This is a genomic window from Catenulispora sp. GP43 (assembly GCF_041260665.1).
GTDB lineage: Bacteria > Actinomycetota > Actinomycetes > Streptomycetales > Catenulisporaceae > Catenulispora.
In genome coordinates this window covers 57672-171663 of the sequence record NZ_JBGCCT010000001.1, presented here as the reverse complement: position 1 = coordinate 171663, position 113992 = coordinate 57672, and the positions used below count along the sequence as shown (strand labels likewise).

Annotated in this window: 105 protein-coding genes and 1 pseudogene (2 of these 106 only partly in view); 68 read left to right on the top strand and 38 right to left on the bottom strand. The window is 71.2% G+C overall.

All coding sequences use genetic code 11. From position 1 onward, the window contains the following. A protein-coding gene (locus ABH926_RS00800) for a hypothetical protein (protein WP_370363261.1) crosses the window boundary here: on the bottom strand, positions 1-231 show its 5' portion. It extends 180 nt beyond the left edge of the window; the window shows 231 of its 411 coding nt (coding positions 1-231); it begins with the start codon at positions 229-231; the stop codon falls past the left edge of the window. Positions 232-482: 251 nt separating this feature from the next. On the opposite strand from ABH926_RS00800, the gene rimP reads away from it, so the two are divergent. The 3 genes from rimP to ABH926_RS00785 all read left to right on the top strand — a co-directional run bounded on the left by rimP (position 483) and on the right by ABH926_RS00785 (position 2548). Next, the gene (gene rimP / locus ABH926_RS00795; protein WP_370363260.1) at positions 483-1067 is read left to right on the top strand and encodes a ribosome maturation factor RimP; all 585 of its coding nucleotides are present in this window, start codon (positions 483-485) and stop codon (positions 1065-1067) included. A gap of 5 nt (positions 1068-1072) precedes the next feature. Beyond that, the gene (gene nusA, locus ABH926_RS00790) at positions 1073-2050 is read left to right on the top strand and encodes a transcription termination factor NusA (protein ID WP_370363259.1); all 978 of its coding nucleotides are present in this window, start codon (positions 1073-1075) and stop codon (positions 2048-2050) included. A 246-nt stretch (positions 2051-2296) separates the two neighbouring features. After that, positions 2297-2548, top strand: coding sequence for a hypothetical protein (locus tag ABH926_RS00785; RefSeq protein WP_370363258.1), 252 nt, complete (start codon positions 2297-2299; stop codon positions 2546-2548). Positions 2549-2599: 51 nt separating this feature from the next. On the opposite strand, the gene ABH926_RS00780 is transcribed toward ABH926_RS00785, so the two are convergent. Continuing rightward, positions 2600-3001 (bottom strand): heme-binding protein, encoded by a 402-nt coding sequence (locus tag ABH926_RS00780; RefSeq protein ID WP_370363257.1) that lies wholly within the window; start codon positions 2999-3001, stop codon positions 2600-2602. Positions 3002-3103: 102 nt separating this feature from the next. Here ABH926_RS00780 and ABH926_RS00775 point away from each other — a divergent pair, with 102 nt between their 5' ends. Next, the gene (locus ABH926_RS00775; RefSeq protein WP_370363256.1) at positions 3104-3940 is read left to right on the top strand and encodes a helix-turn-helix transcriptional regulator; all 837 of its coding nucleotides are present in this window, start codon (positions 3104-3106) and stop codon (positions 3938-3940) included. A 184-nt stretch (positions 3941-4124) separates the two neighbouring features. On the opposite strand, the gene ABH926_RS00770 is transcribed toward ABH926_RS00775, so the two are convergent. Genes ABH926_RS00770 through ABH926_RS00760 form a run of 3 tightly spaced genes read right to left on the bottom strand, consistent with a single transcriptional unit; the run spans position 4125 to position 5560 of the window. After that, the gene (locus ABH926_RS00770; RefSeq protein ID WP_370363255.1) at positions 4125-4736 is read right to left on the bottom strand and encodes a dihydrofolate reductase family protein; all 612 of its coding nucleotides are present in this window, start codon (positions 4734-4736) and stop codon (positions 4125-4127) included. Between the two features lie 3 nt (positions 4737-4739). Next, positions 4740-5225 (bottom strand): SRPBCC family protein, encoded by a 486-nt coding sequence (locus ABH926_RS00765; protein WP_370363254.1) that lies wholly within the window; start codon positions 5223-5225, stop codon positions 4740-4742. Beyond that, positions 5222-5560 (bottom strand): ArsR/SmtB family transcription factor, encoded by a 339-nt coding sequence (locus ABH926_RS00760; protein WP_370363253.1) that lies wholly within the window; start codon positions 5558-5560, stop codon positions 5222-5224. The genes ABH926_RS00765 and ABH926_RS00760 overlap by 4 nt, the downstream gene beginning before the upstream one ends. Positions 5561-5672: 112 nt before the next feature. Here ABH926_RS00760 and ABH926_RS00755 point away from each other — a divergent pair, with 112 nt between their 5' ends. The 12 genes and pseudogenes from ABH926_RS00755 (at position 5673) to ABH926_RS00700 (ending at position 17900) form a co-directional block, all read left to right on the top strand. Next, on the top strand, positions 5673-5969 hold the full coding sequence (locus ABH926_RS00755; protein ID WP_370363252.1) for a YlxR family protein: 297 nt from the start codon (positions 5673-5675) through the stop codon (positions 5967-5969). A 168-nt stretch (positions 5970-6137) separates the two neighbouring features. Beyond that, positions 6138-6275: pseudogene (locus ABH926_RS00750) on the top strand (translation initiation factor IF-2 N-terminal domain-containing protein); the annotation flags it as partial. After that, on the top strand, positions 6273-9293 hold the full coding sequence (gene infB / locus ABH926_RS00745; protein ID WP_370363803.1) for a translation initiation factor IF-2: 3021 nt from the start codon (positions 6273-6275) through the stop codon (positions 9291-9293). The pseudogene ABH926_RS00750 and the gene infB, both read left to right, overlap by 3 nt. Before the next feature lie 102 nt (positions 9294-9395). Beyond that, complete coding sequence (locus ABH926_RS00740; protein ID WP_370346972.1) at positions 9396-9692, top strand: DUF503 domain-containing protein; 297 nt, start codon at positions 9396-9398, stop codon at positions 9690-9692. A 28-nt stretch (positions 9693-9720) separates the two neighbouring features. Next, positions 9721-10179: a 30S ribosome-binding factor RbfA gene (gene rbfA, locus ABH926_RS00735; protein ID WP_370363251.1), complete on the top strand. Its 459-nt coding sequence runs from the start codon at positions 9721-9723 to the stop codon at positions 10177-10179. Between the two features lie 4 nt (positions 10180-10183). Beyond that, the gene (truB, locus tag ABH926_RS00730; protein WP_370363250.1) at positions 10184-11101 is read left to right on the top strand and encodes a tRNA pseudouridine(55) synthase TruB; all 918 of its coding nucleotides are present in this window, start codon (positions 10184-10186) and stop codon (positions 11099-11101) included. A gap of 132 nt (positions 11102-11233) precedes the next feature. Beyond that, entirely contained in the window at positions 11234-12196 is a 963-nt protein-coding gene (locus ABH926_RS00725; RefSeq protein WP_370363249.1) for a bifunctional riboflavin kinase/FAD synthetase, read from the top strand. A gap of 122 nt (positions 12197-12318) precedes the next feature. Then, positions 12319-13116, top strand: a complete 798-nt coding sequence (locus ABH926_RS00720; RefSeq protein ID WP_370363248.1) for a sigma-70 family RNA polymerase sigma factor — start codon at positions 12319-12321, stop codon at positions 13114-13116. A gap of 6 nt (positions 13117-13122) precedes the next feature. Next, positions 13123-13404 (top strand): mycothiol system anti-sigma-R factor, encoded by a 282-nt coding sequence (rsrA, locus tag ABH926_RS00715; protein WP_370338242.1) that lies wholly within the window; start codon positions 13123-13125, stop codon positions 13402-13404. Between the two features lie 352 nt (positions 13405-13756). Next, positions 13757-16261: an HD domain-containing phosphohydrolase gene (locus ABH926_RS00710; protein ID WP_370363247.1), complete on the top strand. Its 2505-nt coding sequence runs from the start codon at positions 13757-13759 to the stop codon at positions 16259-16261. Then, the gene (locus ABH926_RS00705; protein WP_370363246.1) at positions 16258-17595 is read left to right on the top strand and encodes an HD-GYP domain-containing protein; all 1338 of its coding nucleotides are present in this window, start codon (positions 16258-16260) and stop codon (positions 17593-17595) included. Before ABH926_RS00710 ends, ABH926_RS00705 begins: the two co-directional genes overlap by 4 nt. Positions 17596-17684: 89 nt before the next feature. Next, the gene (locus ABH926_RS00700) at positions 17685-17900 is read left to right on the top strand and encodes a biotin/lipoyl-binding carrier protein (RefSeq protein ID WP_370338249.1); all 216 of its coding nucleotides are present in this window, start codon (positions 17685-17687) and stop codon (positions 17898-17900) included. Between the two features lie 65 nt (positions 17901-17965). On the opposite strand, the gene ABH926_RS00695 is transcribed toward ABH926_RS00700, so the two are convergent. Next, complete coding sequence (locus ABH926_RS00695) at positions 17966-18145, bottom strand: hypothetical protein (protein ID WP_370346958.1); 180 nt, start codon at positions 18143-18145, stop codon at positions 17966-17968. Between the two features lie 181 nt (positions 18146-18326). On the opposite strand from ABH926_RS00695, the gene ABH926_RS00690 reads away from it, so the two are divergent. From ABH926_RS00690 to ABH926_RS00675, 4 genes are read left to right on the top strand one after another with little or no spacing between them, the layout of a single operon-like run. After that, the gene (locus ABH926_RS00690) at positions 18327-19754 is read left to right on the top strand and encodes a cytochrome ubiquinol oxidase subunit I (protein ID WP_370363802.1); all 1428 of its coding nucleotides are present in this window, start codon (positions 18327-18329) and stop codon (positions 19752-19754) included. Positions 19755-19803: 49 nt separating this feature from the next. Then, on the top strand, positions 19804-20805 hold the full coding sequence (gene cydB, locus ABH926_RS00685; RefSeq protein ID WP_370363245.1) for a cytochrome d ubiquinol oxidase subunit II: 1002 nt from the start codon (positions 19804-19806) through the stop codon (positions 20803-20805). A gap of 28 nt (positions 20806-20833) precedes the next feature. Then, positions 20834-24355, top strand: a complete 3522-nt coding sequence (gene cydD / locus ABH926_RS00680; protein WP_370363244.1) for a thiol reductant ABC exporter subunit CydD — start codon at positions 20834-20836, stop codon at positions 24353-24355. Next, positions 24352-24747, top strand: coding sequence for a thioesterase family protein (locus ABH926_RS00675; protein WP_370363243.1), 396 nt, complete (start codon positions 24352-24354; stop codon positions 24745-24747). The genes cydD and ABH926_RS00675 overlap by 4 nt, the downstream gene beginning before the upstream one ends. 48 nt (positions 24748-24795) lie before the next feature. Here the strand turns inward: ABH926_RS00675 and ABH926_RS00670 are convergent, their stop codons facing one another. From ABH926_RS00670 to ABH926_RS00650, 5 genes are all read right to left on the bottom strand, one after another. Further along, a complete protein-coding gene (locus tag ABH926_RS00670) occupies positions 24796-25626 on the bottom strand; it encodes a class I SAM-dependent methyltransferase (protein ID WP_370363242.1) in 831 nt (276 codons plus the stop codon). Between the two features lie 50 nt (positions 25627-25676). Then, positions 25677-26336 (bottom strand): hypothetical protein, encoded by a 660-nt coding sequence (locus ABH926_RS00665; RefSeq protein WP_370363241.1) that lies wholly within the window; start codon positions 26334-26336, stop codon positions 25677-25679. A gap of 19 nt (positions 26337-26355) precedes the next feature. Continuing rightward, positions 26356-28026 (bottom strand): acetolactate synthase, encoded by a 1671-nt coding sequence (locus ABH926_RS00660; protein WP_370363240.1) that lies wholly within the window; start codon positions 28024-28026, stop codon positions 26356-26358. Positions 28027-28114: 88 nt separating this feature from the next. Beyond that, positions 28115-28726, bottom strand: coding sequence for a GNAT family N-acetyltransferase (locus ABH926_RS00655; protein WP_370363239.1), 612 nt, complete (start codon positions 28724-28726; stop codon positions 28115-28117). Positions 28727-28776: 50 nt separating this feature from the next. Then, positions 28777-29814 carry an aldo/keto reductase gene (locus ABH926_RS00650; RefSeq protein ID WP_370363237.1) on the bottom strand — a complete coding sequence of 346 codons (1038 nt, stop codon included), beginning with the start codon at positions 29812-29814 and terminating at the stop codon, positions 28777-28779. A gap of 96 nt (positions 29815-29910) precedes the next feature. Here ABH926_RS00650 and ABH926_RS00645 point away from each other — a divergent pair, with 96 nt between their 5' ends. Together ABH926_RS00645 and ABH926_RS00640 are read left to right on the top strand one after the other, a co-directional pair. Then, the gene (locus ABH926_RS00645) at positions 29911-30816 is read left to right on the top strand and encodes a helix-turn-helix transcriptional regulator (RefSeq protein ID WP_370363236.1); all 906 of its coding nucleotides are present in this window, start codon (positions 29911-29913) and stop codon (positions 30814-30816) included. Next, complete coding sequence (locus ABH926_RS00640) at positions 30798-31127, top strand: hypothetical protein (protein WP_370363235.1); 330 nt, start codon at positions 30798-30800, stop codon at positions 31125-31127. Before ABH926_RS00645 ends, ABH926_RS00640 begins: the two co-directional genes overlap by 19 nt. Before the next feature lie 58 nt (positions 31128-31185). Here the strand turns inward: ABH926_RS00640 and bioB are convergent, their stop codons facing one another. From bioB to ABH926_RS00625, 3 genes are all read right to left on the bottom strand, one after another. Further along, positions 31186-32199 (bottom strand): biotin synthase BioB, encoded by a 1014-nt coding sequence (gene bioB, locus ABH926_RS00635; protein ID WP_370363234.1) that lies wholly within the window; start codon positions 32197-32199, stop codon positions 31186-31188. Between the two features lie 3 nt (positions 32200-32202). Continuing rightward, positions 32203-32931, bottom strand: coding sequence for a dethiobiotin synthase (gene bioD, locus ABH926_RS00630; RefSeq protein ID WP_370363233.1), 729 nt, complete (start codon positions 32929-32931; stop codon positions 32203-32205). 106 nt (positions 32932-33037) lie between these two features. Beyond that, on the bottom strand, positions 33038-33838 hold the full coding sequence (locus ABH926_RS00625) for a GntR family transcriptional regulator (RefSeq protein ID WP_370363232.1): 801 nt from the start codon (positions 33836-33838) through the stop codon (positions 33038-33040). 401 nt (positions 33839-34239) lie between these two features. Here ABH926_RS00625 and ABH926_RS00620 point away from each other — a divergent pair, with 401 nt between their 5' ends. The 8 genes from ABH926_RS00620 to ABH926_RS00585 all read left to right on the top strand — a co-directional run bounded on the left by ABH926_RS00620 (position 34240) and on the right by ABH926_RS00585 (position 42621). Next, positions 34240-35628, top strand: a complete 1389-nt coding sequence (locus ABH926_RS00620; RefSeq protein WP_370363231.1) for an extracellular solute-binding protein — start codon at positions 34240-34242, stop codon at positions 35626-35628. 270 nt (positions 35629-35898) lie between these two features. Beyond that, positions 35899-36795, top strand: coding sequence for a carbohydrate ABC transporter permease (locus tag ABH926_RS00615; protein ID WP_370363230.1), 897 nt, complete (start codon positions 35899-35901; stop codon positions 36793-36795). Next, positions 36792-37640, top strand: coding sequence for a carbohydrate ABC transporter permease (locus ABH926_RS00610; RefSeq protein ID WP_370363229.1), 849 nt, complete (start codon positions 36792-36794; stop codon positions 37638-37640). Before ABH926_RS00615 ends, ABH926_RS00610 begins: the two co-directional genes overlap by 4 nt. 15 nt (positions 37641-37655) lie before the next feature. Continuing rightward, positions 37656-39401, top strand: coding sequence for a glycoside hydrolase family 3 N-terminal domain-containing protein (locus ABH926_RS00605; protein WP_370363228.1), 1746 nt, complete (start codon positions 37656-37658; stop codon positions 39399-39401). A 27-nt stretch (positions 39402-39428) separates the two neighbouring features. After that, a complete protein-coding gene (locus ABH926_RS00600; RefSeq protein ID WP_370363801.1) occupies positions 39429-40448 on the top strand; it encodes an SIS domain-containing protein in 1020 nt (339 codons plus the stop codon). Between the two features lie 161 nt (positions 40449-40609). Continuing rightward, on the top strand, positions 40610-41128 hold the full coding sequence (locus ABH926_RS00595) for a SigE family RNA polymerase sigma factor (protein ID WP_370363227.1): 519 nt from the start codon (positions 40610-40612) through the stop codon (positions 41126-41128). After that, complete coding sequence (locus ABH926_RS00590) at positions 41121-41957, top strand: hypothetical protein (protein ID WP_370363226.1); 837 nt, start codon at positions 41121-41123, stop codon at positions 41955-41957. Before ABH926_RS00595 ends, ABH926_RS00590 begins: the two co-directional genes overlap by 8 nt. 127 nt (positions 41958-42084) lie before the next feature. Further along, on the top strand, positions 42085-42621 hold the full coding sequence (locus tag ABH926_RS00585; RefSeq protein ID WP_370363225.1) for a dihydrofolate reductase family protein: 537 nt from the start codon (positions 42085-42087) through the stop codon (positions 42619-42621). A 247-nt stretch (positions 42622-42868) separates the two neighbouring features. Here the strand turns inward: ABH926_RS00585 and nagA are convergent, their stop codons facing one another. Further along, positions 42869-44077: an N-acetylglucosamine-6-phosphate deacetylase gene (gene nagA, locus ABH926_RS00580; protein WP_370363224.1), complete on the bottom strand. Its 1209-nt coding sequence runs from the start codon at positions 44075-44077 to the stop codon at positions 42869-42871. Between the two features lie 35 nt (positions 44078-44112). Next, positions 44113-45303: an 8-amino-7-oxononanoate synthase gene (locus ABH926_RS00575; protein ID WP_370363223.1), complete on the bottom strand. Its 1191-nt coding sequence runs from the start codon at positions 45301-45303 to the stop codon at positions 44113-44115. A gap of 130 nt (positions 45304-45433) precedes the next feature. On the opposite strand from ABH926_RS00575, the gene ABH926_RS00570 reads away from it, so the two are divergent. Next, a complete protein-coding gene (locus ABH926_RS00570; protein ID WP_370363222.1) occupies positions 45434-46981 on the top strand; it encodes a sensor histidine kinase in 1548 nt (515 codons plus the stop codon). A 231-nt stretch (positions 46982-47212) separates the two neighbouring features. Here ABH926_RS00570 and ABH926_RS00565 read toward each other — a convergent pair whose 3' ends face one another. Together ABH926_RS00565 and ABH926_RS00560 are read right to left on the bottom strand one after the other, a co-directional pair. Further along, positions 47213-47464: a WhiB family transcriptional regulator gene (locus ABH926_RS00565; protein ID WP_015796260.1), complete on the bottom strand. Its 252-nt coding sequence runs from the start codon at positions 47462-47464 to the stop codon at positions 47213-47215. Positions 47465-48151: 687 nt separating this feature from the next. Then, a complete protein-coding gene (locus tag ABH926_RS00560; RefSeq protein ID WP_370363221.1) occupies positions 48152-49084 on the bottom strand; it encodes a diacylglycerol kinase family protein in 933 nt (310 codons plus the stop codon). Between the two features lie 202 nt (positions 49085-49286). Here ABH926_RS00560 and ABH926_RS00555 point away from each other — a divergent pair, with 202 nt between their 5' ends. Further along, a complete protein-coding gene (locus ABH926_RS00555; RefSeq protein WP_370363220.1) occupies positions 49287-49736 on the top strand; it encodes a hypothetical protein in 450 nt (149 codons plus the stop codon). A gap of 75 nt (positions 49737-49811) precedes the next feature. Here ABH926_RS00555 and ABH926_RS00550 read toward each other — a convergent pair whose 3' ends face one another. The 3 genes from ABH926_RS00550 to sodN all read right to left on the bottom strand — a co-directional run bounded on the left by ABH926_RS00550 (position 49812) and on the right by sodN (position 51999). Continuing rightward, a complete protein-coding gene (locus ABH926_RS00550) occupies positions 49812-50888 on the bottom strand; it encodes an RNA polymerase sigma factor SigF (RefSeq protein ID WP_370363219.1) in 1077 nt (358 codons plus the stop codon). After that, positions 50885-51322, bottom strand: a complete 438-nt coding sequence (locus tag ABH926_RS00545) for an anti-sigma factor (protein ID WP_370363218.1) — start codon at positions 51320-51322, stop codon at positions 50885-50887. The genes ABH926_RS00550 and ABH926_RS00545 overlap by 4 nt, the downstream gene beginning before the upstream one ends. 275 nt (positions 51323-51597) lie before the next feature. Continuing rightward, positions 51598-51999 carry a superoxide dismutase, Ni gene (sodN, locus tag ABH926_RS00540; RefSeq protein ID WP_370363217.1) on the bottom strand — a complete coding sequence of 134 codons (402 nt, stop codon included), beginning with the start codon at positions 51997-51999 and terminating at the stop codon, positions 51598-51600. A gap of 96 nt (positions 52000-52095) precedes the next feature. On the opposite strand from sodN, the gene sodX reads away from it, so the two are divergent. Continuing rightward, positions 52096-52452, top strand: a complete 357-nt coding sequence (sodX, locus tag ABH926_RS00535; RefSeq protein WP_370363216.1) for a nickel-type superoxide dismutase maturation protease — start codon at positions 52096-52098, stop codon at positions 52450-52452. Positions 52453-52586: 134 nt separating this feature from the next. On the opposite strand, the gene ABH926_RS00530 is transcribed toward sodX, so the two are convergent. The 4 genes from ABH926_RS00530 to ABH926_RS00515 all read right to left on the bottom strand — a co-directional run bounded on the left by ABH926_RS00530 (position 52587) and on the right by ABH926_RS00515 (position 56260). Then, entirely contained in the window at positions 52587-53228 is a 642-nt protein-coding gene (locus ABH926_RS00530; protein WP_370363215.1) for a CGNR zinc finger domain-containing protein, read from the bottom strand. A 290-nt stretch (positions 53229-53518) separates the two neighbouring features. Then, positions 53519-54328 carry an amino acid ABC transporter ATP-binding protein gene (locus ABH926_RS00525; RefSeq protein ID WP_370363214.1) on the bottom strand — a complete coding sequence of 270 codons (810 nt, stop codon included), beginning with the start codon at positions 54326-54328 and terminating at the stop codon, positions 53519-53521. Beyond that, on the bottom strand, positions 54325-55311 hold the full coding sequence (locus tag ABH926_RS00520; protein WP_370363213.1) for an amino acid ABC transporter permease: 987 nt from the start codon (positions 55309-55311) through the stop codon (positions 54325-54327). Before ABH926_RS00520 ends, ABH926_RS00525 begins: the two co-directional genes overlap by 4 nt. Before the next feature lie 7 nt (positions 55312-55318). Beyond that, positions 55319-56260 (bottom strand): ABC transporter substrate-binding protein, encoded by a 942-nt coding sequence (locus ABH926_RS00515; protein ID WP_370363212.1) that lies wholly within the window; start codon positions 56258-56260, stop codon positions 55319-55321. Positions 56261-56570: 310 nt separating this feature from the next. Here ABH926_RS00515 and ABH926_RS00510 point away from each other — a divergent pair, with 310 nt between their 5' ends. Together ABH926_RS00510 and ABH926_RS00505 are read left to right on the top strand one after the other, a co-directional pair. Beyond that, positions 56571-57791 carry an NADP-dependent malic enzyme gene (locus ABH926_RS00510; RefSeq protein WP_370363211.1) on the top strand — a complete coding sequence of 407 codons (1221 nt, stop codon included), beginning with the start codon at positions 56571-56573 and terminating at the stop codon, positions 57789-57791. A 136-nt stretch (positions 57792-57927) separates the two neighbouring features. After that, entirely contained in the window at positions 57928-58689 is a 762-nt protein-coding gene (locus ABH926_RS00505; RefSeq protein ID WP_370363210.1) for an HAD-IIB family hydrolase, read from the top strand. A 4-nt stretch (positions 58690-58693) separates the two neighbouring features. Here the strand turns inward: ABH926_RS00505 and ABH926_RS00500 are convergent, their stop codons facing one another. The 3 genes from ABH926_RS00500 to ABH926_RS00490 are packed head-to-tail and all read right to left on the bottom strand — an operon-like array spanning position 58694 to position 61848. Further along, positions 58694-60022 (bottom strand): DUF4132 domain-containing protein, encoded by a 1329-nt coding sequence (locus ABH926_RS00500; RefSeq protein ID WP_370363209.1) that lies wholly within the window; start codon positions 60020-60022, stop codon positions 58694-58696. Positions 60023-60043: 21 nt separating this feature from the next. Next, complete coding sequence (locus tag ABH926_RS00495; protein WP_370363208.1) at positions 60044-60913, bottom strand: arylamine N-acetyltransferase; 870 nt, start codon at positions 60911-60913, stop codon at positions 60044-60046. A 23-nt stretch (positions 60914-60936) separates the two neighbouring features. Further along, a complete protein-coding gene (locus tag ABH926_RS00490; protein WP_370363207.1) occupies positions 60937-61848 on the bottom strand; it encodes an LLM class flavin-dependent oxidoreductase in 912 nt (303 codons plus the stop codon). Positions 61849-61934: 86 nt separating this feature from the next. Between ABH926_RS00490 and ABH926_RS00485 the strand changes: the two genes are divergently transcribed. Together ABH926_RS00485 and ABH926_RS00480 are read left to right on the top strand one after the other, a co-directional pair. Next, positions 61935-63050, top strand: a complete 1116-nt coding sequence (locus ABH926_RS00485; protein ID WP_370363206.1) for a hypothetical protein — start codon at positions 61935-61937, stop codon at positions 63048-63050. Positions 63051-63137: 87 nt separating this feature from the next. Then, on the top strand, positions 63138-63698 hold the full coding sequence (locus ABH926_RS00480) for a DUF4389 domain-containing protein (protein WP_370363205.1): 561 nt from the start codon (positions 63138-63140) through the stop codon (positions 63696-63698). On the opposite strand, the gene ABH926_RS00475 is transcribed toward ABH926_RS00480, so the two are convergent. Beyond that, on the bottom strand, positions 63668-64834 hold the full coding sequence (locus ABH926_RS00475; protein ID WP_370363204.1) for a phosphotransferase family protein: 1167 nt from the start codon (positions 64832-64834) through the stop codon (positions 63668-63670). The two genes, ABH926_RS00480 and ABH926_RS00475, sit on opposite strands and share 31 nt — an antisense overlap. Before the next feature lie 115 nt (positions 64835-64949). Between ABH926_RS00475 and ABH926_RS00470 the strand changes: the two genes are divergently transcribed. Further along, on the top strand, positions 64950-68585 hold the full coding sequence (locus tag ABH926_RS00470) for a hypothetical protein (protein WP_370363203.1): 3636 nt from the start codon (positions 64950-64952) through the stop codon (positions 68583-68585). Between the two features lie 116 nt (positions 68586-68701). Here the strand turns inward: ABH926_RS00470 and ABH926_RS00465 are convergent, their stop codons facing one another. Then, a complete protein-coding gene (locus ABH926_RS00465; RefSeq protein WP_370363202.1) occupies positions 68702-68917 on the bottom strand; it encodes a hypothetical protein in 216 nt (71 codons plus the stop codon). A gap of 913 nt (positions 68918-69830) precedes the next feature. Between ABH926_RS00465 and ABH926_RS00460 the strand changes: the two genes are divergently transcribed. The 15 genes from ABH926_RS00460 to ABH926_RS00390 all read left to right on the top strand — a co-directional run bounded on the left by ABH926_RS00460 (position 69831) and on the right by ABH926_RS00390 (position 86994). Further along, positions 69831-70190 carry an NADH-quinone oxidoreductase subunit A gene (locus ABH926_RS00460; protein ID WP_015796240.1) on the top strand — a complete coding sequence of 120 codons (360 nt, stop codon included), beginning with the start codon at positions 69831-69833 and terminating at the stop codon, positions 70188-70190. Positions 70191-70193: 3 nt separating this feature from the next. Beyond that, a complete protein-coding gene (locus ABH926_RS00455; protein ID WP_015796239.1) occupies positions 70194-70748 on the top strand; it encodes an NADH-quinone oxidoreductase subunit B family protein in 555 nt (184 codons plus the stop codon). After that, the gene (locus tag ABH926_RS00450; protein ID WP_370363201.1) at positions 70745-71452 is read left to right on the top strand and encodes an NADH-quinone oxidoreductase subunit C; all 708 of its coding nucleotides are present in this window, start codon (positions 70745-70747) and stop codon (positions 71450-71452) included. The genes ABH926_RS00455 and ABH926_RS00450 overlap by 4 nt, the downstream gene beginning before the upstream one ends. Then, positions 71449-72786: an NADH-quinone oxidoreductase subunit D gene (locus ABH926_RS00445; protein ID WP_370363199.1), complete on the top strand. Its 1338-nt coding sequence runs from the start codon at positions 71449-71451 to the stop codon at positions 72784-72786. Before ABH926_RS00450 ends, ABH926_RS00445 begins: the two co-directional genes overlap by 4 nt. After that, entirely contained in the window at positions 72783-73469 is a 687-nt protein-coding gene (nuoE, locus tag ABH926_RS00440) for an NADH-quinone oxidoreductase subunit NuoE (protein ID WP_370363197.1), read from the top strand. Before ABH926_RS00445 ends, nuoE begins: the two co-directional genes overlap by 4 nt. Further along, positions 73469-74794 (top strand): NADH-quinone oxidoreductase subunit NuoF, encoded by a 1326-nt coding sequence (gene nuoF, locus ABH926_RS00435; RefSeq protein ID WP_370363196.1) that lies wholly within the window; start codon positions 73469-73471, stop codon positions 74792-74794. Before nuoE ends, nuoF begins: the two co-directional genes overlap by 1 nt. After that, a complete protein-coding gene (locus ABH926_RS00430) occupies positions 74791-77310 on the top strand; it encodes an NADH-quinone oxidoreductase subunit G (protein ID WP_370363195.1) in 2520 nt (839 codons plus the stop codon). Before nuoF ends, ABH926_RS00430 begins: the two co-directional genes overlap by 4 nt. 5 nt (positions 77311-77315) lie before the next feature. Beyond that, positions 77316-78716, top strand: a complete 1401-nt coding sequence (gene nuoH / locus ABH926_RS00425; RefSeq protein WP_370363800.1) for an NADH-quinone oxidoreductase subunit NuoH — start codon at positions 77316-77318, stop codon at positions 78714-78716. Further along, entirely contained in the window at positions 78709-79320 is a 612-nt protein-coding gene (gene nuoI / locus ABH926_RS00420; RefSeq protein WP_370363194.1) for an NADH-quinone oxidoreductase subunit NuoI, read from the top strand. The genes nuoH and nuoI overlap by 8 nt, the downstream gene beginning before the upstream one ends. After that, entirely contained in the window at positions 79320-80201 is an 882-nt protein-coding gene (locus ABH926_RS00415; RefSeq protein WP_370363193.1) for an NADH-quinone oxidoreductase subunit J, read from the top strand. Before nuoI ends, ABH926_RS00415 begins: the two co-directional genes overlap by 1 nt. Next, positions 80198-80497, top strand: coding sequence for an NADH-quinone oxidoreductase subunit NuoK (nuoK, locus tag ABH926_RS00410; RefSeq protein WP_370363192.1), 300 nt, complete (start codon positions 80198-80200; stop codon positions 80495-80497). Before ABH926_RS00415 ends, nuoK begins: the two co-directional genes overlap by 4 nt. Before the next feature lie 19 nt (positions 80498-80516). Beyond that, entirely contained in the window at positions 80517-82472 is a 1956-nt protein-coding gene (nuoL, locus tag ABH926_RS00405) for an NADH-quinone oxidoreductase subunit L (RefSeq protein WP_370363191.1), read from the top strand. Between the two features lie 14 nt (positions 82473-82486). Continuing rightward, positions 82487-84064 (top strand): NADH-quinone oxidoreductase subunit M, encoded by a 1578-nt coding sequence (locus ABH926_RS00400; RefSeq protein WP_370338356.1) that lies wholly within the window; start codon positions 82487-82489, stop codon positions 84062-84064. Beyond that, entirely contained in the window at positions 84061-85737 is a 1677-nt protein-coding gene (gene nuoN, locus ABH926_RS00395) for an NADH-quinone oxidoreductase subunit NuoN (RefSeq protein ID WP_370363190.1), read from the top strand. The genes ABH926_RS00400 and nuoN overlap by 4 nt, the downstream gene beginning before the upstream one ends. Positions 85738-86010: 273 nt before the next feature. Continuing rightward, positions 86011-86994 (top strand): polyprenyl synthetase family protein, encoded by a 984-nt coding sequence (locus ABH926_RS00390; protein ID WP_370363799.1) that lies wholly within the window; start codon positions 86011-86013, stop codon positions 86992-86994. A gap of 86 nt (positions 86995-87080) precedes the next feature. On the opposite strand, the gene ABH926_RS00385 is transcribed toward ABH926_RS00390, so the two are convergent. Then, positions 87081-87890: an alpha/beta fold hydrolase gene (locus ABH926_RS00385; RefSeq protein WP_370363189.1), complete on the bottom strand. Its 810-nt coding sequence runs from the start codon at positions 87888-87890 to the stop codon at positions 87081-87083. Positions 87891-87947: 57 nt separating this feature from the next. Here ABH926_RS00385 and ABH926_RS00380 point away from each other — a divergent pair, with 57 nt between their 5' ends. Next, positions 87948-88412: a MarR family winged helix-turn-helix transcriptional regulator gene (locus tag ABH926_RS00380; RefSeq protein ID WP_370363188.1), complete on the top strand. Its 465-nt coding sequence runs from the start codon at positions 87948-87950 to the stop codon at positions 88410-88412. On the opposite strand, the gene rarD is transcribed toward ABH926_RS00380, so the two are convergent. From rarD to ABH926_RS00355, 5 genes are all read right to left on the bottom strand, one after another. Next, positions 88337-89362 carry an EamA family transporter RarD gene (gene rarD / locus ABH926_RS00375; protein ID WP_370363187.1) on the bottom strand — a complete coding sequence of 342 codons (1026 nt, stop codon included), beginning with the start codon at positions 89360-89362 and terminating at the stop codon, positions 88337-88339. The genes ABH926_RS00380 and rarD overlap by 76 nt on opposite strands. Before the next feature lie 88 nt (positions 89363-89450). Next, positions 89451-91889, bottom strand: a complete 2439-nt coding sequence (locus ABH926_RS00370) for an amino acid permease (protein ID WP_370363186.1) — start codon at positions 91887-91889, stop codon at positions 89451-89453. Between the two features lie 280 nt (positions 91890-92169). Beyond that, positions 92170-93189, bottom strand: a complete 1020-nt coding sequence (locus tag ABH926_RS00365) for a 2-oxoacid:ferredoxin oxidoreductase subunit beta (RefSeq protein ID WP_370363185.1) — start codon at positions 93187-93189, stop codon at positions 92170-92172. Continuing rightward, positions 93190-95076: a 2-oxoacid:acceptor oxidoreductase subunit alpha gene (locus ABH926_RS00360; RefSeq protein ID WP_370363184.1), complete on the bottom strand. Its 1887-nt coding sequence runs from the start codon at positions 95074-95076 to the stop codon at positions 93190-93192. A 189-nt stretch (positions 95077-95265) separates the two neighbouring features. Then, the gene (locus ABH926_RS00355; RefSeq protein WP_370363798.1) at positions 95266-96591 is read right to left on the bottom strand and encodes a UDP-glucose/GDP-mannose dehydrogenase family protein; all 1326 of its coding nucleotides are present in this window, start codon (positions 96589-96591) and stop codon (positions 95266-95268) included. A gap of 427 nt (positions 96592-97018) precedes the next feature. Between ABH926_RS00355 and ABH926_RS00350 the strand changes: the two genes are divergently transcribed. The 10 genes from ABH926_RS00350 (at position 97019) to ABH926_RS00305 (ending at position 108787) form a co-directional block, all read left to right on the top strand. Further along, entirely contained in the window at positions 97019-97360 is a 342-nt protein-coding gene (locus tag ABH926_RS00350; protein ID WP_370363183.1) for a DUF1508 domain-containing protein, read from the top strand. Between the two features lie 16 nt (positions 97361-97376). Next, positions 97377-97724 (top strand): hypothetical protein, encoded by a 348-nt coding sequence (locus ABH926_RS00345; protein WP_370363182.1) that lies wholly within the window; start codon positions 97377-97379, stop codon positions 97722-97724. Between the two features lie 277 nt (positions 97725-98001). Next, entirely contained in the window at positions 98002-99045 is a 1044-nt protein-coding gene (locus ABH926_RS00340) for a PstS family phosphate ABC transporter substrate-binding protein (protein ID WP_370363181.1), read from the top strand. A gap of 146 nt (positions 99046-99191) precedes the next feature. Then, positions 99192-99779: a hypothetical protein gene (locus ABH926_RS00335; protein WP_370363180.1), complete on the top strand. Its 588-nt coding sequence runs from the start codon at positions 99192-99194 to the stop codon at positions 99777-99779. Between the two features lie 187 nt (positions 99780-99966). Then, positions 99967-102570 carry a hypothetical protein gene (locus ABH926_RS00330; protein ID WP_370363179.1) on the top strand — a complete coding sequence of 868 codons (2604 nt, stop codon included), beginning with the start codon at positions 99967-99969 and terminating at the stop codon, positions 102568-102570. 4 nt (positions 102571-102574) lie between these two features. Further along, the gene (gene pstC, locus ABH926_RS00325; RefSeq protein WP_370363178.1) at positions 102575-103633 is read left to right on the top strand and encodes a phosphate ABC transporter permease subunit PstC; all 1059 of its coding nucleotides are present in this window, start codon (positions 102575-102577) and stop codon (positions 103631-103633) included. A gap of 16 nt (positions 103634-103649) precedes the next feature. After that, on the top strand, positions 103650-105029 hold the full coding sequence (gene pstA / locus ABH926_RS00320; protein ID WP_370363177.1) for a phosphate ABC transporter permease PstA: 1380 nt from the start codon (positions 103650-103652) through the stop codon (positions 105027-105029). 11 nt (positions 105030-105040) lie between these two features. Beyond that, on the top strand, positions 105041-106843 hold the full coding sequence (locus ABH926_RS00315; RefSeq protein ID WP_370363176.1) for a substrate-binding domain-containing protein: 1803 nt from the start codon (positions 105041-105043) through the stop codon (positions 106841-106843). Beyond that, positions 106840-107835 carry a class E sortase gene (locus ABH926_RS00310; protein ID WP_370363175.1) on the top strand — a complete coding sequence of 332 codons (996 nt, stop codon included), beginning with the start codon at positions 106840-106842 and terminating at the stop codon, positions 107833-107835. Before ABH926_RS00315 ends, ABH926_RS00310 begins: the two co-directional genes overlap by 4 nt. 13 nt (positions 107836-107848) lie before the next feature. Continuing rightward, positions 107849-108787: a phosphate ABC transporter ATP-binding protein gene (locus ABH926_RS00305; RefSeq protein WP_370363174.1), complete on the top strand. Its 939-nt coding sequence runs from the start codon at positions 107849-107851 to the stop codon at positions 108785-108787. 107 nt (positions 108788-108894) lie between these two features. Here ABH926_RS00305 and ABH926_RS00300 read toward each other — a convergent pair whose 3' ends face one another. Beyond that, the gene (locus ABH926_RS00300) at positions 108895-109845 is read right to left on the bottom strand and encodes a glutaminase (RefSeq protein ID WP_370363173.1); all 951 of its coding nucleotides are present in this window, start codon (positions 109843-109845) and stop codon (positions 108895-108897) included. A 189-nt stretch (positions 109846-110034) separates the two neighbouring features. Between ABH926_RS00300 and ABH926_RS00295 the strand changes: the two genes are divergently transcribed. The 3 genes from ABH926_RS00295 (at position 110035) to ABH926_RS00285 (ending at position 113082) form a co-directional block, all read left to right on the top strand. After that, a complete protein-coding gene (locus tag ABH926_RS00295) occupies positions 110035-111351 on the top strand; it encodes a sensor histidine kinase (protein WP_370363172.1) in 1317 nt (438 codons plus the stop codon). Further along, a complete protein-coding gene (locus ABH926_RS00290) occupies positions 111348-112007 on the top strand; it encodes a response regulator (protein ID WP_370363171.1) in 660 nt (219 codons plus the stop codon). Before ABH926_RS00295 ends, ABH926_RS00290 begins: the two co-directional genes overlap by 4 nt. Positions 112008-112092: 85 nt before the next feature. Further along, the gene (locus tag ABH926_RS00285; protein ID WP_370363170.1) at positions 112093-113082 is read left to right on the top strand and encodes a sigma-70 family RNA polymerase sigma factor; all 990 of its coding nucleotides are present in this window, start codon (positions 112093-112095) and stop codon (positions 113080-113082) included. Positions 113083-113097: 15 nt separating this feature from the next. Here ABH926_RS00285 and ABH926_RS00280 read toward each other — a convergent pair whose 3' ends face one another. Then, a complete protein-coding gene (locus tag ABH926_RS00280) occupies positions 113098-113310 on the bottom strand; it encodes a hypothetical protein (RefSeq protein WP_370363169.1) in 213 nt (70 codons plus the stop codon). Positions 113311-113441: 131 nt separating this feature from the next. On the opposite strand from ABH926_RS00280, the gene ABH926_RS00275 reads away from it, so the two are divergent. Continuing rightward, positions 113442-113992, top strand: partial view of a dihydrofolate reductase family protein gene (locus ABH926_RS00275; RefSeq protein ID WP_370363168.1) — the 5' portion only. The gene runs 7 nt beyond the window's last position; only the first 551 of its 558 coding nucleotides appear in the window; the start codon lies at positions 113442-113444; the stop codon falls past the right edge of the window.

Here is a 113992-nt window from a genome sequence, read left to right as displayed (position 1 = left end):
CGCCCCCGAACCCGATGAGGGCGTCGGAGTCGGAGTGGAGGGCGGCGTATAGCCCTGCTTTATCGCGGCGGCGTGGGCGGCGTGCTCCGCGCGGATCGCCGTGAGCTTCGCGGTGAGGGTACTGTCGGCGGCCACGGAAGGCAGCGCCAAGGCGGCGTCGTACCTCGAGACCAGGTCGGCCTCGGCGGCCAGGGCGCGGTCCCGCACCGGGTCCGTGTGTCCGGCCGGCACCGGTTCACCCGAAGAGCTCTCGGAACTGCGGGTTTCGGCAGGCGAGGCACACGCGCCTAACAGTGCCACACCCGTAACAGTGAGCATCGTGCGTCTCGTCAGCTCCACGGGCACCCAGGTCACCGGCAAATTGTAGCGATTCCCGGGGCCGTGGCGACGTGAGCGCGCCCCGGCGCGGAACGGATACTGTGTTGGCTACGAAGCGACGGCACGACGGCCGACAACTGCACGACAACTGCACAAGGAGAACGATGAGCACCCCCCGATCCGGATCCCCGGCGGACCGGTTGCAAGCGCTGCTGGAACCGGTCGTCACCGCCGCCGGCTACGACCTCGAGGCGGTCCGCGTCTCGCAGGTGGCCCGGCGGCGCCGCGTCGAGGTCGTGGTCGACGGCGACGACGGTGTGTCGCTGGACGCGGTCTCCGACATCACCCGGGTGGTCTCCGACGTGCTCGACAGCCCCGAGGGCGTAGCGGTCATGGGCGAGGAGCCCTACGTGCTGGAGGTCGGATCCCCGGGTACCGACCGGCCGCTGACCGAGCCCAAGCACTGGCGCCGGGCCAAGGGCCGGCTGGTGCGCGCGGTCCTGCGCGACGGCGGCGACCTCACCGGCCGGATCCTCGACGGCGACGAGGACGGCGTGCTGCTGGAGGTCGAGGTGCCCGGCAAGAAGAAGGGCCAGCCGTCGGCCACGCAGGAGCGGCGGCTGGCGTTCGCCGAGGTCGCCAAGGCGCGTGTGGAGATCGAGTTCAACCGCAAGGACGACGAGGACGACGCCGCCATCGAGGACGACGCCGCCGCCATCGAGGACGTCGACGAGGACGAGGAGGGCTGACGACCATGGACATCCCCACGAGTGCATTGCGCGACCTGGAGAAGGACCGCGGGATCCCCTTCGACAAGCTGGTCGAGGACATCGAGGCCGCGCTGCTGATCGCCTACAAGCGCACCGACGGGGCCAAGGCCCGGGCCCGGGTCCAGGTCGACCGGGCCAGCGGCCACGTCACCGTGTGGGCCGTGGAGGAGATCGAGGACGGCACCACCCGGGAGTACGACGACACCCCGAGCGAGTTCGGCCGCATCGCCTCCACCACCGCCAAGCAGGTGATCCTGCAGCGGCTGCGGGACCACGAGGACGAACAGACCTTCGGCGAGTTCTCCGGCCGCAAGGGCGACCTGATCACCGGTGTGGTGCAGCAGGGCCGCGACCCGCGCGCGGTGCTGGTGAACATCGGCAAGATCGAGGGCACGCTCCCGGCCGCCGAGCAGGTCCCCGGCGAGGAGTACCGGCACGGCGAGCGCCTCAAGTGCTACGTGGTGGACGTCCGCCGCGGCCAGCGCGGTCCCCAGGTGACGCTCTCGCGCACCCACCCGGACCTGGTGAAGAAGCTGTTCGCGCTGGAGGTCCCGGAGATCGCCGAGGGCGCGGTGGAGATCACCGCGATCGCCCGCGAGGCCGGCCACCGCACCAAGATCGCGGTCCGCTCGCACCGGGCCGGGGTGAACGCCAAGGGCGCCTGCATCGGCCCGATGGGCGCGCGGGTGCGCAACGTGATGGCCGAGCTGCACGGCGAGAAGATCGACATCGTCGACTGGTCCGACGACCCGGCCGAGATGGTCGGCAACGCGCTGTCCCCGGCCCGGGTGTCCAAGGTCCAGGTCGTGGACCTGGACCAGCGCAGCGCCCGGGTGATCGTCCCGGACTTCCAGCTGTCGCTTGCCATCGGCAAGGAGGGCCAGAACGCGCGGCTGGCGGCGCGGCTGACCGGGTGGCGCATCGACATCCGCTCGGACGCGGAGCCGGCGACGGAGCAGTAGCGAGCTGCCTATAAGGGCCCTCCTGAAGGAGGGCCCTTATAGGCATGCAACGATCTGCCGGCATCTTGCTGTCTTGGGTGTCATGACCGACCAACCGAACAGCGAGGCGGAGGCCGAGTTCCGCGAGTTCGCGATCGGACGCTGGCCGGCGCTTGTCCGGTTCGCCTACGGCCTCACTTGTGCTACCTGCTGACGGCGCCGCCGGGCATGGGCGGTGCCACGGGCTACGGTCCCGATTGTCACTCGGTGACCCCGCCGGCCGCGACCGCCCTGTCGTTGCGGTCCTACCCGTTCGGTGAGCAGGTGCTGCTGCTGGCCGAGGTGAATACCGCGGTGGACCACGTGGACGTCATGAAGTCGGACGGGAACACCGTCCATCTCGACCCGGTCCGGATCGGCGGACACTCGTTCGTCGTCACGTTCCTCGCCCCTGGTGTCCAGTCCAGCGGCGCCAAGGCGTATGACGCCTCCGGCCACCAGCTCGCGAAGACGCCATAAGTGAGGGCCTTCCGTTACGGAAGGCCCTCACTGCTTTCACGGACAGGTGCCTCAGACCGCCTTGGCGACCGCCTCGGCGACGGCCACGTCCTGGTCGACCATGCCGCCGGAGACGCCGACCGCGCCGATCACGGTGCCGTCGGCGGCGGCCAGCGGCAGGCCGCCGCCGAAGGACACCAGCCCGCCGTTGGTGGCCTCGACGCCGTAGATCGGGCCGCCGGGCTGGGACATCTCGCCGAGCACCGCGCTCGGCATCGGGAACAGCGCGGAGGTCCGCGCCTTGCGCTGGGCGATGTCGACGGAGCCCAGCCAGGCTCCGTCCATACGCTGGAAGGCCACGAGGTTCCCGGCGGTGTCGACGATCGCGATGCACATGGCGACGCCGATCCCGGCGGCGGCCTCCTGGCCGGCGGCGACGATACGGGCAGTGGTTTCGAGGTTCAGAATGCTCATGGCGTCCAGCGTCGTCCGGGCCGGCCTGGGCAACCAGAGCTCACCTGTTCCTGGGGACGGCGGCCCCAGGAACGCGCGCGGCCCGGATGCGATGCTGGAGGGGTGAGCGAGCTCGGTGATTTCCTCAAGTCGAAGCGTGCGGCCGTGGCGCCGGAGTCCGTGGGGCTGCCCGCGGTCGGGAACCCGCGGCGCGTCAGAGGGCTCCGCCGGGAGGAGGTGGCGCATCTGGCGGCCATGAGCGTGGACCACTACACGCGCCTGGAGCAGGGCCGCGTCACCACGGCCTCGGACAGCGTGCTGAACGGGATCGCCACCGCGCTGCGCCTGACCGACGCCGAGCGCACCTACCTGGGGATTCTGGCGCAGCCGCCGGCGCGCTCCCGGAGCACCGCCGCCGAGCCGGCCGGCGGCACGGTCGTCGGCCCGCTGGTGTGGCACCTGCTGGACGCCATGCGGGACGTCCCGGTCCTGGTCATCGATCCGCGCGGGGACATCGTGGCCTGGAACGCGCTCGCGGTGGCGCTGTACTTCGACTTCGCCGAGATGCCGCCGCGCGAGCGGAACATGATCCGCATGCTGTTCCTGGAGCCGCGGGTCCGGGGCATGCACCGCAACTGGGAGGAGGTCGCCTCGGTCAGCGTGGCGCGGATGCGGATGAGCGTCGGCCTGATGCCGGGCGACCGGCGGATGGCCGAGGTGGTCAGCGAGCTGCTGGACCGCGACCCGGACTTCCGCCGCTGGTGGGGCGGCCACGAGGTGCGGGCCACCGACACCTTCCGCAAGAGCTTCGAGCACCCGGTGGCCGGCCCGATGCTGCTGGACTGGCAGGCGCTGTCGGTCGCGGCGGATCCGGACCTGACGATGATCGTCTTCACCGCGCCGCCGGGGTCGCCGACCGCGGACTCGCTGCGGATGCTGGCTTCGTGGGCTGCCGGCTGAGCGGCCTGCGGGCTGCCGGGTGAGCGAACCGCGGGCTGCGGGTCGGGCAGGCCGACCAAGCTGTGAGCCGGTCCGGAGCCGACCCCGCATCTGATCCGGTGATCCGGCCCGCGGGACCGGGCAAACCGCGGCCGCGCCCGGCGGACACCCCCTCGGTGCACCGTGCGCGGCCGGCCTGGATCCGTCAGCCGTCTCCGTCCTTGCGCACCTTGTAATGCAGATGCGTGACCCGGTCGCCCTGCACCACGGTCGTCGGGTCGTCGAGCAGCCGCTGCCCGTCGGCGTAGTCGCCGAAGAACCGCTTCCCGGAGCCGAAGACCACCGGCACCAGCGCCACGTCCAGCTCGTCCACCAGCCCGGCCGCGAAGGCCTGGCCGCCGACGTCGCCGCCGTTGAGGGACACGTCCCGGTCGGGTCCGGCGACCGCCTTGGCCTGCGCGACGGCGCTCGCCACGCCGTCGGTCACGAAGGTGAACGGTGCCGCGTCGAGGAGATCCCAGTCCGTGGGGACGTTGTGCGTCACCACGAAGACCCGGTCGCCGGCCACCGGTACGCCGTTCCAACCGTTGGTGAGGTCGAACAGGCGGCGGCCGATGACCATCGCCCCGATCCGGGACCACTGCGCGTCGAGGTAGCTCGCCGACACCGCCGAGGCCTTGAACGACATGTGCCGGTTCCCGGCGGTGACCGGGGTGTCGCCGTTGAAGTAGAAGTCGTGCAGGGCCCCGACCTGGTCCTGCTCGGTCGCCAGGAACCCGTCCAGCGAGACCGCGTCGGCCATGATGACCTTGCTCATCTCTCACACTCCCGGGGTCAGCAGCTCGGCCAGCCGCGCCATCGACTCCTCGATACCGTGCGCCATCCCGGACGCCAGCGCACCCTCACGGGTCTCCATTGAGGGGAACACCGAGCGCGTCGTCACCCGGGTCCGGCCGTCCACCTCGGAGAACCGGCAGATGTCGAGCTTCACCTCGCCCGGCACGCCCTCGTACTCGAAGGTCTGGATGATCAGCCGGTCGGCCTCCACGGTGTGGAACACCCCGTGGAACCCCGCGCGCCGGTCCCCGAGGTGGCCGCCGTGGTGGATGTACCGGTAGCTGCCGCCGGGGCGCGCGTCGTACTCCTCGATGTCCATCTCCAGGTCGCGCGGGCCCAGCCAGCGCGCGACCAGCTCCGGGTCGGTGTACGCGCGGAACACCTGTGCCGGGGTGGCGTCGAAGTCCCGGGTCACGTCGAGGAACGGGGTGCCCTCGGGGGCCTGGATGGTCGTGGGCTTGGTGCTCATCGTTCTTCCTCCTTCAGGGTTTCCAGAACCGCGTCGAGCTTGCGGAAGCGGCTCTCGGCGGCCAGGCGGTAGCCGTCGATCCAGCTCGTCAGCGCCTCCAGGGCCGCGGGGTCCAGGTGGCAGGGCCGGCGCTGGCCGTCCCGGCTGCGGGTGATCAGGCCCGCGTCCTCCAGGACCCCGATGTGGCGGGAGACCGCCTGCTTGGTGATCGGGAACAGGTCCGCCAGTTCGTTCACGGTGGCCTCGCCGCGGGACAGCCGGGCCACGATCGCGCGCCGCACCGGGTCGCCCAGCGCGGTGAAGGCCCGGTCCAGGGCCGATTCTTCATCAACCATAGTGTTAATCAACCATCTCGTTAATCAACCGATATGTTGACTGTAGGCCGGCGGCTGACCCCCCGTCAATAACCCGGGGAACGCTGATGTGATCCAGGCGCTAGACTGAAGGGTGTCTAGCCAGACGGATGTTCCTGCACGCCCTGCCGCATCGGCACGTCCCGTACCGGTGCGCACTTGTGTGGGTTGCAGGGCAAAAGCGGCGAAGACGGAGCTGCTGCGCGTCGTGGCGGTCGAGGGCGCTGTCGTCCCCGACCTGCGCGGGCGGTCGCCCGGACGTGGAGCCCATCTCCACCCCGATCCGGGATGCCTGGCCCTCGCTGAGAAGCGGCGGGCGTTCCCGCGGGCGCTGCGGGTCGACGGTCCGTTGGAAACAACGGCGGTCCGAGCGTTGTTGGAAGGCAGCTGAAGCGTGACATCCCTGTCCGCGTCAGGTGCGTGGAACAGAGAACCCAGTACTAGTCGGAAGCAGGTCGAGTCAGGCGATGAGCACTCGATGAGCAGCAACACGCGATGAGTACGCCCATGCAGTAACCAGACGGCTTCGCGAACAGACGCGGGCCGAAGAAGGAGTGAAGTGGCCAAGGTCCGGGTCTATGAACTCGCCAAGGAACTCGGAGTGGAGAGCAAGGTCGTGATGGCCAAGCTCCAAGATCTGGGTGAGTTCGTCCGCTCGGCGTCCTCCACCGTAGAGGCGCCGGTCGTCCGTAAACTGATCGACAGCATCCAACAGGGTGAATCCGGCGGCGCCAAGGGCGGCGCCCCGAGGTCGGCTGCCTCCGCGCAGTCCGCACCCGCCGCGAAGACCGCGGCACCCTCGAGCACCCCGCGTCCCGGCGGTGCCCCCAAGCCCGGTCCGCGCCCCGGCCCGGTCGCGCCCAAGCCCGGCCCCGCGGTCCCCGCGCAGGCCCAGGCGGCGGCCGCGGCGGCGAGCCCGGTGGCCGAGACCCCCGCGCCGGCCGCCCCGGAGGCTCCGGCCGCACCGGCCGCACCGGAGGCACCGGCCGCGACCACGCCGGCGGCTCCGTCCCCGGCGCCCGCGCGCCCGGCGAGCCCGAACCGTCCGAACCAGGGCCAGGGCCAGGGTGCCGGCGGGGCGATCCCGCCGCGCCAGTCCCCGGCCGCCGGCGGCAGCATCCCCGGCCGTCCGGGTCCGCGCCCCGGCACCCCCGGTGCCCCGGGCCAGCGTCCCGGCGGCGAGCGCGACCGTGACCGCGGTCAGCGCCCGGCGCCCGGCGGCGCCCGTCCGGGTCCGGCCGGCGCCCAGCGCCCCGGCCAGGGCCAGGGTCAGGGCCAGGGCGGCCGTCCCGGCGCTCCGGCCCCGGGCCCGCGCCCGGCCGGTCCGCGTCCGGGCAACAACCCGTTCACGTCCTCCGGCTCGACCGGCATGCAGCAGCCCCCGCGGCCCGCGCCGCGTCCGGGCCCGCCGGCCGGCGCGACCGGCGGCGGCGAGGCCGGCCCGCGTCCGGGCATGCCGCCGCGTCCCGGCGGCGTCCCCGGCGCCCCGCGTCCGAACCCGGGCATGATGCCCGGCCGCGTCCCCCCGCGTCCCGGCCCCGGCCAGGGCCGTCCCGGCGGTCCGCGCCCCGGCGCCCCGGCCGGCGGTCCCGGCGGCCGTACCGGCGGTCCGCGTCCCGGCGCCCCCGCGGGCGGCGGCGCGCGTCCCGGCGGCGGCGGTGGCGGTGGCGGCGGTTACGGCGCCCCGCGTCCCGGTGGCGGCGCCCCGGGCGGCGGTGGCGGCGGCTACGCCGGCCGTCCCGGCGGCGGTGGCGGCTACGGCCGCGGCGGTCGCGCCGGCGGCGGCGGTACCGCCGGTGCCTTCGGCCGTCCCGGCGGTCGTCCGGGCCGCGGTCGCAAGTCGAAGAAGCAGCGGCGTCAAGAGTTCGACAACATGCAGGCGCCGTCGCTCGGCGGCGCGATGCTCCCTCGCGGCAACGGGCAGACCATCCGCCTGCCCCGCGGCGCCTCGCTGGTCGACTTCGCCGAGCGCATCAACGCCAACCCGGCGTCCCTGGTGCAGGTGATGTTCCACCTCGGCGAGATGGTGACGGCGACGCAGTCGGTCTCCGACGACGTCTTCGAACTGCTCGGCCAGGAGCTCGGCTTCACCGTGCAGATCGTCTCGCCGGAGGAGGAGGACCGCGTCCTGCTGGAGTCCTTCGACATCGACTTCGGTGAGAACGAGGGCGGGGAGGAGGACCTCCGGGTCCGTCCGCCGGTCGTGACCGTCATGGGTCACGTCGACCACGGTAAGACGCGCCTGCTGGACGCCATCCGCAAGACCAACGTCATCGAGGGCGAAGCCGGCGGCATCACCCAGCACATCGGCGCCTACCAGGTGGTCGCCGAGGTCGCGGGCACCGAGCGGGCCATCACCTTCATCGACACCCCGGGCCACGAGGCGTTCACCGCCATGCGGGCCCGCGGTGCCAAGGCGACGGACATCGCGATCCTCGTGGTCGCGGCGGACGACGGCGTCATGCCCCAGACGATCGAGGCGCTGAACCACGCCCAGGCGGCCGACGTGCCGATCGTGGTCGCGGTCAACAAGATCGACAAGGAGGGCGCCGACCCGACGAAGGTGCGCGGCCAGCTCACCGAGTACGGGCTGGTGGCCGAGGAGTACGGCGGCGAGACCATGTTCGTCGACATCTCCGCGCGCGAGGGCCTGAACATCGACCAGCTGCTCGAGGCGGTCGTGCTGACCGCCGACGCATCGCTGGACCTGCGGGCCAACCCGGACATGGACGCCCAGGGCGTGGCGATCGAGGCCAACCTCGACCGCGGCCGCGGCGCCGTGGCCACGGTGCTGGTGCAGCGCGGCACGCTGCGGGTCGGCGACTCCATGGTCGTCGGCGACGCCTACGGCCGGGTGCGCGCCATGTTGGACGAGAACGGCGAGAGCGTCGCCGAGGCCGGGCCCTCGCGTCCGGTCCAGGTGCTCGGTCTCACCAGCGTCCCGGGCGCCGGCGACACCTTCCTGGTGGTCGAGGAGGACCGCGTGGCCCGGCAGATCGCCGAGCGCCGCGCGACCCGCGAGCGGAACGCGGCCATGGCCCGCTCCCGCAAGCGCGTCTCGATCGAGGACTGGGAGAACGTCATCAAGGCCGGCGAGGTCCAGCAGCTCAACATCATCATCAAGGGTGATGGTGCGGGCTCGGTCGAGGCCCTGGAGGACTCGCTGCTCAAGCTGGACGTCGGTGCCGAGGTCGACCTGCGCGTCGTGCACCGCGGCGTCGGTTCCATCACCGAGTCCGATGTGGACCTGGCGATGGCCTCCGACGCGGTCATCCTGGGCTTCAACGTCCGTCCCGACGGCCGCGCGAAGACCAAGGCCGACCGCGAGGGCGTCGAGATCCGCTTCTACTCGGTCATCTACCAGGCGATCGAGGAGATCGAGGCGGCCCTGAAGGGCATGCTCAAGCCGGAGTTCGAGGAGGTGCAGCTCGGTACCGCCGAGATCCGCGCCATCTTCCGCTCCAGCAAGATCGGCAACATCGCCGGCTGTATGGTCCAGGACGGCCTCATCAGGCGGAACTCCAAGGCGCGCCTCATCCGCGGCGGGTCCGTCGTGGCCGACAACCTCACCATCGTGGGGCTGCGGCGCGAGAAGGACGACGCCACCGAGGTCCGCGAGGGCTTCGAGTGCGGTATCAACCTCGGGTCGTACAACGACATCAAGGAAGGCGACATCATCGAGACCTTCGAGATGCGTGAGAAGCCGCGCGTCTAAGAGGTACCGATAATGGGGCGGCCCATCCGGGCCGCCCCAGTTACTCTCTCCATGTAAGCAGTGGAGATCTCATCCCCTGGGCCGGGTTGGCCCTGATGTCCAGTGTTCGTGGGGACTATGACCCTCGACATCCTCCTCGGCGACGTGCACTCGCTGAAGGAGAAGCGCGGGATCGTGAAGCCGATCCTGGCCGAGTTGGACAAGCGCGCCGGAGTCGGCGCGGCTGAAACCGGCTACTTGGACCTCCACCGCCGCGCCGAGATCGGCGTCGCGGTGGTCGCGGCCACCGCCGCACGAGTGAATGAAGTCCTGGACGATCTTGAGGGCGCCGTAGCGTGGCGCCCGGAGATCGAGCTGCTCAGCGTCCGCAGACGGCTGCACAGCGATGAGGACGACTAGGAATCCGAGCTAGAAGGAGTGAGTTCGCATGGCGAACAACGGAACGCGCGCCGCGAAGCTGGCCGACCGGATCCGGGTGATCGTCGCCGAGACCCTCAAAAACCGGATCAAGGACCCCCGGCTCGGATTCGTCACCATCACCGACGTCCGCATCACCGGCGACCTGCGCGACGCGACGGTGTTCTACACCGTCTACGGCAGCGAGGAGGAGCGCGCGGAGTCCACGGCGGCGCTGGAGTCGGCCAAGGGCATCCTGCGCACCGAGGTGGGCCGGCAGACCGGCGTGAAGCACACGCCGTCGCTGACCTTCATCGCCGACGCCATCCCCGAGGGCGCCCGGAACATCGAGGACCTCCTGGCCAAGGTCGCGGTGTCCGACGCCGCTGTCCGGGACGCGGCGGCCACCGCGGCCTACGCCGGCGAGCCGGACCCCTACCGGGCCCCGCGCGCCGACGAGGACTTCGACGACGAGGACGAGGACGCCTGAGCCGGTGGGCAAGCGTACGAAGGCCGACGACGGCCCCGGCGGCCTGGTGATCGTCGACAAGCCGGCCGGCTGGACCTCGCACGACGTGGTGGGCCGGGTGCGCCGACTGGCGCGCACCCGGCGCGTCGGCCACGCCGGCACGCTGGACCCGATGGCCACTGGCGTGCTCGTGGTGGGCGTGGAGAAGACCACGCGGCTGCTGGGCCACCTGGCCCTGACCCGCAAGACCTACCAGACCACCATCCGCCTGGGACAGAGCACGATCACCGACGACGCCGAGGGCGAGGCGACCGGCTCGGCCGACGCCTCGGACGTGTCAGATGACATGATCCGTGGCGCGATCCCGTCGTTCACCGGCGAGATCATGCAGCGTCCGTCGGCGGTGTCGGCGATCAAGGTGGACGGCGTCCGGTCCTACAAGCGGGTCCGCGAGGGCGAGACGGTGGAGCTGGCCGCGCGGCCGGTGACCATCCACCGCTTCGACGTCCTCGCGGTCCGCCGCGAGGGCGCGCTGGTCGACGTGGACGCCGTGGTCGAGTGCTCCTCCGGCACCTACATCCGGGCCCTGGCGCGCGACCTCGGCGCGGCGCTCGGCGTCGGCGGGCATCTCACGATGCTGCGGCGCACCGCGGTCGGTCCGTACGGACTGGCCTTGGCGCACCCGCTGGCCGAGCTGACCGACCTGGTGGACGGCGGCGCGGAGCTGCCGATGGTGCCGCTGGACGCGGCCGCGCGGGCCGCCTTCCCGGCCCGGGACATCGATGCCGAGCAGGCCGGCGCGGTGGCGCACGGCGGCTTCCTGGAAGCCTCCGGACGCCCGGGGGAGCCGGTGGCCGTGTTCGGTCCGGACGGGCGGTTCCTGGCGCTGTACGAGGACCTGCCGGGCGGGAAGAAGGCGAAGCCGGTCGCGGTCTTCGTCTGACCGGCCGGCCCGAAAGTCCTAGGTCGAAGATCCCATCGGATCCGCACCGCCGGACCGATTGCGCGTCGGCGGGCCCCGGATGGCACTCTTGTGTGTCGGCAGACTCTTTCCAACCCCAAGGCAGGCACCCCCGTGGAACGCTGGCACGGCACCGCCGAGGTCCCGCAGGACTTCGGCCCCTCGGTCGTCACGATCGGCGTCTTCGACGGCGTCCACCGCGGCCACCGCGAGGTGGTCCGCACAGCCGTGGCGCGGGGCCGCGCCCTCGGCGTTCCGACCGTCGTGCTCACCTTCGATCCGCACCCCAGCGAGATCGTGCGCCCGGGCAGCCACCCGCCGCTGCTGACCACCCAGCGCCACCGCGCCGAACTGCTCGCCTCCGAGGGCGTGGACGCGGTGCTGGTGCTGCCGTTCAGCCTGGAGGTCTCGCGCTGGGCCCCGGAGGAGTTCATCCGCCTGGTCCTCGTCGAGCACCTGCACGCGCGGGCCGTCGTGGTCGGCGCCAACTTCCGCTTCGGGCACCGGGCCGCCGGCGACGTCACGGCCCTGCAGGAGGCCGGCGGGCGGTACGGCTTCGAGGTGGTCCCGGTGAGCCTGAAGGGCCCGGAGGGCGAGAGCGCCGACAACCGCTTCTCCTCCACCCGGGTGCGTGCCCGGGTCGGCGACGGCGCGGTCGACGAGGCCGAGGTCCTGCTGGGCCGGCCGCACCGGGTCGAGGGCGTGGTCGTGCGCGGCGACCAGCGGGGCCGCGAGCTGGGCTACCCCACCGCGAACGTCGAGACCGTGCCGTTCGCCGCGATCCCGACCGACGGCGTCTACGCGGGCTGGCTGATCACCGACGTCGACAAGCCGGAGAAGTCCGTCCGGCTCCCCGCCGCGATCTCCATCGGGACCAACCCGACCTTCGACGGGGTCGACCGGCGCGTCGAGGCGTACGCGCTGGACCGCGACGACCTCGACCTGTACGGCACGCACGTGGCGGTGGAGTTCACCGCGCGTATCCGGGACACCCTGAAGTTCGACTCGGTCGAGGCCCTGTTGGTCCGGATGGCCGACGACTGCAAGATCGCCCGGGAGATCACCGACGCCGCCTGAGGCGTTCGTCACAGCCGGTGCGGCCCATGTCACGGCCGTCACCGGTGGGAATAGGGCTGTCCCCCACCCGGTTGTACGGCGTGAACCCTCAAGGGTCCGACCACGTTGTCGAGGGGACAGGAATGACTTTGGCACTGAAGCAGCGCCGTCCGGCAGTCAAGATCGATTTGTCGGCGGCGACGCCTTGGATAAGCTCTTCGGGTACCCCCGAGGAGGTGAGGACGGTCGCCGTGACCGCTGACGACGCACGTGGCGAGGCCGTCATCGCCGAGGCCTCCTCACCCGTGGAGCAGGCCGCCGGGCCCGAGGGCGCCGCGGGCCCGCGCGTGGACCCCGGTGAGTCCGAGGACGCCCGCAACGAGCGCTTCGAGCGCGACGCCCTCGTCTACCTGGACCAGCTCTACCCGGCCGCGCTGCGCATGACGCGCAACCCGGCCGACGCCGAGGACCTGATCCAGGAGACCTTCGCCAAGGCGTTCGCCTCCTTCCACCAGTTCCGCGAGGGCACCAACCTCAAGGCCTGGCTGTACCGGATCCTCACCAACACGTTCATCAACAGCTACCGCAAGAAGCAGCGCGAGCCCCAGGTCAGCCCGACCGAGGAGATCGAGGACTGGCAGCTGGCCCGGGCCGAGTCGCACAGCTCGGCGGGTCTGCCCTCGGCCGAGACCGTGGCGCTGGACCACCTGCCCGACTCCGACGTCAAGGAGGCCCTGCAGGCCATCGGCGAGGAGTTCCGCATCGCGGTCTACCTGGCCGACGTCGAGGGCTTCGCCTACAAGGAGATCGCCGACATCATGGGCACGCCGATCGGCACCGTGATGTCCCGGTTGCACCGCGGGCGCCGGCAACTCCGTGCGATGCTTGAGGACTACGCGCGGGAGCGCGGCCTGGTGGCCGCCGCGTCGGAAGGGAACTGAAGCGCCATGAGCTGCGGCCAGCCGCATGAGACGCCGTGCACCGAGGTCCTCGACCATCTCTACGAGTACATCGACAACGAGATGCCCGATGAGGACTGCGCGGCGGTTAAGCGCCACCTGGACGAATGCGCGCCCTGCCTGGAGAAGTACGGGCTGGACGCCATGGTGAAGAAGCTCGTGCAGCGCTGCTGCGGGTGTGACGAGCCGCCGGTCGACCTGCGCGACAAGGTGCTCGCGCGGATCCGGCAGGTGCGCGGCGAGGTCGCTGTCGGCGGCGCGGGGGAGTAGAGACCCGGAATACGGACCAAGGGCGCGCTTTCGGCGCGCCTTTGGTGTGTTCCGGCCGGATCCACTCGATCGAGTGGATCTTTTCTTGACTAGCGGCCGGTTTTCCTCTGTACTCGTACGTGCTTTGATCCATTCCCGCGGTCCAAACAGCCGCGGGCGAGTCATGAAAGACGGTGTTTCGGTATGGTCCATCTCATTGGCGGTGGTCTCTGAGTCGGGCGATCCCGACTCATGCCATTCCACAGGCCGGCGCCGCCCCATGTGCCGGCCTGTGGACCTGCCGGGCGTTTCGTGACAGGGTTTTGCGTTGACCGGTGCTGACGCGCTCCCTGCGCGGACTAGAGGATGACCGATGCCGTTCTCCGTGCGGTGCTACATCTTCGGTTTGGTGGTGGCGGCCGTGACGGTCGTCGCCACGTTGCCGTTGTCGCCTACCCGGCTGTCTCTGCTCCTCGCGCTGTGCGCGCTGGTGATCGCCGCGGAGCGGCTCTCGCGCGTCCAGATCGGCACCTCGGGCTGGACCATGTCGGTCTCCCTGGTCGTCACCCTCATCACTGTGCTGGTTCTGCCGCCCCCCGGGGCCGCGCTGGTCGGCCTGTGCAGCTCGATGCCGATGCCCCGGCAGCCGAGTTGGACCTGGACCAAACAGATCGTCAACTCCGCGCTGTCGAGCCTGGTGCCGGCCTGCGGATCGGCGGTCTGCTACCTGGCGGGCGGCCATCTCCCCGGCCACTTCCTGAACTTCCCGGAGTTCCTGTGGCCGGTCGCCGCCGCGGTCACCACCTGCCTGGTGGTCAACGCCCTGATCCTGGCCGGCTACGTGGGGCTGGCCACGCGCCGCCGCTTCGTGGACGGGCTGCGCGGCGACATCCGCCGCGCGACCATGCCGTACTACTCATCGGCCGTGCTGGCGGCGATCTTCCTGTCGCTGTGGGACGACATCGGCTGGTACACCGCCCCGCTGGTGGTCGTGCCGATGTACATAGCGCACTGGAGCCTGTCGCAGTACGCCAAGGAAGGCGCGGCGCACGAGGGGACGATCGCGGCGCTGGTGCAGGCCGTGGAGATCAAGGACTCCTACACCCGCGGCCACAGCGAGCGCGTCGCCCGCGGCGCGGAGATGCTCGCCGAGCAGCTGAAGATGCCGCAGGACCGCCTGGCGATGCTCCGCTTCGCCGGGCTGCTGCACGACATCGGCAAGCTCGGCGTCCCCACGCGCCTGCTCACCAGCACCGGCGGCCTGACCGAGGAGGAGTTCAAGCTCCTGTGCATGCACCCCAACCACGGGGTGGCGGTGCTGCGCGACATCAGGTTCCTGACCGAGGTCTACGAGGGCGTGCTCTACCACCACGAGCGCCTCGACGGCCGCGGCTACCCGACCGGCAAGTCCGGCGAGGAGATCCCGGAGTTCGCCCGCATCATCGGCGTCGCCGACGCCTTCGACGCGATGACCTCCACCCGCTCCTATCGCGCGGCCCGCTCGGTGAAGGAGGCGGTGGCCGAGCTGCGCCGCGGCGCCGGCACCCAGTTCGACCCGGTACTGGTCCGCGCCTTCGAGGACGCGCTGGAGTTCGCCGACCGCGCCGGCAACCCGTGGGTGCCCACGGAGCTGGTACCCGCCGAGCCCCCGCAGGACGACGGAACGGCCACGGCCGCCTCCAGCCCCTGGCCACTGCCCAAGCGGGTGCCGGGCTTCTCCTTCGCCGACCACGACGACCCCTTCGTCCCGGTGGAGTGGTTCTCGACCTGGTACCCGAGCTGGCTGACGCCCGACGGCGAGCCCGCGCCGGACGCCGACGGGCAGCCGGGCGCGATCCCGGGCCAGCGCGCCGGCGAACCGGGGCCGGCGGCGGCCGACGCCGAAGCGGACTTCGACGACGGCTGGTCGGAGCGGATGCACTCGGCCGTGGTGCGCGAGCCGGGGCCGGAGCCGGACGAGGGCTGGGCTTGGGGCGGGGAACGGGGTGCGGTCGCGGCGGAGGGCGCCGAGGTTGAGCCCGATGGCGAGTCAGGGGCCGGGCACGAGTTCGGGGCCGACCGCGAGTCCGAGCACGAGCTGGGGATCAAGTTCGGGGCCGAGCTTGAGTTCGGGGCTGAGCGCGAGTTCGGGATCGAGTCCGAGTCCGAGCGAGAGTACGCGGCTGAGCGCGAGTCCGGCGCCGAGCACGAGTCCGAGTCCGAGTCCGGGATCGAGTCCGGGATCGAGTCCGAGGCAGATCCTGAGGGTCCAGCCGCGGCCGATCACCTGGCGGCCCGTGAGCCCGGCGCGGATCACCCAGTGGCGCTGGAGCAACCGAAAGAGGCTGTATCCGAGCCCGCCCCCGAACCCGAGGCCGCATCCACCCGCTGGCCGGTGGACCCCGGCCTGAACGGCGATCCGCGCGGCTCCATGCGCGTGCGCACCCCGACCCCGGCCGCCGATCCCGATCCGCGCGGCTCCGGCGGCGTCTCGGCCGCCGACGGCTCCCCGGCTCCGGCCGTCGATCTCGACCTGCGCAAGCCGGCCGCTCGGTGCCAGGAGGTCGCGGGTGCCGCCGTCGGGCCGGCCGGCGAGGCCGAGGACGCCGGGCCCATGCCCAAGGCCCGCGACACAGAGGCCTGGACCCCGTCTCCGGAGCCGTGGGCCGCGCCCGAGCCGCCCGCCGACGTCTCGATGGCCCCGATGGCCCCGATGGCCCCGATGGCCGCGGATACGGCCGACGCCGACGGTCGCTCCGTGCCGTCCGCCGGCCCTTCGTGGTTCTCGCGCGGCGCCGGCGGGTCGTCCCCGATGCTCCACTTCTTCGGCCCCGGCGACAGCAGCCCGTGGCCGCCGCGTGATCCCGAGGCCAAGGACTCCGAGGAGTCCCCGGCATGAACCATGCCAAGCCACCGAGCCACCGGGCCTTCGAAGTCGACAGTGACGCGCAGACGGCGTGGGCGCAGAGCAATCCGCTGCTGATCGTCCTGGCCTGCTTCGTGGCCTTCGCCGCGGTCGCTGCCTGCGCGGTCCACGGCTTCAGCCAGCCCGGCTACGCCCTCGCCTTCGGCGCGATCATCGCCGCCGGCGAGGCGTTCCGGGTGCGGCTGCCCGGCGGGCGCGAGGCGGCGCCGCTGGGGGCGGCCACTGGTCTGGCCTACGCCGTGCTCACCGAGGTCGGCCATCAGCCGGCGCTGCACAACGCGTCGCAGGCGGTCGCGGTGGCGGCATTCGGCTTCCTGGTCGGCTCCGTGCCGCACCTGGCGGTGCGGCGCCCGGCCACCCTGGACTACACCGCCCGCAGGTTCCTGATGGTGGCGCTGACCGCATGGCTGTTCCGGATGTTCTACCTGCGCTGGGTGCTCGGCACCCGGGTCGACGACCCCGGGCTGCTGCACCCGAGCTCGCTGGACCCGACCTTCCTGAGCCGGCACCTGCACAGCCTGGCGGTGGGCTCGGCGACCGCCGGGTTCCTGCTGCTGGCCATCGTCAGCGACGGTGTGGTCGGGTCGATCCTGCAGGCCGGCCAGCACCGGCGGCCGATCCTGGCCGCGGCCCGGGACGAGGCGACCTTCACCACCCGTGTCGGGCTCGCCGTGGTGGCCACCACCCTGCTGGTCTGCCTGGCCTCGCGCACCATGTCGATCTGGGTCCTGCCGGCCCTGTGCCTGCCGCTGGCCTTCACCCAGCTCGCGCTGCGCCGCTACGCGCGGATCAAGGAAGTCCACCTGGAGACGATCAGGGCGCTGTCCCGCATCACCGAGGTGGCCGGCCTGACCCAGCCCGGGCACGCCCGCCGGGTGGCCCGCACCTGCCAGCGCATCGGCCGCGAGCTCGGGCTCAGCGAGGCGCAGCTGCTGGACCTGGAGTACGCCTCGCTGATGCACGACATCGGGCAGCTCTCCGTGGCCGAGCCGGTCCACGGCGGCCGCACCGCCCCGCTGTCCCTGGTGCGCCAGCGCGAGCTGGCCCGGGCCGGCGCCGAGGTGATCCGTCGCGCCGGGGCCCTGGGCAACGCCGCGGACATCGTCGAGCACCACCCCGACCCGTTCGGTGCCGCGGGCCCGCTGCCCAGCCGCATACTGCGGGTCGCCAACGACTACGACGACCTCGCCGGCGCGCAGCCGGAGTCGGCCGAGCGCACCGAGGCGCTGCGCCACATCCGGCTCGGGCTGGCGGTGCACTACGACCCGGCGGTGGTGGAGTCGCTGAGCCGGATGGTCGGGGAGTGAGTCCCACCCCTGCGCGGGCATGTACGGGGTGCGGCGTGATTGGATGCGCTCGTACATCGTTAGCTTGTGACTGCGAGGGAGCATCGAACGTGGCCGAGGAAGTCCGCGCCGAGATGGTGGCCAACGTGTGGAAGATCGTGGTCGCCGAGGGCGACGACGTCGAGGACGGCGACACGATCGTGATCCTCGAGTCGATGAAGATGGAGATCCCGGTCCTGGCCGAGGTCTCGGGCAAGGTGTCGCGCCTGGGCGTGGCCGAGGGCGATGTGGTGCAGGAAGGCGACCTCATCGCGGTGATCGGCTGAGTTCTCAGCCCGCTCATGACGAAGCGCGCCGCCGGATCCTCCGGCCGGCGCGCTTCTGCGTTTCCTCAGCTCGTGACGGTCCCGTGCTCGACGCAGCGCGCCGACCACCCGGTGGGCACGACCTGCACCACCATCCGCCGCCGGCAGTGCCCGCAGTACCGCGGCGGCTCCAGCTCCGCCCGGGCCGCGCACCGCTCGTGGCCGGTCGCCGCCGTCGGCTCGCCGCACTGCCCGCAGAAATCCATGCAGGCAAGGTAACGCCCGCCCGTCTCCCACCGCCACCCGTCATGGAGACGCTTTGCGTCGCTGTGTCCAATGGCTCCGAACAGGTGACGCGGCTTGGCGTCACGGAACACCGTTCCACTACCCTGCGTGATCAGTTGACGACGATGTCCGTCCGCAGGAGGCCGTGCCGTGCACCCGACCGTGACCACCGCGATGGACCCGGTACTGGTGGCGCGCTGGCAGTTCGCGAGCACCACGGTCTACCACTTCCTGTTCGTCCCGCTGACGATCGGCACGGCGTTCCTGGTCGCCGGCTTCCAGACGGCCTGGCACCGCACCGGCAAGGAGCAGTACTACCGGGCCACGAAGTTCTGGGGCCGGCTGTTCCTGATCAACTTCGCGCTGGGCCTGGTCACCGGGCTCGTGCAGGAGTTCCAGTTCGGCATGAACTGGTCGGAGTACTCCCGCTTCGTCGGCGACATCTTCGGCTCGCCGCTGGCCATCGAGGCGCTGCTGGCGTTCTTCCTGGAGTCCACGTTCCTGGGCCTGTGGATCTTCGGCTGGGAGCGCCTGCCCCGCGGCGTGCACCTGGCCTGCATCTGGATCGCCGCGTTCGGCACCATGGCCAGCGCCTACTTCATCCTGGCGGCCAACTCCTTCATGCAGCACCCGGTCGGCTACACCTTCAACGAGCTGAAGGGCCGCTTGGAGCTCACCGACTTCTGGGCCGTGATCACCCAGCGGACCACGGTCATCACCTTCCTGCACGTGATCACCGCCTGCTTCCTGTGCGCCGGCGCGGCGCTGGTCGGCATCTCCTGCTACCACCTGCGCAAGAAGCAGCAGCCCGCGGTCTTCCGGCCCGCGCTGCTGGTCGGGCTCTGGGCCCTGCTGATCGCCGGCGTCGGGGTCGCGCTGACCGGGGACCAGCAGGGCAAGGTGATGTTCGAGCAACAGCCGATGAAGATGGCCTCGGCCGAGGCGCTGTGGGACACCCAGGGTCCGGCGCCGTTCTCCCTGTTCGCCATCGGCAACGTGGAGAAGGGCCGCAACTCGGTCGAGATCCAGATCCCGCGCCTGCTGTCCTTCCTGGCCCACGGCAACTTCCACGACCCGGTCCCCGGCATCAACCAGACCAACGCCGCCGAGCAGGCCAAGTACGGGCCCGGTGACTACCGGCCGTGGATCCCCATGGCGTACTGGTCGTTCCGCTGGATGATCGGCTTCGGGATGTTCTCGGTCCTGGTGGCGCTGTTCGGGCTCTGGTTCACCCGCCGGGGCCGGACGCCCTCGGGCCGCTGGGGCGCCTGGTTCTGGCGCTTCGGCCTGTGGACCCTGGTCTTCCCGGTGATCGGCTCGGCCTGGGGCTGGATCTTCACCGAGACCGGACGCCAGCCCTGGATCGTCTACGGCCTGATGCGCACCCGCGACGGCGTCTCGCCGGCGGTGCCGGCCGGCCGCGTGCTCACCTCGCTGATCCTGTTCGCGGCGCTCTACGCGGTGCTGGCGGTGGTCGAGGTCGGCCTGTGCGTCAAGTACGCCCGCGCCGGAGCCCACGACGTCGCCCCGACGGCCGCGCCGGCGGACGCCGACGGTGACGACGACCAGCCCCTGGCGTTCGCGTACTGAGCTTCGCGCACTGATGCACTGAGCACTGAGCACTGAGAGGCGGGACGGCGTGAGCCTGGTGAACTTCTGGTACCTGCTGATCGCGGTCCTGTGGATCGGCTACTTCTTCCTGGAGGGCTTCGACTTCGGGGTCGGGATCCTGACCCGGGTGCTGGCCCGCGACGAGACCGAGCGCCGGGTCCTGATCAACACCATCGGACCGGTCTGGGACGGCAACGAGGTGTGGGTGATCACGGCCATCGGCGCCACCTTCGCGGCCTTCCCCAACTGGTACGCCACCCTGCTGTCCGGGTTCTACGTGCCGCTGCTGCTGGTGCTGCTGGCCCTGATCGTGCGCAACGTCGCCTTCGAGTACCGGGGCAAGAGCGACGCCCGGCACCGCGTGTGGTGGGACTGGTGCATCTTCCTCGGCTCGCTGTTGCCGCCGCTGCTGTGGGGCCTGGTCTTCGGCTGCATGTTCTCCGGCACCCCCATCGGCGCCGACATGAACTTCCACGGCCGGATGTCGGACTTCCTCACCACCTTCGACGGCATCGTCGGGGCCCTGGCCTTCCTGGTCCTGTTCCTCACCCACGGCGCCGTCTACACCACGCTGAAGACCCGCGGCCCGATCCGCGACGGCGCGCGGCGCATCGCGGTGCCGGGCACGCTGGTGAGCGTGGTGCTGGTCGGCGTGCTGCTGGGCCGGGTGAACAACCGCTGGGGCGGGCCGCTGTCCTGGACGGTGGCGGTGGTGCCGCTGGTGGCGCTGCTGGTGTGCGCGGCGATGGTGCGGGCCGGGCGGGACGGCTGGGCTTTCGTGCTGTCGGGGGCGGCGGTGGCGTCGATGGTGGCGTCGATGTTCATCGCGCTGTTCCCGATCGTGATGCCCTCCTCGCTGAACCCGCAGTGGTCGCTGACGGTGCACTCGGCGGCGTCGTCGCACTACACGCTGACGGTGATGAGCGTGGTGGCGTGCGTGTTCACCCCGCTGGTGCTGCTGTACCAGTCCTGGACGTACTGGGTGTTCCGCAAGCGGATCGGGGTTCGGAACATCCCGGCGGCGCACTGATGGCGCCGAGCGTTACGGCGGGGTGCTGATGCTCGACCGGCGGTTGGCGCCGCATGCCGGCGCGGTACGTCCGTGGATGGTGCTGTGCGCGGCCCTCGGCACGCTGTCGGCGCTGTCGGTGATCGGCCAGGCGTGGGCGCTGGCCTCGCTGATCGCGGCCGGCTTCCGGTACCGGCCGGCCGTCACGGCGCCGGCGGTCCGGCCGTGGCTGGCGCTACTGGCCTTCAGCGCCGGGGCCCGGGCGGCGATCGCGTGGGCGACGGAGGCGGCGGCGTTCCGGGCGGCGGCGTCGGTGAAGTCCGCGCTGCGCGGCCGCCTGGCCGCCGCCTTCCTGGCACCGGGCCCGCGCCGGCCGGCCGCCCGCAAGACCGCCGCGCTGGTGACGCTGGCGACCCGCGGCGTGGACGGCCTGGACGGCTACTTCGCACGCTATCTGCCGCAACTGGTGCTGTCGGCGACGGTCCCGGCGGCGATCCTGGCGGTGCTGTTCACCGCGGACTGGGAGTCGGGGCTCATCGTCGCGGTGACGCTGCCGCTGATCCCGCTGTTCCTGTGGCTGGTCGGCATGGCCACGCGCACCCACGTGGAGCGCCGCCGCCGGGCCCTGGACGTGCTGGCCGGCCACTTCCTGGACGTGGTCGCGGGCCTGCCGGACCTGCTGGTCTTCGGCCGGGCCCGGGCCCAGGCGGCCGCGATCCGGCGCGCGACGGAAGAGGACCGCGCGGCGACGCTGCGGACGCTGCGGCTGGCGTTCCTGTCCTCGCTGGTGCTGGAGCTGGCGTCGACGATCGCGGTGGCGATGGCCGCGGTCGGCGTGGGCCTGCGCCTGGTCGCCGGGACGCTGGACCTGCGCACGGGGCTGCTGGTGCTGATCCTGGCGCCGGAGGCGTATTGGCCGCTGAGGCAGGTGGGGGCGTTCTACCACGCGAGCGCGGAGGGGAAGGCGGCCGCGGCGGAGGTCTTGGAGGTCCTGGAGGCGGTGCCGCCGGTCCCGAGCCCGCGGGTCTCGACGCCCTCCGCCGGCATTGAGATCAAGGGATTGACGGTCCGGTACCCGGGCCGCACGGAGCCGGCCTTGTCGGACTTCTCACTGACGGTGGCGCCGGGGGAGTGCGTGGCGCTGGTCGGAGCGTCGGGCGCGGGCAAGTCGACGGTGCTGAAGGCCCTGCTGGGCTTCGTGGAGGCGGAGTCGGGGACGGCGGCGGCCGGCGCGCCGGCGGCGTGGCTGCCGCAGCACCCGTACCTGTTCGCGGGGACGGTGGCGGAGAACGTGCGCCTGGCCCGCCCGGACGCACCGGACGCGGCGGTCTGGGCGGCCCTGCGAGCGGCGGCGGCATCGGACTTCGTCGCGGCGCTCCCCGGAGGGCTGTCAGCCCGCGTCGGCGAAGGCGGCCACGGCCTGTCGGCGGGCCAGCGCCAGCGCCTCGGCATCGCCCGGGCCTTCCTGGCCGACCGCCCGGTGGTGCTGCTCGACGAGCCCACGGCGTCGCTGGACGCCGCCGTCGAAGCCGAGGTGGTGGCCGGCATCCGCCGCCTGACCGCCGGCCGAACCGCGCTCGTGGTGGCGCACCGCGCGGCGCTGTTGGAGGTGGCGGATCGGGTGGTGGTGGTCGGGCGGTCGGGGCACTCGGCGGGGGTGGGCGATCGCGATCCGGAAGAGACCCCGCCCACCCAGGGGGCACACCGCCTTAAAAACAACAATCTTGACAATTCTGCGCCCTGTCAAGGTCCTGTCGAGGAAGTCCGGGTTCGGATTCGGCCGGATGAGCGAACGGCTTCCGCGGGCGACCCCGACCGCCCCGCCGCCGAGGGCAACAGCGCCGCCCCCGCCGCCGACCATGCCGCCGCCGACCATGCCACCGCCGACCGCCACCCCACCGCCCGCCTCGCCCTCGCCGCGGCCCTCGGCGCCGCCGCCTTCGCCGCCGCGACCGGACTGGCGGCCACCTCGGCATGGCTCATCTCGCGGGCGGCGCAGCGTCCGCCGATCTTCGACCTGATGATCGCCATCACCGCGGTCCGGGCCCTCGGCATCGGCCGCGCCGTGTTCCGCTACGCCGAACGCCTCGTCGCGCACGATGCCGCCTTCCGCATCCTGGCCACCCTCCGTGCGCGCACCTACGACCGCCTCTGCCGCCAGGCGCCCGGGCGACGGCGCGGCGAACTGCTGGCCCGCTTCGTCGCCGACGTCGACGCGGTCCAGGACCGCTACGTCCGCTTCGTGATCCCGGCGGCCGCGGCGGCGGTGGTCGGCAGCCTCGGCGTCGCGGCGCTGGCGGCGGTGCTGCCGAGCGTCGCGGCGGTCACAGCACTCGGCCTGCTCGCCACCGGCGTCGCGATCCCGCTCGCGGCCTCCCGCACCTCCGCCAAGGCTGACCGACACCTCGCCCCCGCCAGAGGCCGTCTCGCCACCGAGCTCCACGACCTGCTGCGCGGCGCCCCCGACCTGATCGCCGCCGACGCCACCGGGCCCCGCCTGGCCCGCGTCCGGGCCGCCGACCGCGCCGTCACCGACGCCGAACGCCGCTCAGCCGCCGCCCGGGGCCTCGGCGCGGCGCTCACGATCCTCGCGACCGGCGCGACGGTCTGGGCCGCCGCCTACGCGGGGCTGGAGGCGCTGCACGGGGGCGGGTCCGCGCGCCACCTCCCCGCCACCCTCCTGGCCGTCCTCACGCTCACCCCGCTGGCCCTCCTCGAAGCCACCGCAGCCCTCCCTCAGGCCCTCCAGCACCTCCGTCGCGCCCGAGCCGCCGAGCACCGCGTCCGCGAAGTCCTGGCCGCGCCCGACGCCGTCCGTGAGCCCGCAGCCCCGTGCGAGCTCCCGTCCGACCATGCCCTCCGCGTCCGCGACCTCCGCGTCACCTGGCCCGGCCGCGCCGAGCCCGCCCTGCGCGGCCTCGACCTCGACCTCGCGCCCGGCCGCAAGGTCGCCGTCGTCGGACCCAGCGGATCGGGCAAGACGACCCTCATCAGCGCCCTGCTCCGCTTCGTCGATCCCGCGTCCCCGGGTGCCATCGCCCTCGGCGGGGTCCCGGTCACCGACCTGCGCTCCGAGGACGTGCGCCGCGTTGTCGGCCTGTGCGCGCAGGACGCCCACGTCTTCGACAGCACCCTGCGTGAGAACCTCCGCCTGGCGCGTCCGCACGCCATCGAAGCAGACCTCGAGGACGCCCTCGCCCAAGCCCGCCTCGCCGACTGGGTCCGCACCCTGCCCGCCGGCCTGGACACCTTCGTCGGCGAGCACGGCGCGCGCCTGTCCGGCGGCCAGCACCGCCGGCTGGCGCTGGCCCGGGCGCTGCTGGCCGACTTCCCGGTCCTGCTCCTGGACGAGCCCACCGAGCATCTCGACCCGGCCACCGCCGACGCCCTGATGCGCGATCTCCTCGCGTTGCCGAAGACCCTGCTCCTGGTCACCCACCGGCTGGGCGGGCTGGAGGCGGTCGACGAGATCGTCGTGCTCGACGGCGGCCGCGTGGTCGAGCGCGGCACGTGGGCCGAGCTGATGCGCAAGCAGGGCGTCTTCCACAGCCTGTGTAGGGTCTACGCGTGACCGAAGCCCACGTCCCCGCCGAAGGCGCCCCCGTCCGGGCGCAGATCACCCTGAACGTCACCGACGCCGACACCGCGCAGGCCGTCGGCTCCGGCGACCTCCCGGTCCTCGGCACGCCGCGCCTCGTGGCCCTGGCCGAGCAGGCGACGGTGGCGGCAGCCCAGCCGCTGCTGGCCGAGGGCCAGACCACGGTCGGCACGCGCATCCGCTTCGACCACGTCTACCCGACCCCGGTCGGCGGCAGCGTCACCGCCGCCGCCGAGCTCGCGCACCGCGACGACCGGCTCCTGCGCTTCTCCATCGCCGCCCACGACGCCCAGGGCCGCCTGGTCGGCGAGGGCGAGATCACCCGGGTCATCGTCAACGCCGAGCGGTTCATGGCGAAGCTCTGACCCCGCAGACCCAGACCCCGCAGACCCAGACTCCATGAATTCAGAGCGCTAAGCCGCCTTGGCGGCCCGCAGCGAGAACATCAACGGCACCCGGGGCATCCCCGCGGGCAGCCGGTAGGTGCCGTCCCGCTCCTCCAGCACCCGGAACCGCGGGAACAGCGTCATCTCGTACTCGTGCAGGAACTCCAGCCGCAGTCCGGCGCCGATCAGGGCGCTGACGATGTCCCCGATCCCGTGGTTGAACTCCACGGTCACGTTCTCCCGCGTCGAGGCCTCGAGGTCCGCGTACGTCCCGGGCTCGTCCCACACCTGGGGCGAGCGGTCGAAGTAGTCGTAGGCGACCGTGCGGCCGTCCTCGTCGCTCAGCGTGTTCCCGAACGGGTGGAACTCCGAGACGTACAGGAACCCGCCCGGTTTCACCATCGATGCCGCCACCCGCGCCCACCGCTCGATGTCCGGCAGCCAGCACAGGGCGCCCTTGCCGGTGTAGACGACGTCGAACTGCTCGCCGTCCAGCGCTTCGGCCGCCCGGTGGACGTCCGAGGTGACCCAGCGCGAGTCGGTGACGCCGATCCGCTCGGCCAGTGCCGCCGCGGCCGCCGTCGCCGGGGCCGAGAAGTCCAGTCCGGTGACCACGGCGCCGTGCCGGGCCCAGCCCAGCGTCTCGGTGCCGATGTGGCTCTGCAGATGCAGCAGGTGCTTGCCGCGCACGTCGCCGACCTCGGCGAGCTCGAAGTCCTCCAGCGTCTCCCGCCCGGCGACGAAGGAGTCGAGGTCGTAGAACCGGCCGTCGACGTGGATCGGAACCCGCTCGTCCCAGTTGGCGCGGTTGTACTCCAGCCAGTTCGCGGGATCCGGGGCGGTGGTCTCGGCGCTCATGGCACCGACGCTAGTGCGCGCTCAGCCGGTGATCAAAGGGATACCCGCGCTCAGGCGTACTCCCGGTCCCGCGGATCCGGCCGGTCCAGGTTCCAGTGCCGGCCGACGCCGACGATCCAGTCCGCGAGGTTCCCGTCCTTCTCGCGGGGCCGCAGGACGAACCGGCAGATGCTGCTCTGGCCGCCTTCGTGGTCGCTGTACAGGACCTCGACGGTGAACACCCGCCGCTCCTTGATAGCCGCCGCCATCGTGTCGTACTGCGGGTCGTCGGTCTGGCGGATCGCGGCGTGCCAGTAGCCGACGTCGTGCGCCGGGACGAACAGGTCGCGGATCATCCGGCGGTAGTCCTGGGGCGCCGTGTGGCGGTCCTCCGGGCCCTTGCGCTCGTCGGAGACCGCCCAGCCCTGCAGGACCGCCAAGCCCGCGCCGGCGTTGCGGATCGAGATCGCGAAGTAGATGTTGCCGTCCACGATCTCGGCGTAGCCGCGGCCGCCGCTGACCACCGCCCAGTGGTCGTCGGCCCAGAAGATCTTCTCGTCGCGGTCGGTCAGCCGCGAGGACAGCAGCACCGGACGCAGCCCCACCAGCACGGCCCGTTCGGCGGCGGCCGCGGCCCGCGAGGCCGAGCGCACCGACTTCAGCGTGGCCGCCGCCAGGATCACCGTGGTCCCGGCGGTGGCCAGCGAGGATATGGTCACCCAGTCAGTCACGCGGTGGAGACTACAAAACTCACAGCCCCGTGGTCGATCGCGGATACGCGACGGTCTGGTCGGTGGCGATGTTGACCAGGTACGGCACGCCCGAGGCGAAGGCGCGGTCCAGCGCCGGCCCGATCTGCGCCGGGTCGGTGACGAACTCCCCGCCGCCGCCGAGCGCCTGCACCACCTTGTCGTAGCGCGCATCAGGATTCAGATCCGCGGCGACGTCGTACCCGTACAAAGCCTGCATCGGGTGCTTCTCCAGGCCCCAGCACGCGTTGTTGCCCATCACCATCACGACCGGAAGCCCGTGCCGCACCAGGGTGTCCACGTCCATCAGCGAGAAGCCGGCCGCGCCGTCCCCGAACAACAGCACCACCTGCGACGTCGGCCGCGCCAGCCGGGCGGCGATCGCGTAGCCCAGGCCGGTGCCCAGACAGCCGTAGGGGCCCGGGTCCAGCCAGCAGCCGGCGCGGCCGGGCTCCACGAAGCGGCCGGCGAAGGACACGAAGTCGCCGCCGTCGCCGATCACCACCGCGTCGTCGGCCAGCCGCGGCAGCAGCTCGCCGTAGATCCGTGCCGGGTGGATCGGGTCGGAGGCGGCGGTCAGCAGGTCCCGGTCGGCCGCGATGGCCGCGGCGGCCTTGTCCTGCAGGGCGGACAGCCAGTCCGCGTAGGCGCCCGGCTTGGCGGCCTTGCGCCAGGACTCCGCGATGCCCTCGAAGGCCGCGGTCAGATCGCCGGCGGCGCTCGCGGCCAGGCCGAGGTGGCCGCTCAGCTGCCCGGGGGAGTCCACGACGTGCACCACCGGCGCGAGCGGGCTGCCGTCCCGGCCGCCGAACAGTCCGTAGCCCAGGCGGAAGTCCAGCGGGGTGCCCACGACGATCACCAGGTCCGTGCCGCCGAACGCGGCCGAGCGGGCCCGGGTGACTAGCTGGCGGTGCCCGCGCGGCAGGATGCCGCGGCCCATGCCGTTGGTGATGACTGGGACCCCGGTTTCCTCGGCGAACGCCAGCGCGGCGGCGTCGGCGTGGTCCATCCAGACATCGGATCCCAGCACCAGCACCGGTTTGGCGGCGCGCGCGAGCAGCTCGCCGATGGCCGCCAGCGCGTCGGCGTCCGGGACGAGGGCCCGGCGCGGCCCGACCGTCGGCAGCGGCTCGGCGTCGACGTCGAAGGCCGCCTCCAGGGACAGGTCGAGGAAGACCGGTCCGCGGTGCGGGGCGTCGGCGAGCGTGAAGGCGTCGTCGAGGTCCGCGGCCAGCGCCGCGGTGGTGTGCACGGTCGCCGAGCGCTTGGTCACCGGGGCCAGCAGCGGCGGGTGGTCCAGCTCCTGCAGCGCGCCCTTGCCCCAGTTGGAGTCCGCGGCCCGGCCGCCGAGCACGACCACCGGGGAGCCGTTGAAGTGCGCGGTGGTCACCGCCGAGACGCCGTTGGTGATGCCGGGGCCGGCGGTCAGGACCGCCAGGCCCGGCTTGCGGGTCAGCTTGGCGGTGGCCTCGGCGGCGAAGACGGCGGTCTGCTCGTGCCGGACGTCCAGGATCGGCATCGGCGGGTCGGCCTTCACCGCGCCGTCGTAGAGCGAGAAGACGTGTCCGCCCGAGAGCGTGAACATGGTCTGGACGCCGTGCGCTCGGGCCACCTCGACGGAGATCTGGCCGCCGTGCAGCGGTTGCGGGCTTTCGGGCTGTGCTTCGGTCACGACGGTCACCTGTGGGGGTTCGGGCGGACTGGGGCGAAGTTACGTGCCAGTAGCTTTCCGCCCCGCCCCGGCTCGCGCAAGGGTCGCCTCACCGCTCGAAGTCGATCCGCATCACCCGGCGCCGGGGTGTCGGGCTGCTCACCTCACGGAAACCGCAGGCCTCGTAAGTGCTCCGCGCCCCGACGAACAGCTCGCCCCACACGACCTCCCTGCCGGGCTCGGTGATCAGCGAGTAGCCCTCGACGGCGGTCGCCCCGCGCTCGCGGGCGAAGCCGACCGCGGCCTCGGTCAGCGCCCGGCTCACGCCGCGGCGGCGGTGGCCGGTGCGGACCACGAAGCAGGTGATCGCCCAGACAGCGGGGTCGTCCCGGTCCTCGTCGCGGCCGGTCCACGGCACTTTCATGCCCCGCAGCCGCGGATACGCCGTTCGGGGCTCCACCGCGCACCAGCCGACCGGCTCGCCGCCGAGGTAGGCGACCAGGCCGCTGGTGGTCCCGGACTCCGGTTCGCCGCAGCGGGTCTGGTCCCGCAGGCGGGCCTCCTTCTCCTCCTGCGGCATGGAGCGCCACTCCTTGGCAGGGGACTTGAACCACTGGCACTGGCAGTCGTAGGGCACGCCGCGCTCGCCGAAGACCGTGCGCAGGTCCGCTGCCGAGGCTTGGTTCGCCGGGACGACGGTGATGGTCGTGGACTCCGTCATAGGCGCACGATAGCCCCGGCCGCGGACGGTGGCCGGGGCCGCGGGCCCGGTCACAGACCGATCGCCTCGGCGACCTCGGCCAGGTCCTGCGCGGTCAGCCGCACCGCGCCGGCCTTCGCCCAGCCGTCCACCTGCGCGGCGTTCCGCGCCCCGACGATCGCGCCGGTGACCCCCGGCCAGGCCAGCGTCCAGGCGATGACGGCCTCGGCGACGCTCACCCCGTGGCGCGCCGCGATCGGTTTGAACGCGTCGGCGATGCGCAGGTTCGCCTCCAGGCCGGTGGTGTAGTCCGGGCTGGTGCGGCGCCAGTCCTCGGCCGGCAGGTTCGCGACGCGCTCGGCGGAGAAGGCGCCGGTGAGCAGGCCGGACTGGAGCGGCGAATACACGATGACGCCGGTGTCGTGTTCCCTGGCCCACGCGATGTCCGCCGCCGCCGAGCGGTTGACGGCAGAGAACGGCGGCTGGATGGCGTCGACGTGCGCGATGGATTCCGCGACGGTCAGCTGCGCGGCGTCGTGGTTGGACAAGGCGATGGCGCGGATCTTGCCCTCGGCCTTCAGGTCGGCCATCAGCTGCCAGTACTCCTCCAGCGGCGTGTGGTTCGGGGAGACCGCGCCGCCTTCCTCGGCGCCGTAGACGAAGGCCTCGCCGGTGTCCGGCCAGTGCACCTGGTAGAGGTCGACGCGTTCCACGCCGAGGCGGCGCAGCGAGTCCTCCAGCTCGCGGCGGACGCTGGCCGGCTCCATGGTGCGGATCGGCGCGCCCTTCGGGTCCTCCGGGTCCCAGACCAGGCCGACCTTGGTGAAGATGTAGGGGCGGTCGGCTTCGGAGTAGGCCGAGACGGCCTTGCCGACCAGCTCCTCGGAGTGGCCCAGGCCGTAGACCGCGGCGGTGTCGATCCAGTTGACGCCGGAGTCGATCGCGTGCCGGATCGCGGCGACGGACTCGGCGTCGTCGGTGGCGCCCCAGCTGTAGGCCCAGCCGCTGCCGGAGACGGCCCAGCTGCCGAAGCCGACGCGGGAGATGGTCAGGTCGGTGGCGCCGAGCCGGACGGTGTCCGGGATCTGATTCGCGCTCTCGTTCGTCATGCCCGCAACGATCCGCTCATCGCGCCGGCCCATCCAGGACCGCCCGATGCCTAGGCACGGGATGACCAGGATGCGCCGCGCGTGTTAGTCAGGATCGTGAGCATCGACAGGCGTGCGGACAGGCGTGCGGAGTTGGGCGATTTCCTGCGGTCCCGGCGGGCGAGGCTGAACCCGGCCGATGTGGGGCTGCCCGACTACGGCGGCCGGCGCCGGGTTCCGGGGCTGCGGCGCGAGGAGCTGGCGCTGGTGGCCGGGGTCAGCGTGGACCACTATGTGCGGCTGGAACAGGGCCGCACGCTGCAGTTCTCCGAAGAGGTCCTGGACGCCGTGGCCAGGGCGCTCCAGCTGGATCCGACCGAACGCCGGCACCTGTACCGGCTCGTGCGGCCCGCCGCGCCGCAGGTGTATCAGGGCACGGGCGAAAGCGAGCCGCAACAGGTGCGGCCGGGGCTGCGGCGGCTGCTGGAGTCCACGACGGACGTCCCGGCCTACGTCGTGGGCCTGGGCACCGACGTGCTGGCGTGGAACCAGCCAGCGGCGGCGCTGCTGACCGACTTCGGCTGCCGCGCGCCGCACGAACGGAACCTGGGCTGGCTGGTCTGCCACGACGAAGGCTTCCGCGCGCTGTTCGCGGATCCGCTCGCGAAGATGGCGGACATCGCGGCGTACGTGCGCTTCGACATCGGCCGCCATCCCGACGACCCGGCGCTCGGCGCGCTGGTCGCCGAGCTGTGCCGGAACCCGGAGTTCGCCGAGGTGTGGGCCCGGCACGACGTGCGCGACAAGACGCACGGCAGCTACACCTACCGGAACCCGGTCGTCGGCGAGATCACCCTGGACTACGAGACCTTCCGGGCCCCCGACGACCCGGACCAGGCGCTGATCATGCAGACGGTGCCCGAGGGTTCGCCGGCCGAGGCGGCCCTGCACCTGCTCGTCGCCGCCGACGCGCCGACCGCGGCCCGGGGCCGCAGACTGGGATCATGGATGACGATGAGCTGACTCAGAAGGTCGTCGGCTTGATGCGGCTCGCCTACGCCATGGTCAAGGACTCGTCCTCGAGCAGCGACGCGGCCTTCGCCCAGGAAATGCGGAAAGTCGCCGGCGACATCGGCAGGCCCACGCTCGACCCGGACGCCACCGAGGAGGTCCGCGCCGCCGCGAACACCGCCGCCGCGCAGGTCAGCGGCGACCTCACGAGGGCTCTGGGGCTGGCGCTCGGGCTCTTCGGCGTCTTCGCGGCCGCCATCGACCGCGAGTACGAGGGCCTCGATGTCCCGGCCTTCCTCGACCACCTCGCCGGCCACCAGTGACGCCGAGACCGGAACGGTCCGGGCCGGCTGACCGGCCCGGACCGCGCGAAGCCGCCGGTTAGAGCGTCTTGGACAGCTCCTTGATCGGCATCTCCAGCTTCGTCAGCAGCGCCAGGTCCTCCTGCGGCGAGCGACCCAGCGTCGTCAGGTAGTTCCCGACGATGACCGCGTTGATGCCGCCCATCAGCCCCTGCTCCGTGCCCAGCTCGCCGAGGGTGATCTCGCGGCCGCCGGCGTAGCGCAGGATGGTGCGCGGCAGGGCCAGGCGGAAGGCGGCGATGGTCTTCAGCGCCTCCTTGGAGCCCAGCGGCTCCATGTCGCCGAAGGGCGTGCCCGGGCGCGGGTTGAGGAAGTTGAGCGGGACCTCGTCCGGGGTCAGGGCGGCCAGCTGGGCGGCGAACTCGGCGCGCTGCTCCAGGGTCTCGCCCATGCCGACGATGCCGCCGCAGCAGACCTCCATGCCGGCGTCGCGGACCATGGTCAGGGTGTCCCAGCGCTCTTCCCAGGTGTGGGTGGTGACCACGTTGGGGAAGTGCGAGCGCGCGGTCTCCAGGTTGTGGTTGTAGCGGTGCACGCCCATGTCGGCCAGGTCGTCGACCTGCTCCTGGGTGAGCATGCCCAGGGACGCCGCGACCTGGATGTCGACCGCGTCCTGGATCGCCTTCACGCCCTCGCGCATCTGCTTCATCAGGCGCTCGTCCGGGCCCCGGACGGCGGCCACGATGCAGAACTCCGTGGCGCCGGTGGCCGCGGTCTGCTTGGCCGCCTCGACCAGCTCCGGGATGTTGAGCCAGGCCGCGCGCACCGGGGAGGGGAACAGGCCGGACTGCGAGCAGAAGTGGCAGTCCTCGGGGCAGCCGCCGGTCTTCAGCGAGACGATGCCCTCCACCTCGACCTCCGGACCGCACCACTTCTCGCGCACCTCGTGCGCCAGCTGCAGCAGCTCCGGCAGCGCCTCGTCGGGCAGGCGCAGGACCGCCAGCACCTGCTCCTCGGTCAGCCCCACGCCCTCGTCCAGCACCTGGCGCCGGGCCGCGCCGAGGATGTCGAGGTCTTGGTCAGTGGTTGTCATGGTTCAGGCCGCCTTCCGAGGGTCCCAGGTCTGCCGAAATTCTGCCGGATCGAAGGTGCCGCCGAAGGCCGGGGAAAGCCCGGCCCGGGCGGCGAGGAGGAACTCGGCCGGGTCCAGCCGTCCCGCGCCCTCGGGGAGCGCGCCGGCCAGCGGCCGGGCGCCGATGGTCTCCAGGTCGCGGATGTTGCACCGCATCGCCAGGTCGGGCTCGGCGGGCCAGCTGCCCAGCACGATCCCGGCCAGGTCCAGGCCGCGGGCGGCCATCGCCTCCAGGGTGAGCGCGGCGATGTTCAGCGTGCCCAGGTTCGGGTGCGCGACCAGCAGCACCGGCGCCTTCAGCGCGTGCGCCAGGTCGGCCAGGGTGCTGCCGTCCTCGTCGTTGCGGACCAGCAGGCCGCCGGCGCCCTCGACGAGCACCAGGCGGCGGCTGTCGGCGAGCTCGCCGATGCGCCGGACGGTGTCGTCGAAGTCCAGCGGCGGGATGCCCGAGCGGCGCGCGGCGGCGGCCGGGGACAGCGGGTCCGGGTAGCGGACGTACTCGTGCAGATCGGTCACGCCGGCCAGCTGCTTCACGGTCGCCAGATCGCCGGGGCCCTCGGGGGTGACCCCGGTCTGCGCCGGCTTCACGACGGCCACGGAGGTGCCGCGGGTGGCGGCCAGGGTGGCGACGGCGGCGGTGACGACGGTCTTGCCGACGTCGGTGTTGGTTCCGGTGACTACGACGATGGACACGACGCGACTTTACGGCAGGGCCGAGACCCGACCGTGCGATCGCGGGGTGAGTTGGGACACGGTCGCCCCGCGGGCGGGCCCGGCCGGCCGGCCGGGCCGGCGCCGCTCACTCCCCGTCGGGCCGCTTCAGCCGCGCCACGAACTTGTACCGGTCCCCGCGGTACACCGACCGCACCCACTCCACCGGCTCGCCCTCGGTGTCGATGGAGTGCCGGGACAGCAGCAGCATCGGCAGACCGGTGTCGGTGCCCAGCAGGCCGGCCTCGGTCGGCGTGGCCAGCGCGGTCTCGATGGTCTCCTCGGCCTCGCCCAGGTGCACGCCGTACTCCTCGGCCAGCGCCGTGTACAGGGAGGAGTACCGCCCCAGCAGTTTGCGCAGGTTCGGGAAGCGCTGCTGCGACAGATGGGTGGTCTCGATCGCCATCGGCTCGCCGTTGGCCAGCCGCAGACGGCTGATGCGCAGCACCTTGGCCGAGGCCCGGATGCCCAGGCGCTCGCCGAGCTCCACCCCGGCGGCCACGTACTCCATCTCCAGCAGCCGCGAGGCCGGCTCCAGGCCCTGGGCCCGCATGTCCTCGGTGTAGGAGGTGAGCTGCAGCGACTGCGCCACCTTCGGCTTGGCCACGAAGGTGCCCTTGCCCTGGATCCGCTCCAGCCGGCCCTCCACCACCAGTTCGGCCAGCGCCTGCCGGACCGTGGTGCGGGAGGTGTCGAACTCGGTGGCGAGCAGGCGTTCCGGGGGGACCGGGGTGCCCGGCGGCATGGTCTGGGTGAGGTCGAGCAGATGCTGCTTCAACCGGTAGTACTTCGGAACGCGCACGGTTTCCAGCGCCGATTCCAGCCCTGATTCCAGCGCCGGGCTCGACCCCTGGGATTCCAGAGCGATGTTCGCGGGTTCTGCGGTCATGAACGGCCCCTCCTCGTGGCCCAAAGTGCCATGGACCCGCGCGCGTGTCCAGCCGGGCGATCTCGGTGCGGACTTTCTTCGGATACCGGTGTTTACCTGGGGCGGGATTGTGTATGTCAGTGCTGGTTGCGTCTTGGTAACGGGTTGGACAACCGGGGTCGCGCAGTCTTGACGGCCCCAGTGGTCTATGCCAGTCTCCGGACTGGTCTAAACCAATCGGGAAAGCCGGGAAGACGCTTCAGGAGGCGTCGTTCTCCGTCATTCCCGACAGCTCGACACCACAACGGATCCACGACCGGATTACCGATCTAACGCAGCACGGGACGGCATCGCTCAGGGTTGCCGTGTCGCGCGGTCGGTCTGTGGGTCGCTCAGATCCCTCACCTACCAAGGAGTACGGCATGAGGCGCAAGCTCATAGCCCTGTCGTCGGCGGCCGTGGCCGTGGCGCTCATGGCTTCCGCGTGCAGCTCGTCGAAGTCCAGCGGGTCCGCAGCGGCCGGCAGCGGCGGCACCACGGCGGCCCCGTCGTCCAACCAGCTCGGTACCGGCGGCACCGGCTCGACCGGCTCGCCGATCACCACCGACGGCAAGGGCAAGACGGTCAACATCTGGCTGATGCAGGACGCCCAGAAGGGCTGGCAGAACGTCGTCGACCAGGCCGACCAGCGCTTCACCGCCGAGACCGGCGCGCAGGTGAAGATCAACTGGCAGACCTGGACCAACTACGGCCAGACCGTGGACGCCGCCATCGGCTCCTCCTCGGCCCCGGACGCCATCGAGCTGGGCAACACCCAGACCGCCAAGTACATCGGCGCCAACCAGCTGGTCGACCTCACCGGCGACAAGTCGAAGTTCGACAACTCCGGCGCGTGGCTGGACAGCCTCGCGGCCTCCGGTGCCTCGCCCGACGGCAGCAAGCAGTACGCGATCCCCTACTACGCCGGTTCGCGCGTCCTGATCTACCGCAAGGACCTGTGGGCCGCGGCCGGTGTGACCACCGCGCCGACCACGATCGACGAGCTGAAGGCGGACCTGGACAAGGTCAAGGCGGCCAACACCTCCACCGCCAACTTCTCGGCGCTCTACCTGCCGGGCCAGAACTGGTACACCGCCATCTCCTTCGGCGCCGGCACCTACGGCGTCAACGGCGTCATCGCCAAGTCCGACGGCAGCAACTGGACCGGCACCATGACCGACCCGAAGTTCCTGCAGGGCATCCAGACCTGGGACGACCTGCAGAAGAACTACTCGGTCGGCGGCGCCACCAAGGACGAGACCGACCAGGACGCCCTGATGGCCAAGGGCAACATCTCGGCCATCATCGGCAACGGCTGGGAGGCCGCGCAGGTCTACGACCCCAAGGTCGGCGACCCGACGCTGAAGGACAAGCTGGCCGAGATCGCCGTCCCCGGCGTGACCGCCGACGCGCCGACCCCGGCCTTCCTGGGCGGGTCGAACCTGGCGGTCCCGAGCAAGGCGGCCAACTCCAAGCTCGGCGAGGAGTGGATCCGCATCTTCACCGACACCACCAGCATGAAGCTGCTGGCGGCCAAGGCGATCCCGAACAACAAGACCCAGATCGCCGACTACATCGCCGCCGACCCGGCCAACCAGGCCACCGGCGACGCGGCCAAGGGCGTCACCTGGTTCATCCCGAACTCGCCGAACTGGGCGCCGGCCGACGAGACGCAGCTGAAGACCGCGTTCGGCCAGATCGCCTCGGGCAAGGACCCGGCGTCGGTGCTCAAGGGATTGCAGGACAGCATCCTGAAGGACCTGAACAGCTGATCCGCCCAGGCCTGTGAAGGCCGGCTGATCGACAACGGGGGAGAGGGGGATGCCGGGCGGCCACGGGGCCGCCTGGTGTCCACCGGAGTTCACTTCAGGTGGCCGGCGTCGTGAGGGGGTCCTCACCCGCCGGCCGTTCGTTTGCCGCCGCCTGCGAGCCGCCATCAGCGCCGGGCGCCCGAGAGGATCGCGGATCCCATGAGTGTCATCGAGAACAGGGCTTCCCAGCGGGAGGTCCAAAGTCCGCCGCCCAAGAGGCGGAGCCTTACCGTGCGGGGCAAGTCCCTGCCCTACGTCTTCCTGGTCCCGTCGGTGGTCGTGCTCGGCACGATGATGGGCTATCCGCTGGTCCGGATGGTCCTGCTGGCGTTCCAGAACATGAACAACTACCGCAAGTTCGTCAACCCCAGCCTGGTCAGCTACGTCGGCTTCGACACGTTCAGCTCGATCCTGCAGGACCCGGTCTTCTGGCAGGTGATCCGCCGGACCCTGATCTGGACCGCGCTGAACGTCGCACTGAGCATGGTGATCGCGATGGCCATCGCGGCGCTGCTGGGCCGGATCTCCTCCTGGGCCCGGGTCGTCCTGATCACGGTGCTGCTGTTCGTCTGGTCGATGCCCACGATCGTCACCGGGACCGTGTTCCGCTGGCTGTTCGACAACGCCTACGGCGTCATCGACTACATCCTCTATCTGTGCGGCGGCAAGGGGATGCTGCACCACGACTGGTTCGCCGATCCGACCCAGGGCCTGTACGTGGTGGTCACCTCCGTCGTGGTCTGGGGCGCGCTGCCGTTCCTGGTGCTGGCGCTGCACGCCGGCATGACCCAGGTGCCGAGCGAGCTCAAGGAGGCCGCCCGCGTGGACGGCGCCTCGCCGCTGCAGGTGTACCGCAACGTGACCCTGCCGATCCTGCGCCCGCTGCTGCTGATCACCACCGCGTTGTCCTTCATCTGGGACTTCCAGGTCTTCAACCAGATCTGGACCATGCGCAACGGCGCCCCCGAGCAGGGCTACTGGACCATCGGCGTGTACCTGTTCGAGCAGGCCTTCGACCGCAACCGGTACAGCGACGGCGCGGTCATCTCCGTGGCGATGATCGTGGTCATGATGCTGGTGCTCGTCTTCTACATCCGTCAGATGCTCAGGATCGGGGACCAGAAGTGAGCACCTTCCGCAGGGCCCCGCGCCGGGGCATGACAGCCTTCTGGAACACCGTGGCGATGCTGATCGCCGTCGTCCTGGGCTTCCCGATCTACTGGATGCTCCTGACCACGGTGAAGTCCAACAAGGACCTCATCTCCCAGCACCCGACCTTCTGGCCGTCGCACTTCGACTTCTCGTCCTTCTCCTCGGCGATGGACGACAACTTCGGCGGCAACCTGCTGAACACCGTCTACATCACGCTGGGCTCGGTCGGCATCAGCCTGGTCGTCGGACTGCTCGCGGCGCTGGCCGTGGCCCGCTTCGACTTCCGCGGCCGCAAGCCGTTCATCGTGGCGATCCTGGTGGTCCAGATGGTGCCGCTGATCACCATCCTGGTCGGTCTGCTGCCGGTGCTGAACGCCACCAACCTGTACGGCTCGGTGCTCGGCGTGATCCTGGCCTACCTGGTCTTCACGATCCCGTTCATCATCTGGACACTGCGCACCTACATCGTGGGCATCCCGGTCGAGCTGGACGAGGCGGCCATGGTGGACGGCTGCACCAAGGCCCAGGCCTTCCGCCGGGTGGTGCTGCCGCTGCTGGCCCCCGGTCTGGTCTCCACCGGCGTGTTCGCCTGGATCCAGGCCTGGAACGAGTTCGTGATGGCGCGGCAGATCCTCGCGCCGGCCCAGAACAAGACGGCCATGGTGTGGCTGACGTTCTTCAGCGACACCCCGACCCACGGCTCGGACTACTCCGGGCAGATGGCCGGCGCGCTGATCATCGCCGCCCCCGTCATCATCTTGTTCACCGTCTTCCAAAGCCGCCTGTCGACCGGTCTCACGGCCGGTGCGGTGAAGGGTTAGGGGTACGGCGCGCGCATGGGAGAGCAACTGCTGCGCGACGCCGCCGCCGTCCTCCAGCCGGGGTTCGTCAACGACGAATCCGGCAGGGTCCCGGACTGGGTGCGTCGCGCCCTGACCGAGGACGGACTCGGCGGTGTCGCCTACTACGGACGGAACATCGCGGCCACGCCGGAGCGTACCGGCGAGCTGTCGGCGGCGCTGCGTGCGGAGAACCCGCACGTGCTGGTCGCCGTGGACGAGGAAGGGGGCGACGTCACCCGGCTCGACGTCGCCACCGGGTCGGCGTTCCCGGGCAACTACGCCCTGGGCCACGTGGACGACCCGGAGCTGACCGAGACGGTCGCCCGGCATATCGGCCGCTCGCTGTGGCGGGCGGGGATCAACCTGAACTACGCGCCGGACGCGGACCTGAACACCAACCCGGACAACCCGGTGATCGGGACCCGGTCCTTCGGGTCCGACGCGGACGTCGCGGCGCGGCACTCCGCGGCCTACGTCAGGGGTCTGCAGGCGGTCGGCGTGGCCGGCTGCGCCAAGCACTTCCCCGGCCACGGCGACACCGCCGTGGACTCGCACCACGGGCTGCCGCTGGTGCGGCACTCCGACGAGGAGTGGGCCAAGCACCTGGCGCCGTTCCGGGCCGCGATCGAGGCCGGGGTGAAGTCGGTGATGACCGCGCACATCCTGGCACCCCGCTACGACCCGGAGTTCCCGTCGACCATGAGCCGCAAGGTCCTGGTGGACCTGCTGCGCGGCGAGCTCGGGTTCACCGGGCTGGTGGTCACCGACGGCATCGAGATGGCCGCCATCGTCGACACGTTCGGGATCGCCGAGGGGACGGTCCTGGCCCTGGCCGCGGGCGTCGACGCGGTGTGCGTCGGCGGCGGTCTGCGCGACGAGGCCGACTACCTGATGCTGCGGGACGCGCTGGTGGCCGCGGTGCGCGACGGGCGGCTGCCCGCCGAGCGCCTGCACGACGCCGCCACCCGGGTGCGTGACCTGGGAGCCTGGGCTGCCGCGCAGCGGGCGGGCGTGGAGGGGACGCACGCCGGCGGCGGTGACGACGCCGGGGGTTCCGGGGGTTCCGGCGGTCCCGACGGCGCCGTGGTGCTGGCCGGAGCCGTCTCGCCGAACGGTGCTTCGGGCACGGCGGTGGACGCTGGTCTCGACGGCAGTCCCGGCGACGCGGTGGCTCTCGCGGCCACCGACGGCGCGCGGACCATCGGCCTGACCGCCGCCTCGCGCGCCCTGGCCGTCTCCGGCGCCCCGCTCGTCCCGCTGACCGGTCCGGTCGCGGTCGTGGAGTTCGTGCCCCTGGCGAACAACGCGGCCGGGACCGCGGTCCCGTGGGGACTGAGCCCGGTGCTGTCCGAGCTGCCGGCCGGCAGCACGGCGGCGCGGTTCGTGGAGCCGGGCGAGGCGACCGGCTTCGCCGGCGACGACGACACCGCCGCGGCGCTGGCCGCGGTGCGCCCGCGGCTGGCCGCGGTCCCGTACACCCCGGCCGGGGTGTCCGAGGTCGTGGCCGCCGCCGCGGGCCGGCCGCTGGTGCTGGTGGTGCGCGACGCGCACCGGCACGCCTGGATGGCCTCGGCGCTGGCCGCGGTGACGACGGTCCGGCCGGACGCGATCGTGGTCGAGATGGGGATCGCGTACGGTCTGGGGGACAAGCCCGCCGGGGCGACGCAGATCGCCACCCACGGCGCGGCGCTGGTGTCCGGGCTCGCGGTCGCCCGGCTTCTGACGAAGGGATCGGTCTAAGTGAGCGATGCCAAGCCGGGCGAGGTCATGGCCCGGGAGATCGCCGAACAGCCGGCGGTGCTGGAGCGGATCCTCACCGAGGGCCTGCCCCACATCCGCGAGGCGGCCGAGCGGGTGTTGGCGGCCCAGCCGCGCTTCGCCCTGCTCACCGCCCGCGGGACCAGCGACAACGCGGCGTACTACGCCAAGTACCTGATGGAGATCGCGCTCGGCCTGCCGGTCGGGCTGACCTCCATGTCGACCACCACGGCCTATCGCGCGGAGCCCGATCTGCGCGATGTGCTGTGCGTGACGGTCTCGCAGTCCGGCGGATCCCCGGACCTGGTCGCCTACACCGAGATGGCCAAGGCGCGCGGCGGTCTGACGCTGGCGGTGACCAACGTCGCCGGCTCGCCGGTGAACCAGGCCTCGGAGCTGTCTCTGGACGTCCTGGCGGGCCCGGAGCTGGCACTTCCGGCGACGAAGACGTACACCGCGGAGCTGCTCACGCTGTGGCTGCTGGTGGACGCGCTGCGCGGCGGCGACGGCTCGGCGGCCAAGGCGCTGCCGGAACTGGCCGCCGCGGTGCTGGCCCGGGAGTCCGAGGTGGCCGATCTGGCGCAGCGCTACCGCTTCGCCTCCCGGCTGGTGCTGACCGGGCGCGGGTACTCCTACCCGACGGCGCGCGAGGCCGCGCTGAAGGTCATGGAGACCAGCTACCTGCCAGCCCACGCCTTCTCCGGCGCGGACCTGCTGCACGGTCCGCTGGCCATGGTGGACAACGTCAGCCCGGTGGTCGCGGTCGCGGCCGAGGGGGCCGGCGGCACCGCGCTGGAGCCGGTCCTGGAGCGGCTGCGGGAGCGCGGCGCGGATCTGGTCGTGGTCGGCTCCGCGGAGCATGTGGCCGGGGCCACCGCAGGGTTCGTACTGCCCTCCGGCGTCCCGGAGGAGCTCTCGCCGATCCTGGAGATCCTGCCGTTGCAGCAGCTGGCCTACCACGTGACGATGAGCCGGGGCTTGAATCCGGACGCGCCGCGGGCTCTGGCGAAGGTGACACAGACGCACTAGCTGCGTGTTCGGAGTAGGAGCGGGGATGGGGCCCGCCGGTCCGTATGGACCGGCGGGCCCTTTTCCATGATTTCCTCTCCGCGAGGGAACCAGCGGCGGGGCCGGGGCGTGTCCGATCGGTGGCGCCGATCGCCACCCTCGGATGACAAGGGGCGGATCTCATGGGTTCAGCGAGATCGGAGGCGGACTTCGAGGCGTTCTACAGCGCCTCGTCGCGGCGGTTGCTCGGCCACGTCTACGCGATGGTCGGTGATCTGTCCGAAGCCGAGGACGCGCTGCAGGAGGCCTATGCGCGCGCGTGGCAGCGGTGGGGGAGGGTCTCCGGTTATGAGGATCCGGAGGCCTGGATCCGCACTGTCGCCTACCGGATCGCGATCAGCTCCTGGCGCAGGACCGTCAACCGGCTGCGGGCCCATCGGCGCGGGGCCGGTTCCGAGGAGGCGCCCGGCGCGTCGCCGGACCGGCTGGCGGTGATCGCGGCGTTGCGGGCGATTCCCGCTGAGCAGCGGCGGGTGGTCGTGTTGCACCACCTGGTGGGGCTGAGCGTGGAGGAGATCTCCTTCGAGACCGGTGCTCCCGCCGGGACCGTGAAGTCGCGGCTGGCCCGGGGCCGGCGCGCGTTGGCCGGCCATGTCTCCGAGTACGCCGATGAGAGTCAGGAGGCGGAGAACTATGCCTGAGTTCGATGACGCCCTCGCCCGCGCCGTGCAGGACGGTGTGGGGCAGGGTGGGATGCCCGGTGTCGCGGATGCGATGCGCCGGGGACGGAAGCGCTCGCTGCGGGCCCGGGGCGGCGTGGCGGTGCTGGGGGTGGCTGCGATCGGTGGCGCCCTCGGGGTCACCGCGTCGCTGGGCGGCCCCGCGGGCGCGGCGAAGACGGTGACTGCGGCCGACGCGCCGACGACGACGGGGCGCCCGGCCAGTGCGCCCACGTCGTCGTCGGAGTCGGCGCCGCCGCCGGCCCGCGGCGACGGTCTGCTGGCGGCGAAGCTGTGGCCGGGATACGACCTGACGCATTGGGATCCCCAGCCGTCGAACCCGTCCCGCGCCGCCAAGGGCGCCGGCTCGCTCGTCACGCACTGCTACCCGTCCGACTCGCATCCGCCCGCGGGGATCGCCTTCCCGATCACCGGGATGTCGATGTGGGGCACCGAGTACGACACGGCGCACCATGTGGACGCCCAGGAAGTGGTGTTCACGTTCGCCGACGAGGCCAAGGCCTCGGCGTTCCTGGCGGACGCCAGGAACGCGGGCAGCGCGCCCGCCTGCGGTTCCGGACGCGACGCCCTGGTCCCGGCCCCCGGCGTCAGCACCGGAGACGGGGTGTCGTGGCTGATCAACCAGCAGCACAGCTCCGTCGACAACCTGCCGTCCGTCGAGCACACCTGGGTCGTGCGGGTGGGCGACCGGGTCGCGATGCTGCGGGTGTCGCAGTTCGGCAGCGACTTCAAGAGCACCGCGGGTGACAAGAAGGTGTTCGCCGACCTGCAGGCGGCGCTGGAGAAGTAGCGGTACGCATGACGCGGGCCCGCCGAGGTGATCGGCGGGCCCGCTGTGCGTTCCAGGGGGCAGCGATGAGTTTCGCCCGGCCGGGCCGTCTGATGGCATGACGTCCCACTCAACCGGAGGAAATCCCATGCGCAAGGTGGTCTCGACCCTGTTCCTGTCCCTCGACGGCGTCGCCGAGAGCGCGGACAAGTTCTGTGTCGACTGGGACGAGGTGGTGGACGCCAACGGCGCCGCGATCATCGCCACCCAGGACACGGTCATCCTCGGCCGGCGCAGCTACGACGAGTGGTCGGAGTTCTGGCCGGGCAGCGACATCGAGCCGTTCGCCACGTTCATCAACGAGGTCCCGAAGTACGTCGCGACCTCGTCGCCGCTGGAGCGGCCGTGGCACAACGCGTCGGTGATCGAGGGCGGCCTGGTCGAGTTCGTCCGGAGCCTGAAGGACTCCGAGGGCGGCGACATCGGGGTGCACGCCAGCATCTCGGTCGTCCAGGCGCTGCTCGCCGGCGGGGTCCTGGACGAGGTGCGGCTCGCCGTCGCGCCGGCGGTCGTCGGCCAGGGGAAGCGGCTGTGGGACGGAGTGCCGCCGATGCGCTGGGAGACGATGCGCAGTGTGACCACGCCCAGTGGCTATCTGCTCGCGGACTACCGGGTCTCGCGCTGATTTGGGTCTCGCGCTGAGCTGAGTCCCGCGCTGACCGGGACTCGCAGCTGGGTCCCGCGCTGATCCGCGGGACCTCCGGCCCCGGGCCCGCGGCGGTGTCGGCCCCTCAACCTCCACCGCCGCGCTAGCCCGTGGCCTTCTTTGTTCGCCGCCGTCCCGGCCGTCCGGCGAGGCGTGCGGAGCCTCGTCGTGCGTTGCCGCCGGGTGGCGGCCTGGTCGGAAACACCAGTCCCCGCGCCTGTCAGGGCTAGGCGGGTTGGTGTTCCCTCGCCAGTCTGTGGGGCCCGCTCGGCGCCTGAGCGCCAGAACCGGCCTCGAACACGCTACGCCCTGCGACCCAGGTATGCAGCGGGTGGTACCCGTCATCGAACCAGACCAGGTCGGCGCGGGCGCCGGGCTCGATGCGGCCCAGATCCGTCCGGCCCAGGGCGTCCGCCGGGACCCGGGTGGCCGCCAGCAGGACCGATGCCTCGTCCAGGCCGATGCCGACCAGGTTGCGCACCGCGCGGTCCAGGGTCAGCGCCGAGCCGCCGATGACGCCGGCCGCGTCGCGCGGCACGCCGTCCTCGCCGAGGTACACCTTGATCCCCGACAACTCGTATTCGCCCGGCGGCATTCCGGCCGCCGCTATGGCGTCCGTCACCAACGCCACCCGGCCGGCGGCCGCGCGCCAGACCAGCGTGCAGATCTCGGGGGCCACGTGGTGCAGGTCGGCGATCAGCCCGCAGGTGAACCGGGTGTCGTACAGCGCGGCGCCCGGGACCCCGGGCTCGCGGTGGTTCAGCGGGCGCTGGGCGTTGAAGATGTGGGTGACCAGGGTCGCGCCCTCGTCGGCCGCGGTGAGCACCTGCGTGGCCACCGCGTCGGTGTGCCCCAGCGAGACCCGCACCCCGGCCTCGGCCAGGCGTCGCACCGCCTCCGGACCGCCGTCGAGCTCCGGGGCCAGGGTCACCATCGTGACCACGCCCCGGGTGCCCTCGGCGGTCAGCGTCCCGAGGATCGAGCCGATGCGCTCCGGCGTCGGCTCGACCAGGTAGCGCGGGTCGTGGACCCCCGGGCGCTGCGGCGACAGGAACGGCCCCTCCAGGTGGACCCCGATCGCCTGCGCGCCGCGCAGGGAGCCGAACACCGAGCCGGCCTGCTTCACCCCGGCCAGCAGGGTCTCCATCGGCGCGGTGATGTAGGTCGGCTGGAACGCCGTGACGCCGGTGCCCGGCAGCCGGTCGGAGACCAGCCGCCAGTCCTCGTCCGAGGCGGTGATGAAGTCGACGCCGAAGCAGCCGTTGGTCTGGATGTCCACCAGCCCCGGCGTGAGCACGCCGGAGTCCAGGACTATGTCCGCCTCGGGCGAAGCGCCGTCCAGCACCTCGGCCACGACCCCGTCGTCCACGACGACGGTGGCGGGTCCCGCCAGGCGTCCGCCGAGCAGGACGCGCGGTGCTGAGATGCTGGTCACGAGAGAAGATTGTGGACTAGACCAATTGTCGATGTCTAGACCTGTGTCTGATTATCCGCGAGATCGCTCAGAACTGAACGAATCCGCTGCGTCTCAAGGTCGGACAAATCGGCACGTGCCGTCACCCGGAGCCGGGATTTCCCGTCCGGCACCGACGGCGGCCGGAAACAACCGACATGCAGCCCGCGCGCCATGCAGAAGTCCCGCGCGGCCACGGCGGCCTCCGGGGCGCCCATGATGATCGACGTCACCGCGCCGCTCGGGGGAGTGGCCTCCAGCCCCAGCGCCAGGGCCAGCTCGTAGATCTCCCACGACCGCTTGCGCACCAGTTCCGGCAGGCCGGGATCGCGGCGGATCACCTTCAGCGCCGCCAGGGCCGCCCCGGCCGAGGCCGGGGCCAGGCCGGTGTCGAAGATCATCGACCGCGCCGTGTCCACCAGGTGGGCGACGAGCTCCGCCGAGCCGAGGATCACGCCGCCCTGCGACGCCAGCGCCTTCGACAGCGTCGCGGCCACGATCACGTCCGGCTCGCCGCCGAGCCCCGCGTCGAAAACGGCTCCACGGCCCTCAGGACCGGCCACGCCGAACCCGTGCGCCTCATCCACCACAAGGACAGCGCCGTGCGCTCTACAGGCCTCGTGGAGCTCTCTGAGGGGTGCTGTATCCCCGTCGACGGAGAACAAGGATTCGACGACCACCAGAGCGCGCTCCTCGGAGCGGTCCGCCAGGGCCGCGGCGACCGCGTCCACGTCGCTGTGCGGCGTGATGGCCACTCGGGCCCGGGAAAGGCGCGCGGCGTCGATCAGCGAGGCGTGGTTGAGGCTGTCCGAGACGATCAGGTCGCCGCGGCCGGCCAGCGCCGTGATCACGCCGAGGTTCGCCAGGTACCCGGAGGAGAACACCAGGCCCGCCTCCATGCCGGCGTGCGCGGCCAGGCTCGCCTCCAGCTCCGCGTGCAGCTCGGTGGTGCCGGTCACCAGCCGCGAGCCGGTGGACCCGGTGCCCCAGCGCCGCACCGCCTCGACCGCGGCCTCGACCACCTCCGGATGGCGGGTCAGGCCGAGGTAGTCGTTGCCGGCCAGGTCGATCAGCGGGGAGTCCGCGGCCCGCGGGACCAGGGTCCGGCGCAGACCCGCCGCCCGGCGCTCGTCCGCACGCCGGGAGAGCCAAGAAAGGGGATGGTGCGAAGCCAAGGGGTTGTGGGAAGGCTGGTCCAGGGTGCTCACAAAGCCAAGAGGCTACCCGCCCGCGGACCGGCCGGACCTGCCGGAACGTCCAAAACGATCGAGGGGGGCCCTGGCCGGGCCGGCTATGAGTTCGGGGCCCCGGCTTGTGATACCAAGAAGCATGCCGTCCATGAACGACCTGGTCCACACGCGCACCGACCTCGACGAGGCCGATCTGGACTGGCTGCACCTGCTGATCGCGGACTGGCAGCTGCTCGCCGACCTGTCGTTCGCGGACCTGGTGCTGTGGGCCCCGCTCAAGCACGAGGACGCCGACGGCGCGGGGCCCGCGCCGCTCACCGAGCCCGGCTACGTGGCGGTCGCGCAGATGCGCCCGAACACCGGCCCCACCTGCTACACCGCCGACCTGGTCGGCTCGACGATAAAGCGCGGCCAGCGGCCGATGCTGGACCTGGCCATCGACTCCGGGCGGATCCGGCGCGAGGGCGACCCGGAGTGGCGCGAGGACGTGCCGGTCCGGGTCGAGGCGATCCCGGTGCGCCGCGGCGACCGGGTCATCGCGGTGATCTCGCGCAACACCAACCTGCTGGCCGCGCGCACCCCGAGCCGGCTGGAGCTGACCTATCTGCAGACCGCGGCGGACCTGGCGCGGATGATCGCCGAGGGGATATTCCCCTATCCGGAGTCGCGCGATCAGCAGGACAACTCCCCGCGCGTGGGCGACGGCGTGATCCGGCTGGACGCCGACGGGGCGGTCGTCTACGCCAGCCCGAACGCGCTGTCCGCCTACCACCGGCTCGGCTACGCCGCCGACATGGTGGGGGAGCACCTCGGCGACCTGACCGCGGCCCTGGCCCCGGTCCAGGGCGCGATGGAGGAGGCGCTGCAGGTCGTGGCCTCCGGCCGCAAGCCGCGCGAGGCCGAGGTCGAGGGCAACGGCACCGTGGTCCAGCTGCGCGCCATCCCGCTGCGGCCGCAGGGGGAGCGCACCGGCGCCCTGGTCCTGGTGCACGACGTCACCGAGCTGCGCCGCCGCGAGCGCGAGCTGATCAGCAAGGACGCGACGATCCGGGAGATCCACCACCGGGTGAAGAACAACCTGCAGACCGTGGCCGCGCTGCTGCGCCTGCAGGCCCGCCGCATAGACGACGGCACCGGCCGGGCGGCACTGGAGGAGGCGGTCCGCCGGGTCGGCTCGATCGCGCTGGTCCACGAGACCCTGTCCCAGACCCTCGACGAGCGGGTCGAGTTCGACGAGATCGCCGACCGGGTGCTGGCCATGGTGGTGGACGTCGGTGCCGGCGGCCCGGGCGGGGTGAACGTGCGCTCGCGCCGCACCGGCCGCTTCGGCGTGCTGCCGGCCCAGATCGCCACCCCGCTGTCGATGGTGCTGACCGAGGTCCTCCAGAACTCGCTGGAGCACGGACTGGCCGACCGGGGCGGATCGCTCGAGGTCGAGGCGTACCGCGACGGGCCCCGCTTGAAGGTGGTCGTCACCGATGACGGAAACGGGCTCCCGGCGGGTTTCGACGCCGCCACGGCCGGGAACCTCGGTCTTCAGATCGTCAGAACACTTGTCCACGGCGATCTGAAGGGCACCTTCGATCTCCGGCCGGCCCCCAGCGGCCGAGGCGCGGTGGCCGTGCTGGACCTGGAGGTCGGCGAGGCACCCGCGGCGCAGGAGCCGGACGGACGGAGCACACAGAGTGCTGAGTGAGAGGGGCTACCCGGGGGCGCAACAGAGTGGTAACAGGACTCCGCTACGCTAGGGGCGGAACCACCGGAGAAGACCCCGGGAAAACCAACAGAGCGGCCCATCGGACCGCTCGGTTTCGGCGTCCGTACTGCGGTCCAAGAACGCCGCAGCACGGAGATACGTGCATATGTTGATGAAGTTGTCGTGCGGTCGTGCGAGAGCTTTGCCGGTACGGGACGGCGGACGGCCTGGTCAGGCCATCCGGCTGCGGGCCCGCGCGGCGCGACGCTTCAGCGCGCGGCGCTCGTCCTCGCTCATCCCGCCCCACACGCCGGCGTCCTGGCCGCTCTCCAGCGCCCACTGCAGGCACTGGTCGACGACGTCGCAACGACGGCATACAGCCTTGGCATCTTCGATCTGCAGCAACGCCGGCCCGGTGTTCCCGATCGGGAAGAAGAGCTCTGGGTCCTCGTCACGGCAGGCAGCGCGGTGGCGCCAGTCCATGGGGTCCACTCCTTCGGTTTCGTGGTGTACGTGTGTGCGTGCGGTGCCGGCACGGAAGCGGCGGTTCGTCCAGGTCCCCCACGGCCCTGGCGGGTCCGGTCGCGTCCGGTGTGCCGGGTACTACTGCCACAACGCCGGACGCGGGTGTCCGGTCACTGTGGGTCCCGCTGTTGTACGTCTTCTGTACGGCTCTACCTGTCTTGCGGCGGGCCCGCCACTGGACAACCGCCGCGTGGGTTCCCGTGTTCCGGCGTCCACCTTGTGAATGTGAACGCTTTCACTAGTAACCCCGGCGGTCGGGACCACTCGAACTACTGGGCAGTTGGCCTGGCGCGGAGATCGCTGACGCGCTCCGCGGACTAAGGCGTGACACAAAGGGAGAACCGCGACCCGGGTGTGATCCGCGCCGCTTCTCCTTAGTGTCCAACCGCACCGGGCCGGGTGATCCTCCGACAGGTGCCTTCCCAAAGGGTGTCAGGGGTTCCGGCCGGTGCACAAGCCCTTGGTCCGATGTTTTTGGATTTCCAGGCTGTCTCCTCGCTCACACCTTGCCTTCCAAGGGGGTGAGGAGGAGACGATGACTAGTCCAAAGGCACTAGAGCGAACTAGTACCTGGGAATCCTCGGCGGCGCCCGGGTTCAGCCTGTGTTCGGCGGAGCCCCGGCGGCCGTCCGTGACTCCATGTCATCACATCGCGACCCGCAGCGCGTCGCGAATCGCGCGGAACGTCACACTTTCGCGCAGCCCCAAGTGGTCCCCGTCGACCTGGAAGTCGGTCGGCACGTCCGCGGTCAGCGTGAATTCCGTCAGATCATGGTGCAGGCTGACATTCTTTCCGCGGACCAGTTTCTCAGTGGACGTGAACATCTGGCGGACTATCCGCAGCGCGGACCGGCCGGACATCCTGGTGACGCCGAACAAGTCGAGGCCGTCCTCGAACGAGGAATCCGGCGTGATCACGATCGGCTTGTTGCCGAGATACGTCCACGGCGAAGTGTTCGTGACGATGGCCATGAACAGCCGCGGTATCTCCGTGCCGTCGGCCATCTTCATGCCGATCGGGGGATTGCGCCGGTCCAGGCCGTGCCAGTAGTGGCGCAGGGCCGAACGGATGTACAGGGAGCCGGTCGACTTGTGGCCCGCGCTGCGTTGCTCCTCCACTATCCCGACCACCGCGGCGTCGAAGCCGTAGCCGGCGGTGAAGGTGAAGTAGCGGTCGTCGGCCAGGCCCATGGACACCGGCCGCCGGCGGTTCTCGTGGATCGCGTCCAGCAGGACGCCGGTGGCCTCCACCGGGTCGTTGGGCAGCCCGAGCGCGCGGGCGAAGACGTTCGTCGAGCCGCCGGGGACCACGCCCAGGTCGGGGCGCGGGCAGCCGTCCGGCAGGTCGGCGCTCAGTATGCCGTTCACGACCTCGTTGACCGTGCCGTCCCCGCCGAGCGCGACGATCAGGTCCACCCCGTCCTCGGCGGCGGCGCGGGCCAGTTCCACGGCATGCCCGCGGTAGGCGGTCTCGCCGATCGCGGTGTCGAGCTCCCCGGCCAGGGCGTGGGCCAGCACTTCGCGCGTGCGTTCGGACGTGCTGGTGGCCTTGGGGTTCATGACCAGGAGCGCGCGCATGGGCACACGTTACTGGTTCGTATTACGACTGCGGTATGCGACCCGCCCGCACCCGGTCCGAGGTGGTCGCGAGCAAGGGCCGGGCCGCTGGCGTATTTTGGTCTACGCCTGCTGGACGCGAGAAGCGCGGGATCCGGCCCGTCGGCGCGTCCGCCGAAACCTGGCGCTTTGTCCGCGGCCCGCCGTTGCTACCCTCCTGAGTATGTCGAGCGAACCGACGCAAGCCGTCCCGGCCGTTCCCGCCGCCGAACACCTCCCGCGCCCCCTGACCGTCGCCGCCGCCATCACCGCGGTGGAGAGCCTGGTGGCGCTGGTCTACTCGGTGTGGCTGGTGGTCGAGGCGTTCGTCGGGACCCCGCGCGAGCGCGGGCAGGCCATCGCCGTCGGGATCACGTTCCTGATACTGGCCGTCCCGCTGCCGCTGGTGCCGCGCGGGCTTTGGCGGGCCAGCATGCGGGCCCGGACTCCGGCCGTGATGATGCAGCTGCTGGCGCTGTGGGTGGCCTACTTCATGGTCCAGGCCCAGTTCTGGATCGGGGCGGTGCCGGCCGTCGCGGCCGCGGTCGTCGGGCTGTTCTGCATCTTCACCCCGGTCTCCACGGCGGCGCTGACCAAGCACTGGCGCGAGGACGAGAGTCCCGAGACGAACTGATCCGGTAGGAACGCGAGCAAGCAGAAAGCGGCGGCCCGATCGGGCCGCCGCTTTCTGCTTGCTCGCGCTAGAGGCTCACTCGTCCACCAGCAGCTGCGCGCGCAGCTGCTCCAGGGTCCGGGCCAGCAGGCGGGACACGTGCATCTGCGAGATGCCGATCTCCTCGGCGATCTGCGACTGCGTCATGTTGCCGAAGAAGCGCAGCAGCAGGATCTTCTTCTCCCGCGGCGGCAGCTGCTCCAGCAGCGGCTTGAGGGACTCGCGGTACTCCACGCCCTCCAGCGCCTCGTCCTCGCTGCCCAGGGAGTCCGCGACGGCCGGCGAGTCCTCGTCGCCGCCCTCGGAGACGTCCAGGGACAGCGTGGAGTACGCGTTGGCGGACTCCAGCCCCTCCAGGACCTCCTCCTCGGAGATCTTGAGGTACTCGGCCAGCTCGGCCACGGTGGGCGAGCGGCGGTTGCGCTGCGAGAGCTCGGAGGTCGCGCTGGTCAGCGACAGCCGGAGCTCCTGCAGGCGGCGCGGGACCCGGACCGCCCAGCCCTTGTCGCGGAAGTGCCGCTTGATCTCGCCGATCACGGTCGGCGTGGCGTAGGTCGAGAACTCCACGCCGCGCTCGGTGTCGAAGCGGTCCACCGACTTGATCAGGCCGATGGTCGCCACCTGGGTCAGGTCGTCCAGCGGCTCGCCGCGGTTGCGGAAGCGCCGGGCCAGGTGCTCGACCAGCGGCAGGTGCATCTGGACCAGCTCGTCGCGGATCTGCTTGCGCTCGGTGGAGCCCTCGGGGAGCTCGTTCAGCCGGGCGAACAGCTCGCGGGCCCGGGCGTGCGCCTCGGCGTGCGGGCCGCCCTGGCGCGGCGGGCGGCGCAGCGGGAAGGAGGTCGCGGCGGGCGGGGCGGCCTCGCCGTCGGCGTCCTCGTGCTCCAGCTCGCCGCCGAGCTCCTCCAGCTCCAGGACGACCGGCTCGTCGAAGTCGCCGTCCTCGGTGTCCTCGGCGTCGGTGTCCGGCTCGTCCACGACGTCCTCGTCCGCGGCCGCGGCGGGGCCGGGTGCGGACGGGCCGCCGCGCTGCCCCTCGCCGTGCCCGGCCCGGCGGGCGGCGGGGATCTCGTCGGGCTCGAAGGCGCGCACTGGGATCTCCTCGGCGGCGCTCACGAAGCTCCCACGCCGCGCTGCTTGAGCATGCTGATGGTGACGGTCTGCCCGATCCCGGTCCCGGTGGGGCCGTCGGGCCCGTCGGCGTCGGAGACCCGCGCGTCGACCTGGCCGGCCAGCGCGGCCAGCACCGTCCAGGCGAAGGTGTCGCGGGCCGGCGTCTTGCCGTCCAGCGTGGGCACCGAGACGTCCACGCCCAGCGCGCCGTCGCGCAGCTCGAAGCGGCAAGTCAGTCCCGAGCCCGGCACCGCCTTGGTGAGCAGGATGGCGCAGGCCTCGTCCACGGCGATGCGCAGGTCCTCGATCTCGTCCAAGGTGAAGTCCAGCCGGGCCGCCAGGCCCGCCGTCGCCGTCCGCAGCACCGACAGGTACGCACCCTCGGCCGGGATGCGGACCTCGACGAAGTCCTGCGGGGCACCGTTTTGTTGTCCCATTCCGCTTCCTGCGCTCGTTGAGGCGATTGTGGGGACGGCTGTCCGCTGGGCAGAGTGCTGATGCACGACACCTCCGCTGCTGGAGTGAATCATTCTGCTGCGGATCGTACGCCGAACGCGTGCCCGGGCGTGGCCCGGACGCACCCTCAGTGCTCGTCCCTCACACTCAACGTACCCCGAACGGGGGACAGACGAGCCGTCCTGCGCCGGGGAAAATCCGGCGCCGGACGGCTCGCGGGTCCGCACTGATCGCCCCGGGGCCGATCAAGGGCGGTTCAGGACTGCTTGGTCTCCCAGAAGATCTTGGAGATCTCCTCGATCTTGGCCAGCAGCTCCTCGGCCGTGGCCGGGTCCATGCTGCCCTTGGTGCCGCCCGCGCCGGCCAGCTTCGTGGCCTCGTTGAACAGCGTGTTCAGCTGCGGGTACTTCTCGAAGTGCGGGGCCTTGAAGTAGTCGGTCCACAGCACCCACAGGTGGTGCTTCACCAGCTCGGAGCGCTGCTCCTTGATCAGGATGGCGCGGGTCCGGAAGGCCTCGTCGGAGCTGTCGGCGTACTTCTTGGTGATGGCCAGGACCGATTCGGCCTCGATCCGGGCCTGCGCCGGGTCGTAGACGCCGCACGGCAGGTCGCAGTGGGCGTGGACGGCAGTGGTGCGGGAGAAGATCCGCGAGAACATTTGAGGTTCCCCTTATCTTGTGTGCCGGATTGCCGGACAACGTGATGCCACGACCCTACTGCCCGCCCTCGGCGGACGCGTGACAAGGTGTGGTCCGTGAGATCGGTCACCGACCCCGGGACGGCGCGCTGGTCCGTGCTGCGTGTGAGCGGTCCCTCGATGGTCCCGGCGCTGCGGGACGGCGACTTCGTCCTGGTCAGAAGGACCCGCCCGGGATGGACCCGCCCGGGTGACGTGGTGGTGGCCCGGCATCCGGACCGGACGGACGGGATGCTCGTCATCAAGCGGGTCGCCCGCCGCGAAAGCGGGGGCTGGTGGCTGCTGAGCGACAACGAGTTCGTGACTTCGGACTCACGCGAGTTCGGCGCGGTGCCGGACGCCGCGGTCCTGGCCCGCGCCGTGCTGCGACTTCGGGACCCGTGCCGGATCGCCCGGATCCCGAAGAAACGCTGATGCGCTGAAACGCTGATACGCCGAAATACCGAAACAGCGCCCCGCCCCGGCCGCGATGACGGCCCGGGGCGGGGCGCTGAGGCGCTGTGAGCACTTCCGGCGCCGCGAAAGCTCCCAGTGGGGCTGGGAACTCCTCAGCGGCCGGGTGTGGCGCTTCCGGCGCCGGCCACGGCCATCACCTTGGCCCCGGCGGCGGTCGCCGCAGCCGCTGCTTCGGCCTCGCCGGCCGCCGCGGCCCGGGCCTGCTCCTTGCGTCGGGCCCGGTAGGCGGCCACGTTCGCGCGGGTGGCGCAGCGGTCCGAGCAGTAGCGGCGCGAGCGGTTGGTCGAGGTGTCGATGAACACCTCGCGGCACGGCGCGGCCTGGCAGACGCCGAGCCGGTCGAAACCGAGCTCGGTGGCCTGCACGGCCAGCCCCATGGCGGCCTTCGCGCCGTAGACGGCGGCGATGGTCGGCGCGCCCTCGGCCAGGTGCAGGTGCCACGAGGCGCCGTCGTGGTCGGTGACCACCGGGCGGATCGGGTACTGCTTCATCAGGGAGTTGAGGACTTGGACGGCGCGCGGCACGCGCCCGGACTCGGCGGCGTCGAAGACCTCGCGGAGCCGGTCCCGGATGGCGCGCAACTCCGCCACGTCGGCGTTGGTGACGCGGCACCTGCCCTCGGGCGCCAGGAGCTCCTTGGCCTGCTCACATGTGGTGAGCGTGTCCCGGTGTCGGTAGGGGTCGGCGGTGTTCACCAGCGACACCGCCCGATCTGCGTAGGATGCGAGTTCCACGGTCTTCTGTCCTTGTTCGCCTTGCAGTGCGGCAGGCGCCCGTTGCCCGACGTTCTGCTCGTTTAGTAGCCATGACGGTACGCCGTTCGGGGTCGCTGCGCGAGGGTCAAATCATCGCTGATTCGCCCACCCGTCTCCCACCACCACCCGTGGAGGAGACGCTTCGCGCCACGGCATTTCTTAGATTCGACACATCCGACCTTTGTAGGGAACGGCTAACGAAGCGGCCGCGGAACGCTCTTGGAAACGTTCCGCGGCCGAATGAGGCCGGATCGAAGGATCCGGGCCGCTCAGCGCACCTTCGCCAGGAAGGCCTGGGTGCGTTCGTGCTGCGGATCGCTGATCACCTGGCGGGCGTCGCCGTGTTCCACGATGACACCGCCGTCCATGAAGGCCACGGTGTCGCCGACGTCCCGGGCGAAGCCCATCTCGTGGGTCACCACGATCATCGTCATCCCGGAGTCGGCCAGCGCCCGCATCACCGCGAGCACGTCCCCGACCAGTTCGGGGTCCAGCGCCGAGGTCGGCTCGTCGAACAGCATGAGCGAGGGCTGCATGGCCAGCGCCCGCGCGATCGCCACCCGCTGCTGCTGCCCGCCGGAGAGCTGGCTGGGGTAGTTGCCGGCCTTGTCCGACAGGCCCACCTTCTCCAGGTGCTCGCGGGCGTCGGCCAGGGCCGCCTCCCGGCTCTTGCCGAGCACCTGCATCGGGGCCTCGATGACGTTCTCCAGCGCGGTCTTGTGCGGGAACAGGTTGAAGCGCTGGAACACCATGCCGATCGTGCGCCGCTGCTTGGCGACGTCGCGGTCGTGCATCTCGTGCAGCCGGCCCTTGCGCTCGTGGTAGCCGACCAGTTTGCCGTGCACGCAGATCCGCCCGTTGTCGATCTTCTCCAGGTGGTTGACGCAGCGCAGCAGGGTGGACTTGCCGGAGCCGGACGGGCCGATCAGGCACGCCACCTCGCCCTCGCGCACCGTCATCGAGACGCCCTGCAGGACCTCCAAGCGGCCGAAGGACTTGTAGACGTCCTCGATCTCGACCGCGGGGCGTTCGGTGGCCCGGTCCGAGCCGTGGCCCTGGGGGACCGTGTCCTGGCTCATGTCCGTCCCTCCCCGGTGGGTGCGGCGGTGTAGGCGGTCCGGCGCCACGACAGGTTCCGCTTGAGCAGCTTCTGCAACGGCGTGGGCGGCAGGTTCCGGCTGGAGCCGCGCGCGTAGTGCCGCTCGACGTAGAACTGGCCGATGGACAGCACCGTGGTGAAGAACAGGTACCACAGCGAGGCCACGACGTAGAACGGGATCGCCTTGAAGTACAGGTGGATCGCCGACTCACTGGCGTCGGTCAGCTCCACCACGCCGATCACCGAGGCCAGCGAGGAGGTCTTCAGCATGCTGATGGTCTCGTTGCCGGTCGGCGGGATGATGACCCGCATCGCCTGCGGCAGCACGATCCGGCGCATGATCTTCGCCCGCCGCATGCCGAGCGACGCCGCGGCCTCGGTCTGCCCCTCGTCCACCGACAGGATGCCGGCGCGGACGATCTCGGACATGTAGGCCGCCTCGTTCAGGCCCAGGGCCAGCACCGCGGCGGTGAACCGGGTGATGGTGGAGTTGGTGTCCAGGTGGAAGAACTGCGGCCCGAAGGGGACGCCGAAGCCGACCTGCTGGCCGACCAGCGCCGCGATGTTGTTCCAGAACAGCAGCTGCACCAGCACCGGGGTGCCGCGGAAGAACCACGTGTAGACCCAGGCCGCGCCGGAGGACACCGGGTTGCTCGACAGCCGCATCACGGCCAGCAGCACGCCGCCGACGATGCCGATGAGCATCGCGTAGACGGTCAGCTCCAGGGTGACGAGGACCGCCTGGACGATGGTGTGCCAGAAGAGCCACTGCCGGACCAGGTCCCAGCCGAAGTTCTTGTTGAACGCCAGCATGTTGAAGAACATGAGGGCCAGCACAGCCAGGACGGCCGCGCTGATCCACCGGCCGGGACGCCGGACCGGCACCGCACGGATCGCGGCGGGCCGGGCGGCCCCCAGGGCGGACGCGTTGTCCGCGCCCGCCGTCGGATTGCTCTCACTCACTCGCGGCTCAGCTCGTCGCCTGGTTCAGACCGGGGGTGGTGTAGTCGCCGGCCTGGATCCCGTACTTGGTGGTGAGCTGGTGGTAGGTGCCGTCGGCGACCAGGTCCTTCAGGGCGGCCAGGAAGGCCTGCGACAGCCCGCTGTTGCTCTTGGCGATGGCGATGCCGTAGGGGGCGCCGGAGTAGAGGTCGCCGACCGCCTGGAAGTTGCCGCTCTTGGCGTAGTAGTCCACGACCGGGGAGTCGGCCAGGACCGCGTCGCAGCGGCCGGAGGACAGCGACTCGTTGATCTGGTCCTGGGTGTCCTGGGACAGGGTCTTGATGTCCGGCTTGCCGGCCGCCTCGCACGCCTTGTTGCGGGTCGGGATGTCCGGATTCTCCTGGATCGTGCCCTTCTCCACGCCGATCGTCAGGCCGCACAGCGACAGGTCGGTCGGGGAGTTGTCCGTGAGGTTCTTCGGGTTGCCCTTGGGGACCATGAGCTTCGTGCCGGCGTTGAAGTAGGTCACGAAGTCGTCGACGCCCTCACGGGTCTTGTTGTCCGTGATGGAGGACATGCCGGCGTCGTATTTGTTCGTGGAGATGCCCGTGACGATGTCGTCGAAGGTGACCTCGGTGAAGTTCGCCTTCAGGCCCAGCTTCGCGGCGATCGCGTTGCCCATGTCCACGTCCCAGCCGACGATGTTGCCGTTCTGGTCCTTGGACTCGTTCGGCGGGTAGCTGGGGTCGGTCGCGATGGTGATGACGCCCTTGCTCTTGATCGCGGCCGGCACCAGGGCGGCGGCCGCGCTGTCGACGGCGCCCGAGCCCGAGGAGGAGGCGGTGGAACCGGACGATCCGGTTGACGAGCTTCCGGGCTTGCTGCCGCTTCCGCAGCCGGCCGCGGTGAGGACCAGCGCGATCCCCGCGGCCCCGACTATGACGGCCCTGGATGTTCTCCCGGCTCGCATGTGTTCTCCTCCTGGTGGGTTATCCATTACCCGCTCAAGCAACGTTCATGGGGTACGGTGCTGGAATCCTTGCACCGGCAAATGGCTGTTGAACATAGGCAGCCATGTAAAAATCGCATCACGGGCGAACCCCGCGTCGTCGGTGCGACAGCGTCGAACGGACCCATCGGACCTCGTGGAGCGCGGTACGGAAGAGCATCCGACTGCAGCCGAACGAGCCCGGCGAACCTCCCCTCAACCCCTCAACAGGTTCACGGTCCGGCCTTTACCGTTCCCTCAACAAGCCGCTCGCGGCAGCTAGGGGTAAGCCATGTCAGGGCAGCTCATCCCGACCCAGTCCCTCGAATCCGACACCGCCGAGGACGAAGTGGGCGATACGGGCGAAACGCCCGTCTTCGACCTGCACCGCGGCGGGAAGATGGAGGTGCGCGCCACGGTCCCGCTCCGGGACCGGGCCGACCTCTCGCTGGCCTACACGCCGGGTGTCGCAGAGGTCTGCACCGCCATCGCCGCTCGTCCGGAGCTGGCGATGGACTACACATGGAAGGCGAACACGGTCGCGGTGGTCACCGACGGCACCGCCGTCCTAGGCCTGGGCGACATCGGACCGCTGGCCGCGCTCCCGGTGATGGAGGGCAAGGCGGTCCTGTTCAAGCAGTTCGGCGGGGTCGACGCCGTCCCGGTCTGCCTGGACTGCACGGACGTGGACGACCTGGTCGAGACCATCGCCCGGCTGGCCCCGGGCTTCGGCGGCATCAACCTGGAGGACATCTCGGCCCCGCGCTGCTTCGAGGTGGAGCGCCGCCTGCAGGAGCGCCTGGACATCCCGGTCTTCCACGACGACCAGCACGGCACGGCCATCGTGCTGCTGGCCGCGCTGCGCAACGCCGCCAAGGTCGTGAACCGGCCGCTGGCAGACCTGCGCGCGGTGATCTCCGGCGCCGGCGCGGCGGGCGTGGCGATCGCCAAGATCCTGCTCGACGCGGGCATCGGGGATCTGACCGTGGTGGACTCCCGCGGCATCGTCTCCGCGGACCGCGCCGACCTGACCCCGGTGAAGACCGAGCTGGCGGCGATCACCAACCGCGCGCGGCTGACCGGCGGCCTGGCCGAGGCGATGCGCGGCGCCGACGTCTTCATCGGCGTCTCCAGCGGCAGCGTGCCCGAGGAGTACGTGGCCACCATGGCGCCGAACGCGATCATCGCGGCCATGGCCAACCCCACCCCCGAGATCCACCCCGACGTCGCGCACAAGTACGCCGCCGTCGTGGCCACCGGCCGCTCGGACTTCCCCAACCAGATCAACAACGTCCTGGCCTTCCCCGGGGTCTTCGCCGGAGCCCTGTCGGTCCGCGCCTCCCGCATCACCGAGGGCATGAAGCTGGCCGCCGCCGAGGCGCTGGCCGCCGTGGTCGCCGACGAGCTGTCCGCCGACAAGGTGATCCCCAGCCCCTTCGACGAGCGCGTCGCCCCGGCCGTCACCGCGGCCGTCGCCGACGCCGCGCGCCGCGACGGGGTCGCGCGGCTGTAGCCGTGGCCGCGGCCGAGGCTGTATGAATGCTCACGGGACACCGGTGCCCGGCAGCTGCTCAGGAGCTGCCGGGCACCGGTGTCCATTCCTCAGGCGGCCCTTGGCGGGTTCGGGCGCTATGAGGTGAAGTGGAGTCATGACCTCTCACGCCCCTGATGTCCGTGTCATGGCCTTCGACCTGGACGGCACCCTGGCCGAGTCCAAGTCCGCGATCACCGAGCGAATGGCCGGCCTGCTGGTCCGGCTGCTGGACGAGGTCCGGGTCTGCGTCATCTCCGGCGGCGCGTTCCCGCAGTTCCAGACCCAGGTCCTGGAGCACCTGCGGGCCGAGCCGGAGCAGCTCGCCGCGCTGAACCTGATGCCCACCAACGGGACCCGCTACTACCTGTACCGCGACGGCGACTGGCGGGAGATCTACGCCGAGGACCTGCCGGAGGACACCAAGCGCGAGGTCGTCGACGTCCTGACGGAGGGCGCGAAGACCCTGGGCCTGTGGGAGGAGAAGACCTGGGGCGACATCATCGAGGACCGGGGGAGCCAGATCACCTTCTCCGCGCTGGGCCAGCAGGCCCCGGTGGCGGCGAAGACCGCGTGGGACCCGGACGGGTCGAAGAAGGAGCGGCTGCGCGCCTGGGCCGCCGAGCGGCTGCCCGCTCTGGAGGTCCGCAGCGGTGGCAGCACCTCGATCGACGTCACCGCGCAGGGCATCGACAAGGCCTACGGCATGCGCAAGCTGATGGCCGAGCTGCACGTCGGCATGGCCGACATCCTCTTCGTCGGCGACCGCCTGGACCCGCAGGGCAACGACCACCCGGTCGAGGCGATGGGCATCCGCTCGGTGGCGGTGAAGAACTGGCAGGACACCGCGGACTTCGTGGAGAACTGGCTGGAGAGCTGACCGCTCACCGCGGCTTGAGCTGCTTCAGAGCCGACTCGGCTCCGGCTTTGGCCAGGACCCGGGTCCAGGCCCGCAGCTGCGCCGGCGGCAGCCGCCCCGGGACGGCGATCCGCAGTACGTCGTCGTCCCCGGGCACGATCAGTTCGGTGGTCTCGGTGGCCAGCGCCCAGCGCCGCCCGGACTTCTTCGGCAGACCCATCCGCCATCCGGTACCGGCGCCGGTGTAGGTCCCGGACTCGCCCGCAGCCGCCTTGCTCCGCACCTCCCACAGCAGGGTCCGGCCCAGACTGCCGGTCACCGGATGCGTGATGTAGTGCTCGAGCCAGTCCTCCAGCGGGATCTCGCGGCGCTCCTTCTGCGCCGATGCCAGCCGCGTGCGCGCCGCGCGTACCGCGGTCCGCAGTTCGGCGGCCAGCTCCGAGACCTCGCGCAGCGTGTCCTGCTCGACCGTCGCCGCGGTCGGCCTGCCGGTCAGCGGCCGGCCCTCCGCCGCCTCGGGGCCGCTGCGCTCGTGGTAGCGGACCGTCACCTGCCCGCCGGTCTGGAGCCGCACCACCGCGACGTGGCCCGGCCCCACCGCGACCCGCACCCGTCCGGCGGCGTCCAGCCCGTAGGTGCTGACCGTCCACTCCGGCGCGTTCGCGAGCGTGCGAAGCCGCCGCTTCAGCTCCGCGTACGCCGCCTTCCGCAACGCCGCCAGCCGCGCCTCGGCGGCCAGCCGGTGCAGCGCCGGCGGCACCAGTTCCCCGTCCACCGCGGCCAGCGCCCGGATCGCGGCGCGCGCCGTCGGCATCGACCCGGTCGTGAGCCGGGACTGCTGCGCGGCCAGCCGGACCAGCAGCGGTACCGCGTCCTCGGCCCGCAGGAGCGGCAGCGCCTTGATCAGGCCACTGATGAACTCGGTCGACTCGGGCCGCGCCGGCCCCTCCTTGTCGACCAGCCGGCTCAGGGCCAGACCGGCGTGCGGCGCCCGGTCGACCAGGCGGCACGCGGCGGCCTCGTCCCACTGGGAGCTCCGCTCGCAGTAGTCCAGCAGGGCGCTGACGTCGGCGTCGTCGGCCAGGGAGCCGAGCAGCCGCTCGTAGGCGCCGGCTTCGAGGTGGCGCCACGGGATGCGGTCCTGGGCCGGGGCCGGAATGTCCGGCTCCTGAATGTCCCACTCCTGAGCGTCCCGCTCCTGCCCGACGGCGCCGGCGACCGAGTCCGGGCCGCCGGCAGCCGACGCCTGTCGAGCGTCCGCCGCCTGGTGGGCGTCCGCCCCCTGCGCCGTCGTGTCACCGACCTCGTCCGCCCCGGCGCCGCGCCGCTTCCGCCGCCCCCGGAACCACCCCATCGCGTCGCCCCCTCAGCTCTCTCAGGCCTGCTGCGCCGCCCACGCGACGTGCTGCTCCCACACCCGCTTCCACAACCGCTCCTGCGCCACATCACCGATGCCCGGCAGCCGCAGCGCGAACACGTCGGCCAGCGCGTCGAACCACTCCTCGGAGTCGGTGATCTCGCGCGTGGTGAGCGTCGCCCCGTCCGACCGGGTCAGCACGCAGCCGCGCAGATGGTCGACGCCGCCGGCGTCGCGCCGGTAGACGTCGAGGTTCTTCACGTACCCGGATTCCGGATTCGTTTCCATCCACTCGTGCCGCGCCAGGAAGTCCGGCAGCGCCGCGATCCGCTCCTCGAATACCATGCCGGTGAACGAATCGGCCTTCGGGTCGTGCGTGAAGCTCCATCCGGACGCGCCGTTCTCGAACCGGGTGCGTTCCAGCTTGTACGTGTACGGGCCCTGCACCGTCTCGCCGGGCACGCACAGCAGCGGCTCGTGCAGCGCGTCGCCGAGCCCGGTGTCGCAGTAGTAGAGCGTGTTCTCGGCCTCCACCATCAGGACCAGATGGTTCGGCTCGTCGGAGATCGGCCCGAGCCCGGTGCCGCCGGCCTCCTGGCTTCGCCAGACCCGGCCGCGGTGCCACGTCACGTCGTAGCCCAGGGTCTCCAGCAGCGCTCCGAACGCGCCGTTCAGGTGGTAGCAGTACCCGGACTCGCCGGCCACGATGCGGGCCGCCGAGTCGTACGGGTCCGGCGTCGTGCGCTGGCCGAGGTGGACTTGCAAGGAGGTGTACGCGACACGTTCCACGTGCGCGCGGTGCAGCGCGAAAAGGCCCTCGATGGTGGGCTTTCCGGGATGCTCCGTGCCCAGGCGGCGGAGATACCCCTGGACGTCTATGTTCGCCATGGTGACATAGGGTAAAGCAGTCTTCAGGCGTTGGCGGGCGCGATCTCGTCAAGGACGTGCGCGGGGGTGGCGTAAGCCCCTGATTCGCGGGGATAGTGGACCACGAAATCGGTGAAGCCGAGTTCCTCCACCCGGCCCGCGACGTCGTCGAACCGCGCCTTGGACTCCATCGTCCGCAGCGGCGACAGGCCGGTCAGCAGCATCCGCGGCAGCGAGGCCGGGTCCCGGCCCTCCTTCTCGCAGGCCTCGTCCAGCTTCCTGGTGACCTTCTCCAGCGCGGCCCAGGTGTCGTCGGCGGTCGGGCCCTCGCCGTCGCGGCCGGCCAGAGTGTCGTCGGCGATCCACATCTGCGCGTGCTCCACCACGGTCCGCAGACCCAGCGGCCCGGTGGCGGCCAGCCCGAAGGGCACCCGCGGCTGCTGGACGCAGCCCGGCTCCATCCGGGCGTCCACCGCTTCGTAATAGGTACCGCGGTAGGTGGTGCGGGTCCGGCCCTCCGCCGCCCCGCGCAGCAGCTGGTCCAGGATCTCGACCGACTCCCGGTAGCGCTCGCCGCGCTCCTTGGCTGACCAGCCCTCGCCGTCGGGGCCGTGGCCGAGCACCCGGGCGTCCGGGCCGAACGAGCCGGCGCCGTAGCCCAGGATGAAGCGCCCCCGCGAGACGTCGTCCAGGGACATGATCTCCTGGGCGAACGGGACCGGATGGCGGAAGTTGGGCGAGGCCACCAGCGTCCCGAGCTTGATCCTCCTCGTCACCGCGGCGGCCGAGGCCAGGGTCGTGACCGCGTCGTACCAGGGGCCGTCCGGGATGCCGCTGAAGGTGATGTGGTCGTACGTCCACGCGTGCTCGAAGCCGAGCTCCTCGGCCCGGCGCCAGCGCGCGGCGGCCTCGCGGAAGGGACGGTCGGGCAGGACGCAGACGCCGAGACGCAACATGCCCCCGAGCCTATTACGATCACCCTAGGAAGAGAGCGGGTCAGGCCGCGCGTGAACACACGATCGATGATCAACGGAGCCGGACTGTGCGGACGATCTGGGGTGTGGTCGGGGGCCTGATCGTGCTGGGCACCTTCATGTCGGAGGTGCGGACCCTCGTGGTGCCGCGGGTCTTCCGGCCGGGGCTGTCCAACATCCTGGGGCGGACCGTCTACCGCACGTTCCAGCTGCTCGCCAACCGCTTCGAGCGGTACGAGACCAAGGACCGCATCCTGGCCTACGCCGGACCGCTGTCCGTGGTCGCCAAGCTGGTCGGCTGGCTCAGCGCCTTCCTGATCGGCTACACCATGGTCAACTTCTCGCTGGGGGCGCTGGACCTGCGGGCCTCGATCCGCGAGGCCGGCTCCTCGCTGTTCACCCTGGGCTTCGCCTCCGCCGACAAGTCCCGCCTGAACGCCGTGGACTTCTGCGCCGCCGTCACCGGACCGGTCTCCATCGGCCTGCTGGTCGGGTACCTGCCCGCGCTCTACGCCGCCTACGCCCGGCGCGAGACCGAGGTGACGATGCTGGAGGCGCGCGCGGGCGGTCCCGCCTGGGGCCCGGAGATCCTGGCGCGCTATGCGATGGTCAACCTGAACGACCAACTCCCGGACCTCTATAGAGGATGGGAGCGGTGGACGGCCGACGTTTCCGAGAGCCACACCAGCTATCCCGTTCTCATCTACTTCCGGTCCCCCCGAGCGCAGCGCAACTGGCTGATCGCCCTTTTGGCGGTCATGGACGCCGCCGCGCTGCACGTGTCGTTCAATCCGTCGCAGAACGTCGGAGAGATCCGCATGGCGTTGCGAAGCGGATACGTGACGCTGCGCGAGATCGCTCGTACTGAGCGCGTGCCCTATAACCCGGACCCTTCCCCTGACGACCCGATCCTGCTCACCAAGGAGGAGTTCCTTTACGGCGTGCAGCGTATGCGCGCCCAGGGATATGAGTTCGAACGGACGCCGGACGAGGCGTGGCCGCATTTCCAGGGATGGCGCGTGAACTACGAGGCGGTGGCATACGCGCTGGCCTACCGCATCGACGCGGTCCCGGCCCGCTGGTCGGGTCCGCGGCGCACGTCGGAGGCGCAGATCGACGTGATCACCCCGGTGAACCGGCAGCCCGTGAAGCCCAAGCCGGTGCCGGACGACGTGCGCGGCTGACGTTCCGCCGGGTGGTTTCCCATTCCCCGTTCCATGATCACGCAGTAGGTTCCGTACGCGGCTCATGTCGAATCACGGAGGGGAACCATGTCTTCAGACCAGTACGGGCCCGGCTATGGCCAGGGCGGGCAAGGCGGACAGGGGTACGGACAAAGCGGGGCGGGGTACGGCCAAGGCGGCCCCGGCTATGGGCAGCAGCCCCCCGGCTACGGCCCGCCGCCGGGCGGCCAGGGCGGCCAGGGCGGCCCCGGCTACGGGCCTCCGCCCGGTGGTCCGGGCGGTCCCGGTTACGGCCCGGGCCCCGGCGGTCCCGGCTACGGCCCCGGGCCGAACCCGTACGGCGGCCTGCCGCCGCAGGGCGCGGGCTATCCGGTGAAGGTGCAGTTCCAGTACCCGGAGAAACTCAGCCGCGGGCTCATCTTCGTCAAGATCTTCATGCTCATCCCGCACTTCATCGTGCTCTACGTCCTCGGCCTGTGCGCCGGCATCGTGACCTTCATCGCCTGGTGGGCGATCCTGTTCACCGGCCGCTACCCGCAGGGGCTGTGGAACTTCGTCACAGGCGTCATCCGCTGGCAGACCCGGGTGTCGAGCTACATGTACCTGACGCACGACGCCTACCCGCCGTTCTCGCTCGAGGACCAGTAAGTCCCGTCGAGCATGCGCTCGAGCGTCGCGGCGTGGTTCACCAGCCCGTCCGGTTCGGCCGGAGCCTCCTGCTCCCCGAACCGGACGCGCCGCTGGTTCACCCGGCCCATCACGATCCCGTGCCGGAGCGCGGCGTACACCTCGTAGAACTCCCGGTCGCGCACCCGGTAGCCGGTGAGAGCGGCGTACTCCTCGGCCACGTCGCCGAACGCGAGGAAGCCCGGCAGCCCGGGCAGGCCGAAGAACTCCGCGAGGTCCTGGAAGAAGCGGTGGAGGAAGGCCAGCCAGCCGAGGTCCACCTCGCGCGGTGCTATCCCGGCCATCTCCCAGTCCAGGACCGCGGCCGGGGCGAAGTCCCGGTACATGATGTTGCCGATGCGGGCGTCGCCCCAACTCAGGACCGGGGCGTCGACGGCGGCCGGCCAGTGCGCGTCGAGCCAGGCGAACGTCTTCTCCAGGATCGGGATCGGCTGCGAGCCGTGGGCCCAGGCGTTGTACGCGCGCCAGCCGTCGACGTGGGCGCGCAGCGCGGCGTCGCCGTCCGCCCCGAGATCACCCAGAAAGGTGACTTCTTCGGCCGTCGCGGGGATGGCGTGGATGCCGGCCAGGGTGGCGACGGTCGCGCTCTGCAGGGCCCGCCGTTGGTCGTCGGTGGCTGCGGCGAGCCAGTTGTCGCCGAAGGTGTACGGCAGGATGTCCGGCGGCACCAGGCCCTCGACGCGTTCCATGACGAAGAACTCCGCACCGAGGATTTCCGGGTCGGATTCATACCAAAGAGTGCGCGGCACCGGGACCGCCGTGCGTTCGCCGACCAACGCCATGACAGTGAACTGATCCCGCATCCGGTATTCGGGGAAGATGGGCATGGCGTCGGACGCCGGTGCCAGACGCGCGACGCACCGGTGGGAATGCGCCTGTCCGTCGGTGGAGGTCCAGTGGGCGTCGAACAACAACGTCTCCGAGGACATCCCGTTCGTCTGGGGTGTTCGGACATCGGATATCCCGACCGCGGTGCCGCCGGTCCGGCGGGCGAGCCAGGGTTCGAGGGCGGCCCGCAGCGCTTCGGGGTCGCGGGTGCTGGTCTGGGGCCGGGTGGCGTCCGGTCCGGCTTCGGCGTTCCTGCTCGGTTCGCTCACGGCGCGGACTATAAGCAAGGTAGCGTCAATGCGACATACACCTGTCGGGGATGGCAGTCTGTGACCGCCGAGAGCATTGCGATTGCCACTTCAGAACGACGCAGGGGGACGGACTGTGAATCCGGACATCGACCACATCAGAAGACTCATCAGTGACCGTCTCACCACCGAGGACAACGGCGAGGTCGGCCTGGACCTGTCCAATCTGGGTCTGGCCGGGCTGCCCGCCGAGTTCGGCCGCCTGCCGGAGCTGCGGCCCGTCACCTTCCTGAACCTTTCGGGCAACCGGCTGCGGGACCTGCCCGAGACGCTCGGCGAGCTGACGGGCCTGCGCCGGCTGTGGCTGGACCACAACGGCTGCGAGGAGCTGCCGCCGCAGGTGTCGTCGCTGACCGGGCTGATCGAGCTGAGCCTGACCGGCAACGGCCTGGCCGCGCTGCCCGAGGAGTTCGCTCGGCTGGAGCGGCTGAGCAGCCTGTGGCTCGACGAGAACGCGTTCACCGAGCTGCCCGAGGCGGTCGGCCGCCTGGGCGACCTCACACAGCTTTATCTCCAGAAGAACCAGCTGCCCGAGCTGCCGCATTCCTTGGGCTCGCCGAACCTGCGCACCCTGGTCGTCGACGGCAACCGGCTCACCGAGCTCCCGGACTGGATCGGCGACACGCAGACCCTGGTGTCGCTGTCGGCCGACGACAACGTCCTGACCGAGCTGCCGCCGAGCATCGGGGCCCTGATCCGGCTGCAGGAGCTGAGCCTGACCGGCAACCGGCTGCGCAAGCTGCCGACCTCGATCGGCGACATGGCCTCGCTGACCAAGCTGTACCTGCAGAAGAACCAGTTGCAGACCCTCCCGGCGTCCATCGGCAATCTCAGCGAACTGCAGACCCTCGCCCTCAGCGGCAACCACCTGGAGGAGCTGCCGGCCTCGGTGGCCGACCTGAGCCGGCTGACCGAGCTGAACCTGGCCGACAACTGGCTGACCCACGTCCCGGAGGCGATCGGCCGCCTGGCCTCGCTGGACAAGCTGAGCCTGACCTACAACCGGCTCACCGAGCTGCCGCCGTCGCTGGGCGCGCTGCGCGTCCTGACGTCCCTGGACGTCTCCCGCAACAGCCTGCGCGACCTGCCGGACAGCTTCGACGGCCTGGCCAACCTGGACACCCTGAACCTGGCGCAGAACCCGCTGACCGCGCTGCCCGCCTCGGTGGGCGCGCTGAAGCGCCTGACCTGGCTGTCGCTGGCGTACTGCGACCTGGAGACCCTGCCGGCGGGCCTGGGCGGCCTGCACCGCCTGGAGAGCCTGGACCTGGTCGGCAACAACCTGCGCGAGCTCCCGTTCCAGCTGTCCGGCCTCGGCGCGCTGACCACCCTGAACCTGGCCTCGAACCAGCTGTCCTGGGTCCCGCGCACCCTGGGCCTGCTCCGCAACCTGGTGACCCTGGACCTGGCGGACAACGAGCTGTCCTCCCTCCCGCGCGCCCTGGGCGGCCTGGAGTCGCTGCGCAAACTCGACGTCGCCGAGAACCAGCTGTCCTGGATCCCGCGCTCGGTCTGCGACCTGCCGAAGCTGGAGACCCTGGTCCTGCGCGGCAACCGGCTCTCGGACCTGCCGACGAGCAACTGGCAGAAGCTGACGCTCAAGGAGCTCGACCTCAGCGACAACCCGCTGCTCGCCGCGGTCCCGGAGAACTGGGACGTGGGCACGATGGCCCTGACCGCAGACAAGGCGCTGTACGGCGCGCTCGGCGACCGGGTCCCGGCGGACAAGCGCGACGCCGTCGCGCAGGCCGGCGTGGAGGAGGCCGAGCGGGCCCGCCGCCACGAGGCCGACGCCATCGCCGGCATCGTCGGCGGTGTGGTGCACGCCGAGGCGGCGCTGATGGCGCAGGCGGCGGAGGCCGCCGTGGAGGCCGCGGTCGAGGAGGCGTTCGCCGAGGCGGCCGCCGCGGCGCAGAGTGAGAACGAGGCGGAGAACGAGGCGGAGAACGAGGACGGCGCGGCGATCGAGGACGGCGCGGCGATCGAGGCCGCGACCGAGCCGGAGTCGGAGCCGGAGTCGGAGCCGGAGCTGGAGTCCGAACCGGAGCCCGAGTCCGACCCCGAACCCGAGCCTGAACCGGAAGCGGAAGCGGAGCCGGAGCTGACGGCCGTGGTCGAACCGGAGCCGCAACCGGCGCTGGAGTCGGAACCGGAGTCGGAGTCGGAACTGGAACCGGAAGCGGCTGTGCTCGAAGAGGACTCGGCGGAACCCGCCGCCCTCGGCGACCCGGCGACGGCCCAGGCGCTCGCGCAGGCGATCGTGTCGGAGGAGATCGATTCCGAACTGGCCGAAGTCCTGAACGCCGGCGGCGTCCTGGACGCGGCGGTGGCCGCGGCCGAAGCGCAGGTCCTGGCGGCGCTGCACGCCGCGGACGAGAACGCGCTCCGCGCGCTGGCGCGGGCCGTCCTGGAAGAGGCCGCCGACGCGGTGCGCCGCGAACTGGCGGCGGAAGTGATCGTCGGCGCGGGCGGGGCGGCGGAGGAACCCGCCGCACCGCAGCTGGCCGCGGAGATCGCGGAGGCGGCCGCGGAATTCGTCGACGACAAGGCGGTGGCGCTCGCCGCGCAGGCGGTGGCCGCCGCCGAGGCGGGCGACGACGACGCGGCGCTGAGCGCGGCGCACGAGGCGGCCGCCGCCGAGGAGGCCGCGCTGCTGGCGGAGATGGTGGCCGCGGCGAACCGGGCCGACGAGGCGGAGGCGGAGGCGGAGGCGGAGGCGGCCGCGGCGGCCGCTGCCGAGCAGGCCGCAGCTGAGCAGGCCGCGGCCGGGCAGCACGGGCCGGCCCATGCCGCCAACGGTGCAGTGACCGACCAGGGCCCGCGGTTCTCCCCGGTCGGAACCGGCTCGCACGCGGCGGTCCACGGTGCCAACGGCGCGGTGGCCGAGACCGCGATGTTCGGCGACCACCTCGACCACCCCGACCTCCGCGGCCCGCAAGCCGATGCGGCGATCGGCCAGGTCTCACCGGGTGAGCAGCAAGACCTCGGCGGTCTGCACGCCGATCCGGCTGTCGGCCATGTCCCGCCAGGCGAGCAGCAGGATCTCGGCGGTCTGTTCGGCCATGTCCCGCCCGCCGAACAGCACGACGTCGCCGGCCTGCCCGCCGACGCGGCGATCGGCTACGTCCCGCCGGCCGAGCAGCAGGACCTTCGCGGTCTGCACGCCGACGCGGCGCTGGCCGACGAGCCCACCCTGGTGCACGACTTCGTCGTCGAAGAGGCTGAACCCGCCGACGCCGCCGAAGGCGTCCAGTTCGTCGAGACCCTCTCCGCCGACGAGCGCCAGGCCCGCATCGACCAGCGGGCGGCCGCGGTGGCCGGCGAGCCGCTGCCCCCGTCGATCGCGGCGTTCCCGGCGCAGCGCCACGAAACCGAGGCGGACCTCGTGGCGGTCGAGGAGCCGGTGGCGGTCGTGGAGGAGCCGGTGGTGGTGTTCCAGCCGGTGCCGGACCAGCCGACCGTGGTCTACGACGGTCCCTCGCTCGTGGTGGACGAGGAGGTCGTCGAGGTCGTGGAGGGCCCCGATTCCTTCGCGGCGCGGCCGATCCGGCCCGGCGCCTTCGAGGAGCGCGGGTGGCAGACACAGCCACAGCCACAGCCACAGCCACAGACACAGCCCGGTGAGTCCGACGCGGACCGCACCCACATCGGCGCGCCTCCCGGCTACGGCCCGCCGCCGGCGCCCTCGCAGCCCTGGCGCAGCAGCAGCTGACAGAAGGCTGACAAAGCCGCACGCGCCCCGGTCCGGGCTTCTCGGGCCGGGGCGCGGTGCCGTCCCGGAAACGGCCTGGAGAAGCCCTCAGGGCCGGGCAGGCCCACCCTCACGCCCTACTCGACGACGACCGTCACCTCGAATTCCGTCGGCACCATCGGCGTGACGCACTTCGCCGCCGTCCCGCACGTCTCCCGCGACGCCGTGATCTCCGCCGTCCCCCGGGCCCGCGCCAGGAACGTCCGCGGCGGCTCCGAGCAGGTGCTCCCCGGGCGGCAGACGATGCTCATCGGCGAGATCCCGGGCGCCAGGACCGCTGGGTTGGTCGACATCGGCGCGGAGGGATAGGGGAACTGCGCGGCGATGACGTCCGTGCCGACCGCTACGCGGATCGTCGTCCCGTTCTCTGCCGGTGTGACCGTGATCGTCCCGTGTGCGGTGCTCGGTGCCGATGGGGGCGGGCTCGGATGCGGCGCCGGCGGTGACGAGACCGGCCGCGGGGGCGTCGGCGAAGAGGACGCCGGTGAGGAGGGTGGGGCGGGTGGGGTCGGTGGAGCCGATGAAGTCGGCCCTCCGGAAGCCGAACCGCTCGGGGAACTCGAATCCGAGGTGGTGGCCGGACCCGTGCCAGCCCCCTGAGACGAGCTCGCCGAAACCGTCCCCGTGCCGGACCCGGCCGACGTGCGGGCGTTCACCTGATTGGCTGTCGCGGAGCAGGAAACCGTTGTGAAACCAAGGAGAACGGCGCATGCCGCGACTGAGCTAACAGAAAGCCGGCGCCGGTGCATCACAGACCTCCTCGCCGAAGGGCGTCCTGGACTCCACGCCAGCAACCTACTCCCGTATGCCGCGCCGCCAAGGGGTTTGCCGCTTGCAGAGCTCGGCCGGGTGCGCAAGTCGGTCTTAGCCGACGGGAGGTGCTACCGCCTATATCACAACACCTCCGTTTTTATCCGGTTGGATGATCTTCGTGGGCTGATGATCGTTGATCTTCCGGTGATCTCGATCACACTTGGCCGCACCCCTGTGGCGCAGCCCACACGGCGCAGGCGTAGGATCAGCCCGAAAGAAGGCACCGACCGTTTCGTGGCGCTCACGGTCGTGCTTGTGAAACCGCCTCTCCACACACTGGGTTCACGGCACGGCACTGAACGTCGCGGGAGCTTGTGAAATCAGCCACAAGTAGCGTGAGCAGGGCCCACTCGTCCAGAAATTGACACAAACCTGCCTGACAGGACGTCACCCATGAACAGTTACGCGCCGATTCTGGTGCTCGGCGGCCTGGCCGCCGGGTTCGCCGTGTTCTCGGTGGTGTCGGGGATGCTCACCGGACCGAAGCGGTACAACCGCGCCAAGCTGGAGGCCTACGAGTGCGGCATCGAGCCCACTCCGCAGCCGGTCGGCGGCGGCCGCTTCCCGGTGAAGTACTACCTGACCGCCATGCTCTTCATCATCTTCGACATCGAAATCGTGTTCCTGTACCCGTGGGCGGTGCGGTTCGACTCTCTGGGCTGGTTCGGCCTGGTCGAGATGGTGTTCTTCATCCTCACCGTCTTCGTCGCCTACGCCTACGTGTGGCGTCGCGGCGGATTGGAATGGGACTGACAGATGGGCCTGGAAGAGAAACTGCCCGCAGGATTCCTCCTCACGACGGTGGAGGGTCTGGCGGGCTACATGCGCAAGTCGTCGGTCTGGCCGGCGACGTTCGGCCTGGCCTGCTGCGCCATCGAGATGATGGCCACCGGCGCCGGACGCTATGACCTGGCGCGTTTCGGCATGGAGCGGTTCTCCGCGACGCCGCGGCAGGCGGACCTGATGATCGTGGCGGGCCGGGTGAGCCAGAAGATGGCCCCGGTCCTGCGCCAGGTCTACGACCAGATGGCGAACCCCAAGTGGGTCATCGCGATGGGCGTGTGCGCCTCCAGCGGCGGCATGTTCAACAACTACGCGATCGTGCAGGGCGTGGACCACATCGTGCCGGTCGACATCTACCTGCCGGGCTGCCCGCCCCGCCCGGAGATGCTGCTGGACGCGATCTTGAAGCTCCACGAGCAGATCCAGAGCATGCCGCTGGGCGTGAACCGTAAGAAGGCCGCGGAAGAGGCCGAGAAGGCCGCGATGAACGCCAAGCCGACGATCCTGATGGAAGGGCTCCTTCGGTGACCGAAAACGTACCCGCGGTCCCGGAACAGGGTGCTGACAAGCCGGGTGGCGAGCTGATCGCCACCCGTAAAGGCATGTTCGGGGTCCGCAACGGCGGCGACACCTCCGGCTACGGCGGCCTGGTCCGCCGGATCGAGCTGCCCGGCGCCAGCGAGCGCCCCTTCGGCGGCTACTTCGACGTCGTCGCCGACGAGCTCGAAGGCGCGCTGGAGGAGCAGGGCCTGCCCCTGGAGGCCATCAGTGCTTACGTCGTGTACCGCGGCCAGCTGACCATCCACGTGCCGCGCGAGCACCTCGTCCGGGTCGCCAAGACCCTGCGCGACGACCCCGCGCTGCGCTTCGAGATGTGTCTGGGCGTCACCGGCATCCACTTCCCCGAGGAGTCCGGCCGCGAGCTGCACAGCGTGGTTCCGCTGCTGAGCATCACGCACAACCGCCGGATCCGCCTGGAGACCACCGCTCCGGACGTCGACCCGCACATCCCCTCGCTCTACGAGGTCTACCCGACGGTCGACTGGCACGAGCGCGAGAGCTACGACATGTTCGGCATCATCTATGACGGCCACCCCGGCCTGACCAGGATCCTGATGCCGGACGACTGGCTGGGGCACCCCCAGCGCAAGGACTACCCGCTCGGCGGCATCCCCGTCGAGTTCAAGGGCGCGCAGATCCCGGCTCCGGACCAGCGGAGGGCCTACTCATGACAGTCATCGACGAGACCGGGGAATCGGTCAACGACGCCGAGGGCCGCGCCTTCACGGTATCCGGCGGCGACTGGGACGAGATCCTGTCCGGTCTGCAGGAGAGCCCGGAAGAGCGCATCGTCGTCAACATGGGGCCGCAGCACCCCTCCACGCACGGCGTGCTCCGCCTGATCCTGGAGATCGACGGCGAGACCGTGACCGAGGCCCGCTGCGGCATCGGCTACCTGCACACCGGCATCGAGAAGAACACCGAGTTCCGCACCTGGGTGCAGGGCACGACCTTCGTGACCCGCATGGACTACCTGACGCCGCTGTTCAACGAGACGGCGTACTGCCTGGCGGTCGAGAAGGCCCTGGACATCGAGGACCAGATCCCCGAGCGGGCCAGTGTCATCCGGGTCCTGATGATGGAGCTCAACCGGATCTCCAGCCACCTGGTGTGCCTGGCCACCGGCGGCATGGAGATGGGCGCGCTGACGATGATGACCGCGGGCTTCCGCGAGCGCGAGGAGACGCTGGACCTCTTCGAGTTCATCACCGGGCTGCGCATGAACCACGCGTACATCCGCCCCGGCGGCGTCGTGCAGGACCTGCCGCCCGGCGCGGTGGACAAGATCGGCAGCTACGTCAAGCTGATGCGCAAGCGCTTCCCGGACTACGCGAAGCTGTGCAACGAGAACCCGATCTTCAAGGGCCGCACCGAGGGCGTGGGCCACCTGGACCTGGCCGGCTGCATGGCGCTGGGCATCACCGGCCCGACGCTGCGCGCCACCGGCCTGCCGCACGACCTGCGCAAGTCCGAGCCCTACTGCGGCTACGAGACCTACGACTTCGAAGTGGCCACCTGGGACACCAGCGACTCCTACGGCCGCTACCGGGTCCGCCTGGCCGAGATGTACGAGTCGCTGAACATCGTCGAGCAGTGCCTGGACCGCATCCAGCGCACCCAGGGCCAGCCGGTCATGGTCGCCGACCGGAAGATCGCCTGGCCGGCGCAGCTGGCGCTGGGCAGCGACGGGATGGGCAACAGCCTGGACCACATCCGGCACATCATGGGCGACTCCATGGAGGCCCTGATCCACCACTTCAAGCTGGTGACCGAGGGCTTCCACGTCCCGGCCGGCCAGACCTACGCGGCGGTGGAGTCAGCGAAGGGCGAGCTGGGCGTGCACGTCGTCTCCGACGGCGGCACCCGGCCCTACCGGGTCCACTTCCGCGACCCTTCCTTCACGAACCTGCAGGCGACCGCGGCGATGTGCGAGGGCGGCCAGCTGGCCGACGTCATCGTCGCCATCGCCTCCCTGGACCCGGTCATGGGTGGAGTGGACCGTTGAGCGAGAAGTCAGCCTACGAACACCTGAAGAAGCTGGACCCGGAGGCGGACCAGGTCGTGGCCCGCTACCCGCAGTCCGGCTCGGCGCTGCTGCCGCTGCTGCACCTGGTGCAGAGCGAGGAGGGCTACGTCTCCCCGGCGGGCATCGAGTACTGCGCCGACAAGCTCGGACTGTCCACCGCCGAGGTCTCGGCGGTGTCGACGTTCTACACGATGTACAAGCGGCGCCCGGTCGGCGACTACCACGTCGGGGTGTGCACCAACACCCTGTGCGCGGTGATGGGCGGCGACGCCATCTTCGCCACGCTCAAGGAGCACCTGGGCGTCGGCAACGACGAGACCACCGAGGACGGCAAGGTCACGCTGGAGCACATCGAGTGCAACGCGGCCTGCGACTTCGCGCCGGTGATGACCGTCAACTGGGAGTTCATGGACGACATGAACCCCGACAAGGCGGTCCGGGTCGTCGACGAACTGCGCGCGGGCAAGGAAGTGCACTCCACCCGGGGACCCGCACTGTGCACCTTCAAGCAGGCCGAGCGGATACTGGCCGGGTTCGAGGACACCCGGCCCGGAGCCGTGGCCGGGGGCGGGGCCGCCGGCCACGCCACGCTGGCCGGCCTGCTGGTCTCGCAGGGCCGGACCCCCACAGGTCCGGCGGTCACCACGGAGGCGTCCGAGTAATGGCACCAGAACTCACCCCCGTCCTGTCCCGCGGCTGGCTGGACTCCGAGCCCTGGACGCTCGCCGGCTACCAGCGGCGCGACGGCTACACCGCGGTCAAGCAGGCGCTGCGGATGCACCCCGACGAGGTGATCCAGCTCGTCAAGGACTCCGGCCTGCGCGGCCGCGGCGGCGCGGGCTTCCCCACCGGCATGAAGTGGGGCTTCATCCCGCAGAACGACGGCAAGCCGCACTACCTGGTGGTGAACGCGGACGAGTCCGAGCCGGGCACGTGCAAGGACATCCCGTTCATGATGGCCAACCCGCACGAGCTCGTGGAGGGCGTGATCATCGCGTGCTACGCGATCCGCGCCAGCCGCGCGTTCATTTATGTGCGCGGTGAAGTGCTGCATGTGCTCCGCCGCCTGCAGGCAGCGGTGCGCGAGGCCTATGAGGCCGGCTTCCTCGGCAAGGGCGTCTTCGGCACCGACTTCGACCTCGACCTCACGGTGCACGCCGGAGCCGGCGCCTACATCTGCGGCGAGGAGACGGCGCTGCTGGACTCCCTGGAGGGCAAGCGGGGACAGCCTCGTCTGCGTCCTCCCTTCCCGGCCGTCGCAGGGCTCTACGCCAGCCCCACCTGTGTGAACAACGTCGAGTCCATCGGTTCGGTTCCCGCGATCGTGCGCAACGGCGTGGACTGGTTCAAGGGCATGGGCAGCGAGAAGTCCCCGGGCTTCACGCTGTACTCGCTGTCCGGCCACGTGAAGTACCCCGGCCAGTACGAGGCGCCGCTGGGCATCACCCTGCGCGAGCTGCTGGACTACGCCGGCGGCATCCGGCCCGGCCACCGCCTGAAGTTCTGGACCCCCGGCGGCTCCTCCACGCCGATGTTCACCGAGGAGCACCTGGACGTCCCGCTGGACTACGAGGGCGTCGGCGCCGCCGGCTCGATGCTGGGCACCAAGGCGCTGCAGATCTTCGACGAGACCACCTGCGTGGTGCGCGCCGCCCTGCGCTGGACGGAGTTCTACGCCCACGAGTCCTGCGGCAAGTGCACGCCGTGCCGCGAGGGCACCTACTGGCTGGTGCAGATCCTCAAGCGCATGGAGAAGGGCGAGGGCACCGAGGACGACCTCGGCAAGCTCCTGGACCTGTGCGACAACATCGTGGGCAAGGCCTTCTGCGCCCTCGGCGACGGTGCCGCCGCGCCGATCCAGTCCTCGCTGAAGTACTTCCGGGACGAGTATCTGGAGCACTTCGAGCGCGGCGGGTGCCCCCTTGACCCATCCCTGTCCACCGCGTGGGCCGACGGCCCGCTGTCATTCGCGAGGACCAGCGCATGACCGTGACGACAACGAACTCCGCAGACAGCGGCAAGGAGGTGGCGGTGCCCACACCACCTCCGGTCGAGCTGGTCACCATCACCATCGACGGTGTCGAGCTCCAGGTGCCCAAGGGCGAGCTGATCATCCGCTCCGCGGAGCGGATCGGCACCCAGGTGCCGCGGTTCTGCGACCACCCGCTGCTGGCCCCGGCCGGCGCCTGCCGGCAGTGCATCGTGGAGGTGGAGGGCCAGCGCAAGCCGGTGGCCTCCTGCACCGTCACGGTCACCGACGGCATGGTGATCAAGACCCAGGTGAGCTCGCCGGTCGCCGAGAAGGCCCAGCGCGGGGTGATGGAGCTGCTGCTCATCAACCACCCGCTGGACTGCCCGGTCTGCGACAAGGGCGGCGAGTGCCCGCTGCAGAACCAGGCGATGAGCTCCGGTGCCGGGGAGTCCCGGTACGAGGGCGTCAAGCGCACCTTCCCCAAGCCGATCAACATCTCCAGCCAGGTGCTGCTGGACCGCGAGCGCTGCGTGTCCTGCGCGCGCTGCACGCGGTTCGCCGACCAGATCGCCGGGGACCCGTTCATCACCCTGATCGAGCGCGGCTCGCAGCAGCAGGTCGGCATCTCGGTGGCCGAGGACCAGGACTTCGCGTCCTACTTCTCCGGCAATACGGTGCAGATCTGCCCGGTCGGCGCGCTGACCGGCGCGGCCTACCGGTTCCGTTCGCGGCCCTTCGACCTGGTCTCCTCGCCCTCGGCCTGCGAGCACTGCGCCGCCGGCTGCGCGCTGCGCACGGACCACCGGCGCGGCAAGGTCACCCGGCGCATGGCGGCCGACGACCCGCAGGTGAACGAGGAGTGGAACTGCGACAAGGGACGCTGGGCGTTCCAGTACTCGCAGGCCCCCGCCGCCAAGCGGATCACCTCGCCGCTGATCCGGGACCGCGAGACCGGCGAGCTGCGCCCCGCCTCCTGGCCGGAGGCCCTGGCCTTCGCCGCCGAGGGGCTGGGCGCCGCGCGCGGCCGGGCCGCCGCCCTGGTGGGCGGTCGGCTGACCCTCGAGGACGCCTACGCGTACGCGAAGTTCACCCGGGTCGCGCTGGAGACCAACGACATCGACTTCCGGGCCCGGCCGCACTCCGAGGAGGAGGCCGAGTTCCTGGCCTCCCACGTCGCCGGCTCCGGCCTGGCGACCACGTATGCCGACCTGGACCTCGCCCCGGCCGTGCTGCTCGTCGGCTTCGAGCCGGAGGAGGAGTCGCCGATCGTCTTCCTGCGGCTGCGCAAGAACGTGCTCGCCCGCAGGCTGGCGGTGGCGGCCATAGCGCCCTACGCCACGCGCGGCCTGAGCAAGCTCAAGGGCGCGCTGCTGAAGGCCGCGCCGCTCACCGAGCCGGCCTTCCTGGCGGCACTGGCCGACGGCGGACCGGACTCCGGTCTGGATACCGCTGGACTGAACGCGGCTGCGGACCTGCGCAAGCCCGGGGCGGTGATCCTGGTCGGCGAGCGGCTCGCCGCCGTGCCGGGGGCGCTCACCGCCGCGGTGAAGCTGGCCGGGGTCACCGGCGCGAAGCTGGCGTGGGTGCCGCGCCGGGCCGGCGAGCGCGGCGCGCTGGAGGCCGGCGCGCTGCCGAACCTGCTGCCCGGCGGCCGCCCGGCCACCGACCCTGAGGCCCGCACCGAGGTCGCCGCCCGCTGGGGCGTGGCCAACCTGCCGGGCGCCTTCGGGCGCGGGGCCGACCAGATCGTGGACACCGCGGCACTGGGCGGCGTGGCAGGGCTCGTGGTCGCCGGCGTCGACCCGTACGACACGGCGGACCCGCAGTCCTTCCTGGACGCGCTGGACCGGGTGGCGTGCGTGGTCTCGCTGGAGTTCCGGCACAGCGCGGTCACCGAGCGGGCGCACGTGGTGTTCCCGGTCGCGCCGGTCGCCGAGAAGTCCGGGACCTTCGTGGACTGGGAGGGCCGCGCGCGGGCGTTCGACACCGCGCTGGACGCCGACGCGGTCCAGGCCGCCGGGCTCGGCGAGATGCCGGACCTGCGGGTGCTGGACCGGATCGCCGACGCCATGGACGTGCACCTGGGCCTGCCCACGGTCGGCGCGGCCCGCGCGGAGCTGGCCCGGCTGGGGCTGTGGCACCGGGAGAAGACCCCGGCCCTGTCCTCCACCCCGGCCGAGCTGCCCAAGCCGGCGGTCGGCGAGGCGGTGCTGGCCACCTGGCACTTCCTGCTGGACGAGGGGTCGCTGCAGGCGCACGAGCCGTTCCTGGCCGGCACCCGCAAGCCGACCGTGGTCCACCTGAGCAAGGAGACCGCCTCGGAGATCGGGGCCGCCGAGGGCGACCCGGTCACCGTCTCCAACGAGCACGGCTCGATCACCCTGCCGCTGCAGATCGCCGACCTGGCCGGCCGCGTGGTGTGGCTGCCCACGAACTCCAAGGGTTCGCAGGTACGCCGCGCGCTGCGCGCGGACACCGGATCGCTGGTCAAGATCGCACGCGCCGCGACCGAAGTGGAGGCCACCGCGTGAGCGCCCTGACTGTGTTCGGGCACCTGGCCAGTGGCCCCCTGGCAGCCGACGCCACCACCCCGACGAACTACGAGGACCTCTCGTTCTTCGGCCGGGACCCCTGGTGGCTGATCCTGCTGAAGGTCGTCGCGGTCTTCGCCTTCCTGGTCGTCGTGGTCCTGATGGCGATCCTGTTCGAGCGCAAGATCGTCGGCTACATGCAGCAGCGCATCGGGCCCAACCGCACCGGCCCCTGGGGCATGCTCCAGTCGCTGGCCGACGGCGTGAAGCTGATGCTCAAGGAAGACATCATCCCCACCGCGGCGGACAAGATCGTCTTCATCCTGGCCCCGCTGATCTCGACCATCCCGGCGTTCCTGGCGATCGCGGTGGTGCCCTTCGGGCCGGCGGACAACCAGGTGTCGATCTTCGGGCACCGCACCCCGCTGCAGCTGACCGACCTGCCGGTGGCCCTGCTGTACGTGCTGGCCGCCACCTCGATCGGGATCTACGGCATCGTGCTGGCCGGCTGGGCCTCCGGCTCGACCTACCCGCTGCTGGGCGGCCTGCGCTCCACGGCGCAGATGATCTCCTACGAGATCGCGATGTCGCTGTCCTTCGTGGCGGTGTTCATCTACGCCGGCACGATGAGCACCTCGGGCATCGTGGCCAGCCAGCACAGCTGGTGGAACTGCCTGCCGCTGCTGCCCTCCTTCGTCATCTACGTGGTGTCGATGGTCGGCGAGACCAACCGCGCGCCCTTCGACCTCCCCGAGGCCGAGGGCGAGCTGGTCGGCGGCTTCCACACCGAGTACTCCTCGATCAAGTTCGCGCTGTTCTTCCTGGCCGAGTACGTCAACATGGTCACCGTCTCCTCGCTGGCCGTGCTGATGTTCCTCGGCGGCTGGCACGCCCCCTGGGGCGTGGTCTCGGTCTGGCACGGCGCGAACAGCGGCTGGTGGCCGATCATGTGGTACGTCGGCAAGCTGGTCCTGTTCATGCTGTTCTTCTTCTGGCTGCGGGCCACGCTGCCCCGCCTGCGCTACGACCAGTTCATGAAGCTGGGCTGGAAGGTGCTGATCCCGTCCTCGCTGGTGTGGCTGCTGGCGGTGGCCGTGGTGCGGACCCTGAAGAACCAGGGCGACCTGAACAGCGCGCACGCGGTCTACATCCTCGGTCCGGTGATCGCCGTGCTGGTGATCGCCTGGATCGTCAGCGAACTGCGCTACCGGCAGACCAGCGCCCAGGAGAAGGCCGAGGAGGCCGCCGCGGCGGCCAAGCCGTTCGACCCCATGGACGGCGGGTTCCCGGTGCCGCCGATGCCCGGCCAGACGATGCCGGCGTTCACGCCGCGCCGTCCCCGGGCCGCCCTGGTGGGCGCCGTGGTGGAGGCCACCGAACTCGAAGCAGGAGACTCCGATGTCTGACGAGCAGAACCCTTACTCCGGTAAGGAGAAGCCGAAGAACCCGCTCGCCGGGGTCGCGGGGTTCGGCGTCACCTTCTCGACGATGTTCAAGAAGCGGACGACCGAGCAGTACCCCGAGGAGCCCAAGCAGACCGCGCTGCGGTTCCACGGCCGGCACCAGCTCAACCGGCACCCGGACGGGCTGGAGAAGTGCGTCGGCTGCGAGCTGTGCGCCTGGGCCTGCCCGGCGGACGCCATCTACGTGGAGGGCGCGGACAACACCGACGACGAGCGCTACTCCCCCGGGGAGCGCTACGGCCGCGTCTACCAGATCAACTACCTGCGCTGCATCCTGTGCGGGCTGTGCATCGAGGCGTGCCCGACCCGGGCGCTGACCATGACCAACGAGTTCGAGCTCGCGGACAGCTCGCGGGCCAGCCTCATCTACACCAAGGACGAGCTGCTGGCCGGGCTGACCGAGGGCATGGTCGAATCGCCGCACTCGATCTTTCCGGGCATGACCGCCCAGGACTACTACGAGGGCAAGGTCACCGCGGCCGCGCCGGGCACCGTCCCGCAGCCGCGCAGCTCGGCCAAGCCCGACCCGGACGGGGAGGACGCGTGATGAGCCTTCCGCTCGCTGTCGCCGATCAGGGTGTCACCCTGGCCGCCGGGCTGAGCAAGACCTCCGACGGCGAGGCCTTCCAGTTCTACGTCCTCGGCGCGATCGCCGTGCTCGGGGCGCTGGGGACGGTCTTCTCCAAGAAGGCCGTGCACTCGGCGCTCTCGCTGGCCACGACCATGATCTGCCTCGCGGTGTTCTACCTGGCGCAGGGGGCCTACTTCCTCGGCGTGGTGCAGATCGTCGTCTACACCGGCGCGATCATGATGCTGTTCCTGTTCGTGCTGATGCTGGTCGGCGTCTCCAGCGCCGACTCTTTGGTGGAGACCATCAAGGGCCAGCGCAAGCTGGCGGTGCTGGCCGCGGTCGCGTTCGCGGTCCTGGTCATGGTGACCCTGGGCCACGCGCGGCTGGGGACCTTCGTCGGCGCCGGGCAGGCCAACGCCGGCGGCGGCAACGTCAAGAACCTGGCGGACCTGATCTTCAGCAAGTACTTCTGGGCCTTCGAGGTCACCTCGGCGCTGCTGATCACCGCCGCGGTCGGCGCGATGGTGATGACGCACCGGGAGCGCCTGGTGGCCAAGAAGTCGCAGAAGGAACTGGTCGAGGAGCGCGTGCGCACCGGCAAGCGGATGACGCCGCTGCCGACGCCGGGCGTCTACGCGCGGCACAACGCGGTGGACGTCCCCGCGCTGCTGCCCGACGGCTCGGTCGCCGAGGACTCGGTGAACGCCACGCTGGTGGCCCGCACCCCGGTGCGCGACGCGGTCGGCCTGACCGCTGTCACCCGGGAGAACATGTCCCTGCCGCGGCAGGGCGAGGCGCCGGAGCTCGAAAACGCGTCGTCCTCGAATGGTGCCCCTTCGAACGGAGCCGCCGAATGAACCCGGCCAACTACCTGTTCCTGTCGGCGCTCCTGTTCACGGTCGGCGCCTTCGGGGTGCTGATCCGCCGGAACGCCATCGTGGTCTTCATGTGCGTGGAGCTCATGCTCAACGCCGTGAACCTGTCACTGGTGACCTTCTCCCGCATGCACGGCGACCTCACCGGTCAGGTCATCGCCTTCTTCACGATGGTGGTGGCGGCCGCTGAGGTCGTGGTCGGGCTGGCCATCATCGTGTCCGTGTTCCGTACCCGCCGCTCGGCCTCGGTCGACGACGCGAACCTGCTGAAGTACTGAGAGGCGGGCCGAGTAAGCAATGGAAAGTCTCATCTGGCTTGTCCCCGGACTGCCGCTCTTCGGCGCGGCGATCCTGCTCCTCGGGGGCAAGCGCACCAACGCCTGGGGGCACCTGCTCGGGTGCCTCACGGCGCTGGGCAGCTTCGCCCTCGCGGCCGGGCTGTTCTTCACGATGCTCGGCAAGCACGGCGCCGCGCGCACGATGCACCAGCACCTGTACACCTGGATCCCGGTGCCCGGCACCGGCCAGAACCCGTTCCAGGCCGACGTGGCCTTCCAGCTCGACCAGCTCTCGATGGTCTTCATCCTGCTGATCACGGGTGTCGGATCGCTGATCCACATCTACTCGGTCGGCTACATGAGCCACGACCCCGAGCGCCGGAAGTTCTTCAGCTACCTGAACCTCTTCCTGGCCGCGATGCTGATCCTGGTGCTGGCCGACAACTACCTGCTGCTGTACGTCGGCTGGGAGGGCGTCGGTCTGGCCTCGTACCTGCTGATCGGGTTCTGGCAGTACAAGCCGAGCGCGGCGGCCGCGGCGAAGAAGGCGTTCGTCGTCAACCGCGTCGGCGACGTCGGGCTGTCGATCGCGATCATGCTGATGTTCGTCACCTTCGGGACGTTCAACTTCTCCAACCCCGGCGGGTCCGGCCAGTCGCCGGCCAACCAGATCGGCGTCTTCGGTCTGGCCCCGCAGGCCTCGCACGGCACGCTGACCGCGATCGGCATCATGCTCCTGCTGGCCGCTTGCGGTAAGTCGGCGCAGTTCCCGCTCCAGACCTGGCTCGGTGACGCGATGGAGGGCCCGACCCCGGTCAGCGCCCTGATCCACGCCGCGACCATGGTGACCGCCGGCGTCTACCTGATCGTCCGCTCGCACGCGATCTTCGACCTGTCGCCGACCGCGCGCCTGCTGGTGACCATCGTCGGCGCGATCACGCTGCTGTTCGGCGCGATCGTCGGTTGCGCCAAGGACGACATCAAGAAGAGCCTGGCCGGCTCGACGATGTCGCAGATCGGCTACATGATCCTGGCCGCGGGCCTGGGCCCGCTCGGCTACGCGTTCGCGATCATGCACCTGGTCACCCACGGCTTCTTCAAGGCCGGGCTGTTCCTGGGCGCCGGGTCGGTCATGCACGGCATGGACGACGAGGTGAACATGCGCCGCTACGGCGCCCTGCGCAAGTACATGCCGATCACCTTCGGCACGTTCTTCCTGGGCTACCTCGCGATCATCGGCTGCCCGCCGTTCTCCGGGTACTACTCCAAGGACCACATCATCGAGGCCGCGTTCAGCAAGGGCGGCACCTCGGGCTGGATCCTGGGCGGCTGTGCCCTGCTCGGCGCGCTGATCACCGCGTTCTACATGACCCGCATGGTGATCATGACGTTCTTCGGCGAGAAGCGCTGGGAGCAGAACGCTGAGGGTCACGAGCCGCACCCGCACGAGTCGCCGTTCAGCATGGCGCTGCCGATGCTGCTGCTGGCGGTCGGTTCGGTCGCCGCGGGCTTCCTGTTCAACCTGAACAACGCCTTCGTCGACTGGCTGGAGCCGGTGACCGGGCCGCGGCCGGAGGGCAAGCTGCCCGGCGGTCTGAGCTCGGCGGAGCTGTCGATCATCATCCTGGTGGCGGTGGCCATCGGCGTCACGATCGCGATCGTCCAGTACGGGACGCGCAAGGTGCCCTCCGTCGCCCCGCGCGGCAGCTTCATCACCGTGGCGGCCCGCAAGGACCTGTACGGCGACGCCTTCAACGAGGCGGCGCTGATGCGGCCCGGCCAGTACCTGACCCGCACCCTGGTCTACACCGACAACCGCGGCGTGGACGGGGCGATCAACGGTCTGGCCGCGCTGGTCGGCGGGACGTCCGGGCGGCTGCGACGGCTCCAGACCGGATACGTCCGCTCCTACGCCCTGTCCATGTTCGGAGGAGCGGCCGCCCTGGTCGCCGCGATCCTCTTCGCGAAGCTCTAAAGGGAGAGATGGAGATGAGCAGCTTTCCCTGGTTGACCACGCTGGGCGTCGTCCCGCTGGTCGGATCGGCCGCGGTCGCCGTGGTCGCGAAGGAGAAGAGCGAGGCCGCCAAGAAGATCGCGCTGTCCTTCAGCGTGGCCACGCTCGGCATCGGCATCGCGATGGCGACCCAGTTCAAGAAGGGTGGCGCCCGGTTCCAGTTCACCGAGAGCCACCAGTGGATCAAGGCTTTCAACATCAACTACGGGCTCGGGGTCGACGGCATCGCGCTGGTGCTGATCCTGATGACCCTGGTGCTGATGCCGGTGGTGATCCTGGCCGGCTGGCACGACGCCGACGAGGCGCAGGCCGACGGCCGCCGCTCGGTGCGCGCCTACTTCTCGCTGTACCTGCTGCTGGAGACCATGATGATCGGGGTCTTCGCGGCCACCGATCTGTTCCTGTTCTACGTGTTCTTCGAAGCCATGCTGATCCCGATGTACTTCCTCATCGGCGGCTTCGGCGGACCGCAGCGGTCCTACGCGGCGGTGAAGTTCCTGCTGTACTCGCTGTTCGGCGGCCTGTTCATGCTGGCCGCGCTGATCGGCCTGTACGTGGCCTCGGGCAAGCACCTGGGCACCGGTACCTTCGACTTCCAGACGCTGGCCAACGCGGTGAGCTCCGGCCAGCTGGGCATCAGCCCGGGACTGGGCAAGGCGCTGTTCCTCGGGTTCTTCGTGGCCTTCGCCGTGAAGGCGCCGCTGTTCCCCTTCCACACCTGGCTGCCGGACGCAGCCGCCGAGGCCACGCCCGGCTCGGCGGTGCTGCTGGTCGGCGTGTTGGACAAGGTCGGCACCTTCGGGATGCTCCGGTACTGCCTGGAGCTGTTCCCGGGGGCGTCGAAGTTCTTCACGCCGCTGGTGATCGGGATGGCCATCGTCGGCACCATGTACGGTGCGCTGCTGGCCATCGGCCAGACCGACATCAAGCGCCTGATCGCCTACACCTCGATCTCGCACTTCGGGCTGATCACCCTCGGGGTGTTCGCGATGACCTCGACCGGCCAGAGCGGCGCCTCGCTGTACATGGTGAACCACGGCCTGTCGACCGGCGCGCTGTTCATCGTCGCCGGCTTCCTGATCTCCCGTCGCGGATCGCAGCTGATCGACGACTACGGAGGGGTGAACAAGGTCGCGCCGAAGCTGGCCGGCGTGTTCCTGATCGCCGGGCTGTCCTCGCTGGCGCTGCCGGGCCTGTCCTCCTTCGTCTCGGAGTTCCTGGTCCTGGTCGGCACCTTCGAGCGCTACAAGGCGGTGGCGATCGTGGCCACCGCGGCGATCATCCTGGCCGCGCTGTACGTGCTCTGGCTCTACCAGCGGACCATGACCGGCCCGCTGAAGGCGGGGCTGGAGGGCATGAAGGACCTGCGGGCGCGTGAGGTGGTCGCCGTGGCGCCGCTGATCGCGCTGATCATCGGCCTGGGCTTCTACCCCAAGCCGGTGCTCGACATCGTGAACCCCTCCGTCAACACCACTCTGCAGCACGTTCACCAGCAGGACCCGGCTCCGGCCGTGAACGCGGTGCAGACTTCGGAGAAGGTGGACTCCAAGTGAGCGCTCTGACGACTCTCCTCGCCGCCGCGCCGGGCGCTCCGTCCACACCCGGCGGCCTGACCTCCACGGCGGCGAACACCTTCACGGCGCCGCAGGTGGAGTACCGGGCGCTGATGCCGATGCTGGTGGTGTTCGGCGCCGCCACGGTCGGCATCCTCATCGAGGCCTTCCTGCCGCGCACGCGGCGCTACTGGGCCCAGGTCGCGGTGTCGCTGGCCGGGGTCCTGGTGGCCCTGGGCTTCGTGATCGCCAACCACGGCATGGCCCAGACCACCGCCGCGGACGCGGTGTCGGTGGACGGCGTGACGCTGTTCCTGCAGGGCACCATCCTGGCGCTGGCCCTGCTGGCGCTGCTGCTGGTGGCCGAACGCGGCACCGCGGTGGTCGACCTGGACGCGTTCACCGCGCAGGGCGCCACCACGCCGGGCTCCGGCAGCGAGCGGGCCGCGGACACCGCGGGCCTGCGGACCACCGAGGTCTTCCCGCTGATGCTGTTCTCGGTCGGCGGCATGCTGCTGTTCCCGGCCGCGAACGACCTGCTGACCTCCTTCGTGGCGCTGGAGGTGCTGTCGCTGCCGCTGTACCTGCTGTGCGGGCTGGCGCGCCGGCGCCGCCTGCTGTCGCAGGAGGCGGCGATGAAGTACTTCCTGCTCGGGGCGTTCTCCTCGGCGTTCTTCCTGTACGGCATCGCGATGCTGTACGGCTACGCCGGCTCGGTGCGGCTGTCGGACATCGCGACCGCGATCTCCTCGGCCCCGCACTCGGACGTGCTGGTGCTGGTGGGGATCGCGCTGCTGGCGGTCGGACTGCTGTTCAAGATCGGCGCGGTGCCGTTCCACTCCTGGACCCCGGACGTGTACCAGGGCGCGCCGACCCCGATCACCGGGTTCATGGCCGCCGCCACCAAGGTGGCCGCGTTCGGAGCCCTGCTGCGCATCGTCTACGTGGCGCTGCCCGGCCTGCGCTGGGACTGGCGCCCGGTGCTGTGGGGCGTGGCGGTCCTGACCATGCTGGCCGGCGCGGTGCTGGCGATCACGCAGCGCGACATCAAGCGGATGCTGGCGTACTCGGCGATCCTCAACGCCGGGTACATCCTGCTCGGCGTGATCTCCACGACGACCAAGGGCGTCAGCGCGACGCTGTTCTACCTGGCGGCGTACGGGTTCGCCACGATCGGCGCGTTCGCCGTGGTGACGCTGGTGCGCGAGTCGGTGCGCGGCGGCTCGGAGTCCGGGGACGGCGGCGAGGACGGCTCGGTGACGGTCGGCGGCGAGGCCACCGACCTGTCGTCCTGGGCGGGCCTGGGGCGCCGCTCGCCGTTGCTGGCGGCCTGTTTCACGGTGTTCCTGCTGGCCTTCGCGGGCATCCCGCTGACCTCCGGCTTCACCGGGAAGTTCGCGCTGTTCACGGCGGCGATCGACGGCGGCGCCTGGCCGCTGGTGATCGTCGGTGTGATCGCCTCGGCCGCGGCGGCGTTCTTCTACGTCCGGGTCATCGTGCTGATGTACTTCAGCGAGCCGCTCCGGGACGAGGTCTCCGGGCCGGTCGTGGTGGTGCCCTCGCCGATGACCACGATCGCGCTCACCGTCACGGTGGTGCTCACGATCGCCCTCGGTGTCATCCCGCAGATGGCGCTGGACCTCGCGGACAAGGCGGCGTACTTCGTCCAATAGCTCCGCCACGCAGCGCTACGCCCCGGACCGCCTCGGTGGTCCGGGGCTCTTTTCTGCCCGCTGGAACGTTGACCGGCCGGGGCGCCTCTTCCTTGAAAGTGCTGCCGGATAACCTAGGAGCGAACATGTGAAGCACCTGTGACGAATGAGCGCGACCCCGACCGACCGCCCGCCACCGCCCCGACCTGGAAGGCCGCCGCAGTGAGTACTCCCGGCACGCTGACCCCGCCGCTTCTACAGACGTCGCAGGGCTGGGGTCCGTTCGCGATCGCCATGCAGCAGGACGAGGCCCTGTCCGTGGCCCTGAAGGACGGCCTGCTGCGGGTGGAGGAGGTGCTGCTGAACTACACCCGCAGCGACCACGCCTACATCAGCGAGATCACCTCGCACCTGGCCCAGGCCGGCGGCAAGCGCACCCGGCCGCTGCTGGTGCTGCTGGCCGCGCAGTTCGGCGACCCGGCCCTGGCCGGCGTCGTGGAGTCCGCGGTGGTGGTGGAGCTGACGCACCTCGCCACGCTCTACCACGACGACGTCATGGACGAGGCGGCGCTGCGCCGCGGCGTGGCCTCGGCGAACCAGCGCTGGGACAACTCGCTGGCCATCCTGTCCGGCGACTTCCTGTTCGCCCGCGCCTCCTCGCTGCTGTCCGAGCTGGGCCCGGACGCCGTGCGGATCCAGGCCGAGACCTTCGAGCGCCTGGTGAGCGGCCAGATCTCGGAGTCGGTGGGCCCGAAGAACGGCCAGAACCCGGTGGACCACCACCTGGAGGTCCTGGCCGGCAAGACCGGCTCGCTGATCGCCACCGCCGCCCGCTTCGGCGCGATCTTCGCCGGCTGCACCGCCGAGCAGGAACAGATACTGGCGGAGTTCGGCGAACGGTTCGGGGTGGCCTTCCAGCTCTCCGACGACCTGCTGGACATCGCCTCGGAGTCCGAGCAGTCCGGCAAGACGCCGGGCACGGACCTGCGCGAGGGCGTGCACACCCTGCCGATGCTGATCGCGCTGGCGATGGACGGCTCGGCCGACCGCGAGACCGCGCGCCTGCAGGAACTCCTGCGCACCGACCTGTCCGCCGACGACGCGTCCTTCGACGAGGCGCTGGCGCTGCTGCGCGCGCACCCGAGCATGGAGCAGGCGCGGGACGTGGTGCGCGGCTACGCGGAGAAGGCGAAGGCGGTGCTGGAGCCGCTGCCGGAGATGCCGGCCAAGGAAGCGATGAAGGCGCTGTGCGACGTGGTGATCTCCCGGACGACGTGACGTCGGGATCTTGACGAAAGCGCGCCGACGACCTCAGGTCGTCGGCGCGCTTTGTCTTCGTGCCTGGTCTTCGCGCTTTCAGATCTTCAGACCAAAGCGTCGACGAACCCGATGACCGCCGCGTCGAACGCTTCGGGGTCCTCCAGGTTCGGGTAGTGCGCGGTGTCGGCGATCGTGATCTTCCGGGCGTCGGCCACGCTGTCGGCGAGCCGCTCGGCGTTGTGCCGGTGGTCGTCGGAGTCGGCGCCCCCGATCACCGCCATGACCGGGACGGTCAGCCGCGCGGCCCGGGCCCAGGTGTCCTCGGCGTGGCTGGACCAGTCCTTGGCGTCGGTGTGCTTCGCCCAGGTCTTGGTCGTCATCTCGTCGATCAGCGCGGGGATCGCGGGGTCCAGGTCGGACAGCTCGCGGTGCGGGCCGGCAGTGAACTTGTTCCAGATCTTCAAAGCGCCCGGGACGTCGCCGGCGAACAACGGCGGCCAGACCTGCGCCAGGGTCTGGCCGGTCCAGTCGTCCACGAATTCTGGCTCGCTGGTGCCCGCGCCGCTGACCACCAGGGCGCGGACCAGGTCGGGGTGCTCCAGTGCGGTGTCGGTGGCGGTCGCGGCGCCCATCGAGACGCCGACCAGGACCGCGGGACCGGCGTCCAGGTGGCGGATCAGGGCCGCGACGTCGTCGGTGTGCCGGAACGGGGCGGTGGCCACGGAGCTGTCGCCGTGGCCGCGGGCGTCCGGGGCGACGACGCGGTGGTCCGTCGAAAGGGTCTTCAGCTGCGGGGTCCACATGCGGTGGTCGAGGAAGCCGCCGTGGAGCAGGACGAGGAGGGGGCCGGTGCCCCGGTCCGCGTAGGCCAGCCGGCCGCCGTCGGGGAGGGTCGCGTACTGGATCTCGTTCATGACACCTAAGGTGCCATTCTCGCGGCGAGTTGGCAACCAAGGTGTCATACTGCGGGGGTGACGGATGAACCGCTTCCCCCGGAGGAGCTCGCCGTGCGGCTGGCCGAGGTCTACCTCCTGGTCGGGCCGCTGTACCGGCGGGTGCTACGCAAGGTGGAGCTCGACGAGATGGAGGGCGTCGGCGTCGGCGTGCGCGCGGTGCTGGACATGCTGCGCCTCAACGGGCCGATGACGGTGCCGCAGATGGGCCGCGCGCAGGCCCTGAGCCGGCAGTTCGTGCAGCGCATGGTGAACGACGCCGCGGAGCGCGGGCTGGTCGAGGCGGTCCCGAACCCGGCGCACCGCCGGTCCTGGCTGATCCGGCTCACCGAGGCCGGCCGCGCGGCGATCGAGCTGGTGACCGCGCGCGAGCACGGGCTGCTCGGCCAGGTCGGCGGCGGGCTGACTCAGGCCGACGTGGACGCCTGCGTCAAGGTGCTGTCGAGCATGCTGGGCGCGGTCTCGGACGTCGAGGTGGACTGAGCAGGAGCCGGAACGGCAGCAGGAACAGCAGCAGCAGGCCGCCTGCGGGCCCCGCGCAGCGCGTCGACCGTCAGCAGCACCAGCGCGAGCCAGACGATCAGGAACCCGGCCAGCCGCGCCGGCGGCACCGACTCGTGCTGCACCAGCACCCCGCACAGGAACTGCAGGATCGGCGCCAGGAACTGCAGCAGCCCGACCACCGACAGCGGGAGCCGGTTGGCCGCGGCCCCGAAGCAGATCAGCGGCACCACCGTCACCGGCCCGGCGAGCACCAGCAGCGCGGTGTTCCCGGCCCCGTGGTGCGCGAAGTCGAGCGTCCCGTGCGTCCCGAGCCACGCCAGGTACCCGACGGCGGGCAGGAACTGCAGCGTGGACTCCACCGCCATCGCCTCGGCCGCCGGCACCGCCGCGAGCTTCTTCAGCAGCCCGTACGTCCCGAAGCTCCCGGCCAGCACCAGCGCGATCCACGGCGCCTTGCCGTACCCGACGGCCAGCACCAGCACGGCCACCGCTCCGACCCCCACCGCGGCCCACTGCAGCCGCCGCAGCCGCTCCCGCAGCAGGAAGACCCCGAACAGCACGGTCACCAGCGGATTGATGAAGTATCCGAACGCGGTGTCGACGGTGTGCCCGTGGTTGACGGACCAGATGTACACGAACCAGTTGACGGAGATGGCGGCCGCGGCCGCGGCGAGCAGCGCGACCTTGCGGGGCGTCCGCAGCAACTCGCGCACCCACCCCCACCGCGCCCCGCCGCCCGGCACCCGCCGCACAGCCAGCAGCACCAGCACGGCCAGCAGCGACCACGCCATCCGGTGCGCGAGGATCTCCCCGGCGCCCGCGGGCTCCAGCAGCGGCCAGTAGAGCGGGAAGAGCCCCCAGGCTCCGTACGCCGCGACCCCGAACCCCACCCCGAGCCGCCGCTCAGCGGCGCTCCCGCTCTCTCCCATGAGGGACAGGATAGGGCGGTGAGCTGGTTCTGTCACAGGTGGATCGCGGGTTGGACTGTTACAGGCGCACCGCCCGGCCGACCGGGCGCTACTCGTCGTCCCCGTGCTCGCGCGGCAGCAGCTTGTACGTCGGGTTCGCCATCGCCAGGTGCCCCTCCATCTCGCCGACCATGCCCTCCACGCGCATGATCGCGCCCGGCTCGATGCCCGGGATCGAGCGCCGGCCGTAGAACACCAGCGTGATGCCGCCGGAGGCGTCGTAGAGCTCGGCTTCCAGGGCCGGGGAGCCCTTCACCGGGGACACCGCGACCGAGCGGATGCGGCCCTCGACCGCGGCGCGCTGGCGCCACTGGACCGAGGAGATCGGGCTGACCGGGACCGGGACGCCGTGGCCGGGGTCGGGGATGTCCGTGCATTCGGCGTCCAGGAGCATCTTCTTGGTGGAGCGGGGCTTGCCGGCCGCGGCGTCGCCCTCCCTGGCCTTGGGCTTGTGGCCCTTCTCGGCCTGCTCCAGCTCCTCGATCGCCTCGACCACGTCGAAGGGCACGATGGTGGCCACCACGTGCGGCAGCGTCGACAGGACCTCGGCCAGGCGGTCGGCGGTGCGGTCGTGCAGGAGGCGGCCGACGATCGGGGAGTACGTGCGGCGCGGGAGCAGGACTGTCACCTCGTAGCCCTCCGCGGTCTCGCGGGCGGCCAGCTCCATCGCCGCGCGGCGGATGCGGCGGTCGGGCACCTCGATGACCTCCAGCGGGATGTCCGCGGCCTGGGAGGCGTCCCACTGGTTGCGCAGCTGCTCGGCGTACAGGTTGTCGACCATCAGGTGGACGGCGCGGACCTCGGTCGGGCGCAGGGAGCGGGCGTAGCGCAGCGTCTTGATGACCGCCAGGTCCACCGAGTCGACCAGGACCATGACCGAGGTCTGGGTGCGGGTCGGCAGCTCCGCCGAGGCCGGCGCCTTGGCCAGCGCCTCGGCCTCGCGGCGGTAGCGCTTGTTCAGCTGGATCAGGCCGAAGACGGCCGGCGGGAAGACGATCACGACCATCCACGCGCCCTCGGTGAACTTCACCGTCGCGAAGATCACCACGACCGCGAACGACATCACGCAGGCCGAGCCGGCCACGAACAGCTTCCACCAGCGGTGCGGCTCGTTGCGGGTCCAGTGGTACTTGAACAGACCCGCCGAGGCCATCACGAAGCCGGTGAACACCCCGATCGCGTACAGCGCGACCAGCGAGGTCAGGTTGCCGCCGGTGCCGATGAGCAGGGCCAGCGACAGGATCGTGAGCACCACGATGCCGTTGGAGAACGCCAGGCGGTGTCCGCGCACGAGGAACTGCCGGGGCAGGAAGTTGTCCTCGGCGACGAACGAGGTCAGGAACGGGAAGCCGTTGAACGAGGTGTTGCCGCCGGTGTACAGGATCAGCGCGGTGGCCAGCTGCACCAGGGTCAGCATCACGAACCCGAAGCCGTGGCCGCCCCAGGTGATCTTGGTGATCTGGGCCAGCACCGTCGGGTTGCCGCTGCTGTACGGGTTGGTCTTCAGCTGCCAGGCCAGGATCGAGATGCCCAGCACCAGCGAGCCCAGCGCGGTGGACATCCAGATCATCGTCTTGGCGGCGTTGCGGCCGGCCGGCTTCTTGAACACCGACACGCCGTTGGAGATGGCCTCCAGGCCGGTCAGCGAGGAGCCGCCGTTCGCGAAGCCCTTCAGGATCCACAGGACCGCGGTGACCTGGAGCAGGGTCCCGGTGTAGCTGCCCAGCGGCAGCGCGCCGCCGGCCTGGTCGTGCAGGCTGGGCGCCTGCGGCAGCCCGGTGGTGGCCAGCCGGACCAGGCCCACCAGGACGGTGACGCCGGCCGCCGCGATGTAGAAGTACGCCGGCACCGCGAACGAGCGGCCGGCCTCGCGGATGCCGCGCAGGTTGCCGAAGCACAGCAGGATGATCACGAAGACCGAGACGTAGATCTTCCAGCTGTCGATGTTGACGTGGAAGGTGAAGGTCATCCAGGACGCGATGGCGTCCGTGCCGGCCGCGATCTGCACCGCCACCGTCACGATGTAGTCGATGAGCAGGGCGACCGCGGCGATCTGGGCGACCTTCTGCCCGAAGTTCTCCCGGGCCACCACGTAGGCCCCGCCGGCCTTGGTGTAGTGCCGGACCACGTCCCGGTAGCACAGCGTCAGCAGGAGCAGCAGGCCCAGGATCACCCCGGTGACCGGCATGACCAGGATGAAGCCCACGGTGCCGAAGTAGGGCACGAGCTGGGTCAGCATCTGCTCGGTGCCGTACGCCGAGGAGGACACGCAGTCCGGCGCCAGCACCCCGAGCGCCACCGGGTTCGACAGCTTCTCGCCGTGCAGCTGGTCGTTGACCAGCGGGGTGCCCAGCAGCCGCTTCTTGACCCGGTAGCCCAGGCTCTCCGGGAGGTTGACGTCCGGGGCCAGGGCCCCGGGCGTGGCGACCGGTACCGTCACCGCCCCCGAACGAGCCTTCTTGGGCTCGGCCGTGCTGGTACTGCTCATCGCGTGCTGCCTCATTTCGGCGGGATCCAAAGGTCCAACATGGTCCCTATGCCCATGCCGAAGGTCTGTCCTATCACCTCCGAGATCGGATCATCCAACTTGAGGGCGTTTGCATTTCGTTTGCACCAGCGCGAACGCCCCTGCCCGGGCGCGGGAGGGGCGTTCACGATCATGAGCTGTACGTGTGCGACCAGGACTGTCTCACCGCGGTCGAACTCCCCGGCCGGACAGGGCCGAACGGGGGAGTGTCATCGACGTCTCACACCTCGCTCACGATCTCTCACGAGATCGTCCACGTGTCGGACCCGGTCAGCAGCTCGGCGAGCTTGCCCGAGCCCAGGGTGCGCGCGGACTCGTCCAGCTGCGCGCTCATCAGGGCGTCGTAGGTCGGCCGGGTGACGTCCCGGAACACCCCGATCGGGGTGGGCGAGAGTGTCGTGGGGTCGGGCAGCCGGGACAGCGCGAAGGCCAGGTCCGGCTCGGGGGTGTGGGCGTCGTGCACCAGCACCGCGTCCCCGGCCTGCTCCAGCGGCACCGCCTTCAGCGTGGCGTCGGGCATCCGGACGATCCCGTACCGCTCGGTCTCGGTGCCGAAGGCGATCGGCTTGCCGTGCTCCAGCCGGATCAGGTGCCGGTCCTTGACCGTGTTGTCCTTCAGGTTCTCGAAGGCGCCGTCGTTGAAGATGTTGCAGTTCTGGTAGATCTCGACCAGCGCCGTGCCCTGGTGCTCGGCCGCGGCCTGCAGCACCGAGGTCAGGTGCTTGCGGTCGGAGTCGATGCTGCGGGCCACGAAGGTCGCCTCGGCGCCCAGGGCCAGCGACACCGGGTTGAACGGGGCGTCCAGCGACCCGTACGGCGTGCTCTTGGTGATCTTGCCCTGCTCGGAGGTCGGCGAGTACTGGCCCTTGGTCAGTCCGTAGATCCGGTTGTTGAACAGCAGGATCTTCAGATTGACGTTCCGGCGCAGCGCGTGGATCAGGTGGTTCCCGCCGATGGACAGCGCGTCGCCGTCGCCGGTGACCACCCAGACCGACAGGTCCGGCCGGGAGGAGGCCAGGCCCGTGGCGATCGCCGGGGCGCGGCCGTGGATGGAGTGCATCCCGTAGGTGTTCATGTAGTACGGGAAGCGCGAGGAGCAGCCGATCCCGGAGACGAACACGATGTTCTCCCGGGCGATGCCCAGGGACGGCATGAACCCCTGGACCGCCGCCAGGATCGCGTAGTCCCCGCAGCCGGGGCACCAGCGCACTTCCTGGTCGGTCTTGAAGTCCTTGGTCGTGAGCTTGAGCAGTTCCGGCATTTAGACCCCCGCCCTTTCTTCCTGGGCAACCGCGTCCGACTCGATCAGGTTCTTGATCACTCCGGCCAGCTCGGCCGCCTTGAACGGCAGGCCGCGCACCTGGTTGTAGCCGACCGCGTCCACGAGGTAGCGGGCGCGGATGAGCATGGAGAGCTGCCCGAGGTTCATCTCGGGGATGAGCACTCTGTCGTACTCCTTCAGTATGCGCCCGAGATTCGCCGGGAAGGGGTTCAGATGACGCAGATGGGCATGCGCGACCGGCTGTCCCTCCCGGCGGACCTGGCGGCAGGCCGCCTGGATCGGGCCGAAGGTCGAGCCCCAGCCCAGGACCAGGACCTTCGCCTGGCCGGAGGGGTCGTCCACGTCCAGGTCCGGGACGTCGATGCCGGCCACCTTGGCGGCCCGGGTGCGCACCATCAGGTCGTGGTTCGCCGGGTCGTAGGAGATGTTGCCGGTGCCGTCGGCCTTCTCGATGCCGCCGATCCGGTGCTCCAGGCCCGGGGTGCCGGGGATGGCCCACGGCCGGGCCAGGGTCTGCGGGTCGCGCAGGAACGGCCAGAACGCCTCGGTGCCGTCCTCGAGCGTCTTGTTCGGGCCGGTGGCGAAGTCCGGGGCGATCACCGGCAGGTCGGCGACGTCCGGGATCCGCCAGGGCTCCGAGCCGTTGGCCAGGTAGCCGTCGGACAGCAGGAACACCGGGGTCCGGTAGGTGACGGCGATCCGCGCGGCCTCCAGGGCGGCGTCGAAGCAGTCGGCGGGGGAGCGCGGCGCCACGATCGGCACCGGGGCCTCGCCGTTGCGCCCGAACATGGCCAGGAGCAGGTCGGACTGCTCGGTCTTGGTCGGCAGGCCGGTGCTCGGGCCGCCGCGCTGGATGTCGCAGATCACCAGCGGCAGCTCCAGGCTCACCGCCAGGCCGATGGTCTCGCCCTTGAGTGCGATGCCGGGGCCGGAGGTGGTGGTGACGCCGAGCGCGCCGCCGAAGCTGGCGCCCAGGGCCGCGCCGATGCCGGCGATCTCGTCCTCGGCCTGGAAGGTCCGCACGCCGTGGTTCTTGTGCTTGCTCAGCTCGTGCAGGATGTCCGAGGCCGGGGTGATCGGGTAGGCGCCCAGGAACATCGGCAGCCCGCTCTGGTGGCTGGCCGCGATCAGGCCGTACGCCAGTGCGAGGTTGCCGTGGATGTTCCGGTAGGTGCCCTTGGGCATCGGCGCCGGGGCGATCTCGTAGGAGACGACGAAGTCCTCGGTCGTCTCGCCGTAGTTCCACCCGGCCCGGAAGGCCGCCACGTTCGCGGCCGCTATGGCCGGCTTCTTGGCGAACTTCTTCTCCAGGAACGCCAGCGTGGCCTCGGTCGGCCGGTGGTACAGCCAGGACAGCAGGCCGAGCGAGTACATGTTCTTCGCGCGTTCGGCGTCCTTGCGGGAGATGTCGTGGCCCTCCAGGACCTTCACCGTCTGCGTGGTCAGCGCGACCCTGTGCACCTTGTAGGCGTCCAGGGAGCCGTCCTCCAGCGGGTCGGCGGCGTAGCCGACCTTGCTCAGCGCGCGGGGCGTGAACTCGTCGGTGTTGACGATGATCGTGCCGCCGCGCGGGACGTCCTTGATGTTCGCCTTCAGCGCCGCCGGGTTCATGGCCACCAGCACGTCCGGGGCGTCGCCCGGGGTGAGGATGTCGTGGTCGGCGAAGTGCAGCTGGAACGCGGACACGCCGGGCAGGGTCCCGGCGGGGGCCCGGATCTCGGCGGGGAAGTCGGGCAGCGTCGACAGGTCGTTGCCGAACGCCGCGGTCTCGGAGGTGAACCGGTCGCCGGTGAGCTGCATGCCGTCGCCCGAGTCGCCGGCGAAACGGATGATGACCCGGTCGACCTTCTCAACCTGCTTGGTCATGGGAACCCGCCCTGTTGTGGAAATTATCGTTAGCGCGCACTACCAATGCTACGGCGAGTAAGTTTCCCGGAGCTGTAGTGGGATTGCTCGGATGTCTTACAACGCGGAATCGCGGTGAAAGAGATGTAAAGATGGGCGGGTCGCCTTGCGGCGCCCACCCATGATCGACTAGAGGTGCTCCGGCCCTGGTCAGGGCCGTCCCAGCGCCCGGTACGTCCAGCCCGCGGTCCGCCAGGCCGCCGCGTCCAGCGCGTTGCGGCTGTCGATGATCCGGGCGCCCCGCACCTGCCCGCGCACCGCGACCGGGTCCAGGTCGCGGAACTCCTGCCACTCGGTGAGGTGCAGGATCACGTCGGCCTGCTGTGCGGCCTCCATCGCCGAGGAGGCGTAGGACAGGGTCGGGAACATCTTGCGCGCGTTGTCCATGGCCTTGGGGTCGTAGACGGTGACCTGCGCGCCCTGCAGGTTTATCGACGCCGCGACGTTCAGGGCGGGGGAGTCGCGGATGTCGTCGGAGTCCGGCTTGAACGCCGCGCCCCAGACCGCGACGCGCTTGCCCAGCAGCGAGCCGTCGCACTGCTCGCGGGCCAGGTCCACGGTCCGGGCCCGGCGCCGCATGTTGATGGCGTCGACCTCCTTCAGGAAGGCCAGCGCCTGGTCCACGCCGAGCTCGCCGGCCCGGGCCATGAACGCCCGGATGTCCTTGGGCAGGCAGCCGCCGCCGAAGCCGAGGCCCGGCACCAGGTAGCGGCCGCCGATGCGCGGGTCGTGGGACAGCGCCTCGGACAGCTGCATGACGTCGGCGCCGGCCGCCTCGCACACCTCGGCCATGGCGTTGATGAAGGAGATCTTGACCGCGAGGAAGGAGTTCGCGGAGACCTTGACCAGCTCGGCGGTCGGGAAGTCGGTGACCACCAGCGGCACCTCCTCCTCCAGCAGCCGCGCGTAGACCTGCCGCAGGTCCGCCTCGGCCTCGGCCGAGCGCACGCCGATGACCAGCCGGTCCGGGTGCAGCGTGTCCTTCACGGCCCAGCCCTCGCGCAGGAACTCCGGGTTCCACGCCACCTCGGCGTTCGGCGCGATGCCGGCGACCATCGCGGCGACCCGGTTGGCGGTGCCGACCGGGACCGTGGACTTGCCGACCACCAGCGAGCGGCCCTGGTGGGCGATCGCCCGGGCGAGGCTCTCGAAGGCGGTGTCGACATAGGTCATGTCGGCCGCGTACTCACCCTGCTTCTGCGGCGTGCCCACGGAGATGAAGTGCACCGCGCCGTCGCCGGCCCACTCGGCCAGCTCGGTGTAGTCGCAGGTGAAGGACAGCCGCCCGGCGGCGATCTGCTTCTGCATCAGTTCCTGCAGGCCGGGCTCGTAGAACGGGACGTGTCCGGCGGCCAGGGCGGCGACCTTCTCCACGTCGACGTCCAGGCCCATCACCTCGAAACCGAGCTCGGCCATGCAGGCGGCGTGGGTGACACCGAGGTATCCGGTGCCGATCACCGTGATCCGCACTTGTATCTCCGATCTGGTGAGATGTCCGTCGAACGAGCCCAGAGTAGACGGACAGTCTATGGAGATCCCTCACGCGAAAGGACCAGATCTGCTCGACGTCGCCGGGCCCCGGCGGGCGCCGGCGGCGGCCGATCGCGCAGGGTGTCCGCCCGACCTCTGATGGTGTCCCTCGCGCCCATGGTTGAGCCCGAGGGTACAAGCGGTTGCGTGAAGGGTTGCTGAAGCGGTTCACCGGCGCGCCCGGCCCCGGCGGTCCTCACCGGCGATTCAGAGCCCTGACAGGTGATCACGCCTCGTAAGCGACTAAGGCGCAACGGGTAGGCGAACAGATGTCCTTGGTCGGACGTTTCCCGACTCGTGGTCCGCTCCACACGCCTAGATTGATCGCTCGAGGAAACTTCGAAGATTGAGCTCGAGTGTTGGGCGGAATGCCATGGACACTGTTCGGGACGAGAGCGGACGGGTGCTGGTGGACCGTGCTGAGAACGGGCGCTACCGCTGGCGGGCGAAGGCGAGCAACGGACGGATCGTGGCCATCTCCGCCCCCGCGTACTCCGCGGCGGACGAGGCGCGCCGGGCCTACTCCCGCTTACGCCGCGACGCGCCCAACCTGTCGGCGCGCATCAGCCACGTGAAGGACGGGGCCGGCTGGACCTGGGTCCTCCAGTCGCCCAGCGGAACCCCTCTGGCCCGCTCGATCCGCTCCTACGAGCGCTACGCGACCTGTCAGATAGCGGTCGCCAAGTTCCTGGCGATCCTGGCCGCCGACGGCTGAGATGCCGGGCGCCCTGATGGTGCGCGCGGGCGGCGACGGCGAACTGACCTGGGTCCTGATGGCCGCGAACGGCCGGCCGCTGGCCCGCTCCGCCGCCGCCTACCGCAGCGACGAGGCCCTGGACGCGGCCTGGCGCGAACTGGTCGCCGACCGCGAGGCCCTGAGCATCCGCCTGGGCCGCGCCGGCGACGGCCCGGACTGGTGGTGGTCGGCGGCGCTGCCGGTGCGCGTCACCGGCACCGGCATGAGCGCCGGCGTGGTGGTGGCGCGCAGCGCCCGCGGGTATCTGCGGCCGGACCAGTGCCGCGGCGGTGCTTCGGGGTTTCTCAACGCGCTGTCTGGGTTCGCGCGGCGCGGGCGCTGAGGCGTGCCCGAATAGTCACTGTCGCAGAAGCCTGACGGCGTTCGGCGCCAGATGAACGCGAGACCCCGAAGACGGCACCACCGCGCCACTGCCGGAAGCACACCGGGTACCGGCCGATCGTGTTTCAGGACCCTCATAAGCCCTGCCAGCAGCGCATCTGGGCGGTCTTCGATCCACCCTGCGGCGCAGGGCGCTGATCGCTCGCTCTGGTCGGGACGGGGCCGGTCGGCGAATCTCAATCCCGCAAGGACCAGTCCCCCTTGCAGGAGGAAAAGCAATGCGTTCTGTCACCCGCAAGCTCGCCATCACCTCGGCGATCGCCGCGGCCGCCCTGGGCGCCGTGGTGGCGTCGAACGGCGCCGCGCTGGCCGACCCGCCGTCGGGCACCACCCCGGCCGCGACCGACATCGTGGCCGTCGGCTCGGACACCATCCAGGCGCTGGACAACGGCGTGTCGACCGCGTACAACGCCACCAGCCCGGCCTCGAAGTTCTACAGCTGGGACGCGACCCCGGCCGGCAACATCACGCCGAAGTCCGGCGCGAGCACCATCGCCCGGCCGAACGGCTCCGGCGCCGGTATCACCGCGCTGAACAGCACCACCGACACCACGCTGGACATCGCCCGCTCGTCGCGGGGCCCGAACTCCGGCACCACCGACTGGTTCATCCCGTTCGCGACGGACGCGGTGGGCTGGTCCGCCTACACCGGCGGCAACGCCCCGCATGACCTGAGCAGCTCCGACCTGCAGGGCATCTACAACTGCACCATCACCAACTGGAGCCAGATCACCGACGAGGGCACCCTGCCGAACGCCCCCATCGACGTGTTCATCCCGCAGTCCGGCTCCGGCACCCGGTCGTTCTGGCTGGGCGCGCTGGGCATCACGACCACCCCGTCGTGCTGGAAGGCCACCACGCCGGAGGAAAACGAGGGCACCGACCCGGCGTTCGCCGGCGACGTCAACGCGATCTTCCCCTACTCCCTGAGCCACTACATCGGCCAGGTCTACGACGGCAAGGGCACCACCACGGACGCCCCCGGGGTCCTGGACGCCAACCGCTCGATCGACGGCACCGAGCAGCTCGACACCACGAACAAGGTGTGGAACTCGAACCTGTCGCTGACCTACACCCGCAACGTCTACCACGTCGTGCGCCAGGCCGACTGGTCCAACGCGACCGAGGGGCCGCGGCTGAAGGCGCTGCTGGGCCGCGCCTCGAACAACGGCTGGCTGTGCAAGAACGGCGCCAGCCTGATCACCAGCTACGGCTTCCACACCCTGGGCAACGCCTGCGGCACGCTCCAGGCCGGTATCTGAGCCCCCTGAGTCCCCTGAGCCACCGAGTTCTCTGAGTTCCCAGCACGAGCACAACGGCCGGGCCCGTCGGACGCGTCCACGGACGATCCGACGGGCCCGGTCCTTCCCAGTTGTCCGTCCCGCAGAACCGTCTTCAAGGAGTCCCCATGAACCGCACCGTCGTCGTGCGCTCTCTGGCCGCCGCCGCGGCGATCGCCGCGACCGTCGTCGCGCTGCCGTCCGCCAGCGCGACCGGCACCCCGGCTTCCGGGAGCGTCGCCGTGACCGCCTCGAACACCTTCCTGACCGCCGCGCTGGAGTCCGGCATCGCCGCGGTGCCGCTGCCGACGGCGACCGGGTCCTACGACAGCGCCTCCGGCGCCACCGCGACCTTCCCGGTCACCGGCGGCAACGCCGTGCTGGCGCGCTTCTACGGCACCGTCACGCTCGGCGGCGGGATCGCGTTCGCGGACGCGCTGACCGGCAAGATCGTCTGCTTCCACCAGGTGGCGCTGTCCGGCAGCACCCAGGAGGTCTCCGCGGTGCCCGACGGCGGCACGACGCCGGTGAACCTGTTCGCCTTCGGCGACAACACAGTGGGCAGCGCCACCGGTGCCACGCCGCAGACGCTCACCGGCGACGCCGACATCCCGGCCGACGGCGCCGCGTACCTGAACCAGGCTCTGCACACCACGTTCTTCACCGCCGGCCAGGCCGTCGGCTCGCTGACCGCCAGTTACACCCCGGCCGGCTGAGGCCGCCCGAACCACTTGCCACCGAACCACCCGCCACCGACCGCGGACCGGGCGCCGGGCGATCCCCGCGCCCGGGCTCGCGGTCGGCCACCGTTTCCGCCTTGGCCGCGTCGTGGACCGTCACCCGTCGCCCGCGGGGCGGCGAATTGTATGCGTCCCCTGATTTTCGACCTCGGAGGTCCTCCCCATGTCGCCCCATGAAGCGGGAGCCGCCCGCCGGCGCAGAGGCCTGCGCGTCTACTGCGCGGCCGTACTCGCCTGGACGGTGAGTTTCATGACGGCCCTGGTCCTGCTGCCTCCGGGTGCGCACACCATCGCCGCCGCGCACGCCGACGCGTCGTCGGTCACCGTTCAAGGACCGCCGGTGTGGATCCCGGCGACGCAGACCACCGGGGCCGACGGCACGGTGACCGTCTCCCAGACCCAGAACGTCGTCGACCAGACGGTGCACGTGTCCTGGACCGGGTTCACCCCGAGCACCCACGGCTCGTTCGTGGTGTTCGGGAACTCCAACGGAGGGAACTGGAACGCGGTCGGGTACCCGGTCACCGTCTACGAATGCCGGGGTACCAACCCGACGATCACTGACTGCTACGGCGGGTTCCACTACGGCCAGGACCCCAAGGCCGGATTCGAGCTCCCCTCCGAGTCGGCGGGTCTGCAAGCGCCGGACTTCCCGTCGAACGTGGTCGCGGCGGTCACCCGCAGCGACGGCACGGGCAGCGCCGACCTCGAGATGTACACCGCGAGCCAGTCGCCGACCCTGGGCTGTGACGCCACGCACCAGTGCTCGATCGTCGTCGAGCCCAACTACGGCGGCGACGCGCTGGGCTTCAGCACGGACAGCGGGGCGGCGGACTGCACCTACCACGACGGCGACACCGGCCTCGGGGGTGCGGCCACCGGATCGGAGTACGAGACCATCGGCGCGTCCGGCTTCGAGGACGGCGAGCAGTGCGCGTGGAACGAGCGCACGGTCATCCCGGTCTCCTTCGCCCCGGTCCCCGCGGCGTGCCCGGCGAGCGCGACCGACGTCGCCGCCGAGGGCATGCCGATGCTCGACCGCGCCCTGACCCAGTGGGTCGTCGGCTCGTGCCTGGCCGGCGTCGACCCCGTCACGGTCCAGTACAGCAGCGACCTCACCGAGCCCGAGGCGCGTACCGACTTCCTCCAGGGCCGGGCCGGTGCCGACGTGGCGTTCACCTCGCTGCCGGCCGATCCCGCGACCGCCAGCGCGCGTCCCTACACCTACGTGCCGCTGGGCAACACCGGCATCGCGATCGCGTTCTTCGTCGACGATCCGAAGACCCACCTGCCGATCACGGGCATGAAGCTCAACGCGCGGCTGGTGGCGAAGCTGCTGACCCAGTCCTACGACTACGAGAACTTCGTCGGGGCCAAGAGCGACACCGCCTCGGTCGCGGGGAACCCGGGCTGCCTGTTCAAAGACCCCGAGTTCATGGCGCTGAACCCGACCAACAACGCCTTCACCTGGCCGACCTGCGCCGCCCAGGACGGCTCCGAGCCGATCGTCGCCGGCGGCCAGAGCGACCTGGTGCGCGAGCTGACGATGTGGATCATGTCCGACCCCGACGCCAGCCAGTTCCTGAGCGGGAAGCCGGACCCGTGGGGCATGCACGTCGACAGCTTCTACAAGACGTCCGTGTACCCGTACCCGATCAACAGCTTCGTGGCCCAGGACGCCAGTGGCCCGCCGGTGGACCCGGGCACCGGGCTGCCGTACGACCCGCAGGGCACTCACCGGGACTACAACCGCCTCAAGGGATTCGAGTGGAACCCCATCCAGGCCGGGCTCGACGCCGTAGCGCGGAACCTGGTCCTGCAGACGCCGACGTGCATCCTGCAGAACTACGAGGCGCCGGCCGGGCACGCCAAGTGCGGACCGCAGAACCTCGGCAGCCGCAGCCTGATCGCCATCGTGGACACCGGCCGCGCGGCCGCGTTCAGCTTCCCGACCGCGGCGCTGGCCAACGGCACCGGCGCCTTCGTGACCGCGAACGCTCCCAGCATGGCCTCCGCGGCGCTGGACTACGTGACCGATCCCAAGACCGGCACACAGTCGTTGCCTTGGGGCGTCGGCCACACCGGGTACGCCGGTGACACCGCCGCCTATCCGCTGACCGTCCCGAACTACGCGATGGCCCCGACCTCGGGCGTCTCGTCCGTCAAGGCCACCGACATCGCGGAGTTCCTGACCGCGGTCACCGACAGCCGCAGCGGCCAGCTTCCCGGCAACCAGCCCGGGCAGCTCGCCCCGGGTTACGTCGGCGACACCCCCGCGCAGGCCGGGCAGGCCGGCACCGCGATCGCCAGGATCCGGGCCGGGGCCGTCCCGGGCGGCGGGCCCACCACGGTCACCGCCACCGGCCCGGTCACCGGCCAGCCGACCACCTCCGGCAACGTCGTGGTCACCCCGGTCACCGTTTCGAAGAACGGCACCGCGTCGGTCTCGTACCTCACCAGCACCATCGGTTCCGGTGACGCGGCGAACGGCGGCACCGGCCCCGGCGGTTCCGGCGGCTCCTCTTCGAAGGGCGCGGCAGGCAGCGGCGGACCGACCCACAGCCTCAGCGGCTCCACCGCCGCGGCCGCCCTGGGCAGCGTCAGCGCCGACACGGCGGGCTTCGGCCGGCTGGTTCTGCCGATCCTGCTGATCGTCGGCCTGGTGCTGGTGGCCGCCGGGCCCGCCGCCCTGCTGCTGACCTCCGGCGGCGCCGGGGCGAGGCTCAGGGCCCTGTGGCCGAACTCCGCGCGCCGGTTCGGGCGGTGAGCGGGTGAGTACCGCGGACGTCGGCGCCGAGCTCGCTGACAGCCTGTTCGGGCCGCCTCCCGGGAATTCCGGCTACGGCCCGCAGCCGGGGCCCGCCGCCGAGGACCGTCCGATCCGGATCATCCCCGGGGTGTCGCGGGGCGACCGCGTCTTCCGGATCGCGTTCCGTGCCGCCGGGCTGTCGGTGTTCGCGATCATGGGGCTGATCGCGTTGTTCCTCCTCACGCGCGGGGCACAGGCGCTGCACGCCACCGGGTGGTCGTTCCTGACCGAGCAGCGGTGGCAGACGGCCACCCACCGGTTCGGCGTCGGCGCGGTGCTGCCGGACGGGATCATCATCGCGGTCATCGCGCTGCTGATCGCGGTGCCGGTGGCGCTGTGCGCGGCCGTGTTCATCTCCGAGTACGCGCCCCCGGGACTGCGCCGGACGCTGGTCTCGCTGGTCGACCTGATGGCCGCGGTGCCCAGCATCGTCTACGGGCTGTGGGGGCTGATCTTCCTCACGCCGCGGGTCATCGGCTTCGAGCGGTGGCTGTCCACGCACCTCGGCGGGGTGTTCCCGTTCCTCAAGGTGCGCAATGGCGAGATCGCCGCCTCGTACGCGCAGTCCGCGTTCATAGCCGGCGTCGTGGTGTCGCTGATGGTGATCCCGATCATCTGCTCGCTGTCCCGCGAGGTGTTCTCGCAGGCCCCGACCGGGGAGCGGGAAGGCGCGTACGCGCTCGGCGCGACGCGCTGGGGGATGGTGCGGACCGTCGTGCTGCCGTTCGGCAAGGGCGGGGTGATCGGCGCGGTGATGCTCGGCTTCGGCCGGGCGATGGGCGAGACCATCGCGGTGGCGCTGATCATCTCGCCGGTGTTCGCGGTCACCTCGCATCCGCTGCAGGCCGGCGGCAACTCCATCTCCTCGCTGATCGCGCTGCGCTACGGCGAGTCCGACAAGCTCGCGCTGTCCGCGCTGATGGCCGCCGGGCTCGTCCTGTTCACGATCACGCTGCTGGTCAACATGGCCGCGGCGGCGATCATCTCCCGTTCGCGCTCCGGCGCCGCGACCAATGAGTGAGGGGTCTGAGGGCGCCATGACGACTGTCGAATCCGCTGTGCCCGCCGCCGCTGTGCCCGCCGCCGACGTGGCCGCTGTCGCCGTCGTCGACCGGCCCGCCCCGGTCGGCGACGGCCCCGGCGCGGCCCACCCCGATGCCTACCCTGATGCCTACCCTGATGCCCACGCCGACGCCTACCTCGACGCCGACAGCGGGCAGGTGCGCGTGCGTCCCGGCGCGCTCACCGCCGCCGACTACGCGACCCTGGCCGGCGCGGCGTTCGGCGCGGTCGGCCTGGTCTGGCTGGTGTACGAGCGCCTCATGCCGTGGTCCGGCGCGCTGGGCTTCTGGCTGTGCTGGTACCTGGTCTACCTGGCCATGTACTGGGGCATCGCGCGCACCCAGTGGGAGGCCCGCCATGTGCGCGAGAAGATCGCCACCGCCGTGTTCACCGGAGCCGGGCTCCTGATCCTGGTGGTGCTCGTCGACCAGGTGGCCTACGTGGCCTGGCGGGGCGAGAAGGTCGTCGTGCACGGCAACTTCCTGACCTCCGACATGCAGAAGACCGGCCCGCTGGACCCGCTGACCTCCGGCGGCTGCCTGCACGCGATCGTCGGCTCGCTGGAGCAGCTGGGGCTCGCGACGCTGTTCGCGGTGCCGCTGGGCATCTCGGCCGCGGTGTTCATGTCCGAGGTCGGCGGCCGGCTGGCGCGGCCGGTGCGGACCGTGGTCGAGGCGATGACCGCGCTGCCCTCGATCGTCGCGGGCCTGTTCATCCTCGGCTCGGTGATCCTGACCCTGGGCTACGACCGCAGCGGGTTCGCCGCGTCGCTGGCGCTGACCGTGATGATGATGCCGATCGTCACCCGGGCCTCGGAGGTGGTGATCCGGGTCGTGCCGAACACCTTGCGCGAGGCTTCCTACGCGCTCGGCGCCAGTCAGTGGCGCACGGTGTGGAACGTGGTCCTGCCCACCGCGCGGTCCGGCCTGACCACCGCGATCCTGCTCGGCATGGCGCGGGCGGTGGGGGAGACCTCGCCGGTCCTGCTCACCGCCGGGTTCACCTCCGGCATGAACGCGAACGCGTTCAGCGGCCAGCAGGTCAGCCTGCCGCTCTACGTCTGGAACTACGTCCGCTACCCCCAGGAGGACATGAAGATCCGGGCCTTCGGCGCCGCGCTGACGCTGATGGCGATCGTCATGATCCTGTTCGTCGCCGCGCGCGTGGCCGGCGGCCGGCGGCCGGGCGAGCTGTCGCGCCGCCGCCGACGGCAGATGGCCCGCGACCGGGTCCGGGCCGCTGCGACGCCTGCCGTCCCTGCCGTCCGTGCCGCCCCTGCCGCGCCGCGCCCGCATCCCGCACCGACACCCACCGCCGCGGCTGTGGCCCATCCGAACCCGGAGCCTGCCTCGTGACCGTCCGAACCTTGAGAAGCCGAATCCCGGCCCGGCTGGCGGCGGCGCTTGCTGCGGCCGCAGCCCTGGCCGCCGCGATTACGCCGGCCGCCCCGGCGCACGCCGCGACCGCGCTCAGCGGCTCCGGCTCGTCCTGGAGCGGCCCGGCGCTGGACCAGTGGCGCCGCGACATCCTGCCGCAGGGCATCGACATCGACTTCACGGCCAACGGCTCCGCGGCCGGCCGGACCGACTGGGAGAACGGGATGGAGGACTTCACGGCGTCCGACGTGCCGTTCCGGACCACGCCGGACCAGGGCGTGGGCTCCAGCGGGCACTCCAACGGCCAGGGCAACGTCGAGAACCCGACCTACCGCTACTCCTACGTCCCGGTGACCGCCGGCGGCACGACCTTCATGTACAACCTGAAGATCGGCGGCAGGCAGATCACCGACCTGCGCCTGTCCCCGGACGTGCTGGTCGGCATCTTCACCAACCAGATCACCATGTGGGACGACCCCCGGATCAAGGCCGACTACCCGGGTAACCTGCCGCACGAGCCGATCACCCCGGTGGTGCGCTCCGACGGCTCCGGCGCGACCGCGCAGTGGACCCGGTACATGGAGCACACGCACAAGGCGCAGTGGGACGCGTACTGCACCTCGATCAACGGCGTCTCCTGCGGGGACTACACCGAGTTCTTCCCGACGCCGGCGACCAGCAACATGCACGCCGAGAACGGCTCGGACGTGGTGGCCGGTTTCATCATGTCCCCGGAGGGCGAGGGCGCGATCGGCTACGACGAGTACGCCTACGCCAAGCTGAACAACTGGCCGGTCGTCAAGGTCCTGAACCCGGCCGGCTACTACGCCGTCCCGACCGCCTCGAACGTCGCGATCGCGCTGACCGCGGCGAAGATCCGCGGCGTCGACGACAACACGCCGCCGGACGATCCGAACTACCTCCAGCAGAACCTCGACGCGGTCTACACGATGACCGACCCGAGGTCCTACCCGATCTCCAGTTACAGCTACATCATCGTGCCCCGGGACACCGGCTCGCTGCCGCTCCCGCCCCGCGCGTCCGACGACCACGGCGCCGCGCTGTCCAAGTACGCGGCCTACATCCTGTGCGCGGGCCAGGCGGAGGCCGACCAACTCGGCTACTCGCCGATCCCGCGCAACCTGGTGCGCGGCGGGATGCTCCAGGTCTCGCACATCCCCGGCCAGGCCTCCGGCGTGGATCCCAACACCCTGGCGAACTGCGCGAACCCGACCTTCAACGCCGCCGGCCAGCTGACGGTGCTGACCAACGCCCCGCAGCCGAGCCCGTGCGACAAGGCCGGCGCGCCGCTGAACTGCACGGTCGGCGGCGGGACCGGCGGCGGCTCCGGCGGATCCACCGGCGGCTCGTCGGGCGGCAAGGGCGGCTCGACCGGCGGCCACAGCTCCACCGGCGGGACCAGCGGCGGCACCGGGGGCTCCGGCGGATCCGGCAAGACCGGCGGGACCACCGGCGGCAACAGCGGGACCACCGGCGGCACGGTGGGCGGCACCACCGGCGGCGCGGCCGGCGCAACCGGCGGCGGGACCGGCGGGATCGACCCGCTCACCGGGCTGCCGACCGACGGCTCCGGCAGCGGCGGGGACAGCGGCGGCTCCGTCGGCGGGGCCACGGCGGTGGTCGCCGACGTGCCGCAGCACCGGGACCCGAAGCTGATGGCCGGGCTCACATCGCTGGAGCTGCTGGCGGTGGTGATCGTGCCGCCGGTGCTCGGGAGCGTCCTGGCGCGGCGCCGCAAGCTCGCCGCCGCCGGGAAGGACCGGACGCCGTGAGCGCGGCGACCGAGGCGGCCGCGCCGGCTGTGACGCCGGATCCGGAGGCTGAGGCACCGACCGAGGCACCGGCCACGACGGAGCCCGGCGCCGGCGTTCCGCAGCCTGCTGCTGAAGCGCCCTCGTCCCCGTCGTCCCCGTCGTCCCAGTCGGCTCGGGCGGCCGCGCTGCGCGAGGGCCGGGCCCTGCGCACCGTGCGCATGGTGGGCATGGCCGCAAGCCTGACCGCCGCGCTTCTGCTGGGCTGGGCCGTTTACGCGTTCGGCTTCTCCAAGCTCCAGGAGCAGCACAGCCAGGCCGACCTCTACCGCGCGCTGGCCGGCGAGCTCGGGCAGGCCACGGCGCCGGTCGGGCCGGCCGCCGACGGCGCGCCGGTGGCCATCATGGACATCCCGGCGATCGGGCTGCACCAGACGGTCGTGGTGGAGGGCACCACCGGGTCTGATCTGGCGCGCGGCCCCGGGCACCTCCGTTACACGGTGCTGCCCGGCCAGCCCGGTGTCAGTACTCTGCTGGGCCGGCGCGGGACCTTCGGCGCGCCGTTCGCGGAGCTGCCCCGGCTGCGCCTCGGCGACAAGATCACCTTCACCACCGGCCAGGGCGCCTTCACCTACACCGTGAACGCCTTCGGCCAGGGCTCGAAGCCGGTCATGGACTCCTTCCCGAACCGGCTGGTGCTGGCCACCGGCGACTCGACCTGGATCCCGACCCACGTGATCTACGTCGGTGCCCGTCTGGACGGCGCGCCCACGGACGCCTCCGGGCAGCGCGGCACCAAGACCGATCTGGACAAGCCGCTCTCCTCCGACACCGACGCCTGGCCCGCGCTCCAGCTGTGGGCCCTCGCGCTGGCTCTGGCCGTGGCCGCGACGGTCGTGCTGGCCGTGGTGGGGAACCGGCGCGCCGTCTACCTGTCGACGGCGCCGGTGCTGGCCGCGCTGCTGTGGTGCGTGTACGAGAACGCCACCGTCCTGCTGCCGAACCTCTACTGAACCTGGGACCACGATGACCGAGACCGAGATAGACGAGTACGGCGCGGTGGCGACAGCCTCTGCCGCGGACGCCCCGACCCAGCAGCTGCCAGCCGTCCCCGCCGATCCGGGCGCGGCCGCCGGCGTCGCTCCGGCCGCCAGTACCGCTCCGGCCGCTGGCGCCGGCCGCTCGGGCCGCCTGGTCGGCCTGCAGACCCTGGACCTATCGGCCTGGTTCGGCGACCACAAGGTGCTCGAACGGGTGTCGCTGACCATGGCGCCCGGCGAGGTGACGGCGCTGATCGGGCCGTCGGGCTGCGGCAAGTCCACGTATCTGCGGATCCTGAACCGCATGCACGAGATGGTGAAGTCGGCGCAGCTGGCCGGCCGAGTGCTGCTGGACGGCGACGACATCTACGCGCCGGGCCGCCGCCCCGCCGACGTCCGGGCCCGGGTCGGCATGGTGTTCCAGCGTCCGAACCCGTTCCCGGCCATGTCCATCTACGACAACGTCGTCAGCGGCCTGAAGCTGGCCGGCATCAAGGCCGCCAAGTCCCGCCGCGACGAGCTGGTCGAGACCAGCCTGACGCAGGCCGGCCTGTGGGCCGAGGTCCGCAACCGGCTGCGCGCGCCGGGCGGCGCCCTGTCCGGCGGCCAGCAGCAGCGGCTGTGCATCGCCCGCTCATTGGCCGTGGAGCCGGACGTGCTGCTGATGGACGAGCCCTGCTCCGCGCTGGACCCGACCTCCACCCGCCGGGTCGAGGAGACCATCGCCGACCTGCGCGGGCGGCTGACGATCGTGATCGTCACGCACAACATGCAGCAGGCCGCGCGGGTGTCGCAGAACTGCGCGTTCTTCCTGGCCAGCCACGACACCCCCGGGCGGATCGTGGAGGCCGGGCCGACGCGGCAGCTGTTCGAGGATCCGCGCGACGATCGGACGGCGGACTACGTGAACGGGCGGTTCGGGTAGGCCGCTCGGGGAGGCCGCCGGTCGATCGGCGGGCCCCGAGCGCGCCGCCGGGTCCTCGCGGGCCCGGCGGCGTCCGGTCCGAACAGCTCAGAACAGCTCAGAACAGCTCAGAACACCGACCATCCCGTGGCCGCGCTGAACCGGTCCAAGGCCTCGACCCCCGCCACCGAGTTCCCGTGCGGGTCCAGGGCGGGTGACCACACGCACAGCGCGGCGCGCCCCGGCACCACCGCCAGGATCCCGCCGCCGACGCCGCTCTTGCCGGGCAGCCCGACGCGGAACGCGAAGTCGCCGGCGGCGTCGTACGCGCCGCACGTCATCATCAGCGCATTGACGCGCTTGGCGCCGAGCACCGGCAGCAGCCGGGTCCCGTTGGTGCGCACCCCGTGGCGGGCCAGGAACAGCCCGGCCATCGCCGTCTCGGCGCAGCTCATCGAGATCGAGCAGTGCCGGAAGTAGTGCTCGGCGGTGACGTCGACGGGATTCTCGATGTTGCCGTAGGCGGCCATGAAGTGCGCCAGCGCCAGGTTCAGGTCCCCGTGCTCGGCCTCGGAGGCGGCCACCGCGCCGTCGATGGTGACGGTGTGGTCGTCGGATTCGGTGCGCAGGAAGTCCAGGACGGCGCCGGCCGCGTCGCCGGTCTGGGTCTGCAGGATGTCGGTGACGACCAGCGCGCCGGCGTTGATGAACGGGTTGCGCGGGATGCCGCGCTCGTACTCGAGCTGGATCAGGGAGTTGAAGGCGTTGCCGGACGGCTCCACGCCGACCCGGCCGCGCAGCGCCCCGGCGTCGCCGGCCATCACCAGCGCCAGGGTGAACACCTTGGAGATGCTCTGCAGCGAGAAGCGCTCGCGGAAGTCGCCCACCCCGTAGAGGTGGCCGTCGACCGTGGCCAGGGCCATCCCGAAGCGGTCCGGGGGCACCTCGGCCAGCGCCGGGATGTAGTCCGCGACGCGCCCCTCGCCGACGTAGGGGGCCACCTCCTCGGCGATCCACTCCAGTAGCGCGTCGTAGGCGATGTCGTCCACCGACACCGCCGCGCCTTCCTCATTCGCCATCTGTGTCTGCGTCCTTTATGAAAGCCATGTCCTTCATGAAACCTGTGTCCCTCATGAATCCGGTCGTGCCCGGGCCGGGCGGGAACACCATCCCATCCCGGGTGAGAAGGATCACGCCACCGGAGGTCTGCCTCGTTCCCCTACGAAAGTCGGACGTGCGCCGATCCGCGGCCGACCTACGCTGAAGGGGTGAAATCCCCGGCCTGGCTCCCGCGTGCCCGCGACCTCGCGGTGATGTCGCTGGCCCTGCTGGAGGGGCTAGCGGACCTGTTCACGGACGCCTTCGAGCACCACGACGTGCCGATGGCGGTCCTGCAGACCTCGCTGGCGCTGGCCGGGACGGTGGCCCTGTGGTGGCGCCGGACGCACACCGAGCGCGTGACCGTGCTGTGCATGCCGCTGGCCGCGCTCGGCCAGGTGCAGGTCCCGCTGGCGATGATGCTGTTCGCGCTGGCGGTGAAGCGCCGCGACCGGGTGATGTGGACGCTGAGCGCGTTCGCCTACGCCGCTTTCCTGGCCCAGAGCGCCATCGAGAAGCACGGGGACCTGAGCTTCGGCGACGTGCTGGTGACCGCGCTGTGGGTGCTGGTCCTGGTCCTGTTCGGCGCCTACTTCGGCGCCCGGCACGATCGCCTGGTCGCCCTGCAGGAGCGGGCCGAGCGGGCCGAGGCCGAGCAGGAGGCCCGGGCCGAGGCCGCGCGGATGGCCGAGCGCACCCGCATCGCGCGCGAGATGCACGACGTGCTGGCGCACCGGATCTCGCTGATCGCGCTGCACGCCGGCGGCCTGGAGATCACCGAGCGCCCCGAGCCGGACGCCGCGCGCCAGACCGCGGGCCTGATCCGGGAGACCGCGCGCTCGGCCCTGGAGGACCTGCGCGACGTGCTCGGCGTGCTGGCCAGCAGCGACACCTCGGCCCCGCTGGCGCCGCAGCCGCGCTTCGCGGACATCGCCGAGCTGGTCGAGCGCTCGGCCGCGGCCGGCGTCTCGGTGCGCCTGGTGCCGAACAGCAGCCTGAGCCTGGACGCCCCGGTGCCCGAGGCGGTGGGCCGCGCCGCCTACCGGGTGGTGCAGGAAGCGCTGACCAACATCCACAAGCACGCCGCGTCGGCCGCGACCACGGTCCGGCTGTCCGGCGCCCCCGACATCGGCCTGGAGGTGCGGGTGGAGAACCAGGCGCCGCGGGTCGTGGGCACCTCGCTGCCCGGCGCCGGCTCGGGCCTGGCGGGCCTGCGCGAGCGCGTCGAGGTGGCCGGGGGCTCCTTCGAGGCCGGCCCGACCCTGCGCGGCGGCTTCCTGGTCCTGGCCTGGCTGCCGTGGCCGCGGACGGAGGCCAAGGACGCCGGCGAGTTCGGCGTGATCATGTCCCGCACCCGGTCCGGACGGAAGGCGGACAGCGGCGACTCGGCCCGCACCGCCTGCGTGGCCGATGATGGAACAGACCGCACCGCACCCGTAGGTCCGGCCGACCGCCGCCTGATCCCCTCCCCGGAGCCCGCCGCATGATCCGCATCCTGCTCGTCGACGACGAGAGCCTGGTCCGCGCGGGCCTGCGCACCATCCTGGAGTCCGCCGAGGACCTGCGGGTGGTGGCCGAGGCCGAGGACGGCTCGCAGGTGGTCGGCGCGCTCGCCGCGCACCGCCCGGACGTGGTCCTGATGGACGTCCGGATGCCGCGCGTGGACGGCCTGGAGGCGCTGCGCCGGGTGCAGGCCACCCCCGACCCGCCGCCGGTGGTCATGCTCACCACCTTCGACCTGGACGCCTACATCTTCGAGGCGCTGCGCCTGGGCGCCACCGGCTTCCTGCTCAAGGACACCCCGCCGCGCGACCTGATCTCGGCGATGCGCGTGGTGGCCCGCGGCGACGCGATGCTCTCCCCGCCGGTGACCAAGCGCCTGCTGGACCACTACACCGGCCTGCGGGTGGCCGACCGCGCCGAGCAGGCCGCGAAGCTGCTGGCCGAGCTCACGCCGCGGGAGCGGGACGTGCTGGCCGAGGTGGCGCGCGGGCTGTCGAACGCGCAGATCGGGCGCAGCCTGTACCTGAGCGAGGCGACCGTGAAGGCGCACGTGTCGCGGGTGATGGCCAAGCTCGGTGTCGCCAACCGGGTGCAGGCGGCCCTGGTCGGACGGGACGCCGGGCTGCTCGACGAGTCCTGACCGTTCCGCCGGCGGTTTCCGCGACCGGCGTCCGCGGTGTCGGATCCCCGGGTTGCTGTCGGATCCCCGGGTTATGGTGAAAAACATGTCCACGACCACAGAGCGCGACGCCGTCGCCGATCAGCTCGAACCCTTCCGCCGGGAGCTGACCGCGTACTGCTACCGCATGCTGGGCTCCGCTTTCGAGGCCGAGGACGCGGTGCAGGAGACGCTGCTGCGCGCCTGGTCCAAGTTCGACGGGTTCCAGGGGCGCTCGCAGCTGCGGACGTGGCTCTACCGCATCGCGACGAACGTCTGCCTGGACATGGCGCCGGCCGCGCAGCGGCGGGCCCGGCCGATGGACCTGTTCTCGCCGGGCTCGGCGACCGCGCCGAACCTGGCGCGGCTGGAGGAGAACATCTGGGTCGGGCCGGTCCCGGACGACCGCGTGCTCGCCGGCGACCCCGCCGAGGTGGCCGTCGGCCGGGAGAGCATCCGGCTGGCCTTCATCGCGGCGCTGCAGAAGCTCGCGCCGCGCCAGCGCGCGGTGCTGATCCTGCGCGATGTGCTGGCCTGGTCGGCGGCCGAGACCGCCGAGCTGCTGGACTCCACGGTGGCCTCGGTCAACAGCGCCCTGCAGCGGGCCCGGGCCACCCTGGCCGAGGAGAGCGCCGCGAGCGGGGACACCGCCAAGCCGCTGGACGAGGAGCAGCGCGAGTTCCTGGCCAAGTACGTGAAGGCCTTCGAGGCCTTCGACATCGATGGCCTGACCGCGCTGCTGCGCGCCGACGTCTCGCTCAACATGCCGCCCTACCAGCTGTGGCTGCGCGGCGTCGACGAGCTGCGGGCCTGGTGGAACGGCGCCGGGGGCGGCTGCCGGGGCTCGCGGCTGCTGCCGGTCGAGGCCAACGGCATGCCGGCGTTCGCGCAGTACCGGGCCGCCGAGGACGGGGACGGCTGGACGCCGTGGGCGATCATGGTCCTGGAGATCCGGGACGGGCAGCTCGCCGGCATCGGCAACTACCTGGACACCGAGCGGCTGTTCCCGCTGTTCGGCGTGCCGGCGCGGCTTCCGGCCGACGGCAGCCCGGCGTAGTTCCCCCCGCCGGCCTCAGCCTTCTGTCTCCGGCGGCGTCTCGCCGATCAGGAACACCTCGTCCAGCCCGGTCACCGCCAGCAGCAGCCGCAGCCGCTCGCCGACCCCGGTGAGCAGCAGCTCGCACCCTCGCCGCCGGGCCTCGAGCCGCCGACGCGCGAGCTGTTCCAGATCCTCCCTGGTCGGCCGTTCGATCGTCGACACGTCGTAGCGCTCTATGGGTCCCACGCCATTACAGACCCCGCGCGGGACGCGGATTCATCGATCCGGCGCGAAGTCCGCCGCCGGGATCGATGAGTTCCGCACGGCCGCGCCGTCTGACCCCGTGAAGCGACCGACGACCTCCAGGAGCGAACATCATGCGCACCATCACCGCGGGCCTGTTCTCCGCCGCCGACGGCGTCGTGGCCGAGCCCCACGAATGGCACTTCCCGTACTTCTGCGACGAGCTCGGCGCGGCCGTCATGGAGCTGGTCGGCGGCTCCGACACGATCTTGTTCGGGCGCACGACCTACGACGGCTTCGCCGAGGCCTGGCCGGCCCGGGAGGCGGCCGGTCAGGACGTGGAGCTCGCCAAGCTCCTCGGCGACGCGCGCAAGATCGTCGTCTCGCACGAGCAGCTCGACTTCACCTGGCGCAACTCCGAGCAGGTGCCCGGCGACCTGCTGGACTTCGTCCGCGAGCTCAAGGCCGGCGAGGGCGGCCCGGTCTCGGTGTCCGGGTCGGTCTCGGTGGTGCGCCAGCTGCTGCGCGCCGGACTCCTGGACGAGCTGCACCTGTTCGTCCACCCGATCGCCCTGGGCCGCGGCCTGCGGCTGTGGCAGGACGACCTCGACGAGCCGATCAAGCTGCGGCTGATCAAGTGCGACGTCTTCAAGTCCGGCACGCTGCACGTGGTGTACGGGCCGCA

Excerpts from the sequence above, each read along its gene's own strand:
- rbfA (WP_370363251.1), top strand. The coding sequence starts at position 9,721 with ATGGCGAACAACGGAACGCGCGCCGCGAAGCTGGCCGACCGGATCCGG.
- ABH926_RS00710 (WP_370363247.1), top strand. The coding sequence starts at position 13,757 with ATGCCGTTCTCCGTGCGGTGCTACATCTTCGGTTTGGTGGTGGCGGCC.
- ABH926_RS00340 (WP_370363181.1), top strand. The coding sequence starts at position 98,002 with ATGCGTTCTGTCACCCGCAAGCTCGCCATCACCTCGGCGATCGCCGCG.
- ABH926_RS00460 (WP_015796240.1), top strand. The coding sequence starts at position 69,831 with ATGAACAGTTACGCGCCGATTCTGGTGCTCGGCGGCCTGGCCGCCGGG.
- ABH926_RS00350 (WP_370363183.1), top strand. The coding sequence starts at position 97,019 with ATGGACACTGTTCGGGACGAGAGCGGACGGGTGCTGGTGGACCGTGCT.
- ABH926_RS00525 (WP_370363214.1), bottom strand. The coding sequence starts at position 54,328 with ATGAGCCAGGACACGGTCCCCCAGGGCCACGGCTCGGACCGGGCCACC.
- ABH926_RS00655 (WP_370363239.1), bottom strand. The coding sequence starts at position 28,726 with ATGACGGAGTCCACGACCATCACCGTCGTCCCGGCGAACCAAGCCTCG.
- ABH926_RS00445 (WP_370363199.1), top strand. The coding sequence starts at position 71,449 with ATGACAGTCATCGACGAGACCGGGGAATCGGTCAACGACGCCGAGGGC.
- nuoF (WP_370363196.1), top strand. The coding sequence starts at position 73,469 with ATGGCACCAGAACTCACCCCCGTCCTGTCCCGCGGCTGGCTGGACTCC.
- ABH926_RS00330 (WP_370363179.1), top strand. The coding sequence starts at position 99,967 with ATGTCGCCCCATGAAGCGGGAGCCGCCCGCCGGCGCAGAGGCCTGCGC.
- ABH926_RS00300 (WP_370363173.1), bottom strand. The coding sequence starts at position 109,845 with ATGGCGAATGAGGAAGGCGCGGCGGTGTCGGTGGACGACATCGCCTAC.
- nuoI (WP_370363194.1), top strand. The coding sequence starts at position 78,709 with ATGTCTGACGAGCAGAACCCTTACTCCGGTAAGGAGAAGCCGAAGAAC.
- ABH926_RS00605 (WP_370363228.1), top strand. The coding sequence starts at position 37,656 with ATGGGAGAGCAACTGCTGCGCGACGCCGCCGCCGTCCTCCAGCCGGGG.
- rsrA (WP_370338242.1), top strand. The coding sequence starts at position 13,123 with ATGAGCTGCGGCCAGCCGCATGAGACGCCGTGCACCGAGGTCCTCGAC.
- ABH926_RS00510 (WP_370363211.1), top strand. The coding sequence starts at position 56,571 with ATGTCAGGGCAGCTCATCCCGACCCAGTCCCTCGAATCCGACACCGCC.
- ABH926_RS00500 (WP_370363209.1), bottom strand. The coding sequence starts at position 60,022 with ATGGGGTGGTTCCGGGGGCGGCGGAAGCGGCGCGGCGCCGGGGCGGAC.
- ABH926_RS00490 (WP_370363207.1), bottom strand. The coding sequence starts at position 61,848 with ATGTTGCGTCTCGGCGTCTGCGTCCTGCCCGACCGTCCCTTCCGCGAG.
- ABH926_RS00560 (WP_370363221.1), bottom strand. The coding sequence starts at position 49,084 with ATGCGCGCGCTCCTGGTCATGAACCCCAAGGCCACCAGCACGTCCGAA.
- ABH926_RS00640 (WP_370363235.1), top strand. The coding sequence starts at position 30,798 with ATGGATGACGATGAGCTGACTCAGAAGGTCGTCGGCTTGATGCGGCTC.
- ABH926_RS00430 (WP_370363195.1), top strand. The coding sequence starts at position 74,791 with ATGACCGTGACGACAACGAACTCCGCAGACAGCGGCAAGGAGGTGGCG.
- cydD (WP_370363244.1), top strand. The coding sequence starts at position 20,834 with ATGCTCGACCGGCGGTTGGCGCCGCATGCCGGCGCGGTACGTCCGTGG.
- ABH926_RS00720 (WP_370363248.1), top strand. The coding sequence starts at position 12,319 with ATGACTTTGGCACTGAAGCAGCGCCGTCCGGCAGTCAAGATCGATTTG.
- pstA (WP_370363177.1), top strand. The coding sequence starts at position 103,650 with ATGACGACTGTCGAATCCGCTGTGCCCGCCGCCGCTGTGCCCGCCGCC.
- ABH926_RS00695 (WP_370346958.1), bottom strand. The coding sequence starts at position 18,145 with ATGGATTTCTGCGGGCAGTGCGGCGAGCCGACGGCGGCGACCGGCCAC.
- ABH926_RS00600 (WP_370363801.1), top strand. The coding sequence starts at position 39,429 with ATGGCCCGGGAGATCGCCGAACAGCCGGCGGTGCTGGAGCGGATCCTC.
- ABH926_RS00570 (WP_370363222.1), top strand. The coding sequence starts at position 45,434 with ATGAACGACCTGGTCCACACGCGCACCGACCTCGACGAGGCCGATCTG.
- ABH926_RS00620 (WP_370363231.1), top strand. The coding sequence starts at position 34,240 with ATGAGGCGCAAGCTCATAGCCCTGTCGTCGGCGGCCGTGGCCGTGGCG.
- ABH926_RS00365 (WP_370363185.1), bottom strand. The coding sequence starts at position 93,189 with ATGCCGGAACTGCTCAAGCTCACGACCAAGGACTTCAAGACCGACCAG.
- ABH926_RS00285 (WP_370363170.1), top strand. The coding sequence starts at position 112,093 with ATGTCCACGACCACAGAGCGCGACGCCGTCGCCGATCAGCTCGAACCC.
- ABH926_RS00650 (WP_370363237.1), bottom strand. The coding sequence starts at position 29,814 with ATGACGAACGAGAGCGCGAATCAGATCCCGGACACCGTCCGGCTCGGC.
- nusA (WP_370363259.1), top strand. The coding sequence starts at position 1,073 with ATGGACATCCCCACGAGTGCATTGCGCGACCTGGAGAAGGACCGCGGG.
- ABH926_RS00495 (WP_370363208.1), bottom strand. The coding sequence starts at position 60,913 with ATGGCGAACATAGACGTCCAGGGGTATCTCCGCCGCCTGGGCACGGAG.
- ABH926_RS00515 (WP_370363212.1), bottom strand. The coding sequence starts at position 56,260 with ATGCGAGCCGGGAGAACATCCAGGGCCGTCATAGTCGGGGCCGCGGGG.
- rimP (WP_370363260.1), top strand. The coding sequence starts at position 483 with ATGAGCACCCCCCGATCCGGATCCCCGGCGGACCGGTTGCAAGCGCTG.
- ABH926_RS00335 (WP_370363180.1), top strand. The coding sequence starts at position 99,192 with ATGAACCGCACCGTCGTCGTGCGCTCTCTGGCCGCCGCCGCGGCGATC.
- ABH926_RS00585 (WP_370363225.1), top strand. The coding sequence starts at position 42,085 with ATGCGCAAGGTGGTCTCGACCCTGTTCCTGTCCCTCGACGGCGTCGCC.
- ABH926_RS00770 (WP_370363255.1), bottom strand. The coding sequence starts at position 4,736 with ATGAGCAAGGTCATCATGGCCGACGCGGTCTCGCTGGACGGGTTCCTG.
- ABH926_RS00760 (WP_370363253.1), bottom strand. The coding sequence starts at position 5,560 with ATGGTTGATGAAGAATCGGCCCTGGACCGGGCCTTCACCGCGCTGGGC.
- ABH926_RS00595 (WP_370363227.1), top strand. The coding sequence starts at position 40,610 with ATGGGTTCAGCGAGATCGGAGGCGGACTTCGAGGCGTTCTACAGCGCC.
- ABH926_RS00780 (WP_370363257.1), bottom strand. The coding sequence starts at position 3,001 with ATGAGCATTCTGAACCTCGAAACCACTGCCCGTATCGTCGCCGCCGGC.
- ABH926_RS00670 (WP_370363242.1), bottom strand. The coding sequence starts at position 25,626 with ATGAGCGCCGAGACCACCGCCCCGGATCCCGCGAACTGGCTGGAGTAC.
- ABH926_RS00465 (WP_370363202.1), bottom strand. The coding sequence starts at position 68,917 with ATGTCGACCAACCCAGCGGTCCTGGCGCCCGGGATCTCGCCGATGAGC.
- ABH926_RS00390 (WP_370363799.1), top strand. The coding sequence starts at position 86,011 with ATGCAGCAGGACGAGGCCCTGTCCGTGGCCCTGAAGGACGGCCTGCTG.
- ABH926_RS00480 (WP_370363205.1), top strand. The coding sequence starts at position 63,138 with ATGTCTTCAGACCAGTACGGGCCCGGCTATGGCCAGGGCGGGCAAGGC.
- ABH926_RS00455 (WP_015796239.1), top strand. The coding sequence starts at position 70,194 with ATGGGCCTGGAAGAGAAACTGCCCGCAGGATTCCTCCTCACGACGGTG.
- ABH926_RS00565 (WP_015796260.1), bottom strand. The coding sequence starts at position 47,464 with ATGGACTGGCGCCACCGCGCTGCCTGCCGTGACGAGGACCCAGAGCTC.
- ABH926_RS00400 (WP_370338356.1), top strand. The coding sequence starts at position 82,487 with ATGAGCAGCTTTCCCTGGTTGACCACGCTGGGCGTCGTCCCGCTGGTC.
- sodN (WP_370363217.1), bottom strand. The coding sequence starts at position 51,999 with ATGTTCTCGCGGATCTTCTCCCGCACCACTGCCGTCCACGCCCACTGC.
- ABH926_RS00625 (WP_370363232.1), bottom strand. The coding sequence starts at position 33,838 with ATGACCGCAGAACCCGCGAACATCGCTCTGGAATCCCAGGGGTCGAGC.
- ABH926_RS00765 (WP_370363254.1), bottom strand. The coding sequence starts at position 5,225 with ATGAGCACCAAGCCCACGACCATCCAGGCCCCCGAGGGCACCCCGTTC.
- ABH926_RS00360 (WP_370363184.1), bottom strand. The coding sequence starts at position 95,076 with ATGACCAAGCAGGTTGAGAAGGTCGACCGGGTCATCATCCGTTTCGCC.
- ABH926_RS00385 (WP_370363189.1), bottom strand. The coding sequence starts at position 87,890 with ATGAACGAGATCCAGTACGCGACCCTCCCCGACGGCGGCCGGCTGGCC.
- ABH926_RS00415 (WP_370363193.1), top strand. The coding sequence starts at position 79,320 with ATGAGCCTTCCGCTCGCTGTCGCCGATCAGGGTGTCACCCTGGCCGCC.
- nuoK (WP_370363192.1), top strand. The coding sequence starts at position 80,198 with ATGAACCCGGCCAACTACCTGTTCCTGTCGGCGCTCCTGTTCACGGTC.
- ABH926_RS00545 (WP_370363218.1), bottom strand. The coding sequence starts at position 51,322 with ATGGGACAACAAAACGGTGCCCCGCAGGACTTCGTCGAGGTCCGCATC.
- nuoL (WP_370363191.1), top strand. The coding sequence starts at position 80,517 with ATGGAAAGTCTCATCTGGCTTGTCCCCGGACTGCCGCTCTTCGGCGCG.
- ABH926_RS00590 (WP_370363226.1), top strand. The coding sequence starts at position 41,121 with ATGCCTGAGTTCGATGACGCCCTCGCCCGCGCCGTGCAGGACGGTGTG.
- bioB (WP_370363234.1), bottom strand. The coding sequence starts at position 32,199 with ATGACAACCACTGACCAAGACCTCGACATCCTCGGCGCGGCCCGGCGC.
- ABH926_RS00305 (WP_370363174.1), top strand. The coding sequence starts at position 107,849 with ATGACCGAGACCGAGATAGACGAGTACGGCGCGGTGGCGACAGCCTCT.
- ABH926_RS00705 (WP_370363246.1), top strand. The coding sequence starts at position 16,258 with ATGAACCATGCCAAGCCACCGAGCCACCGGGCCTTCGAAGTCGACAGT.
- ABH926_RS00555 (WP_370363220.1), top strand. The coding sequence starts at position 49,287 with ATGTCGAGCGAACCGACGCAAGCCGTCCCGGCCGTTCCCGCCGCCGAA.
- rarD (WP_370363187.1), bottom strand. The coding sequence starts at position 89,362 with ATGGGAGAGAGCGGGAGCGCCGCTGAGCGGCGGCTCGGGGTGGGGTTC.
- ABH926_RS00370 (WP_370363186.1), bottom strand. The coding sequence starts at position 91,889 with ATGAGCAGTACCAGCACGGCCGAGCCCAAGAAGGCTCGTTCGGGGGCG.
- ABH926_RS00345 (WP_370363182.1), top strand. The coding sequence starts at position 97,377 with ATGGTGCGCGCGGGCGGCGACGGCGAACTGACCTGGGTCCTGATGGCC.
- ABH926_RS00290 (WP_370363171.1), top strand. The coding sequence starts at position 111,348 with ATGATCCGCATCCTGCTCGTCGACGACGAGAGCCTGGTCCGCGCGGGC.
- ABH926_RS00505 (WP_370363210.1), top strand. The coding sequence starts at position 57,928 with ATGACCTCTCACGCCCCTGATGTCCGTGTCATGGCCTTCGACCTGGAC.